Source organism: Falsiroseomonas sp. (genome assembly GCF_041690465.1).
In the GTDB taxonomy this organism is placed as follows: domain Bacteria; phylum Pseudomonadota; class Alphaproteobacteria; order Acetobacterales; family Acetobacteraceae; genus Falsiroseomonas.
This window is the reverse complement of record NZ_JAWLHG010000021.1, coordinates 1-85,138: the sequence shown is the minus strand read 5'-3', so window position 1 is coordinate 85,138 and position 85,138 is coordinate 1. Positions and strand designations below refer to the sequence as shown.

At 71.3% G+C, this 85,138-nt stretch carries 80 protein-coding genes; 39 read left to right on the top strand and 41 right to left on the bottom strand.

Annotated features, from left to right (window positions below; translation table 11 throughout):
- Positions 1–48: 48 nt before the first annotated feature.
- Positions 49–831 carry an ABC transporter ATP-binding protein gene (locus ACESM1_RS19060; protein ID WP_372622781.1) on the bottom strand — a complete coding sequence of 261 codons (783 nt, stop codon included), beginning with the start codon at positions 829–831 and terminating at the stop codon, positions 49–51.
- Between the two features lie 132 nt (positions 832–963).
- Between ACESM1_RS19060 and ACESM1_RS19055 the strand changes: the two genes are divergently transcribed.
- Both ACESM1_RS19055 and ACESM1_RS19050 read left to right on the top strand, forming a co-directional pair.
- A complete protein-coding gene (locus tag ACESM1_RS19055) occupies positions 964–1,458 on the top strand; it encodes a molybdopterin-dependent oxidoreductase (RefSeq protein ID WP_372622779.1) in 495 nt (164 codons plus the stop codon).
- A gap of 9 nt (positions 1,459–1,467) precedes the next feature.
- Positions 1,468–3,789 (top strand): putative bifunctional diguanylate cyclase/phosphodiesterase, encoded by a 2,322-nt coding sequence (locus tag ACESM1_RS19050; RefSeq protein ID WP_372622777.1) that lies wholly within the window; start codon positions 1,468–1,470, stop codon positions 3,787–3,789.
- 12 nt (positions 3,790–3,801) lie between these two features.
- Here the strand turns inward: ACESM1_RS19050 and ACESM1_RS19045 are convergent, their stop codons facing one another.
- Both ACESM1_RS19045 and ACESM1_RS19040 read right to left on the bottom strand, forming a co-directional pair.
- Positions 3,802–4,962: an EAL domain-containing protein gene (locus ACESM1_RS19045; RefSeq protein ID WP_372622775.1), complete on the bottom strand. Its 1,161-nt coding sequence runs from the start codon at positions 4,960–4,962 to the stop codon at positions 3,802–3,804.
- Positions 4,959–6,056 (bottom strand): hypothetical protein, encoded by a 1,098-nt coding sequence (locus ACESM1_RS19040; protein WP_372622773.1) that lies wholly within the window; start codon positions 6,054–6,056, stop codon positions 4,959–4,961. The genes ACESM1_RS19045 and ACESM1_RS19040 overlap by 4 nt, the downstream gene beginning before the upstream one ends.
- Before the next feature lie 106 nt (positions 6,057–6,162).
- Here ACESM1_RS19040 and ACESM1_RS19035 point away from each other — a divergent pair, with 106 nt between their 5' ends.
- Together ACESM1_RS19035 and rfaE1 are read left to right on the top strand one after the other, a co-directional pair.
- Positions 6,163–6,834, top strand: coding sequence for a metallophosphoesterase (locus ACESM1_RS19035; RefSeq protein WP_372622771.1), 672 nt, complete (start codon positions 6,163–6,165; stop codon positions 6,832–6,834).
- Between the two features lie 89 nt (positions 6,835–6,923).
- Positions 6,924–8,384, top strand: coding sequence for a D-glycero-beta-D-manno-heptose-7-phosphate kinase (rfaE1, locus tag ACESM1_RS19030; protein WP_372622769.1), 1,461 nt, complete (start codon positions 6,924–6,926; stop codon positions 8,382–8,384).
- Between the two features lie 352 nt (positions 8,385–8,736).
- On the opposite strand, the gene ACESM1_RS19025 is transcribed toward rfaE1, so the two are convergent.
- Entirely contained in the window at positions 8,737–9,225 is a 489-nt protein-coding gene (locus ACESM1_RS19025) for an MmcB family DNA repair protein (RefSeq protein ID WP_372622768.1), read from the bottom strand.
- Between the two features lie 93 nt (positions 9,226–9,318).
- On the opposite strand from ACESM1_RS19025, the gene ACESM1_RS19020 reads away from it, so the two are divergent.
- Together ACESM1_RS19020 and ACESM1_RS19015 are read left to right on the top strand one after the other, a co-directional pair.
- Positions 9,319–9,741 carry an Rrf2 family transcriptional regulator gene (locus tag ACESM1_RS19020; RefSeq protein WP_372622766.1) on the top strand — a complete coding sequence of 141 codons (423 nt, stop codon included), beginning with the start codon at positions 9,319–9,321 and terminating at the stop codon, positions 9,739–9,741.
- Positions 9,742–9,953: 212 nt separating this feature from the next.
- Positions 9,954–10,343 carry a hypothetical protein gene (locus ACESM1_RS19015; protein WP_372622764.1) on the top strand — a complete coding sequence of 130 codons (390 nt, stop codon included), beginning with the start codon at positions 9,954–9,956 and terminating at the stop codon, positions 10,341–10,343.
- A gap of 86 nt (positions 10,344–10,429) precedes the next feature.
- Here the strand turns inward: ACESM1_RS19015 and ACESM1_RS19010 are convergent, their stop codons facing one another.
- The 3 genes from ACESM1_RS19010 to ACESM1_RS19000 all read right to left on the bottom strand — a co-directional run bounded on the left by ACESM1_RS19010 (position 10,430) and on the right by ACESM1_RS19000 (position 13,159).
- Complete coding sequence (locus tag ACESM1_RS19010) at positions 10,430–10,951, bottom strand: GNAT family N-acetyltransferase (RefSeq protein ID WP_372622762.1); 522 nt, start codon at positions 10,949–10,951, stop codon at positions 10,430–10,432.
- A 183-nt stretch (positions 10,952–11,134) separates the two neighbouring features.
- Positions 11,135–12,331, bottom strand: coding sequence for an amidase (locus ACESM1_RS19005; RefSeq protein WP_372622760.1), 1,197 nt, complete (start codon positions 12,329–12,331; stop codon positions 11,135–11,137).
- A gap of 126 nt (positions 12,332–12,457) precedes the next feature.
- Positions 12,458–13,159 (bottom strand): GNAT family N-acetyltransferase, encoded by a 702-nt coding sequence (locus tag ACESM1_RS19000; RefSeq protein WP_372622758.1) that lies wholly within the window; start codon positions 13,157–13,159, stop codon positions 12,458–12,460.
- Positions 13,160–13,277: 118 nt separating this feature from the next.
- On the opposite strand from ACESM1_RS19000, the gene ACESM1_RS18995 reads away from it, so the two are divergent.
- The 5 genes from ACESM1_RS18995 to ACESM1_RS18975 all read left to right on the top strand — a co-directional run bounded on the left by ACESM1_RS18995 (position 13,278) and on the right by ACESM1_RS18975 (position 18,125).
- Positions 13,278–14,090, top strand: a complete 813-nt coding sequence (locus tag ACESM1_RS18995) for a ferredoxin--NADP reductase (protein ID WP_372622756.1) — start codon at positions 13,278–13,280, stop codon at positions 14,088–14,090.
- A 121-nt stretch (positions 14,091–14,211) separates the two neighbouring features.
- On the top strand, positions 14,212–15,330 hold the full coding sequence (locus ACESM1_RS18990; RefSeq protein ID WP_372622754.1) for a TRAP transporter substrate-binding protein: 1,119 nt from the start codon (positions 14,212–14,214) through the stop codon (positions 15,328–15,330).
- A 79-nt stretch (positions 15,331–15,409) separates the two neighbouring features.
- Positions 15,410–16,012 (top strand): TRAP transporter small permease subunit, encoded by a 603-nt coding sequence (locus ACESM1_RS18985; protein WP_372622752.1) that lies wholly within the window; start codon positions 15,410–15,412, stop codon positions 16,010–16,012.
- Positions 16,009–17,424: a TRAP transporter large permease subunit gene (locus tag ACESM1_RS18980; RefSeq protein WP_372622751.1), complete on the top strand. Its 1,416-nt coding sequence runs from the start codon at positions 16,009–16,011 to the stop codon at positions 17,422–17,424. The genes ACESM1_RS18985 and ACESM1_RS18980 overlap by 4 nt, the downstream gene beginning before the upstream one ends.
- The gene (locus tag ACESM1_RS18975) at positions 17,424–18,125 is read left to right on the top strand and encodes a hypothetical protein (RefSeq protein WP_372622749.1); all 702 of its coding nucleotides are present in this window, start codon (positions 17,424–17,426) and stop codon (positions 18,123–18,125) included. Before ACESM1_RS18980 ends, ACESM1_RS18975 begins: the two co-directional genes overlap by 1 nt.
- Before the next feature lie 13 nt (positions 18,126–18,138).
- Here ACESM1_RS18975 and ACESM1_RS18970 read toward each other — a convergent pair whose 3' ends face one another.
- On the bottom strand, positions 18,139–20,160 hold the full coding sequence (locus ACESM1_RS18970) for a BTAD domain-containing putative transcriptional regulator (RefSeq protein WP_372622747.1): 2,022 nt from the start codon (positions 20,158–20,160) through the stop codon (positions 18,139–18,141).
- Between the two features lie 85 nt (positions 20,161–20,245).
- Positions 20,246–20,512 carry a hypothetical protein gene (locus ACESM1_RS18965; protein ID WP_372622746.1) on the bottom strand — a complete coding sequence of 89 codons (267 nt, stop codon included), beginning with the start codon at positions 20,510–20,512 and terminating at the stop codon, positions 20,246–20,248.
- A 225-nt stretch (positions 20,513–20,737) separates the two neighbouring features.
- Here ACESM1_RS18965 and ACESM1_RS18960 point away from each other — a divergent pair, with 225 nt between their 5' ends.
- Together ACESM1_RS18960 and ACESM1_RS18955 are read left to right on the top strand one after the other, a co-directional pair.
- A complete protein-coding gene (locus ACESM1_RS18960; RefSeq protein ID WP_372622744.1) occupies positions 20,738–20,989 on the top strand; it encodes a hypothetical protein in 252 nt (83 codons plus the stop codon).
- A 142-nt stretch (positions 20,990–21,131) separates the two neighbouring features.
- Positions 21,132–21,914 carry a DUF6065 family protein gene (locus ACESM1_RS18955; RefSeq protein WP_372622742.1) on the top strand — a complete coding sequence of 261 codons (783 nt, stop codon included), beginning with the start codon at positions 21,132–21,134 and terminating at the stop codon, positions 21,912–21,914.
- A gap of 10 nt (positions 21,915–21,924) precedes the next feature.
- Here ACESM1_RS18955 and ACESM1_RS18950 read toward each other — a convergent pair whose 3' ends face one another.
- The gene (locus ACESM1_RS18950; protein ID WP_372622741.1) at positions 21,925–22,461 is read right to left on the bottom strand and encodes a ferritin-like domain-containing protein; all 537 of its coding nucleotides are present in this window, start codon (positions 22,459–22,461) and stop codon (positions 21,925–21,927) included.
- 167 nt (positions 22,462–22,628) lie between these two features.
- Between ACESM1_RS18950 and alaS the strand changes: the two genes are divergently transcribed.
- The 5 genes from alaS to ACESM1_RS18925 all read left to right on the top strand — a co-directional run bounded on the left by alaS (position 22,629) and on the right by ACESM1_RS18925 (position 28,302).
- Entirely contained in the window at positions 22,629–25,289 is a 2,661-nt protein-coding gene (alaS, locus tag ACESM1_RS18945; protein WP_372622739.1) for an alanine--tRNA ligase, read from the top strand.
- Positions 25,286–25,906: a hypothetical protein gene (locus tag ACESM1_RS18940; RefSeq protein WP_372622738.1), complete on the top strand. Its 621-nt coding sequence runs from the start codon at positions 25,286–25,288 to the stop codon at positions 25,904–25,906. The genes alaS and ACESM1_RS18940 overlap by 4 nt, the downstream gene beginning before the upstream one ends.
- Positions 25,907–25,916: 10 nt before the next feature.
- On the top strand, positions 25,917–27,008 hold the full coding sequence (locus ACESM1_RS18935) for a P1 family peptidase (protein ID WP_372622736.1): 1,092 nt from the start codon (positions 25,917–25,919) through the stop codon (positions 27,006–27,008).
- Between the two features lie 38 nt (positions 27,009–27,046).
- A complete protein-coding gene (locus tag ACESM1_RS18930) occupies positions 27,047–27,547 on the top strand; it encodes a hypothetical protein (RefSeq protein WP_372622734.1) in 501 nt (166 codons plus the stop codon).
- Between the two features lie 203 nt (positions 27,548–27,750).
- Positions 27,751–28,302: a hypothetical protein gene (locus ACESM1_RS18925; protein WP_372622732.1), complete on the top strand. Its 552-nt coding sequence runs from the start codon at positions 27,751–27,753 to the stop codon at positions 28,300–28,302.
- Between the two features lie 70 nt (positions 28,303–28,372).
- On the opposite strand, the gene ACESM1_RS18920 is transcribed toward ACESM1_RS18925, so the two are convergent.
- Positions 28,373–29,584, bottom strand: coding sequence for an NADP-dependent isocitrate dehydrogenase (locus ACESM1_RS18920; protein ID WP_372622783.1), 1,212 nt, complete (start codon positions 29,582–29,584; stop codon positions 28,373–28,375).
- A 403-nt stretch (positions 29,585–29,987) separates the two neighbouring features.
- On the opposite strand from ACESM1_RS18920, the gene ACESM1_RS18915 reads away from it, so the two are divergent.
- Complete coding sequence (locus ACESM1_RS18915) at positions 29,988–30,212, top strand: hypothetical protein (RefSeq protein ID WP_372622731.1); 225 nt, start codon at positions 29,988–29,990, stop codon at positions 30,210–30,212.
- Positions 30,213–30,353: 141 nt separating this feature from the next.
- On the opposite strand, the gene ACESM1_RS18910 is transcribed toward ACESM1_RS18915, so the two are convergent.
- From ACESM1_RS18910 to ACESM1_RS18880, 7 genes are all read right to left on the bottom strand, one after another.
- Positions 30,354–31,532, bottom strand: a complete 1,179-nt coding sequence (locus ACESM1_RS18910; RefSeq protein ID WP_372622730.1) for a S1C family serine protease — start codon at positions 31,530–31,532, stop codon at positions 30,354–30,356.
- Positions 31,533–31,621: 89 nt separating this feature from the next.
- Complete coding sequence (locus ACESM1_RS18905) at positions 31,622–32,023, bottom strand: RidA family protein (RefSeq protein WP_372622728.1); 402 nt, start codon at positions 32,021–32,023, stop codon at positions 31,622–31,624.
- Positions 32,020–33,681, bottom strand: a complete 1,662-nt coding sequence (locus ACESM1_RS18900) for an AMP-binding protein (RefSeq protein ID WP_372622727.1) — start codon at positions 33,679–33,681, stop codon at positions 32,020–32,022. Before ACESM1_RS18900 ends, ACESM1_RS18905 begins: the two co-directional genes overlap by 4 nt.
- Before the next feature lie 16 nt (positions 33,682–33,697).
- A complete protein-coding gene (locus tag ACESM1_RS18895; protein WP_372622725.1) occupies positions 33,698–34,855 on the bottom strand; it encodes an acyl-CoA dehydrogenase family protein in 1,158 nt (385 codons plus the stop codon).
- Entirely contained in the window at positions 34,855–35,682 is an 828-nt protein-coding gene (locus ACESM1_RS18890) for an enoyl-CoA hydratase family protein (protein ID WP_372622723.1), read from the bottom strand. The genes ACESM1_RS18895 and ACESM1_RS18890 overlap by 1 nt, the downstream gene beginning before the upstream one ends.
- Complete coding sequence (locus ACESM1_RS18885; protein ID WP_372622721.1) at positions 35,679–36,215, bottom strand: MarR family winged helix-turn-helix transcriptional regulator; 537 nt, start codon at positions 36,213–36,215, stop codon at positions 35,679–35,681. Before ACESM1_RS18885 ends, ACESM1_RS18890 begins: the two co-directional genes overlap by 4 nt.
- Positions 36,212–36,946 (bottom strand): SDR family NAD(P)-dependent oxidoreductase, encoded by a 735-nt coding sequence (locus ACESM1_RS18880; protein ID WP_372622719.1) that lies wholly within the window; start codon positions 36,944–36,946, stop codon positions 36,212–36,214. Before ACESM1_RS18880 ends, ACESM1_RS18885 begins: the two co-directional genes overlap by 4 nt.
- A 119-nt stretch (positions 36,947–37,065) precedes the next feature.
- Between ACESM1_RS18880 and ACESM1_RS18875 the strand changes: the two genes are divergently transcribed.
- Positions 37,066–39,405 carry a bifunctional salicylyl-CoA 5-hydroxylase/oxidoreductase gene (locus tag ACESM1_RS18875; protein WP_372622717.1) on the top strand — a complete coding sequence of 780 codons (2,340 nt, stop codon included), beginning with the start codon at positions 37,066–37,068 and terminating at the stop codon, positions 39,403–39,405.
- A gap of 4 nt (positions 39,406–39,409) precedes the next feature.
- On the opposite strand, the gene ACESM1_RS18870 is transcribed toward ACESM1_RS18875, so the two are convergent.
- Positions 39,410–40,270, bottom strand: coding sequence for an oxaloacetate decarboxylase (locus ACESM1_RS18870; RefSeq protein ID WP_372622715.1), 861 nt, complete (start codon positions 40,268–40,270; stop codon positions 39,410–39,412).
- Between the two features lie 42 nt (positions 40,271–40,312).
- Positions 40,313–41,116, bottom strand: coding sequence for an alpha/beta hydrolase (locus ACESM1_RS18865; protein ID WP_372622713.1), 804 nt, complete (start codon positions 41,114–41,116; stop codon positions 40,313–40,315).
- Positions 41,117–41,211: 95 nt separating this feature from the next.
- Here ACESM1_RS18865 and ACESM1_RS18860 point away from each other — a divergent pair, with 95 nt between their 5' ends.
- Positions 41,212–41,775 carry a nucleoside 2-deoxyribosyltransferase gene (locus ACESM1_RS18860; RefSeq protein WP_372622712.1) on the top strand — a complete coding sequence of 188 codons (564 nt, stop codon included), beginning with the start codon at positions 41,212–41,214 and terminating at the stop codon, positions 41,773–41,775.
- 3 nt (positions 41,776–41,778) lie between these two features.
- On the opposite strand, the gene ACESM1_RS18855 is transcribed toward ACESM1_RS18860, so the two are convergent.
- Positions 41,779–42,756, bottom strand: coding sequence for a hypothetical protein (locus ACESM1_RS18855; protein WP_372622710.1), 978 nt, complete (start codon positions 42,754–42,756; stop codon positions 41,779–41,781).
- Between the two features lie 99 nt (positions 42,757–42,855).
- Between ACESM1_RS18855 and ACESM1_RS18850 the strand changes: the two genes are divergently transcribed.
- The 4 genes from ACESM1_RS18850 to ACESM1_RS18835 all read left to right on the top strand — a co-directional run bounded on the left by ACESM1_RS18850 (position 42,856) and on the right by ACESM1_RS18835 (position 46,777).
- Positions 42,856–43,590, top strand: coding sequence for a DUF1194 domain-containing protein (locus ACESM1_RS18850; protein WP_372622708.1), 735 nt, complete (start codon positions 42,856–42,858; stop codon positions 43,588–43,590).
- A 118-nt stretch (positions 43,591–43,708) separates the two neighbouring features.
- The gene (locus tag ACESM1_RS18845) at positions 43,709–45,214 is read left to right on the top strand and encodes a circularly permuted type 2 ATP-grasp protein (RefSeq protein WP_372622706.1); all 1,506 of its coding nucleotides are present in this window, start codon (positions 43,709–43,711) and stop codon (positions 45,212–45,214) included.
- A 4-nt stretch (positions 45,215–45,218) separates the two neighbouring features.
- Complete coding sequence (locus ACESM1_RS18840; RefSeq protein ID WP_372622704.1) at positions 45,219–46,160, top strand: alpha-E domain-containing protein; 942 nt, start codon at positions 45,219–45,221, stop codon at positions 46,158–46,160.
- Between the two features lie 83 nt (positions 46,161–46,243).
- Positions 46,244–46,777, top strand: coding sequence for a hypothetical protein (locus tag ACESM1_RS18835; RefSeq protein WP_372622703.1), 534 nt, complete (start codon positions 46,244–46,246; stop codon positions 46,775–46,777).
- A 3-nt stretch (positions 46,778–46,780) separates the two neighbouring features.
- Here the strand turns inward: ACESM1_RS18835 and ACESM1_RS18830 are convergent, their stop codons facing one another.
- The 4 genes from ACESM1_RS18830 to ACESM1_RS18815 are packed head-to-tail and all read right to left on the bottom strand — an operon-like array spanning position 46,781 to position 51,395.
- The gene (locus tag ACESM1_RS18830; protein WP_372622701.1) at positions 46,781–48,187 is read right to left on the bottom strand and encodes an FAD-binding oxidoreductase; all 1,407 of its coding nucleotides are present in this window, start codon (positions 48,185–48,187) and stop codon (positions 46,781–46,783) included.
- Positions 48,184–49,545, bottom strand: coding sequence for an FAD-binding oxidoreductase (locus ACESM1_RS18825; protein WP_372622700.1), 1,362 nt, complete (start codon positions 49,543–49,545; stop codon positions 48,184–48,186). The genes ACESM1_RS18830 and ACESM1_RS18825 overlap by 4 nt, the downstream gene beginning before the upstream one ends.
- Positions 49,538–50,350: a creatininase family protein gene (locus tag ACESM1_RS18820; RefSeq protein ID WP_372622698.1), complete on the bottom strand. Its 813-nt coding sequence runs from the start codon at positions 50,348–50,350 to the stop codon at positions 49,538–49,540. Before ACESM1_RS18820 ends, ACESM1_RS18825 begins: the two co-directional genes overlap by 8 nt.
- Before the next feature lie 22 nt (positions 50,351–50,372).
- The gene (locus ACESM1_RS18815) at positions 50,373–51,395 is read right to left on the bottom strand and encodes an ABC transporter substrate-binding protein (RefSeq protein WP_372622696.1); all 1,023 of its coding nucleotides are present in this window, start codon (positions 51,393–51,395) and stop codon (positions 50,373–50,375) included.
- 221 nt (positions 51,396–51,616) lie between these two features.
- On the opposite strand from ACESM1_RS18815, the gene ACESM1_RS18810 reads away from it, so the two are divergent.
- Positions 51,617–52,633, top strand: coding sequence for a Rieske 2Fe-2S domain-containing protein (locus ACESM1_RS18810; protein WP_372622694.1), 1,017 nt, complete (start codon positions 51,617–51,619; stop codon positions 52,631–52,633).
- A 47-nt stretch (positions 52,634–52,680) separates the two neighbouring features.
- Complete coding sequence (locus ACESM1_RS18805) at positions 52,681–53,433, top strand: CatB-related O-acetyltransferase (protein ID WP_372622692.1); 753 nt, start codon at positions 52,681–52,683, stop codon at positions 53,431–53,433.
- Between the two features lie 84 nt (positions 53,434–53,517).
- Here ACESM1_RS18805 and ACESM1_RS18800 read toward each other — a convergent pair whose 3' ends face one another.
- Positions 53,518–54,951, bottom strand: a complete 1,434-nt coding sequence (locus tag ACESM1_RS18800) for an NAD-dependent succinate-semialdehyde dehydrogenase (protein ID WP_372622690.1) — start codon at positions 54,949–54,951, stop codon at positions 53,518–53,520.
- 66 nt (positions 54,952–55,017) lie between these two features.
- Positions 55,018–56,061 (bottom strand): C-terminal binding protein, encoded by a 1,044-nt coding sequence (locus tag ACESM1_RS18795; protein ID WP_372622688.1) that lies wholly within the window; start codon positions 56,059–56,061, stop codon positions 55,018–55,020.
- Between the two features lie 77 nt (positions 56,062–56,138).
- On the opposite strand from ACESM1_RS18795, the gene ACESM1_RS18790 reads away from it, so the two are divergent.
- Entirely contained in the window at positions 56,139–56,900 is a 762-nt protein-coding gene (locus ACESM1_RS18790; protein ID WP_372622686.1) for an SDR family oxidoreductase, read from the top strand.
- A 52-nt stretch (positions 56,901–56,952) separates the two neighbouring features.
- Here ACESM1_RS18790 and ACESM1_RS18785 read toward each other — a convergent pair whose 3' ends face one another.
- The 4 genes from ACESM1_RS18785 to ACESM1_RS18770 are packed head-to-tail and all read right to left on the bottom strand — an operon-like array spanning position 56,953 to position 61,278.
- Positions 56,953–57,855 carry a carbohydrate ABC transporter permease gene (locus ACESM1_RS18785; protein WP_372622685.1) on the bottom strand — a complete coding sequence of 301 codons (903 nt, stop codon included), beginning with the start codon at positions 57,853–57,855 and terminating at the stop codon, positions 56,953–56,955.
- Positions 57,856–57,878: 23 nt separating this feature from the next.
- The gene (locus tag ACESM1_RS18780) at positions 57,879–58,832 is read right to left on the bottom strand and encodes a carbohydrate ABC transporter permease (RefSeq protein ID WP_372622683.1); all 954 of its coding nucleotides are present in this window, start codon (positions 58,830–58,832) and stop codon (positions 57,879–57,881) included.
- A gap of 59 nt (positions 58,833–58,891) precedes the next feature.
- Positions 58,892–60,208 (bottom strand): ABC transporter substrate-binding protein, encoded by a 1,317-nt coding sequence (locus ACESM1_RS18775; RefSeq protein WP_372622681.1) that lies wholly within the window; start codon positions 60,206–60,208, stop codon positions 58,892–58,894.
- Between the two features lie 29 nt (positions 60,209–60,237).
- On the bottom strand, positions 60,238–61,278 hold the full coding sequence (locus tag ACESM1_RS18770) for an ABC transporter ATP-binding protein (protein WP_372622679.1): 1,041 nt from the start codon (positions 61,276–61,278) through the stop codon (positions 60,238–60,240).
- Positions 61,279–61,357: 79 nt separating this feature from the next.
- Here ACESM1_RS18770 and ACESM1_RS18765 point away from each other — a divergent pair, with 79 nt between their 5' ends.
- Positions 61,358–62,593: a multidrug effflux MFS transporter gene (locus ACESM1_RS18765; protein ID WP_372622677.1), complete on the top strand. Its 1,236-nt coding sequence runs from the start codon at positions 61,358–61,360 to the stop codon at positions 62,591–62,593.
- Positions 62,594–62,603: 10 nt separating this feature from the next.
- On the opposite strand, the gene ACESM1_RS18760 is transcribed toward ACESM1_RS18765, so the two are convergent.
- From ACESM1_RS18760 to ACESM1_RS18750, 3 genes are all read right to left on the bottom strand, one after another.
- Positions 62,604–64,658: a PAS domain-containing protein gene (locus ACESM1_RS18760; protein ID WP_372622675.1), complete on the bottom strand. Its 2,055-nt coding sequence runs from the start codon at positions 64,656–64,658 to the stop codon at positions 62,604–62,606.
- A 105-nt stretch (positions 64,659–64,763) separates the two neighbouring features.
- Positions 64,764–65,738, bottom strand: coding sequence for an alpha-ketoacid dehydrogenase subunit beta (locus tag ACESM1_RS18755; RefSeq protein ID WP_372622673.1), 975 nt, complete (start codon positions 65,736–65,738; stop codon positions 64,764–64,766).
- A gap of 1 nt (position 65,739) precedes the next feature.
- Positions 65,740–66,729, bottom strand: a complete 990-nt coding sequence (locus ACESM1_RS18750; RefSeq protein WP_372622671.1) for a thiamine pyrophosphate-dependent dehydrogenase E1 component subunit alpha — start codon at positions 66,727–66,729, stop codon at positions 65,740–65,742.
- Between the two features lie 93 nt (positions 66,730–66,822).
- Here ACESM1_RS18750 and ACESM1_RS18745 point away from each other — a divergent pair, with 93 nt between their 5' ends.
- From ACESM1_RS18745 to ACESM1_RS18725, 5 genes are all read left to right on the top strand, one after another.
- Positions 66,823–67,638: a hypothetical protein gene (locus ACESM1_RS18745; RefSeq protein WP_372622670.1), complete on the top strand. Its 816-nt coding sequence runs from the start codon at positions 66,823–66,825 to the stop codon at positions 67,636–67,638.
- Entirely contained in the window at positions 67,639–69,378 is a 1,740-nt protein-coding gene (locus ACESM1_RS18740; protein ID WP_372622668.1) for a thiamine pyrophosphate-binding protein, read from the top strand.
- A gap of 79 nt (positions 69,379–69,457) precedes the next feature.
- Positions 69,458–71,131, top strand: a complete 1,674-nt coding sequence (locus ACESM1_RS18735; protein WP_372622666.1) for an FMN-binding glutamate synthase family protein — start codon at positions 69,458–69,460, stop codon at positions 71,129–71,131.
- 35 nt (positions 71,132–71,166) lie between these two features.
- Positions 71,167–72,729 carry an acyl-CoA synthetase gene (locus tag ACESM1_RS18730; protein ID WP_372622664.1) on the top strand — a complete coding sequence of 521 codons (1,563 nt, stop codon included), beginning with the start codon at positions 71,167–71,169 and terminating at the stop codon, positions 72,727–72,729.
- Between the two features lie 22 nt (positions 72,730–72,751).
- Positions 72,752–73,981, top strand: a complete 1,230-nt coding sequence (locus ACESM1_RS18725; protein ID WP_372622662.1) for a metal-dependent hydrolase family protein — start codon at positions 72,752–72,754, stop codon at positions 73,979–73,981.
- Here the strand turns inward: ACESM1_RS18725 and ACESM1_RS18720 are convergent.
- From ACESM1_RS18720 to ACESM1_RS18700, 5 genes are read right to left on the bottom strand one after another with little or no spacing between them, the layout of a single operon-like run.
- The gene (locus ACESM1_RS18720; protein WP_372622661.1) at positions 73,978–74,496 is read right to left on the bottom strand and encodes a hypothetical protein; all 519 of its coding nucleotides are present in this window, start codon (positions 74,494–74,496) and stop codon (positions 73,978–73,980) included. The two genes, ACESM1_RS18725 and ACESM1_RS18720, sit on opposite strands and share 4 nt — an antisense overlap.
- A gap of 1 nt (position 74,497) precedes the next feature.
- Positions 74,498–75,904: a M20/M25/M40 family metallo-hydrolase gene (locus ACESM1_RS18715; RefSeq protein ID WP_372622659.1), complete on the bottom strand. Its 1,407-nt coding sequence runs from the start codon at positions 75,902–75,904 to the stop codon at positions 74,498–74,500.
- On the bottom strand, positions 75,901–76,920 hold the full coding sequence (locus ACESM1_RS18710; protein ID WP_372622657.1) for a ketopantoate reductase family protein: 1,020 nt from the start codon (positions 76,918–76,920) through the stop codon (positions 75,901–75,903). The genes ACESM1_RS18715 and ACESM1_RS18710 overlap by 4 nt, the downstream gene beginning before the upstream one ends.
- Positions 76,902–77,588, bottom strand: a complete 687-nt coding sequence (locus ACESM1_RS18705) for a creatininase family protein (RefSeq protein ID WP_372622655.1) — start codon at positions 77,586–77,588, stop codon at positions 76,902–76,904. Before ACESM1_RS18705 ends, ACESM1_RS18710 begins: the two co-directional genes overlap by 19 nt.
- A gap of 20 nt (positions 77,589–77,608) precedes the next feature.
- Positions 77,609–79,201 (bottom strand): ABC transporter substrate-binding protein, encoded by a 1,593-nt coding sequence (locus ACESM1_RS18700; protein WP_372622653.1) that lies wholly within the window; start codon positions 79,199–79,201, stop codon positions 77,609–77,611.
- Between the two features lie 86 nt (positions 79,202–79,287).
- Here ACESM1_RS18700 and ACESM1_RS18695 point away from each other — a divergent pair, with 86 nt between their 5' ends.
- The 5 genes from ACESM1_RS18695 to ACESM1_RS18675 all read left to right on the top strand — a co-directional run bounded on the left by ACESM1_RS18695 (position 79,288) and on the right by ACESM1_RS18675 (position 83,693).
- On the top strand, positions 79,288–80,265 hold the full coding sequence (locus ACESM1_RS18695; protein WP_372622651.1) for an ABC transporter permease: 978 nt from the start codon (positions 79,288–79,290) through the stop codon (positions 80,263–80,265).
- Entirely contained in the window at positions 80,262–81,134 is an 873-nt protein-coding gene (locus ACESM1_RS18690) for an ABC transporter permease (RefSeq protein ID WP_372622649.1), read from the top strand. Before ACESM1_RS18695 ends, ACESM1_RS18690 begins: the two co-directional genes overlap by 4 nt.
- A 112-nt stretch (positions 81,135–81,246) precedes the next feature.
- A complete protein-coding gene (locus ACESM1_RS18685) occupies positions 81,247–82,218 on the top strand; it encodes an ABC transporter ATP-binding protein (protein WP_372622647.1) in 972 nt (323 codons plus the stop codon).
- A gap of 70 nt (positions 82,219–82,288) precedes the next feature.
- Positions 82,289–83,272, top strand: a complete 984-nt coding sequence (locus ACESM1_RS18680; protein ID WP_372622645.1) for an ABC transporter ATP-binding protein — start codon at positions 82,289–82,291, stop codon at positions 83,270–83,272.
- 25 nt (positions 83,273–83,297) lie between these two features.
- Positions 83,298–83,693 (top strand): hypothetical protein, encoded by a 396-nt coding sequence (locus tag ACESM1_RS18675; RefSeq protein ID WP_372622643.1) that lies wholly within the window; start codon positions 83,298–83,300, stop codon positions 83,691–83,693.
- A 17-nt stretch (positions 83,694–83,710) separates the two neighbouring features.
- On the opposite strand, the gene ACESM1_RS18670 is transcribed toward ACESM1_RS18675, so the two are convergent.
- Positions 83,711–84,304, bottom strand: coding sequence for a LysE family translocator (locus ACESM1_RS18670; protein WP_372622641.1), 594 nt, complete (start codon positions 84,302–84,304; stop codon positions 83,711–83,713).
- 74 nt (positions 84,305–84,378) lie between these two features.
- Positions 84,379–85,032, bottom strand: a complete 654-nt coding sequence (locus ACESM1_RS18665) for a winged helix-turn-helix transcriptional regulator (RefSeq protein ID WP_372622639.1) — start codon at positions 85,030–85,032, stop codon at positions 84,379–84,381.
- Positions 85,033–85,138: the final 106 nt, after the last annotated feature.

The window sequence follows — 85,138 nt, the reverse complement described above, 5'->3', positions numbered from 1 at the left end:
CTCGCGCCAGAACTTCGATCCAACCCGAAAAGCCGCTTGACTGGCGCATTACGCAGCCGTCTCCACTTTCCGACGGTCGCGCGCGATGTCGAGGAACACCTCCTCCAGGTCGTCGCGGCCGTAGCGCGCCAGCAGCTCCGCCGGGCTGCCGCGGTCCACCGCGCGCCCGGCCTTGAGCATCAGCACATGATCGCAGAGGCGCTCCACCTCCGCCATGTTGTGCGAGGCGAGCAGGATCGCGCAGCCCGTCTCGGCGCGGTAGCGCTCCAGCCAGCTGCGCACCCAGTCGCCGGTGTCGGGGTCGAGGCTGGCGGTGGGTTCGTCGAGCAGCAGCAGCTCCGGCGTGTTGATCAGCGCCTTGGCCAGCGCCACGCGGGTCTTCTGCCCGGCCGAGAGCTCGCCCGCCGGGCGGTCCAGCAGTTCCGTCAGGTGCAGCTGCCCGGCGAGGTCCGCGATCCGCCGCCCGGCGCGCGGCACGCCGTAGAGATGCGCGTAGACGCGCAGGTTCTCCGCCACGCTCAGCCGCTGCGGCAGCGCGACATAGGGCGAGGAGAAATTCATCCGCGCCAGCGCCGCGAAACGGTCGGTCGCCATGTCGTGGCCGAGCGCGGTGATGCGCCCGGACGTCGGCACCAGCAGGCCGAGGAGCATGCCGATCGTGGTCGTTTTGCCCGCCCCGTTGCCGCCCAGCAGGCCCCAGGTGGCGCCGCGCGGCATGGTGAAGTCGAGCGACTCCACCGCCGGCGCGGCATCGGGGCGGTAGCGCTTGGTCAGCGCCTCCACGCGCAGCGCGGGGAGGTCGGGGGCGCGCGGCGCGGAGAGTTCGTCCATCGGCACCGCATATGCGGCCCCGGCCCCCCGCGGCAACCGCGCAGGGGCATCGGGTAACGCTTCCTTCAGCGGCAGGCCGCGAAAAACCCAACCGACAGGCCGCCCGCCGGCCGCGTGATCGGGATCCGGACCATGCTGCGACGCCACCTCGCCCTGCTGCCCCTGATCGCCCTCGCCGCGCCTGCTCTCGCCCAGGCCCCTGGCGGCCGCGAGGTGCTGCGCGTGACCGGCCGGCTCGCCGAGCCCTACCGTGCGGGCGGCGCGCGCTTCGATCTCGCCGCGCTTGAGGCGCTCGGGCGGCGCGAGCTGCGCACCCGCACTGCCTGGACCGGGCCGCAGCCGCAGCGTTTCGCCGGCGTTCCGCTGGCGCGCGTGATGGAGGCGGTCGGCGCCGAGGGGCCGCAGCTGCGCGGCGTGGCGCTGAACGACTACGCGATCCGTGCGCCGCTGGCAGAGCTGCTGCGCGACGGCGCCTTCCTCGCCACGCGGCAGGACGACGAGCCGCTGCGCATCCGCGACCGCGGGCCGGTCTGGATGATCTTTCCCTGGTCGCAGCGGCCGGAGCTGGATGTCGCCACCATCCGCGAACGCGCGATCTGGCAGCTGCGCCGTCTCGAGGTGGGCTGAACCGGGCTGATGCATCGCGGGCAGTTCCGTGTCCGTGCGCGGCTGTCGTTGCTCGCGGCCGCTGCCGTGTTGCTGGTCGGCTCGGTGGGCGTCGCGCTGCACCACGCGGCGGGGCAGTACCGGTTGGAGACGCAGAGCCATCGCATCTCGGTCTGGTATGCCAGCCAGGCGCTGGTCGAGTTGCACCGCCTTCGCAGCGCCATGCTGCTGCTGCCCGAGGTGGAGGATGTGGCGGCGCACGAGCAGTTGATCGAGCGTTACGAGATCCTGCTCAGCCGCGTCGCCCTGCTCAGCCCGGAGAATGCCGAGGCGACGGAGGCGGTGCACCGCCAGCTCGACACCGTCGAGGGCCTGCTCGAGATGCTGGAGGGCACCGAGCCGGACCTGCTGGTCTACCGACCGGGCGATGTCGCCATCGGCGCGCGGATCCGCGCCGTGCTCGATGCGGCGGAGGAGCAGCTCACCACGCTTAACCTGGAATTGCACCATGAGCGCGCCGCGGCGCTGACCACCGTGCGGGCCAGCGCCTCGCGGCTCAGCGCCGTGCTGCTCGCCTGCTTCCTCGGCATCCTGCTCTCGGCCGGAATGATGATCGCCCTGCTGCGCCGCGGCATGCGGCAGGCGGTCGAGACCGAGCGGACGCTGCGCGTGCTGGTGGAGGCCTTGCCCGTGGCGGTGGCCGCGCTCGACCCGGAGGGGCGGCTGGTGCTGGCCAACGGCGCCGCGCGGCGGCTCTACGATCTTCCGGCCGCGGATGCGGAGCTGCTCGGCCGGCACGCCGACGAAGTGGGCGATCTCGGCTGGCTCGCGGACGCCGCCGCCGCCGTGCTCGCCGAGCGCCACCCGCTCCGGGCCGAGCAGCGCGAGGTGACCGCGGCCGACGGCGCCCGGCGCACCCTGATCACCACCGCCGCGCCGGTTCTGGCCAAGCGCGGCGAGGTGGTGCGGGTGGTCTCGGTCGGCCTCGATGTCAGCGAGCAGCGCGAGGCCGATGCGCGGATCCGCTACCTGGCCGAGCATGATGCGCTGACCGCCCTGCCCAACCGCCTGCTGTTCGCCGAGCGGCTGCGCGCCACGCTGGCGCCGGGCAAGCCGGCGCGCATCGCGGCGGTGCACTGCCTCGACCTCGACGACTTCAAGGGGGTGAACGACAGCCTGGGCCATCCGGTGGGCGACCAGCTGCTGGTCGCGGCCGCCGCGCGCATGGCCGCCGTGCTGCGCGAGGGCGATCTGCTGGCGCGGCTCGGCGGCGACGAGTTCGCGGTGATCCAGCCCGACATCGCCGACCTCGAGGAGGCCGAGCGCACCGCCGAGCGACTGGTCGAGGTGATGTCCACCCCGTTCCGCATCCAGGGCTTCACGCTGCGCTCCGGCGCCTCCGTCGGCACCGCGGTGGCCCCGCTGCATGGCCGCACGGCGGATGAGCTGCTGCAACGCGCCGACATCGCGCTCTACCGCGCCAAGGCCGGCGGGCGCGGGCGCAGCGTGGTGTTCTCGGCGGAACAGGAAACCCGCCTGGTGGAGCGCCGCCGGCTGGAGGAGGACCTGCACCGGGCGATGGCGGAGCATCAGTTCACCGTCGTCTACCAGCCGAAGTTCCGTGTCGCCGATGGCGCGATGGCCGGGGCGGAGGCGCTGCTGCGCTGGCGCCACCCCGAGCGCGGCTGGATCCCGCCCAGCCTGTTCATCCCGATCGCCGAGGAGACCGGCCTGATCCGCCCGCTGACCCGCTTCGTGCTGGAGACCGCCTGCCGGCAGGCCATGGCCTGGCGTGCGGAGGGGCTGCATGTGCCGGTCGCGGTCAACCTCTCCGCCGGCGAGTTCCGCGCCGGGCAGGGGGTGGCGATGGTCGAGCATGCGCTGACCGCGACCGGCGCGGATCCGCGCCTGCTCGAGGTGGAGCTGACCGAGGGCATCTTCCTGCGCAATGCCGATGCGGCCGCCGAGGAGGTCGCCGCGATGCGCCGCCGCGGGGTGCGCGTCTCGCTCGACGACTTCGGCACCGGCTATTCCTCGCTCGGCTACCTGCAGCACCTGCGCTTCGACGTGATCAAGGTGGACCGCCAGTTCGTGGACCGCATCGAGGAGCCTGGGCCGAGCCGGCACATCGTGGATGCGGTGCTGCGGCTGGCGCACGGCCTCTCGGCCATGGTGGTCGCCGAAGGGGTGGAGACGCAGGGCCAGTTGCGCGTGCTGGCCGAACTCGGCTGCGACGTGGCGCAGGGCTTCCTGCTCAGCCGCCCGGTCGCGCCCGAACTGGTGGCGGAGCTGGCGCGGAAGGCGGATGCCGGCGCCCGGGGCGGGGCCGGGCGGTTGCCGGCCGCCGCCTGAGCGGCGCGCAGGTCAAAGCCCGCGCCGCCGCTTCTCCACCAGCGGCCCCTGGAACAGCCGGATGCCGGCCTCCCACCCCCAGGCGATGGCGGCGGGGCGGTCCACCCCGGTCAGCACCACGCTGTCGGGATCGGCCTCCAGCAGCCGGAGGAGGGCGGGCGGCGCCGCGGCGGGCAGGCCGGTGTCCCAGCGCAGGCGCAGGAGGTCCAGTCCAAGCCGCTCGGGCGGCAGCAGCGGCAGCAGGCCGGCGGCGGCATCGTCCAGCGCCAGCCGGATGCCGCGCGCGCGCAGCGCCGGCGCCATCCGCAGGGCGGCGGCAGGGTCGGCCAGCAGCTCCGCCGGCCGCAGCGCCACCACCACCTCGGCGCGGCGACCGGTCGGGAGGGCCTCGGCGAAGCGGGCGAAGGCGGGGCTTTCCACCGTGGCGGGCGCCAGCGGCAGCCCGATCGGTCGCCAGCCGAGCTGCGCCGCCGGCCGCGCCAGCTCCGCCAGCATCCGCGCCTCCGCCAGCCGCGCGAGGCGGCGCAACAGCCCCGGCGTGGCGGCCAGGTCGCGGCCCGGCAGCACGGCGGCGGCCAGCGCCGGCCAGGCGATCCGCCGATCCTCCCAGGCGGTCTCGACGGCGCCGCTCTCCGGATCGAGCCGGCAGACCTGCTGCGCCAGCGTCACCGGCTCCAGGTCCGCGGAGGCGAGGGCGCGCTCCGCCGCCGCCAGGTCGGCGCTGCCGAGCGCCTGGCAGGCCGGCAGCGCGGCCGTCGCGGCGGAGGCCACGGGTTCCAGCCCGAGGCTCTCCGCGGTGGCGCTGAGCAGCCGCGCCGCCTCCTCCGGCAGGCGGAGCCGGCGCACCGCGCTGCCCGAGGCGGCGTCGAGGCTGCGCAGCAGCGCGGCATGCGCCTCCTGCAGGTCCGGTGCCGGCACGCGGGAGACCGCCACCAGGTCGCCGTTCGGCAGGTCGAAGATGCGGGTGCGGGCGGCGGCGAGCGAGGCTTCCAGCGCATCGCGCAGCAGCCGGCGGTGGTGCGGACGGCGCATCGCGGGCGCCAGCTCGCCGAGCCTGAGATGCAGCACCTCGCGCGCCGCATCGGCGGCGACGCTCTCGCGCACCAGGGCGGACAGCTCCACCGCATCGCTTGTGCCGGCGCGGCGGCCGGCGAGCCGGGCGAACAGGTTCACGATGCCGGCGCCTCGATGAGGGAGATGCCGAGCGCGGTGGCGAAGCCGATCGCCGCCTCCGTCCCGGCGCCGGCCAGCACCAGCCGTGCAGGGTCCAGCTCGCGCAGCGCGGCCAGTGCGGCCGGCTCGGCCAGGGCCGGCGACCAGTGCAGGCGAAGCAGGCTCGCGGGCAGGGACGCGGGCGAGAGCAGCGCGAGCGAAGCGGCGTCCAGCCCGTCGAGTTCCAGCGCGATCCCGGCGGCCTGCAGCGCCGCCTCGCGGGCCGCGAGCGCCGGTGGATCGGCCAGGGCGGCCAGGGGCAGGGTGGCGACCAGCCGTCCGGGCGGCGCCGGCGGGCCGGCTCCGCCTTCGGCCAGGAGTTCGGGGAGCGGCAGGTGCAGCCGCGGCGGCCGCGCGGGGCCGAGCAGCTTGCGTGCCTCCGCCGGGTCGGCCAGCGCCGCCAGCAGCCGCAGCGAGATGCGGTGCACCGCGTGGTCCAGCAGGTCGGCATCGCTGCCGAGCGCGCCGAGCAGGGTGGCGATCTCCGCCCGCCCCGCCTCCAGCCGCAGGAAGGCGGGACGCAGCGATCCATCGGTGACCAGGACCCCGGTGGTCCGCCGCACTGCGCGGGCGAGCGGCAGGCTGTCGAGGAAGCCGTCCAGCCCGGCAAGCCCGGGTCCGTCCGCCAGCTTCTCCGGCGCGGCGAGGCCGCCGCCGGCGGCATAGGCGAGCAGCGCGGCGCGGTCGCGTTCCAGCGAGAAGAGCTGGCTGGCGGCCGGTCCGACCAGGCGTTCCAGCAGGGCGCGAAGCCGCTCGGCGCGGGCGGCGGCGGCGCCGACCAGCAGCAGGTCGCCGCCCGGCCCGTCCACCACCTGCCCACCGGCGACCAGTGCGCCCTCCTGCAACAGCGCGCGGGCAACCCGGCGACGATGCGGCGCCGGCTCCTCGATCCGCAGCACCACGCCGCCGGCCTTCTGCCGGATCGCCTGGCGCAGCGCGCGATGGAGCGCGCCTTCGACCGCGCCCTCGGCCGCGGCGGGCGCCGGTGGCGGCATCGGGCGGATGCCGGCCCGCTGGCTGGTCCCCTGGGGGGCGGAAAGCTGTGTGCCGGGCATGTGTCTCCCGCCGGGCCCGGCGGGTGGCGACGTCTTGCCGCGGGCACGCTACGTTGCCTCCGCGATGCTTGCCGAATCCTTATCCCCCGGCTGGTTGCCGGACGGGGTGCGTGTCTATGCCGTCGGCGACAGCCATGGCTGCGCCCGGCGGCTGGCCGCGCTGCACGCCGAGATCGCCGCCCATGCCGCGGCCAGCCCCGCCGCGCGGCTGCTGCTGGTGCATCTCGGCGACTATGTGGACCGCGGGCCGGACAGCGCCGGGGTCCTGGCGATGTTGCGCGGCCCCTCGCCTCTGCCGGGGGCGGCGGTCGTCAACCTGATCGGCAACCACGAGCAGATGATGCTCGCCGCGCTGGACCCGCGCGCCGACGCGGATGTGGTTGGCTTCTGGCTCGACAATGGCGGCGGCGCGACGCTCGAGAGCTATGGCGCTGACGAGCACGATCTCGGCAGCTGGGATGCGGTGCCGGAGGCCGACATGGCCCTGCTGCGCCGGCTGCGGCCGAGCCTGGCGCTGGGCGGCTACTTCTTCGCCCATGCCGGGGTGCGGCCGGACCTGCCGCTGGACCGGCAGGACCCGATGGACCTTGCCTGGATCCGCGAGCCCTTCCTCTCGTGGCGGGGGCGCCTGCCGGCAGTGGTGGTGCACGGCCACACCCCCGCCGACGGGCCGGAGGTGCTGCCGCATCGGATCGGCATCGATACCGGCGCGGTGTTCGGCGGCCCCTTGACCTGCGCGGTGCTGGAGGGTGAGCGCGTGGGCTTCCTGTTCGCATGAAAGGCCATGAAAGCCGCCTTGCCTTGCGCCGCAATGGCCGGCTGGGCTAGGGCGTTAACATGCAAGGCCCCGCGCCCGCCGACCGCCCGATGCCCGAGATCCCCGTCGCGGAGCTCGCCGATGCGGTCCGCCAGCTTCGCCGCGCCTCCGTGCTGGTGGTGGGCGACGCGATGCTCGACCGCTACGTCTATGGGCGCGTGCAGCGCGTCAGCCCGGAAGCGCCCGTCGCCGTCATCGCGGTGGAGCGCGAGGTGGCGATGCCGGGGGGCGCGGGCAACGTGGTGCGCAACCTCACGGCACTGGGCGCGGCGGTGGCCTTCGTCTCGGTGGTCGGCGACGACCAGGCGGGCAGCGACCTCACCGGGCTGATCGGCGGCCAGCCGAATGTCGAGCCGTGGCTGCTGGTGCAGGGCGGCCGCGCCACCACGACCAAGACACGCTTCATCGCCGCCGGCCAGCAATTGCTGCGCGCCGACCACGAGCAGCCGGCCCCGATCCACGAGCGCCTGGCGGAGCGGATGGTGCGCATCGCGGCGGATGCGGTGGCGGCGACCACGGTGATGGTGCTGTCGGACTACCAGAAGGGCGTGCTGAGCGGCGACACCTGCCAGCGCCTGATCGCCGCCGCCCATGCCGCCGGGCGGCGGGTGGTGGTGGACCCGAAGGGCGCCGACTACGGCCGCTATGCCGGCGCCGACCTGATCACGCCGAATCGCGCCGAGCTGGCGCTGGCCACCGGCCGCAAGCTGGACGACGACGCGGCGCTGGTCGAGGCGGCGCAGGCGCTGCTCGCGGCACATGGCTTCGGCGCCATCCTGGTGACCCGCAGCGAGGACGGGATGACACTGGTGGAGGCCGATGCCGTCCGCCACTTCCCGGCCGAGGCGCCGGAGGTGCACGACGTCTCGGGCGCCGGCGACACGGTGGTGGCGGTGGCCGCCGCCGGGCTGGCAGCCGGGCTCGCCGTGCCGGTGGCGGCGCGGCTGGCCAACATCGCGGCCGGCATCGTGGTCGGCAAGATCGGCACCGCGGTGGCGCGCGAGAGCGACCTGCTGGAGGCGCTGACGCCCGAGCGCGGCGCGTTGCGCAAGGTGGTCGGCCGCGCCCAGGCGGCGGAGCAGGTGGAGCGCTGGCGGCGCCGCGGCTGGCGCATCGGCTTCACCAATGGCTGCTTCGACCTGCTGCATCCCGGCCATGTGCACCTGCTGGAACAGGCGCGCGGCTGGTGCGACCGGCTGGTGGTGGGGCTGAACTCGGATGCCTCGGTGAAGCGGCTGAAGGGCGAGTCGCGGCCGATCCAGGGCGAGGCGGCGCGCGCGGCGGTGCTGGCCAGCCTCGCCTCGGTGGACCTGGTGACCGTGTTCGAGGAGGACACGCCGGTCGATCTGATCCGCCTGCTGCGGCCCGATGTGCTGGTGAAGGGCGCCGACTATGCGCTCGGCCAGGTGGTCGGCGGCGACCTGCTGCCGGAATGGGGCGGCACGGTGAAGCTCGCGGAGTTGCTGCCGGGCCAGAGCACCAGCGCGACAGTCGCCCGGATCAAGGGCTGACCCAAGGGGATTGCGTGAGCCGTGGGCGTACCGCGGCGGGCATCACCCGGCGCGGCACCCGTCCTCGCCATGGTGGTATCCCGTCCGTCATCGAAACAATAATGCGATGAAACGGGGTTGGTTACTTCCTATCCCATTATCTTCTTGTTCCATTATATTGATATCATTGAGATAAGCACCGCTAATTCTGCTGATGTGCTATAGCGCATTCGTTCGCGAGGTCGTATGCACTTGGCGACATTGCGAGAGGCGTGGCATGGCGGGCTGTAACGCTGCAGGCATCTTCGGCAGGTTCTTCCGGTCCACGGGGGTCGTGGCGAGCGGCCCCGCACGGTGCGCGCGTGCCGCGCGGCTACTCGACCCGCAGCGCCGCGCGGAGTTCAGCGAGCCCGACCGGGTCTTGCAGCGCCGCGAGGCGCCCAGCGGCGGTCACGGCGTAACGATGCAGCAGCGCCTTGCGGCGGGCGGCCGCCAGGGCATGCGACGGCGCCTCCCGCAACAGATGCGCATCGGGGCCATCGGTCACCAGCAACCCGACCTCGCCGGGAATGATCTCCTGCGGGAAATCCAGATCCACCGCGAAGTAGAGGCGGTCGCAGAAGTCGCGATACTCGGGCCATTTGGAATCGGTCAGGAAATCCCGGGCGCAGGACTTGACCTCGATGACCACGAACCCGCCATCGGGCTGCAGCGCGAGTATGTCGGCGCGGCGGCCGTTCGGCAGCGGCATCTCGGTCACCGGCGCCCAGCCGCGCAGCGCGCAGAAGCGCGCCGCGGCGCGGCAGACGCCCAGCGTGCGGGCAGCGGGCGGTGGCGAGAAGGCGGCGGACATAGGCCTCATGTTCGCGCTCCGTTCGCGGGATCGTCAAGCCCGGCCGCCTCGGCATGCGACCGGGCGCGGAACCGCTGCCCGCAGCGCGCGTGAACCTTCGTCATGGTCGCCACCCGCTTCGCCGTCGCCATCCACATCCTGCTGCTGCTGGCCAACGAGCCCGGGGGCCAGGCAACCAGCGGCCGGATCGCAGAGAGCGTCGGGACGAACCCGGTCGTGATCCGCCGGCTTGCCGGGCAGCTCGCCCGCGCCGGCCTGCTGCGGATCCGCCGCGGTCCCGGCGGCGCCGAGCTGGCACGGCCGCCGGAGGCCATAACGCTGGCCGATGTCTGGGCCGCCATGCGCCGGTCGGGCCTGCCCCTGCTGCCCACCCATCGCGGCCCGCAGCGCGGCGGCGATGCGCTTGGCCGTGCCGTGCCGGGGCTGCTGCGCGCGACGCTCGATGAGGCGGAGCGGGCGATGGAGCAGCGCCTGGCGCAGACCACGCTGCGCGACTTGCAGGAGCAGCTTGCGGCCGCCGGCTGACAGTTTCCTGATGGGGCCAGGGCCAGCGTGCGCCTGATCTGAACCGGGCTGCGCTCCCGCTGGTCGTCTGCGGCTCCGATTGACGCCTCCGGGCGAATCCGCGCCGCGGCGATCTGCTCCAGGCAACCGGGGGCGCCGGTGCGGACTTTTCCATTGTATGCCGCGTGGCGCCGCCGCCATGCTGGAGCGGTCCCGAAACCTGGAGCCGGCCAATGGATCCGCTGGAGATCGTGACAGACCGCTGCATCCGTCGCGGGCTCGGCTTCGCCGGGCTGGCTGTCGGGATGGTGATGCTCGCGCTCTCCTTCGACCTGCCGCTGGCGCTCCGCGCGGGGGCGAGCCTGGTGGCGCTGACCGTGGTGGCGATGCTGCTCGCCGCCTGGCACGCGCCGCGCCGCGACATGCGTCACAGCGAGGTCTGGCTCACCCTCAACGACCTGGTGCCGGAACTGGTGCGCCAACGCCCGAAGCAGGAGGTGCAGCAGCATCTGCGGCGGATGATGCGCCGCCGCCTGGTCTGGCATGCCGAACGCGTCAGCCTGCTCTCGATCGGGCTGTGGGGCCTCGCGCTGCTGGTGATCGCGCTGCGCGCCCTCTTCTGAGGCCCCAATCGCCGTGCGCCCCTCGCGGCGGAGCCGCAAGCCGCTCGCCCGGCTCCGCGCGGGCCGCATTCGCGGCCTCGCCCGCCTCAATCCGGCAGGCTGCGGTCGCCCTCGCCGAGGCTGTGCTGCATCAGCATCACATCCACCCAGGCCCCGAACTTCAGCCCGACCGCCTTCAGCACCCCCGCCTGGCGGAAGCCGAGCGAGACGTGCAGGCCGATCGAGCCGACATTCTCCGCATCGCCGATCACCGCCAGCATCTGCCGGAAGCCGGCCGCCGTCGCACGGTCGAGCAGCGCCTGCACCAGCGCCTTGCCGACGCCCTGCCCGCGCACGTCGTCGCGCACATAGATCGCGTTCTCCGCGCAATGCCGATAGCCGGAGCGCTCGAGGAACTGCGTGTAGTAGGCATAGCCGAGCAGCGTGCCGTCCGGCGCCTCGGCCACCAGCCAGGCCCAGCCGCGCTCCTGCACGCGCGCCAGGCGCTCGGTCATCTCCGCCTCGGTCGGCGGCACCTCCTCGAAGGTGCCGGTGCCGTGCAGCACGTGATGCGCGTAGATCGCGGTCAGCGCAGGGATGTCGGCGGCGGTGGCGTCGCGGATCAGCATGGTGCGCCGCTTAATGCGCCGCCCGCGGCGCCGCAAGTTGCCGATTGATGCGCCTGGCCCGCGATCGCCCTGGGTGTGCAGGCCGCAGGCGGGCACGCCAGGGCGCGAATCGCCGGCTCGAAAGGGCTGGACCCGAGCTGCCAGGACACGGTCCGGGCAACTCGGGTCTAGCCGCGCCGGCCTTCACGCGCCGAGCCGCAACTCCGCAGCCACCTCCTCGGCCAGCGCCAGCAGCGCCCGGTCGCGCCCCGGCGCCGCCACCAGCGACAGGCCGACCGGCGCGCCCTCGGCCTTGGCCGCCGGCAGACTCACCTCGCAGAGGCCGCCGAGGCCGGCGATCGCCGTCACGCCCATGGTGCGCTCCCGCACCGCCTGCTGTCCCTCCGGGGGCGTGTCGAGGCGGGGGGCCGCGACCGGCGAGGTCGGGTAGGCCAGCACCGCCCCGCCGGCGAGCAGCGCGCGCACCCGGCTGCGGAACGCCGCGCCGATGCGCCGGGCCTCGGCGGCGCGGGCCGGCTCCACCGCCTTGGCCGCCGCGAAGCGCTCGCCGACGCCGGGGCCGAAGGCCGGACGCGTGGCCTCGATCCAGGAGCCGAGGCTCGTCCAGGCCTCCTGCGCCTGCGCCAGGCGGAAATTCTCGTAGAGCTGGTCGAGCGTCTCGGGCACCAGGTTGACCGGCAGCGCCGGGCCGAGCAGCCGCTCCACGGCGCCGAGCGTGCCGGCCAGCGCCGCCGCAGTGGCGGGCACCGCGTTCATCCAGGCTTCCTGCACGCGCAGCAGCGGGCCGAGCCGGTCCTCGCCGCCCGGCGGCAGCACCACGCCGCCGACCTGCCGCAGCACCGTGGCGCTGCGCGCGAACCACCCCGCGACATCGAAGGAGGGGCCGAGCGGGCAGGCGCCGGTCAGGCTGACCGCGCCCCAGGAGGGGCGGATGCCGAAGATGCCGCAGTAGGAGGCGGGGATCCGCACCGAGCCGCCGGTGTCGGAGCCGAGCGCGAAATCCACCAGCCCCGCCGCCACCGCCGCCGCCGAGCCGCAGGAGGAGCCGCCGGGGAAGCGGTCCGGCGCGGCCGGGTTGGTCGGCGTGCCGTGCCAGACATTCTCGCCGGTCAGGCCATAGGCCAGCTCGACCGTCCTGGTCTTGCCGCGCAGGGTCGCCCCGGCCTGGAGCAGCGCCAGGATCACCGGCGCGGTGCCGGCGGCCGGCGGGTGGGTCCGCGCCCAATCGGGGTTGCCGTAGGTGGTCGGCACGCCGGCGACGTCGAACAGGTCCTTCACCGCGAAGTCGAGCCCGGCGAGCGGGCCCTCCAGGGCGCCGGGCACTTCCGCTCTGGGCCCCGGCACGAAGGCGCCGACCCGGTCCTCGATCACGCCAGCCATATTCGCGATGTCCCCGATCGTCCCGTTGGATCACGCAAGCATGGAAACCCTGCGGCAGGTGGCCGCGAAAGACAACGGTCACGCTTCCGCCCAGTATGCTCGAACCCGGTATGCTCGAACGGCCGCTCAGCCCTCCGCCGCCAGCCCGGCGGTCGCCGCCGAGAGCGAGCTGCGTGGCGCGCCCTGGTGGTCCCAGTTGCCGTCGTCGAGCCATGCGGCGATGGCGTCCCGCCTTGCGGGCCATTCGCTGTCCAGGATCGAGAAGAACGCGGTATCGCGGCGGCGGCCCTTCACCACCAGATGTGCACGGAGCACGCCCTCGAACACGAAGCCCAGACGGGCGGCGGCGGTGCGGGAAGGTGCGTTCAGCGCGTTGCATTTCCACACCAGGCGCCGGTAGCCGAGGTCGTCCATCGCATGGCGCATCAGCAGGAACATCGCCTCGGTGGCCGCGCGGGTCCGCTGCAACCGTGGAGAGAACCATATATGGCCGATCTCGATCGCAGCGTTGGCGGGCTGGATCTCCATCAGGGTCAGCCAGCCCTCGATCCGCCCGGAGCGGTGCGGGCGGACCGCCCAGGCCATGGGGTCGTGCTGCGCGGCGAAGCCGGCCACGTGGCGGCGCATCGCGGCGGCATCGGCGAAGGGGCCATAGCCCATGTAGGCCCAGGAATGGCCGGCGGCGTCCGCCTGCGCGGCCTGCCAGAGGTCCTCCGCATGGCGCACGGCCAGCGGTTCGAGGTCCACCGCGGCGCCGCGATGCGGCACGCGGGCGGGGAGGGGGCGCGGGGTGGTGTCCACCTCCGGCCCGACGGGCGGTTTGTCCATGGCTCGACTTCCGGGTTGCGCGCCGGAAGCATGGCGCAGTCGCGCGGGTTGCGCCATCGCAAGGCGGCGCCAGCTTCCGCGTTGCAGCATCGGCCCCGCTGACGCATTTAGGATGCCCATGAGCACCTCCGCTTCCGAGATCGCCGCGACCGTGACGGCGCCCCCTGGCTTCTTCCTGGAGCGGGTCCTGACGGTGCATCACTGGACCGACCGGCTGTTCTCCTTCACCTGCACGCGCGACGCGCATTTCCGGTTTGGCGCCGGCCAGTTCGCCATGATCGGCCTTGTGGTGGACGGCAAGCCGCTGGTCCGCGCCTATTCCATGGTCAGCCCGCCCTGGGAGGAGCAGCTGGAATTCCTCTCCATCAAGGTGCAGCACGGACCGCTGACCTCGCGCCTGCAGCACATCAGGCCGGGCGACGGGGTGCTGATCGGCAGGAAGGCCACCGGCACGCTGGTGCCGGACAACCTGATACCGGGCGGCGTGCTGTGGCTGTTCGCCACCGGCACCGGCCTCGCCCCCTTCATGAGCCTGATCCGCGACCCTGAGACCTATGACCGGTTCGAGCGGGTGGTCCTGGTGCACACCGTCCGGGAGGTGGCCGAACTTGCCTATCGCGAGACGATCGAGGGCCTGCCCGGCCATGAGCTGCTCGGAGAGGTGGTGGCCGGCAAGCTGACCTACTGGCCCAGCGTGACGCGGGAGCCCTTCGCCACCACCGACCGGATCACCACCCTGATCCAATCCGGGCGGCTGACGGATCGCTTCGGCCTGCCGCCGCTCTCGCCGGAGCGGGACCGGGCAATGCTCTGCGGCTCCGAGTCCATGAACAGCGATGTCAGGTCATTGCTCGAACAACGGGGGTTTGTTGAGGGATCAAATAGCAACCCCGGAAGTTACGTGGTCGAGAAGGCCTTCGTCACGAAGTAGTCCCCGGCAGACCGGAAGAACCACCGACCATTGCGCAAGGCTGAAAGCCCCCGTAATTGACTCCCCGGACCAACCTGGCATCCCGCGCGACGCCGCGGGCGCCCCGTCTGGGAGGAAACGTATGAGCGAGTCGAAGACGCCCGCCGGTCGGCGCGGCCTTTTGAAGGCTGCCGCAGTTGGCGCCGCGGGCACGGCAGTGCTGGCCACCCCGAATGTCAGCCGTGCGCAGACCGTTACCTGGCGCTTTCAGTCCACCTGGCCGGCGCGCGACATCTTCCATGAGTTCGCCAGCGACTATGCCACCCGCGTCAACGCGATGGCGGGCGGGCGTCTGCGCATGGAACTTCTGCCGGCCGGCGCGGTGGTGGGTGCATTCCAGCTGATCGACGCGGTCAGCGCCGGCACGCTCGATGGCGGCCACGGCGTCTCGGCCTACTGGTTCGGCAAGAACAAGGCGTTCAGCCTGTTCGGCACCCCGCCGGCCTGGTTCTACGACGCCAATTCCTATCTCGCCTGGTTCTACTACGGTGGCGGCGAGGCGCTGTACAACGAGCTGATCAGCGACATCCTGCGGGTGAACGTGGTCGGCTTCCAGACCGGCCCGATGCCCACCCAGCCGCTCGGCTGGTTCAAGAACCCGATCACCAGCGCCGAGCAGCTGCGCGGCCTGCGCTACCGCACGGTGGGCCTGGCGACCGACCTGTTCAACTCCATGGGCGCGGCGGTCACCGCGCTGCCGGGCGGCGAGATCGTGCCGGCGCTGGAGCGCGGCGTGATCGACGGCGCCGAGTTCAACAACCCGTCCTCCGACCGCGTGCTCGGCTTCCCGGACGTGGCGAAGAACTTCATGCTGCAGTCCTACCACCAGAACACCGAGACCTTCGAGGTCCTGTTCAACAAGCCGAAATACGATGCGCTGCCGGCCGAGCTGAAGGCGATCCTGCGGCACTCCGCCGAGGCCGCCTCGGCCGACATGTCGTGGAAGCAGCAGCTGCGCTATCCGAACGACCTGCAGGCGATGGCCTCGACGCAGGGCGTCAACGTCGCGGTCACCCCGCGCCCCATCCTGGAAGCGCAGCTGCGCGCCTGGGACGGCGTGCTGCGCAACCTGGAGACCGATCCCTTCTTCAAGAAGGTGACCGACAGCCAGCGCGCATGGTGCCGCCGGGTCAGCGCCTTCTACCTGCGCTACCAGGCCAGTTCGGCGCTGGCCTTCAACCACTTCTTCGCGCGCGGCTGAGGCGCGCCGGCTTGGCGGCGCCTGCCCCGGGGGACCGGGGCAGGCGCCGTCGCGTATCCGGGTGGGGAGGCGTGACCCGATGGGCCTGCAATCCTGGCTGTTGGCGGCCGACCGGCTGAGTGCGGCGGTCGGCAAGCTCTTCGGCTGGTGCATCCTGCTGCTGACGATCGTGATCTGCTACGAGGTGGTGCTGCGCTACTGGTTCCGCGCGCCGACCACCTGGGCCTTCGACGTCTCCTACATGCTCTACGGCACGCTGTTCATGTGCGCGGGCGCCTACACGCTCTCGCGCAACGGGCATGTGCGCGCCGACTTCCTCTACCGGGTCATGCCGGTGCGGGTGCAGGGCGGCGCGGATTTCGCGCTCTACCTGCTGTTCTACTTCCCGGCGATGCTCGCGCTGGTCTGGTTCGGCTGGGACTTCTTCCTGCAATCCTACCACCAGAACGAGCGCTCCGGCTTCAGCCCGGTCGGGCCCTTCGTCTGGCCGTTCAAGTTCGCCATCCCCGCCGTCGGCGTGCTGATGCTCATCCAGGGCGCCGCCGAGGCCGCGCGCTGCCTCCTCGCGCTGCGCGACGGGAAATGGCCGCCGCGACTCAGCGACGTGCAGGAGATGGAGGAGGTCGCCCTGCAGCGCGCGGCCGAGCTGCATGGCGCCGCGCCGCAGGAAGCCCATCGATGAGCGATCCCGTCCTCGGCATGGTGATGCTGGGCAGCTTCATCCTGGTGATCCTGCTCGGCTTCCCGGTCGCCTTCACGCTGATGGCGATGGGCATCGGCTTCGGCTACCTCTCGCTCGAGATGCGCGTCTTCGACCTGCTGGTGCAGCGCACCTATGCGGTGATGGCCAACGACGTCCTGATCTCGGTGCCGCTGTTCATCTTCATGGGCTACGTGATCGAGCGGGCGAACATCCTCGATCGCCTGTTCCGCGCCTTGCAGATGGCGTCGGGCGGGCTGCCGGGCGCGCTCGCCGTGGCCACGCTGATCACCTGTGCGCTGTTCGCCACCGCCACCGGCATCGTCGGCGCGGTGGTGACGCTGATGGGGCTGCTTGCCTTCCCGGCCATGCTGCGTGCCGGCTACGATGCCCGCCTGGCGGCCGGCGTGGTCTGCGCCGGCGGCTGCCTCGGCATCCTGATCCCGCCCTCCATCATGTTCATCCTCTACGGCGCGACCACCGGCACCTCGGTGGCCCGGCTCTATGCCGCTGCGTTCTTCCCCGGCGCGATGCTGGCGGGGCTTTATCTGCTCTACGTCGTGGTCCTGGCGACGCTGCGCCCTTCGATGGCGCCGAAGCTGCCGCCGGAGGAGCGCAACGTCCCGGTGCTGACGGTGATCACGGCGGTGATGACCTCCTTCGTGCCGCTCGCCGCGCTGATCATGATGGTGCTCGGCGCCATCCTGCTCGGCCTGGCGACGCCGTCCGAGGCGGCGGCGATGGGGTCTGCCGGCTCGATCCTGCTCGCCGTCCTCTACCGCGCCTTCACGCTGGAGAAGCTGAAGGAGAGCGTGTTCCTCACCGCGCGCACCACGGCGATGGTGTGCTGGCTGTTCGTCGGCGCCTACATCTTCACCTCGGTGTTCGGCTATCTCGGCGGGCATCATGTGGTGGAGAAGTGGTTCGTCGAGGATCTCAGCCTCTCGCCGGTCACCTTCCTGATCGTGACGCAGGTGATCATCTTCATCCTCGGCTGGCCGCTCGACTGGTCGGAGATCGTGCTGATCTTCGTGCCGATCTTCCTGCCGCTGCTGGACACCTTCGGCGTGGACCCGATCTTCTTCGGCGTGCTGGTGGGCCTCAACCTGCAGACCAGCTTCATGACGCCGCCGGTGGCGATGGCGGCCTACTACCTGAAGGGCGTGGCGCCGCCGCAGGTGCGCCTCGGCGAGATCTTCGTCGGCTGCCTGCCCTTCGTCGGCATCGTCATCCTGGCGATGGTGCTGCTCTACATCTTCCCGGAGATCGCGACCGGGCTGCCCTCCTACCTCTACGACACGCCGGTGAGCGGGCAGGGCGGCGGCAATGTCCTGGAGGTGCCGCAGGGCGGCTTCATGGAGGATGAAGCCGTGCAACTCCCGCCGCTGAACTGATGGCGCCGTTCGACGCGGAGGCCGCGGCGCGCTGGTTCGCCGAGGCGATGGAGACGGGCAACCCGCTGGCACCGCTGCCGCTTGGGCTCGCCCCGCGCGACGCCGACGAGGCCGCCGCCATCGCCGCGGCGACGCTCGATTCGCTCGGCATCGTCCCTTGCGGGCTGCGCCTGCTGCGCCGGCCTGGCGCGGCCGCATTGGCGGGGCCGATGATCGAAGGCCGGCTGCTGGCGTCCGGCGCCCCCGTGGCGCTCGGCGCCCTGCGTCATCCGCTGGTCACCGCGGCGGTGGTCGGCGTGCTGGCCGAGGCGCTGGACCCCGACGCGCAGGCGCCCCCGGTCCTGGCGCGGCTGCATCCCGCGCTCGACATCGCCGCGACCCGCTTCACCACGCCGCCCGAGGAGGATGCGGTGCTGGCCGCCGACCTCGCGCGGCTCGGCCTGGTGGTGGCGGGGAAGGGCATGGCCGTAGCGCCGGGCGAGGTCAAGGTGTCGCTCGGCGCCAAGGGATCGCGGCCGCGCGGCATGGCGACCGACCTCGCCGCCGCCTTCGCCGAGGCCGCCGCCGCGGCGCGCGCCTGGGGCGGGCTGCCCGCGGGGGCGCTGCTGGTGGTGGCGGGGCTCACGCCACCGGTCGCGGCCGAGGGCACGCTGCGTGCGACACTCGGGCCGCTCGGCGGCGTGGAGGCGGTGTTCGGGTAGCGGGCGCAGGCCGCTACGCCACCCCGGCCAGTTGCAGGCCCATCTCGTAATGCGTGCGGTCATCCGCCCGCGCCATCGGGTTGCGCTGCGTCGCGCGGTCCAGCGTGAAGTCGGGCTCGATCATTGCCAGCCGCGCCCGCAGCGCCGCGGCTTCCGCCGTCGCCCCGAGATGGCCGAGCGCGCTCAGGGTGAACTTGTAGGGATAGCTCATGCCCGGCCGCAGCGAGATCGCCGCGCGGCCGACTTCCGCCGCTTCCTCGTGGCGATGCAGCAGCAGCAGCGGAATGCCGCGCGCGGCGTCGAAGAAGAAGGCGTGCGGATGCAAGGGCGAGAGCTGCTTGTAGCGGTCCAGCCGCTCCAGCGCGCGGCGGTGCTCGCCGATGTAGCTCTCGGTCATGCCGGAGAAGACCCAGGCCATCGCCAGGTTCGGATTGAGCGCCAGCGCACGCTCATGCAGCCCGCGCGCCTCGCGCAGCGCGTGGTGCAGGAAGGCGCGGACATGGCCGTAGACGGTGAGCGCATGCGCATCCTGCGGATCGAGCGCGACGGCGCGCTGCGCCAGGCGCTCGGCCTCGGCGAAGGATTGCGCATTGCGGGCCCAGCCCTGGCCGACCAGGAACAGGTGCCAATAGGCGTGCCAGGCGAAGGCGGGGGCGTAGTCAGGCTCGAGCGCCGTGGCGCGGGACAGCAGGCGCCCGGCCTCGAGGAAGCCGTCCGGGTCCAGCCGGTGCAGCGCCGGGACCGCGCGCAGCAGCAGGTCGTAGCCGGTGGCGCCGATGCTGCGCCGCGTGGCGGCGCGCTCGGCCTCGATCAGCAGGATCTCCGGGTCGATCCGCGCCACCAGCTCCGCCGCGGTCTGGTCCTGCAGGGCCAGCATGTCGCCGCTTTCGCTCTCGAAGCGCTGGCTCCACACGATGGTCGCCGGCGGCCGCAGGTCGGTGAGCTGCAGGGAGACGCGCACGCGGGCGCCGGCGCGCTGCACCGTGCCGGAGAGCAGGAAGTCGAGCCCCAGCTCCTGCGCCGCCGAGGTCTCGCCGCGCTGCGCCGTGGCGGTGGCGAGCGAGGCGCTGTCGGCGACGAACAGCCAGCGGAAGCGGGCCAGCGCGGTGGCGATCTCCTCGGAGAGTCCGGCGGCGAGATGCGGTTCGGTCTCGGCGCCGAGGGTGCGGAGCGGCAGCACGCCGAGCCTTGCGCCGCGCGTGGCCGCATGCGGGGCCGGGGGCGGGGAGGGTCCGGGTGCCTCCGCGCTCGGCACGGCGCCCCCCGCGCGGAGGGCGCGGGCAAGGCTCTCGGTTTCCGGCGACGGCGCGACGCCGAAGCGCGTGGTCAGCAGGTCACGGCACCTCTCATAGGCCGCCAGTGCCGCGCCGCGGTCGCCGAGCTCGGATTGCGCGCGGATCAGCGCCCGCCAGGCGCCCTCATGCGCCGGCTCGATCTCGATCAGGCGGCGGGCGGCGGCGATGGCGGCGCGGGGATCGGCGGCGCCGGCCAGCAGTCCGGCGGCCCGCGCCGCCGCGGCGTCCTGCAGGCGGCGGCGCTGTTCCGCCAGCCAGGCATCGAAAGCGTCGTCGAGCCCGTCGAGATCGGCGAGCAGCACCCCGGTGAACAGCGAGAGCGTCTCCGGCTGGCCGGCGCTGGCGCGCAGCACCTCCACCGCATCGGTCCAGACCAGGCCGGCGCGCAGCGCGACCGAGTCACGGGTCGGCAGCAGCAGCGGCGGGCCGACGGGTGCCAGCGCCTCGGTCAGCTCGCGCACCGCCTGGCGGAGCGACCCGCGCTGCTGGTCCTCGCCGCGGCGGGACCAGAGCAGCTCCGCCAGCCTGGCCCGCGGCACCGCCTCGCCGGCGGCAAGCGCGAGGATGGCGAGCAGCGCCCTGGTCTTGCGCGAGCGCGGCAGCACCGAGACCGAGGCCAGGCTCCAGGCCTCCATGCGCCCGATCAGGACCAGCCGCAGCCGCGGGGAGGCATCCGGCGGCAGCAGCGCGCCAGCGCGGGTGTTCGGCGACGGGAACTGGCCGGAAAGAGAGCCGCCCATGCGTCCGAGGTAAACGGATTCAACGATGTCGTCACCCGGCAGTGGAATCAGGGCTACGATTGCACGCAGGGCGTGTCGTCTGCGCTCATGACGGCCGCAGAGGCTCCGCCGCCGGGGCGCCGCGCGCCGCATCCGCCTCCGCCACCGCCACGCGCAGGGCATGCGCCGCGCGCTCCATGTAGAAGAGCGCGAAATCGCGGTCGATCGCATCGGCGAGGTGGCGTGGCGCGGCGGCGTCGCCGTTCGCGATGGCGGCCACGCGGTCGCGCTGGCTGAGGAAGCTGCGCGCGGAGTCCAGCACGCGCAGCAAGGCGGCCACGGGCACGTCGGCGGTGGTGATGTTGTCGCTCACCATGGGGCTCTGTCTCGCTCACTGGTTGTTCTGGGCTGCGGCAAGCCTAGGCGGAGTGGCCCACACCCGCGCGTGAGAACGTTGCGGGCAAGCGTTAATTCCGCGTGAACCCGAAGTTCGGAAGGGGAAAGAAAGCTTGAACAAAAACGGAACAAGGAATATGATCCTTACCGCCGGACGACCCCAGCCGGCCGAAAGCCCCCACCTCCGGTCAGGAGACACCGCATGCCGACCATCACCCCCCCGACCCTCTCCCCCCGCGATGTCGCCGATGCGGGCAAGGTGCGCCTCGGCGCCGGCCTGCGCGGCGCGACCCGCCAGCTGCCGATCCTCGCGGCGATGCCCGGGCCGGTCCGCGATGGCGGCAAGCTGCGCCTCGGCGCCGGGCTCAGGGGCGCCGCGACGTCGCGCCCGCTGCCGCAAGCGGTAGCCGACGCCGGCAGGGTGCGCCTCGGCGCCGGCCTGCGCCGGGGCTGATCGCCTTCGAGCCGGCGATTCACGCCCTGGCGTGCCCACCCGCGGTGTGCACGCCAGGGCGATCGCGGGCTGACGGCGCGGGCGGGCGGCCGCCCGTCCGCGCCGGCTTTCCTCACCGCAATCCGGAACGGGAGATCCGGCGATGACCGCAGAGCCGCAGCCGATCGTCACCTTCTATCGCATGGTGGATGCCGCCCCGGCGCCGCGGCGCGCCGACCGCTCGGCGCTCGGCAGCCTGCCCACCCGCGCCTATCGGCACTGCGACGCGGTCACCACCGCCGCCGGCTACGGCTGGTATCTCTACCCGCCCTGCGAATTCGACCTGTTCTGGGATGGCGCGCAGGTGCACTGGACCTGCCCCGGGCTGGAGAGCTGGCTGCCGCTCGGCGCCGCGCAATTCCCGCATTTCAGCGCCCGCTTCGACGCCGCCGCGCCGGAGGCGGTGCGCGAATACGCGCCGCCCTTCCTCACCGCCATCCAGGAGCCGGGCGTGGTGCAGGTCTGGACCGGCTTCGCGGCGCGCACCGCGCCGGGCTGGAGCCTGCTGGTCCGCCCCCTCGCCAACCTGCCGCGGCACCCGGGCTACGAGCCCTATGAAGGCGTGGTGGAGGCCGACCAGTGGTTCGGCCCGCTGTTCAGCAATCTCCGCCTGACCCGCACCGACCAGGCGGTGAGCTTCCGCACCGACGAGCCGTTCCTGCAACTGCAGCCGGTGCCGCAACTCGCCTATGGCGATGCGGTGCTGAACGGCGCGGGGCTGGTCGGCGAGCTGGAGGCATGGCAGGCGGCGGACTGGGCCGCCTACCACGCCGACATCGTGATGCCGAACCGCGACCCCGCGCACCAGGCCGGCCGCTATGCCGCGCAGGTCCGGCGCCGGCGCCGGGGCGGTGGCTGCCCGGTGGCCGCCGCCGCGGGCGCCTGAGCGCGCGTCGTCAGGCCGCGCTGCCCTTGCCTCGCGCGGTGGGGTCGTTCGCCGCCTGGCCGCGCAGCGCCGCCGGGTTCACCTCCTTCTCGGCGAGCTCGGTCAGCGCCTCGTCGGTGTCCTTCTCCTCCTTCAGCGTCTCAGCCAGCAGTGCCGCCGCCTCCTTCATGCCGCAGGCCTTGGCCATCGCGGTGAGGGTGCCGTAGGCGGCGATCTCGTAGTGCTCGACCTTCTGCGCGGCGGCGATCAGCGCGGCGTCGCGCACCGGGCCTTCATCGTGCTCGTCCATGATCTCCTCGGCCTCGGCGATCAGCCCTTCCATCGCCTCGCAATCCTCGCCGTCGGGATCGCAGCCGATCATCTCGGCGACCTTCTCCAGCCGCTCTACCTGGCGCTGCGTCACCGCCAGATGCTCCTCGAAGGCCTTGCGGAGCGACGGCGTGGAGGCGGCGCCGGCCATCTCGGGCAGAGCCTCGAGCAATTGCGTCTCGGCGCTGTAGGTGTCCTGCAGCAACTCGCCCAGCAGCGACTTGAAGTCCTCGGCCATGGTTGCCCTCCCTCCGGGTGCATCGCGGCCGCGACGAGCGGCGGCGGCCGTGGGTTCGGAACGGCCCGGCAGGGTGCGGGGTTCCTGCGCCGGCCCTCGACGGGGGCGGGGCTGCGCGCTAGTGGAGACGGCCTCCCCCGGGCAAGAACCTTCGGCGATCCAAGGCCATGACCAGCAGCAACGACATCCGTGCCACCTTCCTCGACTATTTCCGGCGCAACGGGCACGAGGTGGTGGAAAGCTCGCCGCTGGTGCCGCGCAACGACCCGACGCTGATGTTCGCGAACTCCGGCATGGTGCAGTTCAAGAACGTCTTCACCGGGCAGGAGCGGCGGCCCTACGTGCGCGCGACCACGGCGCAGAAATGCGTGCGCGCCGGGGGCAAGCACAACGACCTCGACAATGTCGGCTACACCGCGCGCCACCACACCTTCTTCGAGATGCTCGGCAATTTCAGCTTCGGCGACTACTTCAAGGAACAGGCCATCCACTACGCCTGGGAGCTGGTGACCAAGGATTTCGGCCTGCCGAAGGACCGCCTGCTGGTCACCGTCTATTCCGAGGATGACGACGCCGCCGCCTACTGGAAGAAGGTCGCGGGTTTGTCCGAAAGCCGCATCATCCGCATCCCGACCAGTGACAATTTCTGGCGCATGGGCGACACCGGCCCCTGCGGCCCCTGCTCCGAGATCTTCTTCGACCACGGCGACAAGATCCCCGGCGGCCCGCCCGGCAGCGACGATGCCGATGGCGACCGCTTCATCGAGATCTGGAACCTGGTCTTCATGCAGTTCGAGGAAGGCCCGCCCGGCACCCGCGTGCCGCTGCCGCGGCCCTCGATCGACACCGGCATGGGCCTGGAGCGCTTCGCCGCCATCCTGCAGGGCAAGCACGACAACTACGACACCGACACGCTGCGCGCCCTGATCCTCGCCAGCGCGGAGGGCACCGGCCAGGATCCGGATGGCAAGTGGCGCATCAGCCACCGCGTCGTCGCCGACCATCTGCGCGCCAGCGCCTTCCTCGTCGCCGACGGCGTGCTGCCTTCCAATGAGGGCCGCGGCTACGTGCTGCGCCGGATCATGCGCCGCGCCATGCGCCACGCGCACATGATGGGCACCCAGGACCCCTTGCTGCACCGCCTGGTCCCCGCCCTGGTCCGCCAGATGGGCGCCGCCTATCCGGAACTGGTCCGCGCCGAGAAGTTGATCACCGAGACGCTGAAGTTGGAGGAAGGCCGCTTCCGCAGCCTCCTCGCGCGCGGGCTCGGCCTTTTGTCCGAGGAAACGGCCAGGCTCGGCGACAAGGGCGTGTTGCCCGGCGAGGTGGCCTTCCGCCTCTACGACACCTATGGCTTCCCGCTCGACCTGACGCAGGACGCGCTGCGCAGCGAGGGCAAGACGGTGGACACCGCCGGCTTCGAGGCGGCGATGGCCGAGCAGAAGAAGCGCGCCCGCGCCGCCTGGGCCGGCTCCGGCGAGGCGGCGACCGAGACGCTGTGGTTCGACCTGAGGGAGAAGCTCGGCGCCTCCGAGTTCTTCGGCTACACCACCGAGACGGCGGAGGGCGAGATCCTCGCCATCGTCCGCGACGGCCAGGTGGTGGAAAGCGCGCCGGTCGGGGCCGAGGTCGCGGTGGTGCTGAACCAGACACCCTTCTACGCCGAGAGCGGCGGCCAGGTCGGCGACACCGGGCTGATCAACGCGGGCGAGGCGTGCCGGATCGTGGTGCGCGACACCCAGAAGAAGCTGGGCGACCTGATCGTGCATCTCGGCATCGTCGCGCATGGCGAGGCAAAGGTCGGGTTGGCGGTGCAGGCCGAGGTGGACCATGCGCGCCGCACCACCATCCGCGCGCACCACTCGGCCACGCACCTGCTGCACGAGGCGCTGCGCCGGCGGCTCGGCACGCATGTCTCGCAGAAGGGGTCTCTCAATGCGCCCGACCGGCTGCGCTTCGACGTCTCCCACAATGCGCCGATGAGCGACGAGGACCTCGCCTGGGTCGAGGCCGAGGTGAATGCCCGCGTGCGCGAGAATGCCGAGGTGGTGACGCGGCTGATGACGCCGGAACAGGCGGTGGCCGCCGGCGCCATGGCGCTGTTCGGCGAGAAATACGGCGAGGAGGTGCGCGTCGTCGGCATGGGCCACGACGAGGCCGCCACCGAGAAGCATGGCGTCTATTCGCTGGAGCTCTGCGGCGGCACCCATGTGCGCCGCACCGGCGATATCGGCCTGTTCCGCATCGTCGCCGAGGCTGCGGTCAGCGCCGGCGTCCGTCGCGTCGAGGCCGTGACCGGCGAGGCCGCGCTGAAGGTGATCGAGGAGCGCGATCGCCAGCTGAACGAGGCGGCGGCGGCGCTCAAGGTGCGGCCGTCCGATTTGTCCGAAAGGATCGCCGCGCTCGTCGAGGAGCGCCGCAAGCTCGAGCGCGAGGTCTCCGACCTTCGCCGGAAGCTCGCCACCGGCGGCGCCGCGGCGAAGGTGGAGACGGTGAACGGGCTGCGCGTGGCGCTGCGCGAGGTCGGCGAGATGCCGGCGCGCGACCTGAAGGGCCTCGCCGAGGCGATCCTCAAGGGCGGCACGGCGGATGTGGTGGCCCTGGTCAGCACCGAGGGCGGCAAGGCGAGCATCGTGGTGGGCCTCGGCGACGAGGCGAAGGGCAAGGCCGATGCCGTCTCCCTGGTGCGCGCCGCGGCGGCCGCGGTCGGCGGCAAGGGCGGCGGCGGCCGGCCGGAGATGGCACAGGCCGGCGGACCGGACGCCGACAAGGCGGCCGAGGCGCTAGCGGCGGTGCGGGAGACCCTGGCGCACGGCGTTCCCGCATGATCCGCGCGGCGGCGCTGGCGCTGCTGGCGGCGATGCCCGCCGGCGCCGACGCCGCCGAGGTCGCGCTCCGTGCGGCGCGGCCCGCCACCTCCCCGCTGCAACTGCACGTCGAGGCGAGGGATGGAAGCTGGCATGTCCGCGTGCTCGACCCCGGCGGCGTGGAGCGCCAGCGCTTCGCGGTCGCCACGGAGGCGCCGGGCATGCCGCCTCGCCTGCTGGATGCGGATGGCGATGGGGCCGCGGATCTCTGGCTCCCGGTGACGGCCGGCACGGCGAACGCGACCTTCGCACTGTGGCGCATGCAGCCGGCACGGGCGCAATTCGTGCCGAGCGGCGAGATCCTCGGCAGCATCTTCACCCTCCATCCGGCGGGCTACCTGGTCGCCACCGCGCGCAGCGGCTGCTGCACCACCGAGCACATCTTCCACCGCTTCGCGCCGGATGGCGTGCTGGCGCGCGCCTTCACCCTGACGCGGCGACGCGGTCCGGCCTTGCCGGCCGCGCAGGCCTGCGCGGCGCAAGCCGGCACCCTGGTCCCGCCCGCCGATCTGGTGCAGCGCCTCTGCGCGCCCGGGGCGGACAGGCCGCTGCCCGGCAAGCGCCTTCCGGTGCATTGAAGGCCCTCGCATGCCCGCAGACCGCCGACGCGCCCGTGACCTCGGCCTTGCCCCCGGCATCTTCCCGCCGGGGCCGCTGAACGCCATCACCGATGTCGCCGGCGTGCGCGTCGGCCAGGTGACGGTGATCGCCGGCGAGGGCACGCGCACCGGCGTCACCGCCATCCTGCCGCACGGCCACAACCCCTTCACCCACCGCGTGCCCGCCGGCGTCTTCGCGATGAACGGCTTCGGCAAGATGGCGGGCGTGACGCAGCTGCAGGAGCTCGGCGAGCTGGAGACGCCGATCCTGCTGACGAATACGCTTGCCGTCGGCCGTGCGGTCGAGGCGCTGGTGGACTGGACACTGGCGCAGCCGGGCAACGAGGCCGTGCGCAGCGTCAACGCCGTGGTCGGCGAGACCAATGACGGCCGCCTCAACGACATCCGCGCCCGCGGCGTCGGCGCAGCCGAGTTGCGCGATGCGCTCGCCATCGCCGGGCCCGGCCCGGTGGCGGAGGGCAGTGTCGGCGCCGGGACCGGCACGATGGCGTTCGGCTGGAAGGGCGGGATCGGCACCTCCTCGCGCGTGCTGCCCCCGGCGCTCGGCGGCTTCGCGGTCGGTGCGCTGGTGCAGGCGAACTACGGCGGCGCGCTGGTGATGGATGGCCTGCCCGTCGGCCGGCTGCTCGGGAAATACTACCTCGCCGAGCACGTGCAGCAGCAGGCGGATGCGGATGGTTCGGTGGTGGTGGTGCTCGCCACCGATGCGCCGCTGTCGGACCGCAACCTGCAGCGCCTGGCGCGCCGCGCCATGGCCGGCATCGCGCGCACCGGCGCGGCCTTCTCGGACGGCTCGGGCGACTACGCCATCGCCTTCGCGACGCATCCCGAAGCGATCCGCTCGCCGGAGAAGCGCGCCGGCGCCGCCAGCTACGCGGATTGGCCGAATGACCGCATCTCGCCCCTCTTCGTCGCTGCGGCGGAGGCGACGGAGGAGGCGGTGCTGAACGCGCTGACCATGGCGACCACGGTGGAGAGCCGCATTGGCGGCAAGCGGGTGGTCGGCCGGGCGCTGCCACTCGACCGCGTGGCGGAGATCATCGCCCGGCGCGGCAATTAACGCGATGGCGACACGCGCCGTGCAGGAGTGCACGCGCCATGGACACGGGAACAGCTGGGCTGGTTGCGGTCCTCGCGGGCTGCCTGGTCGCCGCGCTGCTGCTCTGGCTTGGCGCCATGCTGCTTCGGCTGTTGCGCGGGGTGCTCGCCCTGCTGCGCATGCCGCGGCGGCAGGGCGCCGTGCTGCTGGCGCGGCTGCGCGGCCTGCGCCTGCGTCGCAGCCGTGCACTGGCGCGCACCGAGGGTGAGCGCGCCGCGGCCGCCGAGGCGGAGTTGCGCCGGCTGCGGGCGGAGCTCCGGCTGGCCCGGGCGGAGCGCGACGAGGCGCTGACCCGGCTCTCCGCCAGCGATGCGGCGCGGCGCATGATCTGGCCCTGGCACCGCGGTGCCGCGCGCGACGAGCGCTTCCTGCGTGCCAAGCGGGCCTTCGCGCTGCGCTTCCACCCCGACCGCCTGCCGCGCGATGCCACCGAGCGCGCGGTGCGCATCGCGCTGTTCCGCGAGCATTGGCGGGAGTTGCAGCGGATCGAGCGCGGCTGATGCGCGCGGATCGCCGGCACCCGGTCCGCCATGGTCGCGCAGCCGGGCCGGCAGGCGGCGAGGAGGATGAAGGGCGGGCCAGTCCTGGGCGGTGAGGGCGGACATCACCGGAGGCTGCGCGCGGGCTGTGCCGCGGGGAACACGGGTGGCGCGGCGGGACGCGGCATGGTCGCGCCAGCCACGCACGCCCGCAGGAGCCCGCCATGCCCTTCACCTTCGCCCGCTGCCTCGACCCGGAGATCGCCCAGCCCGGCCTGCAGACGAAGATCGTCGGCGCGCTGCTCACCCTCGGCCTGGTGACGCCGGAGCGCGATGCCTCGCGCGGTGACCTCCGCCGCGCCATGGAGGATCTGGCCTGGCTGACCTGGAACGGAGAGGACGAGGACCCGCTGTTCATCCGGCGGGCGCGGCTCTGGCCGGGGCAGGAGGGTTTTGCGCCGCGGCTCTGGATCGGCGTCGAGCTGGAGGGGGCGAGCTACCGGATCGCCTGCGCACGGACCGAGGAGGCCGACCGGCTGGCGGTCGCAGGGGAGCTTGCGCGGCTCGGGCTCGCCGGCAGCCCCTGGTGCGATGCCGGGACGGCTGGTTTCCACGCCCTCGCGGTCCGCAGCAGCCGCTGGGCGGCCGCACCGGTGGGCGGCCGGGGCGGGTGCTACGCCGGCCGGATCATGTCGCGCGCGCTGCCGGCCGAGCCGGGCCGCCGAGTCGTGGTGGCACCCGGTGCCGCCACTGGATGGATGGCGCTGACCGCCTGAGGCACGCCGGACGAAGACGGCCGCCGCGGCGTCCCGCGGCGGCCGTTCCGTCAGCCCGTGCCGTCTGGCGTCAGGCCATCTTCTTCTTCAGGTTCTCGTCGAGCTTCGCGAGGAAGGCCTGGGTGTTCAGCCAGGGCTGGTCCTTGCTGATCAGGATCGCGAGGTCCTTGGTCATGAACCCGCTCTCCACCGTCTCGATGCAGACCTGCTCGAGCGCATTGGCGAAATCCACCACGTCCTGCGTGCCGTCGAACTTGCCGCGGTAGGAAAGGCCGCGGGTCCAGGCGAAGATGGACGCGATCGGGTTGGTGCTGGTCTCGCGGCCCTTCTGGTGCTCGCGGTAGTGGCGGGTCACCGTGCCATGCGCGGCTTCGGATTCCACGGTGTTGCCATCGGGGCTCAGCAGCACCGAGGTCATCAGGCCGAGCGAGCCGAAGCCCTGCGCGACGATGTCGGACTGCACGTCGCCGTCATAGTTCTTGCAGGCCCAGATGTAGCCGCCCTCCCACTTCAGCGCGGAGGCGACCATGTCGTCGATCAGCCGGTCCTCATAGGTCAGGCCGCGCTTCTCGTACTCCGCCTTGAACTCGGCGTCGTAGATGGCGCGGAAGATGTCCTTGAAGTTGCCGTCGTAGGCCTTGAGGATCGTGTTCTTGTGGCTGAAGTAGACCGAGAAATTGCGCTGCAGGCCATAGTTGAAGCTGGCGCGGGCGAAGCCCTCGATCGAGCTGTTCAGGTTGTGCTGCATCATCGCGACGCCGCCGGCCTTGAAGGCGAAGTCGCCGATCTCCTGCGGCGCACCACCTTCCGGCGTCCAGGTCATCGTCACCTTGCCGGGGCCCGGCACCTTCATCTCGACCGCGCGGTAGATGTCGCCATAGGCATGGCGGCCGACGACGATCGGCTTCGACCAGTGCGGCACCAGGCGGGGGACGTTCCTGCAGATGATCGGCTCGCGGAAGATCGTGCCGTCGAGGATGTTGCGGATCGTGCCGTTGGGGCTGCGCCACATCTTCTTGAGGTTGAACTCCTTCACCCGCGCCTCGTCCGGGGTGATGGTGGCGCACTTCACGCCGACGCCGTACTGCCTGGTGGCATTCGCCGCGTCCACCGTGACCTGGTCGTCGGTCTGGTCGCGATACTCGACGCCGAGGTCGTAGTACTTCAGGTCGATGTCGAGATAGGGGAGGATCAGCCTCTCCTTGATGAACCCCCAGATGATGCGGGTCATCTCGTCGCCGTCCATCTCCACGACGGGCGTCTTCACCTTGATCTTGGCCATGCCGATCCTACCGATCATCCTGTGGGGCTCCTTCGCGGAGCCTTGCCTTGGAGCCTGCCTTCCGGGGCGCCCGGAGAGAGGCCCCGCGGCGCCGCTGCCCTGACCGGGCGGCGGAACATGCCAACCGCGCCTCCTGCGGGCAAGACCATGGGCGGCGATCGGTGCTTGCGGCCGGGGCGCTTCCGGGCGAAGCCCTGCCACATGATGTCCGCCCTTCCGCCCCCGCTTCGCAGCGAGCCGGTCGAATGCCCGCATTGCGGGGAGGCGACCATGCCGAACCTTCTGGCCGATGGCACGCTGGTCTGTTCCTGCGCCGCGGAGCGCGCCCTTGCGCCCGCACCGTCGACGCTTGCCGCACGCGCCGCACCGCCCAAGTGAGGCGAAAGGATCAAGGAGCTCCCAGATGCTGCTGCGCTGCGCCACGCGTATGATGACCGGCCCCGTCGGGATGGCCGCCGGCCTGGTCTTCGTCACCGGGGTCGCCACCGGCGTGGCGGTCGGTGCCGGCCTCGCCGGTGCCGCCCTGGTCGGCAAGCGGATGTGGGAGGAACGCCAGGGCTGGCGCTCCTCCGGCACCGACGACCCGCTGCCCCCGGCCGAGCCGGCCGCCGAAGCGCCCGGGATCTGAGACCGGCGGCGTCGGTCTTCGACCGGCGCCGATGCCCCGGATGCGGCCGCGCCACGCCGGAGGCGTGCCTTCGGCGCGATGCGCCTGAGGGCGCAAGAAGGCTCATATCGGCGGTCAACGAAGTTGGCCGCTGGTATGATCCTATCGGGGAGGTTGCGCCGGCCGGGCCGCGACGCGGACGGTCAGTTGCTGCTCCCGTCCATCGCGGATCAGGGTGAGGGCGGCGTCCTGCCCGGGTGCCATGCTGGCGATGTGGCGCAGGAATTCGCGCGTGCCCTGCACCGGCTCGCCGTCGATCTCCACCACCAGGTCGCCTTGGCGCAGCCCGGCGCGCTCCGCCGGGCCGCCGGGCAGCACGCCGGCGATCAGCGCGCCGCGGCGCGGCTCATCGTTGCCGAACAGGGCCGAGAGGGCGCCGCGCCGCTCCTGCAGGACCGCATCGGTCACCGAGACGCCGAGCCAGCCGCGCACCACCTGCTCGCCGCTGCGAAGCCGGGTGATGATCGGCCTGGCCAGGTCGGAGGGTGTCGCGAAGCCGATCCCGGCCGAGGCGCCGGAAGGCGAGTAGATCGCCGTGTTGATGCCGATCACCTGGCCCGCCAGGTTGAACAGCGGCCCGCCGGAATTGCCGGGATTGATCGGCGCATCGGTCTGGATGAAGTCGTCGAACGGCCCGAGCCCGATGCGCCGCCCGAGCGCCGAGATGATCCCGCTGCTGACGCTGCCGCCGAGTCCGAAGGGGTTGCCCGCCGCCAGCACCCACTGCCCGATATTGACCGTCGCGGAGGGCCCGAGCGCGACATAGGGCAGCGGCCGGTCGGCCTCCACCTGCAGCACGGCGAGGTCGGTCAGCTCGTCCGTGCCGAGGAGTTGCGCCGGCAATTCGGTGCCGTCCAGCAGCGAGACGGTGACGCGCGTGGCCTCGCCGACCACGTGGTTCGCGGTGACGATCAGACCCGAGGGATCGATGATGAAGCCGGAGCCGGCGCCGGTCATCTCCGGGCGCTCGCGGCCGCGGAAGCGATCACGGAAGTAGCGCTCATAGGGCGTGCCGCGTAGCCCTGGCGGCAATTCGGCAGCCGCTTCCTGGGTGACGGCGATGCTGACCACCGCTGGCATGACCTGCGCGGCCAACGCCTCGAAATCGGGCGCGCCGCGCAGCACGGCCGGCGTCGCGGCCGGGGGCGCCGTGGCGGGTGCCGGCGCCGGCTGGACGGCGGCGGGGCGCGGCGGTGGGGGCGGGGGCGGCTGCGGCGCCTCGTCGCAGGCGAGGAGCGGCAGCAGCATGAGCATGGCCAGGGATGCGCGGATGTTCTGCATCGGTCCGTTCGTTCCTTCTCGGGAGGGAACGCCCGGGCAGTCGATCGGTCGCGCGTGGTGGCGGCCTCGCGTTGGCGTGATGCGGCTGGCTAATCCGGGATGATCGCGGTGGCCTCTATCTCCACGCGCGCGGCCGGCTCGACGAGGCAGACCACCTGCACCAGCGCCATCGCCGGGTAGTGCCGGCCCATCACCTCGCGATAGGCCGGGCCGAGTTCCTTCTGGCTGGCGCGGTATTCCGCCATGTCCACGACATACCAGGTGAGCCGGCCGATATGCTCCGGCCCGCCGCCGGCAGCGCGCACCACCGCCAGCACGTTCTCCAGCGCCTGGCGCGTCTGCGCGACCAGCCCGGGCGGGAAACGGCCTTCGCTGTCCCAGCCGATCTGTCCGCCGACCAGCACCACGCGGCCCCGGCCCATCATGCCGTTGGCGTAGCCGCGTGGCGCGGGCCAGCCTTCGGGCTGCAGCGCGGTGAGGGGGGAGGTCATGCGGTCGGTTCCTCGGCGGCGCGCTGGCGTGCCGCCTCGTCCTGCGCCTGGCGGCGCAAGGCGAAGCGCTGCAGCTTGCCGGTGCCGGTGCGCGGCAGGGCGTCCACGAAGACGACGCTGCGCGGGTATTTGTAGGGCGCGATCTCGCGCTTGACGTGATCCTGCAGCGCCTTGCGCGTCGCGTCGTCCGGCGCGTGGCCCTCGTGCAGCACGACATAGGCGCGCACCACCATGCCGCGCTCCGCATCCGGCGCGCCGACCACGCCGCATTCCTTCACCGCAGCGTGCGCCAGCAGCGCGGCTTCGACCTCGGGGCCGGCGATGTTGTAGCCGGCAGAGACGATCATGTCGTCGTTGCGCGCCTGGTACCAGAAATAGCCGTCATCGTCCTGGATGTAGGTGTCGCCTGTGATGTTCCAGCCGTTCTGCACGTATTGCGCCTGCCGCGGATCGGCGAGGTAGCGGCAGCCGGTCGGCCCCTGCACCGCCAGCCGGCCGGGCGTGCCGCGTGGAAGCTCGGCGCCGGTCTCGTCCACCACCCGGGCAAGGTAGCCGGGCACGGGAAGGCCGGTGGCGCCGGGGCGTACCTGGTCCTCGCGCGCGGCGATGAAGATGTGCAGCATCTCCGTGGCGCCGATGCCGTCCATCAGCTTGAGGCCGGTTGCCTGCTCCCAGGCGTCGAAGATCGGCTTCGGCAGCGCCTCGCCGGCGCTGACGCATTTGCGCAGGCTGGAAAGATCGTGCTGCCAGGCGAGGCCGGCCATCACGCGGTAGGCCGTGGGCGCGGTGAAGCAGATCGTCGCGCGGTGCCGCGCGATGGCCGCCGGCAACTCCTCCGGCGGTGCCTTCGCGAGCAGCACGGCGGTGGCGCCGATTCGGAAGGGGAACAGCACCAGCCCGCCGAGGCCGAAGGTGAAGGCGAGCGGCGGCGAGCCGATGAAGATGTCGGAGGGCTCCGGCCGCAGCACCTGCGCGGAATAGCCGTCGCAGATCGCCAGCATGTCGCGGTGGAAATGCATCGTGCCCTTCGGCTCGCCGGTGCTGCCGCTGGTGAAGCCGACCAGGCACACATCATCGGCGGCGGTGTCGCAGGCGGCGAAGTCGGGCGAGGCTTCGGCGCAGAGCGATTCCAGCCCGCCATCGCCCCAGGTGACGAGATGCTGCAGGTCGGGAGCCTCGGCCCTGCGCAGCTCCTCGACGAGGCGCGCATCGCAGAGCGCGTGGCTGATGCGCGCCTTGCGCAGCACCTGGCCAAGTTCCTTCGTGCGCAGCAGCGGCATGGTCGGCACCACCACGCCGCCCGCCTTGAGCACCGCGAAGCAGGAAGCGACCATCCAGGCATTGTTGGCGCTGCGCAGCAGCACGCGGTTGCCGGGCACCAGGCCGAGCCTGCTCACCAGCGCATTCGCGATGCGGTTCACCCGCTCGGCAAGCTGGCGATAGGTGAGCGTCTCGGCCGGGGTGACGATCGCGGGATGGTCGCCGCGGCCGCTGTCGATGTTGCGGTCCAGCAGCTCCACCGCGCAATTGAGCCGCGCGGGATAGCGGAACTCCGGTCGGTCGAGCAGGAAGACCGGCCATTGCTCGCGGGGCGGCAGGTTGTCCCGGCAGAAGCTGTCGAGGTGGGCGCTCGGCGCGAGCGCGGAGCCCGTCATCATGCCGTCCATCTCCCGTTCAGCTCCCCCGTCGGTCCCGTTCCGCACGTGCGATCACCACGCGCTGGATCTCCGAGGCACCTTCATAGACGCGCAGCGCCCGGACCTCCCGGTAGAGTTCCTCGGCCTTGTGGCCCTTCGTCACGCCCAGCCCGCCATGCATCTGCACGCAGCGGTCGGCGGCGCGTTGCGCGGTCTCGGTGGCATGCAGCTTGGCCATGCTGGCCTCACGCGTGACGCGCGGCGTACCTGCATCCTTGAGCCAGGCGGCGCGATAGACGAGAAGCGCGGAGGCCTCCACCTCGGTTGCGCTGTCGGCGATGGCGGCCTGGCTCATCTGCTGGTCGAACAGCGTGACGCCGAAGAGTCTTCGCGTGCTCGCGCGCTCCACCGTCATGTCGAGCGCGCGTCGCGCGAAGCCGAGCGCGGCGGCGCCGACGGTGGCGCGGAACACGTCGAGCGTGCCCATCGCGACCTTGAAGCCCTCGCCGGGCCGGCCGATCATCGCCTCGGCCGGGATGCGCGCGGCATCGAAGCGCAGCGTGGCCAGCGGGTGCGGCGCGGTGACCTCGATCCGGGATTCGATGGCGAGGCCGGGCGTGTCGGCGTGGACGAGAAAAGCGGAGAGGCCCTTCGCACCCGGCGCCTCGCCAGTGCGGGCGAAGACGACGTAGCTGGCGGCGATGCCGCCATTGCTGATCCAGGTCTTGCGGCCGGTCAGGCGGTAATGGCCGTTGCCGTCCTTCTCGGCGACGGTTGCGAGCGCCGCGACATCGCTGCCGGCTTCCGGCTCGCTGAGGGCGAAGGCAGCGAGGGCGGTGCCGGCGCGGGCGCTTGGCAGCAGCTGGTCGCGCTGGGCCGGCGTGCCGAACAGCGTGACCGGGCCGGTGCCGAGCCCCTGCATCGCGAAGGCGAAGTCCGCGAGACCCGCATGCCGCGCCAGGATGTCGCGCGCGAGGCACAGCGCGCGTACGTCGAGCCTGCCATCTTCAGGGCAGGGCACGCGCAGCAGCCCGGCCTCGCCCATTGCGCGGGCGAGGCGGATCACGCTGCCATCGGCGTCATGCTCGTCGGACAGTTGCTCGGCATATGCGGCCGCCCACGCCTCCATCTCCGCCGCCCAGGCGCGATGGCGGGCATCGAAGAAGGGCCAGTCGAGGAAGGACGTACCGGCCATCAGTCGCCCTTGAACACCGGACGCTGCTTCGCGACGAAGGCGTCGTAGGCGCGCCGGAAGTCCTGCGTGGTCATGCAGAGCGCCTGCGCCACCGCCTCAGCCTCGATCGCCTGGTCCATGGACATGGCCCATTCCATCTGCAGCATGCGCTTGGTCATGGCGTGCGCGAAGGAGGGGCCCTCCGCGATCTCCTTCGCCAGCGCCGCCGCCGCTGGCTGCACCGCATCGGGCTCATGCAGCCTGTTGAAGAAGCCCCAGGCCAGCCCTTCCTCGCCGCCGAGCGAACGCCCGAGATAGAGCAGTTCGCTCGCGCGCCCCTGGCCGATCAGGCGCGGCAGGATGGCGCAGGCACCCATGTCGCAGCCGGCCAGCCCCACGCGGTTGAACAGGAACGCCACCTTCGCCCGTGCCGTGCCGAGCCGGATATCGGACGCCATGGCGATGATCGCGCCGGCGCCGGCGGCGATGCCGTCCACCGCGGCGACGATCGGCTGCGGGCAGGCGCGCATCGCCTTCACCAGCTCGCCGGTCATCGCGGTGAAACGCATCAGCCCTTTGGTGTCGCGGTCGAGCAGAGGACCGATGATCTCGTGCACGTCGCCGCCGGAGCAGAAATTGCCCCCCGATCCGGTGATGACGAAGGCGCGCACGGCGTCGTCATGCACCGCCGCGCGCAGGATCGCGGCCATCTCGGCGTAGCTGTCGAAGGTGAGCGGGTTCTTCCGCTCCGGCCGGTCCAGCGTGAGAGTCGCGACGGCGCCCGCGACCTCCAGCTTCAGGTGCTGCGCGCGATAGGCCGCGAGCGGTCCCGAGATGGCGGTGATCATGGCGTGTCCTCCGGCGAGAGCGCGGCGCGGACCGAGAGCTTGGCGCGGCCGAGCAGGCGGAACAGCGCCTCGCGCTCCTTCGCCTCCAGCCCGCCGAGCAGCTCGGCGATCCAGGCTTCGTGTGCCGCCGACTGGCGAGCGAATTCGCGGCGGCCCTTCGCTGTCAGGCGCAGCAGCTGCACGCGGCGGTCGCCGGGCCGCGCGCGGCGCTCGACCAGGCCTTCCGCTTCCAGCCGTGCGGCCAGGCCGGTGACGTTGCCGTTGCTGACCATCATGCGGCGCGAGATCTCGCCGAGCGTCATGCCGCCATTCATGCCCCCTTGGGCGCGATCAAGCGCCGCCATCAGGTCGAAGCGGGGCAGGGTGGTGTCGAAGTCGCGGCGCAGGCGCGCGCGGATCTCCCCCTCCACGAGCGTCGTGCAGGTGAGCAGGCGCAGCCAGAGCCGCAACTCGTCCTTGTGGCCGGGCGGTGACTGCGCGAGCGCCGTCTCCGCATCCACCACCATCGCGCCGAGATCGTCGGGCGCGTTCACGTCTCGCCCCCGTCCACCGCGATCGCCTGGCCGTTGATGGCGGCCGCACCCGGCGCGCAGAGCATCAGCACGGCCTGTGCGACCTCCGCCGGTGTCACCAGGCGGCGCTGCGGATTGTGCCTGATGAATTCCACGCGCGCCTCGGCTTCGCTGCGCCCGGTCCTGGCGACGATGCGGGCGATGCCTTCGGCGACGATGTCGGTCTCGGTGAAGCCCGGACAGACGGCGTTCACCGTCACGCCCTTCGTCGCCACCTCCTGCGCCAGCGCCCGCGTCAGGCCGAGCAGGGCATGCTTGGCCGCGACATAAGCGCTGACGTAGGGGTAGCCCTTCAGCGCGGCGGTGGAGGCGATGTGCACCACGCGGCCGAAGCCGGCCTCCAGCATCGCGGGCAGCACGGCCTGGGTGATGGCGACGGCGCCCATCAGGTTCACGCGCCACATCCGCTCGAACAGCGCGGCGTCGGATTTCAGGAAGGCTGCGCTTTCCGCGGCGCCGGCGGCGTTCACCAGCAGCGCGACGCTGGGCAGCGGCGGCGGCGCGGTCACGTCGCCCGGCAGCGCAACCGCCGCATCGCCGCGTTTCAACATCGCGCGCAGCGGCGCCTCACGCCGGCCCATCACGGTCACGCGCGCCCCGGCGGCCGTCAGCGCGGCGGCGCAGGCGGCACCGATGCCGCTGCCGCCGCCGGTCACCAAGGCGTCCAGACCCGTGAGCGCGCCTGCCTGCATCAGCCCTCCGATGCTTGAACCCTAAAACATCGACCGGTGCCGACGCAACCTTGCAATTCGGTTGCCCACACAATCTTTGAAGCCTAAACCAACCCGGATCCTGGAAGAGGGTGTCCCCTATGCGCATCGCGGTGATCGGCGGCGGCCCGGCGGGGCTTTACTTCGCCATCCTGATGCGGCGTGACTTTCCCGCCGCGCGCATTTCGGTGGTGGAGCGCAACCAGCCGGATGACACCTTCGGCTTCGGCGTGGTGTTCAGCGACGCGACGCTCGACATCTTCCAGCAGGCGGACGAGCCCTCCTACCGTGCCATCACGCACAGCTTCGCCTATTGGGACGACATCGAGATCCATGCGAAAGGTCATGTCCACCGGATCGGCGGCAATGGCTTCTGCGGCTGCTCGCGCCGCACGCTGCTGCTGCTGCTCCAGGAACGCGCCCGCGCGCTCGGCGTCGAGCTGGAGTTCCGCCGCGAGGCGACGCCCGAGGATTTTCCCGACGCCGACCTGATCGTCGCGGCCGACGGCATCAACTCGCCGATCCGCGAGCGCTGGCGCGACCACTTCCGCCCGGAGGTGGACCTGCGCCCGAACCGCTTCGCCTGGATGGGCAGCACGCGGCCCTTCGATGCCTTCACCTTCTTCTTCCGCGAGCGGCCGGAAGGCATCTTCATCGCGCATTGCTACCAGTACGAGGCCGGCGCCAGCACCTGGGTACTGGAGACCGACCCGGAGACCTTCGCGCGCGCCGGCCTCGACGGCATGGGGGAGGCGGAGAGCGCCCGCTTCCTGGAAGGCGTCTTCGCCGAGGATCTGCAGGGTCACCGCCTGATCACCAACCGCAGCAACTGGCGCCGCTTCCCGGCGATCCGCTGCGCAAGCTGGGTGAAGGACAACATCGTCCTGCTCGGCGACGCCAAGGCCAGCGCGCATTTCTCCATCGGCTCCGGCACCAAGCTGGCGATGGAGGACGCGATCGCGCTGCACCAGGCGTTCCGCGCCGGCGGCGACGTCGCCACCTGCCTGCGCCGCTTCGAGACGGCGCGACGGGAGGATGTGGAGAAGACGCAGCACGCGGCAGACGTCTCGCTGGTCTGGTTTGAGCATGTGAAGCGCTTCTGGCATTTCCAGCCGACGAAGTTCGCCTTCGGCGTGATGACGCGCTCCAAGGCGATCACCTGGGACAATCTGCAGCTGCGCGCGCCGGATTTCGTGCGGCAGGCACAGCAGGTCTTCGCCGAGGAGGCACGTGCGAAGGGGCTGCCGGCGCGCGACGACAGGCCGCCGATGTTCCAGCCCTTCGCCTTGCGCGGCATGCAACTCGCCAACCGCGTCGTCGTCTCGCCGATGGACATGTATTCGGCCACGGAGGGCGCCCCGGGCGATTTCCACTTCCAGCATTACGCCTCGCGCGCCCTTGGCGGCGCCGGGCTGGTCTTCACCGAGATGACCTGCACCTCCCCCGAGGCGCGCATCACCGAAGGCTGCACCGGCCTGTGGAACGAGGCGCAGGAGACCGCCTGGACGCGCATCGTGGATTTCGTGCACCGGCACAGCGCGGCGAAGATCTGCCTGCAGCTCGGCCATGCCGGGCGCAAGGGCGCGACGAAGCTGATGTGGGAGGGCATCGACCAGCCGCTGCCGGAAGGCGGGTGGCCGGTGATCTCCGCGAGCCCGATCCCGTATCTGCCGCACAGCCCCGTGCCGCGCGAGATGACGCGCGCCGACATGGACAGCGTCCGCGAGGAATTCGTGGCAGCGGCGCACCGCGCGACCCGCTGTGGCTTCGACATGCTGGAGCTGCACTGCGCGCACGGCTACCTGCTTGCCTCCTTCCTCTCGCCGCTGACCAACACGCGCAGCGACGAATATGGCGGCAGCATCGGCAACCGCCTGCGCTATCCGCTGGAGGTGTTCAACGCCATGCGCGCGGCCTGGCCGGCGGAGAAGCCGATGTCGGTGCGCATCTCCGCCACCGATTGGAAGGAGGGCGGCCTCTGCGAAGCCGACTGCCTCGCCATCGCGCGTGCCTTCGCCGCGGCCGGGGCCGATCTGCTCGACGTCTCCACCGGGCAGACCGTGCATGATGCCGAGCCGGTCTACGGCCGCATGTTCCAGGTGCCCTGGTCCGACATGATCCGCAACGAGGGCGGCGTCGCGACGATGTGCGTCGGCAACATCACCTCCGCCGACCAGGTGAACACCATCCTCGGCGCCGGGCGCGCGGACCTGGTCGCGCTGGCGCGGCCGCACCTCACCAACCCGTTCTTCACGATGCAGGCGGCCGCGCAGTACGGCGTGCGCGACATCGCCTGCCCGCCGCAATACCTCTGGGGCAAGGACGCGCTGATGCGCAACGCGGCGCGCGAACAGGCCGACCTGCGCGAGTTGCGGCTGAAGGCGCGGCCGCAGAGCCACAAGCCCGCGGGCGCGGAAGAGCTCCCGCGCGCCGCGGAGTAGTCGTTCAGGCCGTGATGAAGGGCTTCGCTGCCGCGTCGTAATCGGCGTAGCCGAGCGTCTGCCGCAATTCCGCCGGCGGCAGCGCGGTGGCGGCTTCCGCGTCTCCCGCCTGCAGCGCGGCAAGCCCGGCCTTGATGCCGGCGGCGACGGGCGAGAGGAGGCCGGTCGGGTAGGTGCCGATCTTCAGCCCCAGCGCCTGCGCATGGCCGCGCGAGGGCGTGGCGCGCGGGGCGCCTGGGGAGAGCACGGCGAAGCTGGGCTTGCCACCAGCGGCGGCGACGCCGCGCCGGATCTCCTCGTCATCGGCGGGGCTGTCGAGGAACAGGATGTCGGCGCCTTCCTCGGCGAACATCGCGATGCGCGCCACCGCCTCCTCGATGCCTTGCGTGGGGCGGCAATCGGTGCGGGCCAGCACCAGGATGCCCGAGTCCTTCGCGGCCTGCACGGCGGCCCGGACCTTCATCCGCGCCTCCTCGCGCGGCAGGCAGGGCTTGCCGGCGGAGGTCAGCGCGCGGGGCGTGATCTTGTCCTCGATCAGGATCGCGGCAGCGCCGGCGCGGCCATAGGCGCGGACGGTCCTCTGCACGTTCATCGCGTTGCCGTAGCCGTGGTCGCCATCGGCCAGCACCAGCAGGTCGGGTGCTGCGCCGCGCACCATCTGGAAGCTGTCGAACATCTCCGCGAAGGAGACGAGGTCGAGGTCCGGCCCGCCGAGCCGGCTGGCGGCGACGCAGGAGCCGGAGAGGAAGGCGGTGCGGAAGCCCGCGCCATGGGTCAGCTTCGCGGTCAGCCCGTCCCAGACCGCGGGCATGACGACGAAGTCGGGCTCGGCGAGCAGGGCGCGCATTCTCTCGGGCGGTGTCATGGGCGGGTCCTCCGGTTCGGTGCGGCGCAGGCTACACCGCGATCAGCCGCGCGCCATCCGCTCCAGCCGCGCGGTCAGCGCATGGTCGGGATCCGCCAGCGGCGAGATGACGGTGAAGTGGTTGGCGCCGGGCAGGGCCTCGAAGCTGCCACCCCAGGCGGCCGCCATGTCACGGCTCTGGCGGAGGAACTCGTTGCTCTCGGCGCCGCCGACGAGGCAGTGGATCGGCCGTCCGGGCGAGGGCAGGAAACGCGGCGAGAGGGCGCGCGCCGTCGCGGGCGTGAGGTTCAGCCCCTCGGCGATGGAGGTCGGCAACAGCGGCTCCAGTTCGAAGACGCCGGAGATCGGCAGCGCGGCATGCACCAGGTCGGCGGGCAGCTTCGGATCAAGCGCGCGCCAGTCGGTCGCCAGCAGCATGGCCGAGAGATGCCCGCCGGCGGAATGGCCGGCGGCCAGCAGACGGCGGCCGGTGCGATGCCAGAGGAAGCGGCAGGCATCGCGCATCTGCTCGACGATGCGCGCGATCGGCACTGCGGGGCAGAGGGCGTAGGAGGGCACTGCCACGGCGACGCCCCGCAGGTTCGCCCCGCGCGCGCAATGGCTGGCGAAGCTGCGGTCCAGCGCCTTCCAGTAGCCGCCATGGATGAACAGGGCGAGTGGCGCCTCCGCCGCGGCCGCGGGGTGGAACAGGTCGAGCCGCTCCCGCTCGCCCGCGCCATAGGCCAGGTCGAGCTCGGCGCGCGGGCAGGCGGCGCGCCAGGCCGCCGCGTCGCGTGCCCAGGCCGCGATATGGGCGGCGTGCTCCGGCACCCGGGCGCGGTTGTTGTATTCCAGCTCCAGATCCATCCGCCTTGTCCCTCCGCTGCCATTGCAGGCCGCTCGTCCTACGTGCGGCAAGCCCCCCGTTCCGCAACCCATGCCCGCCGGGGCAAACTACGCCGATGAAGGTCTATCTCGCCGGTCCCGACGTGTTCCTGCCGGACCCCATCGCCATGGCGGAGCGCAAGCGCGCGATCTGCGCGGCGCATGGGCTCGCCGGCATCTTCCCGGTGGATGCCCATCCGCAGCATCCGGAGGAGGATGCGATCCCGCGCTGGCTGTGGATCTACCGCCGCAACGAGGCGCATATGCGCGACGCCGATGCGGTGATCGCCAACCTCACGCCCTTCCGCGGCCCCTCGGCCGATCCGGGGACGGTGTACGAGCTCGGCTTCATGCGGGCGCTCGGCAAGAAGGTGCTGGGCTACAGCAATGTCGGAGCCGACCTGGTGCCGCGGACGCTGGGCTTCATCGGCCCCGCGGCACGGCGCGATGCGGAGGGGCGCTGGCGCGATGCCGAAGGCATGGCGGTGGAGGATTTCGGCCTTGCCGACAACCTGATGATCGACGGCGCCATCCGGGAGGCCGGCGGGCTGCTGGTGCGGCGCGAGGTGCCGGCCGCGGACCGCTGGACCGACCTGACGGGATTCGAGGAATGCGTCCGGAGCCTCGCCGCGCGGCGCTGACGCTCAGCCGCGCAGCGCCAGGTTGGTGAAGCGCGCATTGCCCGGCCGCCTGCCGAGCGTCAGCACGCCCCAATGCACCACGTTGCGGTGGAAGGGCGCCTCCGACAGGCCGTGGACCACCGCATCGTTGTGCAGCAACACCTCGGGATGGCCGCCGCCGTCCAGCGGCAACAGGCGCGAAAGCGCCGCCGGCAGGTGGAAGCCGGGGGCGAGCCAATCGCCCGGCAGCTCCTCAGCACCACGCAGGATGTGGCCTTCGCGGTCCAGCTGCCCGGGCAGCCCGACCGCCACCGCCGGCGCGAGCGAAAGCCCGGCCGCGGCCGCCTCCCCGGCGAGGTCGCCAAGCATGCCGGCCAGCCGGCCGATCGCCGTCGCGCGGTCGGGCGGCGCGGCCTTGGTCGCGTGGTGCCAGGATGCCTGCCGCCACACCCCGGCGGCCGCGAGGTCCGGCGCCACGCCGAGGCGCGGCAGCACCACACCGGCGCGGAAGACGTCACCGTCGAGCGCTGCGGCCAGCACCGCATCGGCGGCGGCGAGCAGATCATCCGGCAGCAGCCGCGCCGCGCCGATCAGCCCGGCCTCCTCCGGTGCGTGGCGGATCGGTGCAACCGGCACGGCGAGCCCCGCCTCGCGCAGCAATGTCGCCGCGCGCCCCACGGCCACCGCGCCGAACCGCGACGAGCGGAGCCCGCCACCGATCAGCACGCGCTGGGTGTCGCGCCATTCCGGCAGGTGCAGCGCCCGGCGCACCAGCCCGGCGAGCGCCGCGGCATCGGTCTCGATCGCGCCGCGCAGCATGGCTGCGGTGGCCGGTGCGCCGGCGAGTAGCGCCTCGTCCAGCGCCTCGGCCCCGGCCTGGTGCGTGCCGCCGAACGCAGGGTCGGCGGCTGCTTCCGTCACATCGAGGCCATAGGCATCCAGGCGCAGGCCACGGAACAGCTGGGCGCCGTGCGCGGGCAGGGGGGGCGGGTCTTCGGGCATCGGTCCGAGGGTCGGGACGCAGGGCCGGCGGGAAGGTTCCGCCTTGACGATGCCGCGCCACTCCCCAGACACAGGGCAGCAACGCTGCGAGGGCGCGCGATGGACCAGGATGGCAGGCGGGCGCCGCTGCGGCGCCGAATGGTGCTCGCGGCGCCGGCGCTTCTCGCGGCGCGACCCGGGGTCGTGCAGGCGCAGGATCCCGCGGTGGACTTGTTGCTGGTGCTCGCGGTGGATGCATCGGGCTCGATCGACCCCGACGAATTCGCCCTGCAGCGCGACGGCCTGGCGGAGGCGATCGCACATCCGGCGGTGCTTTCCGCCATCCGCTCCCGGCCGCGCGGTGCGATCGGGGTGGCGATGGTGGAGTGGGGCTCGCCGGGCGGGGCGGCGACGGTGGTGGAATGGATGCGCGTGGGCGATGCCGCCTCGGCCGAGGCGGCGGCAGGGGCAATGCGCGACGCCCCGCGCTCCCGCCAGTCCTACAACGCCATCGGCGACGCGCTGGTGCATGCCGGCGCGCTGCTGGCCGCCGCCCCATGGCGGGCGGCGGAGCGCACCATCGATGTCTCGGGCGACGGGCCGGACATCCGCAGCATCGTGGCCGCGCCCACGGCGCGGGATGCGCTGGTGGCGCAGGGCGTGGTGGTGAACGGCCTGGCGATCGAGGCGGCGTCGAGCTGGCGCGACGGGCGGCTTTCGGCGCTCTATGAGCGCGACGTGATCGGCGGCCCCGGCGCCTTCGTGGTGCGCGCCGAGGACCGTCGTGACTTCGCGCGCGCCATGCGGGCGAAGCTGATCCGCGAGATCGCGGCCGGACGCGGCGCGACGGGTTGAGCATCTGCCTGCAGAGCAGCCAGTTGGCGCCCAGCTTCTGGGCAGTCAGGCCGCGAGGTCATGCGGCCGGCGACCTGTTCCTCTTCCCATCCCTTCCCGATTCCGCGACATTCGGGTCATGGACCGAGACGCCGCAGGGCAGCCGCGCCGCGCCTTCGACGAGATGCAGGAGGAAGCCGGTGTGCGGCCCGCCTATGCCGGCATCGCCGCCTGGATTGCGCAGCACGGCCTTGCCGCGCTCGGCGCGAAACGGACGGAGGCGGAGGCGCTGTTCCGCCGCGTCGGCATCACCTTCGCGGTGTATGGGGAGGGCGGCGACCCCGAGCGCCTGATCCCCTTCGACGTGATCCCCCGCATCCTGGCACGCAGCGAATGGGACCGGCTGGCGCGCGGCCTGACGCAGCGGGTGAGGGCGCTGAACGCGTTCATCGGCGATGTCTATGCCGGGCAGGAGATCGTCCGGGCTGGCCGCGTGCCGGCCGCGCTGATCGCCGACAACGAGGCCTTCTGCAAGCCGATGCTCGGCTTCCGCCCGCCCGCCGGGGTGTTCACGCATATCTCCGGCATCGACCTGGTGCGCACCGGGTCGGATGATTTCTACGTGCTGGAGGATAATTGCCGCACGCCGTCGGGCGTCTCCTACATGCTGGAGAATCGCGAGGCGATGCTGCGGCTGTTCCCCGGCCTCTGCTCCGACCATCGGCTGGTGCCGGTCGGGCATTATCCGGAGGAATTGCTGGAGACCCTGAAGGAAGCCGCGCCGCCCAACTGCACCGGGCGGCCCTGCGTCGCCATCCTCACGCCGGGGCATTTCAACAGCGCCTATTACGAGCACTGCTTCCTGGCCGACGAGATGGGCGTCGAGGTGGTGGAGGGCGCCGACCTCTTCGTCAGGGACGACGTCGTCTACATGCGCACCACCGCCGGGCCGAAGCGGGTGGACGTGCTGTACCGCCGGGTGGATGACGACTACCTCGACCCGCGCGTCTTCAGGCCGGAGAGCATGCTCGGCGTGCCCGGCATCTTCGCCGCCTACCGCGCGGGGAACATCACGCTGGCCAATGCGCCGGGCGCGGGCATCGCGGACGACAAGGCGATCTATCCCTTCGTGCCGGAGATGATCCGCTTCTATCTCGGCGAGGAGCCGCTGCTGCAGAACGTGCCGACGTTCCTGTGCGAGCGCGATGCCGACCGCGCCCATGTGCTGGACAACTTGGGCGAACTGGTGGTGAAGCTGGCGCGTGGCTCCGGCGGCTACGGCATGCTGGTCGGTCCGCACAGCACGAAGGCGCAGCAGGAGGAGTTCGCCGCACGCATCCGCGCCAGGCCGCAGGACTACATCGCGCAGCCGACGCTGGCCCTCTCCACCGTGCCGACACTGGCGGAAGGCGGCATCGCGCCGCGGCACGTGGACCTTCGCCCCTATGTGCTGATGGGCAGGGAGGTGCGGATCGTCCCTGGCGGCCTGACGCGCGTGGCACTGCGGGAGGGATCGCTGGTGGTGAACTCCTCCCAGGGCGGCGGCACGAAGGACACGTGGGTGGTGGAGGACCGGCCGGAACCGATGCCGCAGTCGCAGTCCATGGGCGCGATGTCGCAGTCGCAGTCCCAGCGGCAGGGCTGAAACGATGCTCGCGCGCACCGCCGACAGCCTGTTCTGGATGGGCCGCTACACCGAGCGGGCAGGCAACACGGCGCGCGGCATGCAGGTGGCGCTGCGCATGGCGGGGCTGGCCGGCAGCCTGGGTGGCGGGCGCGACGAGTGGCGCAACCTGCTCGTCGCCGCCGGTGCCGAGCCGGGGTTCCGCGGCACCGGCCGTGCCGTGACGCCCGAGGCCGTGATCGGCTGGCTGGCGCTGGATGCCGAGAACCATTCCTCCATCGCCAACTGCATCGAGGCTGCGCGGCGCAACGGCCGCGCGGTGCGTACCGCGCTGACCGTGGACATGTGGGAGGCGCTGAACGACACTTGGCGGGAGATGCGCGCACGCGCCGCCTCCGCCACCGATGAGGATACGCTGCCCGGCTTCCTCGACTGGGTGCGCGCGCGGACGCTGCTGTTCAACGGCGCCGCCGCCGATACCATGCTGCGCGACGAGGGCTGGCTGTTCGTGCATCTCGGCGTGATGCTGGAACGCGCGGACAACACCGCCCGCCTGCTCGATTCCAAGCACCAGGCGCTGAGCGGCGCGGGTGCCGAGGGCGCGGTGGCCTATGCGGAATGGCAGGCGCTGCTGCGCTCGGTCTCCGCGCTGCGCTCCTTCCAATGGGTGTATCACACGCGGCTGCGGCCCGACTTGGTGGCGGAGCTGCTGCTGTTCCGCCCGGAACTGCCGCGCTCGCTGGTCGCCTGCCACGTCCGGGTGCTGCATGCGCTGGAGCGCGTGGCCGCGGCCACCGGCGGGCGCCGCGGCGACCCGCAGCGCATCGCCGCCGAGATCAACGATGCGCTGGCGAAGGGCCGCGTCGAGGACATCATGGCGCGCGGCCTGCACGACTGGCTGACAGCGCAGATCGACCGCAACGTCGAGCTCGGCGATGCGATCCAGAGGCTCTACCTCAGCGGCTGACGGGCTGTTCCCCGGGGAACATTGGTGTCCGGCACCCTCCTGCATTCTCGGGCCATCGACGGACCCGAGCAGGAGACAGGACGATGTCCTCCAGTGCCCTCATCACCTACAAGCGCGGCAAGACCTTCGTGAAGAACACCTACCACGCGAAGGACGCCGACAAGAAGCCGCTCTACAAGGACGGCAAGCCGGTGATGCAGACCGCGCACGGCCTGGTCGGCGAACTGTGGATCCACGGCCTGATGTTCGAGACGATCGAGCGGATGGATGGCTACATGCACATGGAGGGCGGCAAGAGCTACCGGAACTCCACCCTCTACTGGAACGCCCATTACGGGTCCTATGTCGTGAACCCGTGGCTCGGCGCGCAGGAGAAGACCAAGAGCAACATCCTGATGCACCCGGCGAGCCAGGCCTCCCACCTCGAGGGCTGCGTCACCGTCGGCTTCCTCAACCCGAACGGCGTGCTGGAGGACAGCAAATACTGCCTGGACGTGCTGTGGGAGCAGAGCGGTGGGCGCAGCGGGCAGAAGACGGGCCACGTCATCGTCACCGTCGAGGTCGAGGGCGCGATGCCGGCGCTCTCCGCCTGCCGGGCGTGGGCCTATGAAGGCTGAGCGCTACTCCAGCACCTCGGCCGGCGCCTCGTAGTCGGTCTCGTAGAGATGCACCGACTTCGCCTTGCCCGGCTTCCAGTCCGGGTCGTCCCAGGCGGCCATCTTGCCGGGGTTGAGCAGGCCCTTGGGGTCGGCCTGGCGCTTGAAGTCGAGCTGGTCCTGGTCAACCCGCTTCATCCCGCCATCCTCCAGCGTGAAGGTGTGCGGGTTGAAGATCGGCGCGCCGGCTGCCTCGTGCAGGCGGATGATCTCCGCGAGCCGCTCCTCGGTGGTGAAGCGCACCACCTGCAGGCCGAAGGCGCAGACCGTGCCGCCGAAGCGGACGAATTCCAGGTGCAGCAGCACTTCGTTGCCGAACATCCGCTCGAGCTTCGCGATCAGCTCCAGATGGTTGGGCGCCGGGAACAGCGTCTGCAGGTAGGTGACCTGCTTGTCGGTCTTCAGCACCTGCAGCGTGGTGTGGTTCCAGCTGTGCTCGTAGAGCGGCACCTCGGCGGCGTCGGACGGCTCTCGCAGGATCTCGCTGCCGCCATGCGCGGCGATGAGCGAGGGCAGGAGTTCCAGGAAGGGCGGCGCTACCATCAGGCAGGCCACCGAATGACCCGCCGGCACCTTCCCGCCCCAGGCCTTGAAGTGAAGCCGCGGGATCGGCGCCGGCACCACGCAGGCGAGCTTCTTCGCGACACCGTCCATGCGGGTGAAGCTGTCGGCGAAGCGCGCCGCACCCATCAGCGTCGGAAAGGCGACCACCACGTCCACCCAATCCCAGGCCGGCGCGAGCGGCATCTCGAGCTCGGTGATGATGCCGTTGGTGCCATAGGCGTGGTTCGCCTTCTGGATGTCCGGGCCGCGCAGTTCCAGCACGCGCGGTTCGGCTTCCATCGTCAGCACCTTGAGCCCGAGGATGTTGCCGGGCTCGCGAAGGATACCGTACGTCGTGCTGCCGATGCCGGAGGAGCCGCCGGCGATGAAGCCGCCGAGCGTCGCGGTGCGCTTGGTCGAGGGATGGAAGCGCAGCTCGCCGCCGACCGCCTGCTTCACTTGCGCGTCGAGGTCGATGAGCTTGATGCCGGCTTCCGCGCGCACCAGGCCGGGCCTGGTCCAGAGCACGCGGGTGAACTCCGTCATCTCCAGCACGATGCCACCGCGCAGCGGCATCGCCTGGCCGTAATTGCCGGTGCCCGCGCCGCGCGGCGTGACCGGCACGCCATGGGCATAGGCGGCGGCGAGAAGTGCACGGAGCTCCGCCTCGCTCCGCGGTGTCACCAGCGCCTCGCCGGTCACCTTGTTGAGCTGGCGCTTGAGCACCGGCGAATACCAGAAGAAGTCGCGCGACTTCTGGCGCACCAGGGCGGGATCGGTGGTCCAGGCGAGGCCCGGGAGGGCCTGCATCACGGCAGCCACGGTCATGCGGAAGCAGGCTCCGACGGAGAGAAATCGCGCATCTTGCCGGGGTTGAGCAGGCCGAGCGGGTCGGCCATCCGCTTGAAGCCGAGCTGGTCGCCCGGCACCCGGCGATAGCCGCTGCCTTCCTCGATGGTCAGCACATGCGGGTTGGCGATGCCGATGCCCGCGGCCTCGAAGGCAGCGATGATCTCGTAGAGCCGTTCGGCGCTGGTCCAGCGGATGACGGGCAGGGCGGACATGGTGGTGCGGCCGCCGAAGCGGACGCATTCGGTGTGCATCCAGACCTCGTCGCGGAACGGGATGCGTACCGCCTCCACGGCCTTCAACGTGTCCTCGAAGGGGAAGCGGCATTGCAGGTAGCTGACGCCGCGATCCTTCTTCAGCACCTGCAGCGTCGTGTGGTTCCAGCAGTATTCGTAGAAGGGCGTTCCTTCAGCATCGCGCTCCGCCTGGACCGCATCCTGCTCGGCGACGATGCGCCCGCCATGCTCGGCGGCAAGTTCGCGCAGCGCGCCGAGTGCGGCGGGGGCGACCATCACCAGCGCCAACGCGTGGCCGGCGGGCACCGCATCGGCCAGGCCCTTGAAGAAGGGTGGCAACTGGCTGTCGAAGACGCCGCACATCTTCTTCGGGATGCCGTCCGCGAAGGCCAGTTCCAGCGCGAAGCGGGAGGCCGGCACGAAGTCCGGGAAGGCGATCGCCACGTCGCGCCAGGCCTGCGCCGGCGTCAGCGGCACCTTGATGCGCGTCAGCACGCCGGTGGTGCCATAGGTGCGATTGACCGGGTTCGCCGCCATGCCTTCCAGGTCGAGGATGCGGGGCGGATCCTGCATGGTGGCGACGCGCGCGCCGACGAGATTGCCGCGCTCGCGCATCGTGCCGTGGCTGATCCCGCCGACGCCGGCGCCGCCGCCGGCGACGAAGCCGCCGATTGTCGCGGTGCGCTTGGTGGAGGGCCAGAGCTTCAGCTCCCAGCCCTGCTCGCGGCACCAGAGGTCGAGGTCGATCATCTTCGCCCCCGCCTCCACCTCCACCGCGCCGTCGGTGATGGCGATGGGCTTGGTCATCGCTGTCATGTCGAGCAGAACGCCGCCTTGCAGCGGCACGCACTGTCCGTAATTGCCGGTGCCGCCGCCGCGCACCGTCACCGGCACCGCCCGCGCGCGACAGGCGGTGAGCACCCGGAGAACCTCGGCCTCGTCCTTCGGGCGGGCGAGCAGCTCGGCGGATTTGCCGTCGAGCTGCTTCTTCAGGATCGGGCTGTACCAGTAGAAGTCGCGCGACTTCTGGCGCAGCAGGGCGCGGTCGGTGGCGAGCTCGATCCCATCGAGCTCGGCCGCCAGCGAGGCGATGTCAGGCATCCGGGTTCGGCTCGTTCGCCAGCCAGCTGTCCACGTCGAAGGCAGCGACCTCGGACCACAGCGCGGCCATCTTCTCGGCCGCGAAATCCAGGATTTGGTTGCCCATCTCGGCGGTGGCGAGCGAGGCGTCGCCCACCGCCCCGGCAGGATTCAGATCCTGCGCCTGCCAGGCGAGCGGTGCGCCGGCGGGCGGCGCCAGGCGCGGGGCGGCATTGCTCGCGCCCTGCCAGCGGCTGACGAAGTTGCGGGCGTTCTGCATCTTCACGAGCTGTGGGGTCAGGGCAAGCATCACCGCCGTCTCGTCGCGCCCGGCGTGGATGCCGTAGGTGCCCTCCACCGGGTCGCGCAGCGCCTCCGGCTTGCCCATCCGGGCCCACATGGCGTTGACGACGAAGATGTTGCTCTCGATGCGGATACGCCGCGCGGCGATGTCGAGCGCGGAGACGTTGCCGCCATGGCTGTTGACGATCACCAGGCGCTTCACGCCGGCGCGGGCGACGCTGGCGCCGATATCGGTCACCAGCGCGAGCAGCGTCTCCGCACTGGTGGTCAGCGTGCCGGGGAAGCGCAGGTGCTCGACCGAGAGCGCGACGGATTGCGTCGGCAGCACCAGCACCGGCAAATCGGCCGGGACGACGCCGAGGGTGCGTGCGATCACGCCCTGGTTGATGGTGGTATCCACCGAAACCGGCAGGTGGGGCCCGTGCTGCTCGATGCTCGCGACCGGGAGCACCGCCACGGTGTTGGCGGGCAGGTCGCGGAAGGCTGGCCAGGGCAGGTCCTGCCAGAATCGGGTGGGGAGCATCGAACGCCTCTCGTCGGGTGGCTCAGGCGAGCTTCAATGCGCTGGCCGGCGGCAGGAAGGAGGGGTCGTAGATATCCGACGCCGCCATCGGACGCGAGATGCCGAAGGCCGCCCGGACCGAATCGATGCTCCGCTGCAGCCGGACGGTGTCCACCTGGCCAAAGCCGTTCCGGCGGACATGCGGGGTGAAGGTCAGCTGTTCCAGCGACATGCGCAGCCGCGCCGTCTCCAGCTCTACATTGGTCAGCGGTTCGCGACGGCGGAGATTGGCGATGGCCGCGGCGGGATCGGCCAGGCTGTCGTACTGGGCGCGCACCAGGCCGCGGATCAGGCCGGTGATGGCCTGCGGGTTGGCGCGGGCGAAGCGGCGGGTGGTGATCATCGAGGTGGCGTAGAAATCGGCGCCGACATCGCTGAACTTCATGGTCACGATGTCCGGCTCGGCGATGCCGATGCCGCGCAGCGAGAAGATGCCGGAGGTGATGAAGCCGGTGATCGCATTGGCCCGGCCCTGCGCCAGCATCGGCTCCCGCAGCTGCGGCGTCACCGATTGCCAGCGGATGGTCGAGGCGTCGATCCCAGCGGCGCGGGCGAAGGCGGGGAAGAGCTGCCGGCCGGCATCGCTCTCGGGCGAGGCGATCAGCTTGCCTTCCAGATCCTTGGGCGTGTTGATGTTCTCGCGCTTCAGCGTCATCACCGCCAGCGCGGTCGCGTCATAGACCAGAAAGGGGGAGAACAGGTCCACCTCGGGCCGTTCCAGCCGCATGCGGATGGTCGGGTTGATGTCGCCTACGCCCACATCATAGGCGCCGGAGCTGATCTTCACCGGCACGTCGCCGGACCCGAAGCCGCGGTCCATCGTCACGTTCAGCCCGGCCTCGCGGAAGTAGCCCTTGTCGAGCGCGAGCAGGAAGGCGGCCTGCGGGCCCTGGAAGGCCCAGTCCAGCGTGAACTTCACGTCCAGCAATTGCTGGGCGTGCACGGAAGGCGCCGTAAGGGCGGCGGTGGAGGCCCCGAACAGGGCGAGGGCATGGCGGCGGCGCATCTCGGCGGTTCCCGGCTGTGGGTGTTCCGTCCGGCGCTAGCAAGCGGCGGACCACCGGATCGTGCGTCAGGTCGCCTCCATCCGTGTCGGCCGCTGCCCGCGGGCGCGGCGATCTGCTCGCCGAAGGGGCATTCCGGTGCGCGGCCGCGGCCCTTGACGCTGGACATCGCTGGTCCGCGGCTTGCAACGTCCCGGCCGTTTCGGATGAGAGGCACGAGGCCATGCTCCAGACCGCCACCCCCATGCTGCGGCGCTTCTGGTACCCGGTGATCCCGCTGGCACAGCTGGCGGATGGGCCGAAGCCCTTCACCCTGCTCGGCCGGAAGCTGGTGCTGTGGGTGGATGGCGAGGGGAAGCCGGCCGCAATGGATGACCGGTGCTGCCATCGCACCGCGCAGCTTTCCAAGGGCTTCTACAGCAATGGCTGGCTCGCCTGCGGCTATCATGGCTGGGAATTCGCCGCCGATGGCCGGGTGATGCGCGTGCCGCAGCGCCCGGTGGACCGGCAGGGTGCCACCAACATGCGGGTGCCGGTGTACCGCGCGGCGGCGCGCTACGGCTATGTCTGGGTCGCGCTGGAAGAGCCGCTGTTCGACATCCCCGATTTCGAGGAGGAGCAGGAGGGCTTCCGCCGCATCGACGAGTTCTACGAGGTGTGGAACTGCGCCGGCCTGCGGGTCATGGAGAACAGCTTCGACAATGCGCATTTCGCCTTCGTCCACCGCGCCAGCTTCGGCGACCAGGGCCACCCGGAGCCGGCGAAGCTGGAGGTCGAGGAATACGACGACGGCTTCCTGTTCATCACGGACGTCCCGGTGCGCAACCCGGAGATTCAGAAGAAGGTGCTGCGGATGGAGAGCGACACCACGGTGCGCCACATGCGCGGCCGCTGGTACATGCCCTTCCTGCGCAAGCTGCGCATCCGCTACCCCAACGGGCTGAGCCACTCCATCGTCACCGGCGCCACGCCGATCGACGACCGCTCCTGCCAGGTCGTGCAGTTCGTCTTCCGCAACGACACAGAGGAGCAGGCGAAGGCCGAGGACATCATCGCCTTCGACAGGCTGGTGACGGATGAGGACCGCGGCATCCTGGAGAGCACCGAGTTCGATGTGCCGCTCGACCAGGCGGGCCTCGAGATGAACATGCCGTCCGACCGGCCAGGCGTGTTGATGCGGCGGATGCTGCTGAAGCTGGAGCGGGATCTGGCGGCGCCGGAGGCCAGGGCGGCCGAATAGGCAGGCGCTGCTCAGAACTGGCGTCGTCCACGGGCGATTGGAGGTCCGTGGACGGGACAATGTATGACGGGCAGGAGCACGGCGCCGCCGCGCTGGACGCGCTGCGTCGGCACGGCGTGGTGCTGGGCGATGAAAGGCAGGCGCGGCGTGCGGCGCGGCTGGTGTTCGAGCCACCCTGCGTGCTCGGGCGCGTGGCGGTGTACTCGCATGCCAGCTTCGGCCGCTACACCTACTTTCGCAACGGGCGCATCGATTCGCTCGCCAGCATCGGCCGGTTCTGTTCGGTCGGGCCGGAGGTGGCGATCGGCCAGGGCAATCACCCGCTCTCCTTCCTCAGCACTCATCCTTTCCAGTACGGCGCGGCGCCGCTGTTCGACTTCTGGCCAGGCTTCCGCACCCTGCAGCCCGGCTGCGACTTCCCGCCGGAGGTCTGCAAGCCGCCGCCGGTGATCGGCCATGATGTCTGGATCGGCGCGCGCGTGACGATCTCGCGCGGGGTGCGCATCGGCGATGGCGCCGTCATCGCTGCCGGTGCGGTGGTGACGCGCGATGTCGCGCCCTATGAGATCGTGGCCGGCGTGCCGGCCCGCCACCTCCGCTTCCGCTTCGCCCCGGAACTGGTCGAGCGCCTTCTGGCGCTCGGCTGGTGGGACTACGAGCCCTGCGATCTGGAGGGCGTGCCCTTCGGCGATGCCGAGGCTGCGGTGGACGAGATCACCCGGCGCACCGAGTCCGGCCTGCGGCGGGCCGAAGCCGGCCGGGTGATCCTGGACGCCGGCCGCGTCACGGTCGCGCCGTGACGCGCCGGCCCTGGGCTTCGGTGAGCCAGCGATTCACGCCCCGGCGCGCCCGCCTGCGGCGTGCGCACTCGGGCCGGTCGCGGGCTACAGCCCTGCCTGCGTCACGAACTTGGTGTTCAGATAGGCCTCGATCGCCTCCGACCCGCCCTCGGAGCCGTAGCCGCTGTCCTTCACGCCGCCGAACGGCACTTCCGGCAGCGCCAGGCCGAGATGGTTGATCGTCATCATGCCCGTCTCGACCCGCGCCGCCACCGCATTCGCCGTCTTGGCGCTGCGCGTGAAGGCATAGGCCGCCAGGCCGAAGGGCAGGCGGTTCGCCTCCTCCACCACCTCGTCCATGTCCGTGAAGGGCGCGATCATGGCGAGCGGGCCGAAGGGCTCCTCGTTCATCATGCGGGCGTCCTTGCCGACGCCGGTCAGCACGGTCGGCTGGTAGAAGTAGCCCTTGTTGCCGATCCGCTCGCCGCCGGTGTGGACCTCCGCACCCCGCTGCCGCGCATCCGCCACCAGCCCCTCGACCCAGGGGATGCGGCGGTCATGCGCCAGCGGGCCCATCTGCGTGCCCTCGGACATGCCGTCGCCGACCTTCAGCTTGCCGGCCAGGGCGACGAACTTCTCGACGAAGGGCGCATAGAGCTTCTCCTGCACCAGGAAGCGCGTCGGCGAGACGCAGACCTGGCCGGCGTTGCGGAATTTCGCGCCGGCGAGGGTCTTCACCGCCACGTCGAGATCCGCGTCGTCGAACACGATCGCCGGCGCATGGCCGCCGAGCTCCATCGTGACCCGCTTCATGTGCGCGCCCGCCAGCGCCGCCAGATGCTTGCCCACGGGCGTCGAGCCGGTGAAGGTCACCTTGCGGATCACGGGATGCGGGATGAGGTATTCGCTGATCTCCGCCGGCACGCCATAGACCAGGTTTGCGACACCGGCGGGCAACCCGGCATCCACGAAGGCGCGCAGCAGCATCGCCGGCGCGGCGGGGGTCTCCTCCGGCGCCTTGACGATGATCGAGCAGCCGGTGGCGACGGCGGCGGAGAGCTTGCGCACCACCTGGTTGATCGGGAAGTTCCACGGCGTGAAGGCGGCAACCGGCCCGACGGGCTCCTTCACCACCAGCTGGTAGATGCCCTCGCCACGGGCCGGCACCACGCGGCCATAGGCGCGGCGGGCCTCCTCGGCGAACCAGTCGATGATGTCGGCGGCGGCCAGCACCTCGACCTTGGCCTCGGGCAGCGGCTTGCCCTGCTCCAGCGTCATCAGCTGCGCCGTCTCGTCGGCGCGCGAGCGCAGGATGTCGGCCGCCTTGCGCATCAGCTTGGAGCGGTCGTAGGCCGAGACCTTCTTCCAGGCCGCGAAGCCCTTGGCGGCCGCGTCCAGCGCCTCGTCCAGGTCCTCCTTCGAGGCATGGGCGACGGTGCCGATCACCTCCTCGGTGGCGGGGTTGATGACGGGAATGGTCCGGCCCGAGCGGGCCGCGCGCCACTCGCCGTTGATGTAGAGCTGCGTGTCCTGGTACATGCGCGTTCTCCTGGCGTCGTTCGGCGCGAACCTAGGCGTTCCGCGCCCCGGCGTGAACCTGCCTCGCTAGCTGTTCGGCCCCCGTTCCATCGCATAGGGCTGCCAGCGCCGGAGCCCGGAGCCCGGCAGCACCGTCGGGTTCACGCAGGACATCGGCCAGCGCCCGGAGAGCACCAGCGCCATCTCCTGCCCCGCGCGCCGCTTGCGCGCCTCGTCGAAGCGCGCCGAGGCGGAGGCGTTGTGCGGCGAGAGGATCACATGCGGCATGCCGACCAGCGGGCTGTCCTTCGGCAGCGGCTCCACCTCGAACACGTCGAGGCCGGCGCCGGCGATCTGGCCGGACTGCAAGGCCGCTACCAGCGCCGCCTCGTCCACCGTAGGGCCGCGGCCGGTGTTGATGAAGATCGCGCTCCGCTTCATGCGCGCGAAGTGCTTCGTCGTCAGCATCTTCCGCGACTCGGCCGTGTCCGGCGCGTGCATGGAGACGAAGTCGGACTGGCTCAGCACCTCGTCCAGGCTCGCCGGCACGACGCCGAGCGCCGACATGGTCAGCTCGTCCACATAGGGGTCATAGGCCAGCAGGCGCAGCCCGAAGGCCTTGGCGCGAATCGCGACCAGCCGCGCGACGCGCCCGAAGGCGACGAATCCGAGCGTCTGGCCCATCAGGCGGGGTACCTTGAGAAGCTGCGGCCGGCCTTCGCCCCAACGGCCTTCGCGCACCATGCGGTCCTGCTCGATCGCGCGGCGATGCGTGGCCAGCAGCAGCATCATCGCATGATCGGCCACCTCCTCGATGAAGGTATCGGGGCAGTTGGTGACGGGAATGCCGCGCGCCGTCGCCGCCGACACGTCCACATAGTCCACGCCGACGGTGGCGCAGGTGATGACCTTCGCCTTGCTCAGCGCGCCGATCATCCGCTCGTTGAACGTCATGCCCTTGGCGTAGACCGCATCGGCCTCCGGCGCGGCGGCGATGAAGGCGTCCTCGGTGGGCGCGCATTCCACGATCTCGGCGCCGAGGCGCTCCAGCGCCTCCAGCTCCAGCGCATAGCCGCCGCCGCTGGTGGTGAAGGACGCCGCCGCGGGCGTGAGGATCCTCGGCCGGACCATGTTTCCCCCAATCCTGTCGCTTGTCGTGCCGCGACGTTGCTCTAGGCTTCGCGCATCGGCAAGGGGAGGGACGGCGCATGGCGCGTCTGCAGGGAAAGGTCGCCTGGGTCACCGGGGCGGGCAGTGGAATCGGTGAGGCCGCGGCGCTGATGCTGGCGGAGGAGGGCGCCGCGCTGGTGCTCACCGGCCGCCGGCGGGCGCCGCTGGAGGCGGTGGCCGCGAAGGTCGCCGCCAAGGGCGGCACGGCGGAGGTGCAGCCGGCGGACCTGATGGACCCGGGTGCCGTGAAGGCGATCGGCGCCTTCATCGGGCAACGGTTTGGCCGGCTCGACATCCTGGTGAACAATGCCGGGCTGAACATCACGCCGCGCCGCTGGTCGGTACTGACCACCGAGGGCATCGACGAGCTGGTGCGCGGCAATCTCTCCAGCGCGATGTATTGCGTGACCGTCGCGCTGCCCTTCATGCGGGCGCAGAAGGACGGCGTGCTGATCCATACATCGAGCATGGCCGGCCGCAACGTCTCGCCGCTCAGCGGGCCTGGCTACACCGCGGCCAAGCACGGCGTGGTGGCGATGAGCCACACCATCAACATGGAGGAATGCGTCAACGGCATCCGCAGCTGCGTGGTGCTGCCGGGCGAGGTGGCGACGCCGATCCTCGACAAGCGCCCGAACAAGCTGAGCACCGAGGAGCTGGCGAAGATGGTGCAGAGCGAGGATGTCGGGGACCTGATCCGCTATGTCGCCTGCCTGCCGCCGCATGTGGTGATCAACGAGGTGTGGATCACGCCGACGCACAACCGCAGCTACATCGCGGCGCTGAACGCGAAGCTGTAGGGGCTTCGCCCGACCCGACCCTCCCCCGCGAAGGCGGGGGAGGGAACGGCGGTCACTCCTTCACCGCGCCAGTCAGCGAACTCACGTAGTAGTCCACGAAGAACGAGTAGAAGATCGCCACCGGCAGCGAGCCCAGCAGGCTGCCGGCCATCAGCGCGCCCCACTGGTAGACGTCGCCGGTGACCAGCTCCGTCAGGATCGCCACCGGCACCGTCTTGTTCTCGCTGCTCTGGATGAAGGCGAGCGCGTAGATGAACTCGTTCCAGGACAGGGTGAAGCTGAAGATGCCCGCGCTGATCAGCCCGGGGACCGCCAGCGGCAGGGTGATCTGCCGCAGGATCTGCAGGCGGGTCGCCCCGTCGATCAGCGCGCATTCCTCCAGCTCGTAGGGAATCGACTTGAAGTAGCCGATCAGCAGCCAGGTGCAGAACGGGATCAGGAAGGTCGGGTAGGTCAGGATCAGCGCAAAGGGCGTGTCGAACAGGCCGAGCTGGAAGACCATGGTCGCCAGCGGGATGAAAAGGATCGAAGGCGGCACCAGGTAGGCCAGGTAGATCGCCAGGCCGACATACTGGCTTCCCTGGAAGCGCAGGCGCTGGATCGCATAGGCCGCGAGCGTGCTGGCCAGCAGCGACAGGAACGTGGAGGCAACGGCGACCAGCATCGTCGTCCAGAGCCAGCGCGGATAGCTGGTCTCGAACAGCAGCAGCCGGATGTGGTCGAGCGTCGGCGAGGTGATCCAGAACGGGTTGTGCTGGGCGAAGTCGTACAGCTCGGCGTTCGGTTTGAACGCCGTCACCGCCATCCAGTAGAAGGGGAACAGCAGGATGATGACGAAGCAGGCCAGCGGCAGGTAGAGCACCACCATCCGCCTCGTCTTGCTGTCCCACGCCATCTGCTCCGGGGCGGCGGAGGAGGTGTTGGTGTTGCCCGGGCTGGCCGCGACATCCGACATGAGGTGTTCCCTTTCCCCGGCGCTCAGTCGTTCGACTCGCCCTGCTGCCACTTGCGGCGCGCCAGCGCGAAGTAGCTGAACAGGGTGGCGAAGACGAGGAAGGGGATCATCGAGACGGCGATCGCCGCCCCCTCGCCGAGTTGCCCGCCCGGGATGCCGCGCTGGAAGGCCAGCGTGGCCAGCAGGTGGGTGGAGTTCACCGGCCCGCCGCGGGTGATCGCATAGACCAGCTGGAAGTCGGTGAAGGTGAAGATGATCGAGAAGGTCATCACGATTGCCAGGATCGGCATCAGCATCGGGAAGGTGATGTGCCGGAACCGCTGCCAGGGCGAGGCTCCGTCCAGCAGCGCCGCCTCGTAGAGCGAGGGCGAGATGGTCTGCAGCCCGGCCAGCAGCGAGATCGCGACGAAGGGAATCCCGCGCCAGATGTTGGCGACGATCAGCGACCAGCGCGCTGGCCACGCGCTGTTGATGAAGTCCACGGGGGTTTCCCGCAGGCCCATCTCGATCAGAACGTAGGAGATGATCGAGAATTGCGGATCGTAGATCCACCAGAAGGCAATGGCCGAGAGCACGGTGGGGACGATCCAGGGCAGCAGAATGATGGCGCGCAGCAGCGACTTCATCGGCAGGTGCTGGTTCAGCAGCAGTGCCAGCCACAGCCCGAGCGCAAACTTTCCGATGGTCGCGACCGCCGTGTAGAAGACGCTGTAGAATACCGCGCCCCAGAAGATCGGGTCCTCCGCCAGCCAGACGAAATTCTCGAGGCCGATCCAGACGCCCGGGCGCCCGATGGTCTGGTCTGTGAAGGCCAGCCAGATGCCCAAGCCCAAAGGATAGGTCAGGAAGGTCATCAGCAACCCGACCGCGGGAAGCAGGCAGATGAAGATGAGGAACGGCTTCCAGTCGAACAGCCGGGTGAGCGCGCCGGGCTGCTGGCGGACCTTGGTCCAGACGGGCGCTGTGGTGGCGGACATGACCTCTCCAGGCGAAAGGCCGGCCCCCGCATTGCGCAGGGGCCGGCCGGCACTCGCGATCAGCGGCTGCGGAAGTAGCGCCGCGCGCGCCGCTCGGCCTCGGCCGCCGCCGGCCGCGCCGTGGCCACCCCGGAGGCGACCGAGGCGCACATCTGCACCATGACGTAATCGGCCGTGGCCGCCACCGAACCTTCGGTGATCGGGCCCTTGTAGCCGTTCCAGAAATTGTTGTTCATGGTGTCGCGGAAGACGCTGATCTTCGGGTCGCTGTCCCACACCGCGCTTGCGGCATAGGCGTTCAGCGGCTGAGACCAGTAGCCGATGTTCGCCCGCAGCCACGGGTCATACTGGTCGGCCTCCATCAGGAATTGCAGCAGCGCCTTGGCCGCGTTCGGGGCGCGGCTGTGGCGGAACACCATGGCGTTCAGCGTCAGACCGGCATTCGGCGCCGCATCGATCATCCCCTTCGGCATCGGCGTCATCTGCGTATCCTCGGCGAGCGCGCGCATCGCCGGGTCGTTCTTCATGGAGAAGTAGAGCGACACGCCGTTCTGCGTCACGAAGCACTCGCCGGCGGAATAGGCGCGGTTGTTGCTGATGTCGCCCCAGGCGAGCGTGCCGGGGACGAAGGTGGGATACAGCTCGCGCAGGTATTCCAGCGCCTTGATCGTCGCGGGCGAGTTGATCGCCACCGCGCCCTGCTCATCCACCAGATAGCCGCCATGCGACCAGACCAGCCAGTTAGCGAACGCGTTGCCGTCGCCCACCGCATTGCCCAGCGCGAAGCCGGCCGGCTTGTTGATCCGCTTCAGTGCCTGGCACATCCGCAGGAAGCCGGCATGGTCGTCCGGCGGGGTGTCGAAGCCGGCCTCCTTCAGCGCCGAGGTGCGCCAGATGAGCGGGCCGCCGGAGGCGCCCATCGGAAGGCCGATCCACTGGTCGCCCTTCTTGCCATAGGCCTGTGCCAGCGGCCGCCAGCCGCCGTACTTCGTGCCGAGATAGGTGGCGACGTCGGTCAGGTCGTGGATCTTGGTGCTGAACAGGTGCGGCGCGCCGTCGAAGCCCACGATGATGTCCGGGCCGGCGCCGGTGTTGGCGGTCACGGCGGTCTGCTGGGTGATGTCCTCCCAGCCCACGAAGTCCACGCGGACCTCGATGCCATGCTGCTGCGCGAAGCGCTGGCAGTTGGCGCGCCACACCTCCTCGTCCGGCTGCACGAAGCGCACCGGGCGCAGCATGCGGAGCGACGCGCCGCGTTCCACCGGAAGGTTCGGCGGGGTGGCCGGCTGCGTCTGGATCTGCGCCGCGGCGCTGCCGGCGACCAGTGCCGATCCGCCGACCGCCAGCGCCGTGCGCCGCGTGATTTCAAGGGTCATTCTTCGCTTCCTCCTCGTTGGGTTCGTGACTACAGGCGCCTGCCGTCCGGTCCGAACAGATGGACCAGCGCCATGTCGGGCTTGACGTGCAGGGTCTCCCCCGGACGTCCGGAGACACGTTCGCGGAAGGCGCCGACCAGCGGTGTCTCGCCGATCCGCAGCATCACCTGCGTCTCCGAGCCGGTGGGCTCCACCACCGAGATGGTGGCCGGGATGCCGTCCTCCGCCAGAAGCAGGTGCTCCGGGCGGATGCCGTAGGTGGTGACCGCGGCGGGCGCGCCCTCGGGCAGCGGCAGCAGCGCGCCGCCCTCGGCGCGGAAGCCGCCATCCTCCACCCTGCCCGGCAGCAGGTTCATTGCCGGGCTGCCGATGAAGCCGGCGACGAAGGTGTTGGCCGGCCGGTCGTAGAGCGCCAGCGGCGCGCCCGACTGCTCGATCCGCCCGGCATTCATCACCACGATCTGATCCGCCATGGTCATCGCCTCGATCTGGTCGTGGGTGACGTAGACGGTGGTGGTGGCGAGCCGCTGCTGCAACTCGCGGATCTCGCTGCGCATCTGCACGCGCAGCTTGGCGTCGAGGTTGGAGAGCGGCTCGTCGAACAGGAAGACCTGCGGATGCCGCACTATCGCGCGGCCCATCGCCACGCGCTGCCGCTGCCCGCCCGAGAGCTGGCGTGGATAGCGGTCGAGCAGGACCTCGAGGCCGAGGATCTTCGCCGCGCGCTGCACCTCCTGCTCCATGATGTCAGCCGGCGCCTTGGCCAGCTTCATCGAGAAGGCCATGTTCTGCCGCACTGTCATGTGCGGGTAGAGCGCGTAGTTCTGGAACACCATCGCGATGTCGCGATCCTTCGGTGGCACGGTGTTCACCACCCGCCCGCCGATCACGATCTCGCCGCCGGTGATGTTCTCCAGCCCCGCGATCATCCGCAGCAGCGTAGACTTGCCGCAGCCCGAGGGGCCGACCAGCACCACGAACTCGCCATCGGCGATCTCGACGTCCACGCCGTGCAGGATGGGGGTGCTGCCAAACGACTTGCGCACCTGCCGCACCGAGACCGTCGCCATTCATATCCTCCCCGCGCGCCCCGCTGCGGGAGGCTGCATCCGGCGCGAGGCTAACAACGCATTGGCCGGCAACGCAACCATGGGGTCACTGGACGCCGCCGCGCCGGGCCGCTACCCCACCGGGCATCACAACCCCGGGGCGTGGATGCCGGAAGCCTATCGTCGGCTTGCAGCCCTGCTTGGCGCGCTCACCGCTCTCGGGCCGCTCGGCGTGGACATGTACTTGCCGGCGTTTCCCACCATGGGTGCGGATCTGTCGGCCTCTCCGGCAGCCGTGCAGCGTACCCTGGCCACTTTCCTGTTCGGCATGGCGGCGGGGCAGCTGGTGGTCGGCCCGCTGGCGGATCGCTACGGGCGGCGGCTGCCGCTGATCGCGGGACTCGGGCTGTTCGGGCTCGCCTCGCTCGGCTGCGCGCTCGCCGCCTCGGCCGAAGCGCTGGCCTGGCTCCGGCTGGTGCAGGCGCTCGGAGGCTGCGCCGGCATGGTGGTGGCGCGCGCGGTGGTGCGCGACCTCTGCGACGAGCGCGGCGCGGTGCGGATGATGGCGATGCTGATGCTGGTGATGGGCGCCGCACCCATCCTGGCGCCAATGCTCGGCGGCGCGCTGGTCGCGGCCTTCGGCTGGCGGGCGATCTTCTGGGTGCTCGCGGCCTATGCGGCGGCGGCCCTCGTGCTGGTCGCCCTGGCGTTGCCCGAGAGCCTGCCGCCGGAGCGGCGGCGGCGCGACAATCTCGTCGCCGTGCTGGCGGTCTACCTGCAGATTCTGCGCGACCGCCGGTTCCTCGCGCATGCGCTGGCGGGCGCGGTACCGATGCTCGGCCTGTTCGCCTATCTCGTCGGCTCGCCGCACGTGCTCATGGGGCGGCACGGGCTTTCGCCGATGGAGTACGGAGTCGCCTTCGGCTCCAACGCCTTCGGGCTGATCCTGGCGAGCCAGATCGTCTCCCGCCTGGTGCGCCGGTCCGTGGCGCCTTCGCATCTTCTGGTGCGCGCCTTGATGCTCTGCGCGGTCGCCGGGCTGCTGGTGCCGCTGGCGGTCGCGACCGGCGCATTATGGCCGCTGTTGGCGTCGCTGTTCCTCTATCTCTCGGTCATGGGGGCGGTGCTGCCGATGGCTTCCGCGCTGGCGATGGCGCCGCTCGGGCGGGTTGCGGGCAGCGCCTCGGCGGTGATCGGCACGCTGCAATTCGGTGGCGGCGCGCTGGTGGGCGTGTTGCTCGGCGCGCTCGGCGGCGGCTCGCCCTGGCCGATGGCGCTTGTGCTGGGGGGCGCCGGCCTGGGCGGGCTCGCGCTGCACCTCACGCTGCGGCGCTGAGGCGGGGCGGTCAGTCCGCGAATTCCGCCTCGGCCAGCGGGCCGGAGCAGACCCGGTCGAGCGGGACGCTGATCTCCACCTCCAGCCCGTCAGGCAGCCAGCGCTGTTCGAGGCGGCCGCCGAGCTGGTCGCGCACCGTCGCGCTGACCAGCCGCGCCCCGAAGCCGCGGCGAGTGGGCGCTTGGCCGAGCGGCGGCCCCGCCGTCTCCTGCCAGCGGAGGTGCAGCAGCCCCGAAGCTGGATCGGCGTTCCACGCCACCCGCAGCCGCCCATCGGGAACCGAGAGCGCGCCGTATTTCACCGCATTGGTGGCCAGCTCGTGGAAGGTGAGGGAGAGGCTCTGCGCCGCCGCCGCCGCCACCCGCAATTCGGGGCCGTCCAGCTCGGCACGAGGCTGCCTGTCCGGCCTGCCACCGGCGAGGAAGGCGGAGAGCTCGCCTTCCAGCAGCTGGCGCAGCTGTGCGCCGGCCCAGCGCTGCTCGGCGAGCAGCGTGTGCGCCCGCGCGAGCGCCGCGACGCGGCCCTCCACCGCCGCGGCGTAATGCTCGGGGTCGGTGCGCGGCGTCAGGCGCAGCGCCGCCTGCACCACCGCCAGCGCGTTCTTCGCGCGGTGGTCCACCTCGCGGGCGAGCAGCGCGCGGCGCTCCTCCGCCTCGCGTCTCGCGGTGAGGTCCTGCAGCGTGCCGGCGACGAGCAGCGGCCGGCCCTCCGCATCGCGTTCCACCGTTCGGACGCAGCTCTCCACCCAGGCAAGGCTGCCATCCGGGCGTCGCACCCTGTACTCGACGCTGTAGCGATCGGTCTCGCCACGCTGCAGCGCCTCGAAGCAGGCGACCGCCCTTGGCCGATCCTCGGGGTGGAGCGCCTCTCGCCAGGCGGGTATCGGCGTTGACATCGGTTCCGGTGGATAGCCCATGATCTCGGCGGTGCGGGCCGACCGGGCCACGAGGCCGGTGCGGAAGTCGGCCTCCCAGGTGCCGAGATTGGCTGCCTCCAGCGCCAGCCGGAGCCGGCCTTCGCTGCCGGCCAGCGCCGCGGTGCGTTCCTGCACCCGCGCCTGCAGCGCCTGCCGCGCGGTTTCGGCGGTGCGCTGGGCGAGGCGGGCGAGCAGGCCCAGCCCGATCACCGCCGGCATGCCGAAGCCGAGCAGCAGCGCGACCCTCTGCAGCCACTGCGCGCGGATCACGCTGCTGTCGCGCGCCGCGGCGATATAGACTGGCCAGCCATCCACGCGGCGATACGCCACCAGCCGCGACACGCCATCGAGCGGTGAGATACCCACCCGCTCGAACCGGTCCTCGCCGGCTTCCATGCGCCGGCGCACTTCGCCCTCGGACGGCTGGCGCCAGGGGGGTGGTGCGGGCAGAGGCAGTGTGCGGGCCAGCACGGCGCCATCAGCGCGCACGAGGCCCAGCACGTCCTCCGGCGAGCCGCGCAGCCGCGCCAGGCCTTCCGCCAGGGCGGCGGGGGCGACGGAGATGTTGATGACGCCGTCGAAGGCGCCCGGGGGCAGCCCGTTGCCGGTGCCGGAACGCCGCAGCGTGACGGTGAAGAACAGCAGGCCGTTGGCACGGCCGAGCAGCGTTTCGCCGACCGTCACCTCTGGCGAATCGGGTTGCGCCAGGGCACGGAAATAGTCGCGGTCCGCGGCAGTGGCGCGCGGCGAGGGCAGGAAATCGGTGTTCAGCAGCACGTGGCCTTCGCGGTCGAAGGCGTAGATGCGGAAGAGCGGGCTCAGGCTGCCGATGCCCGCCGTCTGCTGCAGCAGGTGGTGGAGCGCGGGCTCGTTGGCGCGGATCTGGGCGTCGGTCAGGCCACGCAGCTGGTCGTTGACCCGCTCGGCGCGCATGCGGTGCAGATCGAGCACGCTCCGCGCATATTCGGCGGCGGCATCGGCGCTGTGCGCCATCTCGGCGCGCGCCTGGTCCTGCGTGCCGTTCCAGGCGATCCAGGCGCCGAGCACCAGGATCGCCAACGGCGCCAGCACGGCGGCGGGCAGCAACAGGCGCATCGGGGCTTGCGGCCGCTCCGGCGCGCGCGCGCGCACCTCCGCAGCCTTCGCCATCGCTATCGGCACCGCGCGACGGTAGGGCGTTGCCGGGCGCCGTGGCAACGCAGGGTGGAATGAGCGAGGCGCACGATCACGTGAGGCGGCGCAACCTGCACGGCCTCACCGGCGCAGCAGCGCCTCCGCGGCCGCCACGACCTTTGCCGCGTCGGGCTTCAGCGCATCCTCGAGAGGGGGCGCGAAGGGCACCGGGACGCGCGGCTGGCCGAGCCGCGCCGCCGCCTGCACGGCGCCCGGCCCGAGGCGTTCGACGACGCGCGCGAGCACCTCGGCGCCGAAGCCGCCGGTGGTCACCGCCTCATGCACCACCAGCAGCCGCCGCGTGCGCTCAACGGAGGCGGCGACCGCATCCTCGTCCCATGGCCACAGCGTGCGCAGGTCCAGCGCATCGGCCGAGACGCCGCGCGCGGCGAGGGTGGCCGCGGCCTCCTCCACCATCGGCACGGCGGCGGACCAGGTGACGATGGTCAGGTCCGTGCCTTCGCGCATGCGTCGCGCGGTGCCGAAGGGAATGGGCGCGATCGCCTCCGCCACCTCGCCCTTCAGCGGGAAGAGGTTCTTCGGGTCGAAGAACAGCACGGGATCGTCGCTGCGGATCGCAGAGACCAGCAGCCCGGCGGTGTCGGCGGGCGTCGCCGGCACCGCGACGACGACGCCGGGGATGTGGGTGAACCAGCTCTCCAGCGTCTGCGAATGCTGCGCGGCGGAGTTGCGCCAGATGCCGTGTGGCATGCGCACCACCACGGCGGGCTTCGCCTGGCCGCCGAACATGTAGCGGATCTTGGCGATCTGGTTCACCAGCTCGTCCATCGCGCACATGACGAAATCGAAGATGCGCATCTCGATGATCGGTCGCGTGCCGACCAGCGCGGCGCCGAGGCCGGCACCCATGATGGTGCTCTCCGAGATCGGGGTGGAGACCACGCGCTGCGGCCCGAACTCCTCGAGGAAGCCGCGGTACTGGCCGAACAGCCCGCCGCGTGCGACGTCCTCGCCGAGCACCCAGACGCGCGGGTCTCGCCGCATCTCCTGCAGGGCGGCGAGGCGCGCGGCCTCGACCAGCGTCACCTCGGCCATGTCACGCCACCCCCGTCACGGCGCCGGAATCCTGCACGTCTTCCCAGGCGATGGCGGGATCGGGCCAGGGGGCGGCGAGGGCGTCGGCGCGGGCCTGCGACATCTCGGCGCGCGCATCGCCCTCGACCGCATCGAGCGCCTTCGCCGCCACGCCCTCGGCCAGCAGCCGCGCACGCAGCCGCAGGATCGGCTCCTGCGCGCGCGCCGCCTCCACCTCGCCCGCCTCGCGCCAGGCGGCGGGGTCGGTGCTGGTATGGCCGGTGAGGCGATAGGTGGTGGCGTGCAGCAGGCGCGGCCCGGCGCCGCCGCGCAGTTCCGCCACCAGCCGCGCCGCGGCTTCGTCCACCGCAGCCGCGTCGTTGCCGTCCACGCTCACCGCAGGCACGCCGAGCGCCTCGGCGCGCGCGGCGACGCCAGGGCCGGCGGTGACGCTCTCGGCGCGGGTGAAGGCGGCGACGCCGTTGTCCTCGCAGACGAACAGCACCGGCAGGCGGTAGAGCGCGGCCCAGTTCAGACCTTCCAGGAACGGCCCGCGGTTGATCGCGCCATCGCCGAAGAAGCAGCAGACGATGGCGGTGGAGCCGAGCAGACGCAGCCCCTGCGCCGCGCCGACCGCGATCGGGATGCCGCCCGCCACCACGCCATTGGCGCCGAGCATGCCGACCGAGAAATCCGCGATGTGCATGGAGCCGCCCTTGCCCCGGCAATGCCCGCCGGCGCGGCCGAACAACTCCTCCATCATCCCTGCGAGCCCCGCGCCCTTCGCCAGCGCATGCCCGTGGCCGCGATGGTTGGAGGTGATGCGGTCGTCGGGGCGCAGGTTCAGGCAGACGCCGGCGGCGACACCTTCCTGGCCGACCGAGACGTGCAGCGGCCCCGGGATCTCGCCGGCGCGGTGCGCGGCCAGCGCCGTCTCCTCGAAGGCGCGGATGCGGCACATGGTGGCGTAGAGCGCGAGCAGCCGCGCGCGGTTGTCACCGCCGGAGGTCATGACGGACGCTTCCCCTCAACCCGCCCCTCTCGACCCGGGGGCTTGCGGAGCATGCGGCAGCGGGCGAAGGAATCAAGCCGGGGAGGGACACCGATGCGCAACGGCGCGCCGCTGGTGCTGGACAGCGTGACGCATCTGACGGAGGCGGCGTTCGGGCGCGTGGCGCTCTGCGCCAGCCATGGCGGCGAATATGCCGGCTGGTACGCGGTGCGCCGCGGCGTCTCGGCGCTGATCCTGCATGATGCCGGCATCGGGCGGCAGCAGGCGGGGATCGGCGCGCTCGACTGGCTGTCCGGCCTCGGCGTGCCCTGCGCCTGCGTCGGGCACATGACGGCGCGGATCGGCGACGGAGCGGACATGCTGGCCCGCGGCCGGATCTCCGCGGTGAACGGTCCGGCCGGCGCCTGCGGCATCGAGACCGGCATGGCGGCGGCCGAAGCGCTGGCGATCCTGGCCGGCCAGGATCTGCCGGCCGCGCAGACGCGCTTCGAGATGGGCGAGGCCCGCCGTGAGATCGAGGATGCCGGGCGCCGCGGCGTACGCGTCTTCGTCCTCGATTCGAACGGTCTGGTCGGGCCGGGCGATGCCGGGCACATCGTGGTCACCGGCTCGCATGGCGGCCTGCTCGGCGGCAAGCCGGAAACGGCGGTGAAGGCGCCGGTGCTGGCCGCGCTCTACAACGATGCGGGCTTCGGGATCGACGACGCCGGCATCTCGCGCCTGCCGGCGCTGCAGGCGCGCGGCATCGCGGGCGCCTGCGTCTCCTGCTTCTCGGCACGCATCGGGGAGGGGATGAGCACCTGGAGCGACGGCTACGTCTCCGCCCTCAACCCGCTCGCCGCATCGCGCGGCGGGCGCATTGGCCAATCGGCGCGCGACTTCGTCGCCGCCATGCTGGAGCATGTCTGAATGTCCTCGAACGCGACCCGCCGGATGAGCGGTGGCCAGGCCCTGGCCGAGATGCTGAAGCTGCACCAGGCGGGGCCGATGTTCGGCATGGGCGGCTTCCAGCTGCTGCCGTTCTACGAGGCCTGCCGCGCGCTCGGCGTGCAGCACATGCTGATCAACGACGAGCGCTGCGGCGCCTTCGCGGCCGATGCCTATGCCCGCGTGACGAACAGGCCCGGCCTGGTGGACGGCACGCTCGGGCCGGGGGCGACCAACCTGGCGACCGGCCTGGCGGAGTCGTTCAACGCGGGGATGCCGATGGTCGCCATCATCGGCGACGCCAACCGCCAGCACGCCTGGAAGAACATGACGCAGGAAGCGCGCCAGTTCGACGTGCTGCGCCCGCTGGTGAAGGAGGCGATCCGCATCGAGGTGATCAACCGCATCCCGGAACACCTGCGCCGTGCCTTCGCGGTGGCGACCTCCGGCCGGCCCGGCCCCGTGCTGCTCGCCTTGCCGGAGGACATCGCGCATGGCGAGCATGACTTCGACGCGAGCGACTTCTGGGTGGATCCCGGCACGCTGCGCGCGCAGGCCCGCCGCTCCCGCCCCGACCGTGCCGAGCTCGCTCGCGCCGAGGCGCTGCTGGACAGGGCGGAGCGGCCGCTGATCCTGGCCGGCGGCGGCGTGCATATCAGCGAGGCGCAGGAGGCGTTGACGGCGTTCGCCGAGGCGCAGGGCATCCCGGTGGCGCACACCATGTCCGGCAAGGGCGCGATCGCCTGCACGCATGATCTCTCGGCCGGCGTGTTCGGGCGCTATTCGCGCATCGCCAACGACCTGATCGCCATGTCCGACTGCCTGCTGGTGGTGGGCTGCAAGCTCGGCGAGATCGCGACCAAGCGCTTCACGCTGATGCCCGCCGGCGTGCCGCTGATCCACCTGGATGTGGTGCCGGAGGAGATCGGCCGCACCACGCGGCACGATGTCGCGCTGGCCGGCGACGCCCGCGCGACGCTGGAGGAATTGGCCGATGCGCTGCGCGATGGCGGCAAGCGCGCGGCCTCCCGTGCCGGCTGGTGCGCCGAGGTGCCGAAGCGCATGGCCGCCTGGCGCGAGGGCGCGCGCGAGCGGCTGGAAAGCGTCGAGAGCCCGATCAATGTCGGCCGCCTGCTCGGCGAGCTGAACAAGGTGATGCCGGCGGATGCCGTGCTGGTCGCCGATGGCGGCTTCGCCGCGCATTGGGGGGCGCTGTTCCACGACACCAAGCGGGCCGGCCGCGGCTTCGTGGCCGACCGTGGCTTCGCCTCGATCGGCTATGGCGTGCCCGGTGGCATCGGCGCGCAGCTCGGCGTGGGGAAGGGGCGGCGGGTGGTCTCGCTCACCGGCGATGGCGGCTTCAACATGTCCATGGGCGAGCTGGAGACCGCAAGGCGCGCCGGCGCCGCCTTCGTCTGCTGCATCTTCAACAACGCGGCCAGCGGCTATGTGAAGGCGCTGCAGCATGCGGTGTATGGCCCGGGCAACTACCAGTCCTCCGACCTGGTGGAGATGGACTATGCCGCGGTGGCCAAGGCCATGGGCTGCCACGGCATACGTGTCACCGATCCCGAGGCGCTGAACGGCGCGCTGCGCGAGGGGCTGGCGAACACCGACACGCCGACCATCCTCGACATCGTCGTTACCCGCGACCCGGCGCGGATGCTGCCGGCGGCGGATAACCGCACGCTCACGGTGCAGAAGGGCGACCGGCCGGTATGACGCAGGCCGGCGGCGATTTCGTAACGTCTTTGCCACCAATCGCGAATAGGCTTGGCCAGTCCAGGAGGGACGTCACGCCATGCCGCGCCTGCTCGCGCTCGCCTTCACGCCGCGCTTCGTCTGCCTGACGCTCGCCTGCCTTGGCACGGCGGGGTTCCTGCTCGCCCTGCTGATCTGGCCCAGCGGCTGGGGCTGGCTGCTGCCGGGGCTGGCGGTTTCCGGCGGGCTGGCGGCGCTCGGCGTCCGCGACCTGCACCATCCGCGGCACGCCATCCTCCGCAACTATCCGATCGCCGCGCATCTCCGCTTCATCATGGAGGAGATCCGGCCGGAGATGCGGCAGTATTTCTTCGAGGACGAGAAGCACGGCACGCCGTTCAGCCGCGACAAGCGCGCGGTGGTCTATCAGCGCGCCAAGCGCCAGCTCGACAAGCGGCCCTTCGGCACGCAGTACGACGTCTATGCCGAGGGCTTCGAGTGGCTGCATCACTCTCTCGCCGCGAAGGAGCCGACCAGCGAACCGCTGCGCGTGCTGATCGGCGGGCCGGATTGCACGCAGCCCTACAGCGCCTCGCTGCTCAACATCTCGGCGATGAGCTTCGGCTCGCTCTCGGCGAACGCGATCCGGGCGCTCAACCGTGGGGCCAAGGCCGGCGGCTTCGCGCACGACACCGGCGAGGGTGGGCTCAGCCCGTACCACCGGGAAGGCGGCGGCGACATCATCTGGGAGATCGGCTCCGGTTATTTCGGGGCACGCGACGAAGTCGGGCGCTTCTCGCCCGAGCGCTTCGCGGAGACCGCCAACCTGCCGCAGGTGAAGATGGTGGAGCTCAAGCTGAGCCAGGGCGCCAAGCCCGGCCATGGCGGCGTGCTGCCGGCGGCGAAGGTCAGCCGCGAGATCTCGTTGATCCGCGGCGTGCCGATGGGCCGCGACTGCGTCTCCCCGCCCGCCCATTCCGCCTTCGACACGCCGACCGGCATGATGCAACTGATCGCCGAGATGCGGCGGCTTTCGGGCGGCAAGCCGGCCGGGTTCAAGCTCTGCATCGGCCATCGCTGGGAATTCCTGGCGATCTGCAAGGCGATGCTGGAGACCGGCATCACGCCCGACTTCATCGTGGTGGATGGGGCCGAAGGGGGCACGGGCGCGGCTCCGATGGAGTTCATGGACCATATCGGCATGCCGATGCGCGAGGGGCTTTCCTTCGTGCATCATGCGCTGATCGGCGTCGGGCTGCGCGACCGCATCCGGCTCGGCGTCAGCGGCAAGATCGCCAGCGGCTTCGACATGGCACGCGCCTTCTCGCTCGGCGCCGACTGGTGCAATGCGGCGCGCGGCTTCATGTTCGCGCTGGGCTGCATCCAGTCGCTTTCCTGCCACACCGATCGTTGCCCGACCGGCGTGGCGACGCAGGACCCGACGCGGCAGCGTGCGCTGCTGGTGCCGGACAAGGCCGAGCGCGTGCAGCATTTCCACGCGGCGACGCTGCAGGCGCTGGCGGAGCTCGCGGCGGCGGCGGGCCTGGAGCATCCCTCGCAGCTGCGCTCGCGACATCTCTGGCGCCGGATCTCCCGCCACGAGGTGCGGAGCTTCGCCGAGCTCTACCCCGCGCCGGAGCCGGGTGCGTTGCTGCGCGGCGCTGTGGATCCGCGCCTCGCGGAATCCTGGGAGATGGCGGACCCCGCCAGCTTCGCGCCGCGTCCCCTGGCGCGACCGGTCGCCGGCCGCCGGCTGGAGGCGCAGCCCGCCTGAGCCTATCCTGGCCGCGCTGACGGGGAGGGATGGCGATGGGTCCGGCGACGGCGGCGAATCTCGGACGGCTGCTCACCCAGACGGCGCGGCGCATCCCGCAGGCGCCGGCGTTGGTCTGGCGTGACCGCGTGTGGAGCTTCGCCGAGCTGGATGCACGGGTGGACCGCTTCGCGGCCGCTCTGCGGCGCCTCGGCGTCGGCAAGGGCGATCGCGTGCTGGTGCACTCGCGGAATTCGAACGCGATGTTCGAGAGCATGTGGGCCTGCTTCAAGGCCGGCGCAGTCTGGGTCCCGACCAATTTCCGGCTGACACCGGCCGAGGTGGCGTATCTGGGTTCGTCGTCGCGCGCAGTGGTGATGCTGCGGGATGCCGGCTTCCAGGCGCATGCGCAGGCGGTGCGCGCCGCCTCGCCGCATCTGCGCCAGGTGATCGCGGTGGGCGACCGCGAGGACGACGAGCTGGACTACGAAACTCTGCTCGCCGCGGAGGCGCCGACGCTGCCGGATGCGGAAGCGGATGTCGCGTACGGCGATCCGGCCTGGTTCTTCTACACCTCGGGCACCACCGGCCGGCCGAAGGCGGCGGTGCTGACGCATGGGCAGCTCGCCTTCGTCGTCACCAACCACCTGGCGGATTTGATGCCGGGCACCACGGAGCGAGACGCCTCTCTCGTGGTGGCGCCGCTGTCGCATGGCGCCGGCATCCACCAGCTGGCGCAGGTGGCACGCGGCGCAGTGACGGTGCTGACGGCCGGCGAGAAGCTGGACCCGGAGGAGGCCTGGGCGCTGGTCGAGACGCACCGCATCAGCAACATGTTCACCGTGCCGACCATCCTGACCGCGCTGGTGCGCCACCCCGCGGTGGACGCGCACGACCATTCCAGCCTGCGCCACGTGATCTATGCCGGGGCGCCGATGTACGAGGCCGACCAGGCGGAGGCACTGGCGAAGCTCGGCGCCTGCCTGGTGCAGTATTTCGGCCTGGGCGAGGTGACCGGCAACATCACCGTGCTGCGCCCGGACATGCACACGCCCGAGAATGCCGGGTCCTGCGGCGTGCCGCGCACCGGCATGGAGGTGGCGATCCTCGACGAAGCGGGCGCACGCCTTCCGCCGGACGCCATCGGCGAGATCTGCGTGCGTGGGCCCGCCGTCTTCGCCGGCTACTTCGAGAACGAGGAAGCGAACCGGAAAGCCTTCGCCGGCGGCTGGTTCCACACCGGCGATCTCGGACGGCTCGATGCGCGCGGCTTCCTCTGGATCACCGGGCGCGCTTCCGACATGTACATCTCCGGCGGCTCGAACGTCTATCCGCGCGAGGCGGAGGAAGCGATCCTGACGCATCCCGCCATCGCCGAATGTGCGGTGGTGGGGATCGCGCATCCGAAATGGGGCGAGGCGGGCGTGGCCTGCGTCGTGCCGCGCGCGGGAATGGCGGTGGACGAGGCGGCAGTGCTCGCGCATTTGCAGGACCGCCTTGCCCGGTACAAGCAGCCGCTGCGGGTGGTGGTGTGGGAAGCGCTGCCGAAATCGGGCTATGGCAAGGTGCCGAAGAACCTGGTGAAGAGGCGTCTGGCAGAGGAAGGCGTGGCGTTCTAGCTTTCGCGCCGAAGGAGCCCCCATGTCCGCAACCCTGTTCGAGAACGCCCGCATCCTGGACGGCACCGCCGAGGGTGCCGTGGAAGGCCATGTCCTGGTCGAGGATGGACTGATCAAGGACGTCTCCGACCGCCCGATCACGGCGAGCGGCGCGCGCCGGCTGGACCTGCGGGGCCGCACGCTGATGCCCGGGCTGATCGACGCGCATGTGCACGTCATCGCCAGCGAGGTGAACCTGGCGCGCCACGCGCTGCTGCCCGATGCGCTGGTCGCCTTTCGCGCGGCGAAGATCATGCACGGGATGCTGATGCGCGGCTTCACCACCATCCGCGACCTCGGCGGTGCCACGCAGGGGCTTCGCGCTGCGCGCGACGAGGGGCATTTCGAGGCGCCGCGGATGGTGCTCTGCGGCAAGGCGATCTCCTCCACCGGCGGCCACAGCGACGGCCGCGGCCGCTGGGACAACCGCGAGAACGCGTGGATCGAGGCGCGCCTTGGCGCGCTTGGCCGCCTCGCCGACGGCGTGGATGCCGTGCGCCGCGCCTGCCGCGAGGAGATCAAGGCCGGCGCCGACTACATCAAGATCATGGCGAATGGCGGCGTGGCCTCGCCCACCGATCCCATCGCCTTCCTGGGCTACAGCAGGGACGAGATCCGCGCGGCGGTCGAGGAAGCGCAGATGGCCCAGACCTATGTCGCCGCGCACCTCTACACGGATGAGGCGATCGGCCGCGCCGTGGAATGCGGCGTGCGCAGCCTCGAGCATTGCAACCTGATCGAGGAAGCCACCGCCCGCAAGGCTGCCGCGGCCGGCGCCATCGCCTGCCCGACGCTGGTCACCTACCAGGCGCTGAAGGATGAGGGCGCCTCGCTCGGCCTGCCGCCGGAAAGCGTGGCGAAGATCGACACGGTGCGGGTTGCCGGCCTCGAAAGCCTGGATAGGATGCGCCGCGCTGGCCTGACCATGGCCTTCGGCACCGACCTGCTCGGCGAGATGCACCGCCACCAGTCGGAGGAGTTCGTCATCCGCGGCCAGGTGCTGCCGGCGATCGAGGTGATCCGCAGCACGACGATGCATGCGGCGAAGCTGCTGCGCATGGAAGGCAAGATCGGTGCGGTGGCGCCGGGCGCCTTCGGCGACCTGATCGTGGTGGAGGGCGATCCGCTGAAGGACCTCTCGCTGCTGACGAGGCAGGGGAAGCACATCCCCGTCATCATGCAGGCGGGCCGCTTCGTGAAGGATGCCCTTTAGGTACGGCGTTCGCGGTCGGGACGCAGCACGGTCCAGAAGGTCAGCGCTGCGCCGACCGCCGGCGCCAGGCCCATGGCGACATTGCCGAGCATGATCTTGGTGACCTGGTCGGCCGGCGGTGGCGGCGGGCAAGCGCCCTGCATCGTCGGCGGACAGGAGACCCAGGATTCGTTGAGGTTCCAGGTGAAAGCTGCCCCGGCCAGAGTCGCGGCGGCCAGGTAGGGCCATAGCGCACGCAGCCGCAGCGTGGCGAAGACCAGATGCGCGATCAGCAGGCCCAGGATGATCGCCGGCGCCGAGACCACCGCCAGCACGGCGAACCAGATCGGCTTGGCGCCATGGTAGCGGTTGATGTCGTGCAAGGTGTCACGCTCCAGCAGCAGGACGACGATCACGTCGAACAATAGGCCCGCCATCGCGCCGCCCAGCGGCGCGACGACCAGGGCGCCGACGAGCCGCCCGACGCGCCCCGTCGTGACCCGCCGCGCCCAGCCCGCGGTCCAGCCCTCCGCCATGTCAGCCGGCGCGGAAGCCGGTGAAATCGGCGCGCGTCGTGCCCTCCAGCTTGCGCAGCAGCGCGACCCAGGCGGCGAAGCCCTCGGGGATGGCGCTTTCGCGCCAATTCTCGTTGGGGGCGTGGAAATCCTCGTCCGCGGTGGCGAAGGAGAACATCACGGTGCCGATGCCGAGCACGCGCTGCACGATATCGGTGAGCGGCAGCGTCGCGCCCATCCGCACCCGCAGCGGCGCGCGGCCGGCGGTCTGCTCCAGCGCGCGCTCGGCGGCGACCAGCAGCGGGTGGGCACCTTCCAGATGAGTGGCCAGCGTACCCTGCCGCGTCGCACGGATCTCGAGCGTCGTGCCCGGCGGGCAATGCGCGCGCAGATGCGCGGCCAGCGCGTCCGCAACCTTCGCCGGCACCTGGCCCGGCACCAGGCGCATGGAGATCTTCGCGTGCGCCTCGGCGGGGATCACCGTCTTGCCGCCGGCACCGGTATAGCCGCCCCACATGCCGTTCAGGTCGAGCGTCGGGCGCAGCCAGAGGCGCTCGAGGAACTCGGCGGTGCTGCGGTCGCTCGGCGCGATGCCGATCGAGGCGTCATGCGCTGCGACATCGTAGGGGATCGCCGCCAGCGCGGTGCGCTCGGCCTCCGTCACCGGTGGCACGCCGTCCGTGAAGCCGGGGACAAGGATATTGCCGTGCTCGTCGTGCAGCGTGGTGACCAGGCGTGCCATGGCGTGCAGCGCATTGGGCGCGACGCCGCCATAGCGGCCGGAATGCAGGTCCTTCGCCGCGGTGCGCAGCGTGAACTCCACCGCCATGGAGCCTCTTGTGCCGACCGTCATGGTCGGCAGGTCGGCGCGCCAGCGCGCACCATCGGCGGAGAGCACGGCATCGGCGGCGAAGAAGGCGCGATTCTCATGCAGGATTTTCTCCAGCGTGGCGGAGCCGCACTCTTCCTCGCCTTCCAGCAGCACCGCGACGTTCACCGGCAGCCGGCCTTCCACCGCGAGGAAGGCGCCGAGCGTTTCCAGTGCGAGCAGCGAAGGCCCTTTGTCGTCCGACACGCCGCGCGCATGCAGCCTTCCGTCGCGCGCCGTCAGCACGAAGGGTGGCGAGCGCCACTCGCCGACGGGATCCGGCGGCTGCACGTCGTAGTGGCCATAGACCAGCAGCGTCGGCGCCCCCGGCCCGGCGCCGCGCCAGCAGGCCGCGATCGCGGGGTGGCCACCGGCGCCGATTTCCCGCACCTCGGCGAACCCCATCTCCGCCAGCCGCCCGCACCACCACGCGCGCGCGGCCGCCATGCCGTCGCGATAGGCCGGATCGGTCGAGACCGAGGGGCAGGCGACCAGCGCGGCCAGGCGCGCGACGAAGCCCTCGCGATCCGCGAGCAGCCGAGTCAGGACCGCATCGGTCACGTGATCGCTTTCAGCAGTTCGCCGAAGGTCTCCGGCGACTGCTCGCGCCGGCCTTCCTCGATGTCGGCGATCAGGCGGCCGACGGCGGAGAGCGCCGGTGTCGGGATGGCGAGCTCGGCGGCGAGCTTCGGCACGATGTTGAGCTGTGCGCCCGCTTCCGTCTTGCGCTTGCGCACCGCGAGGTCTCGCCAGATGCCGGAGTGCGTCTTGGCGCTCTTGGCATTGAAGTCGCGCAGCCAGTTGATGACCGGAATGGCCGCCTCGTCCGGCTTGCCCGGTGCAAAGGCCATCGGGTCGAACTCCCCGAAGCCGCGTGGCGTGACGCCGCGGGCAAGCGCCACCGCCACCACTTCCCGCCCCAGCGCGAGCCAGGCCGGCAGGCGTGCCGGGTCGGCGAAGTTGGCGCTCATCGAATCATGGTTCAGCGCGGTGCCGAACAGCATCGCGCCATAGGCCATCTTGCCCCAGAGATAGCTCCAGATGTCGTCGGTCAGGATGGCGTCCGGCTCGAACTCGCGGCAGAGGGCGTGCATGGCGCGGGTGCGGTCGCGGATGCTGCCGTCGATCTCGCCGACCACCACGGCGCTGCGGCTGCCGAACAGGATGCGGCCGGGCGCGTGCCAGTCGGCGCTGAAATTCACGAAGCAGCCCATGGTGCGCTCGGGCCCCACCGCCGCCGCGATCTCGATCTCGTTCAGCCCGTTCTGCGCGGAGAAGACGAAGCCGTCCGCCTTCAGGTGCGGTGCCAGCATCGGCAGCGCGACTTTCGTCGCCTGCGCCTTCACCGCCAGCACGATGCGGGAGAAGGTGCCGGTCAGCTCTTGCGGCGTGACGGCGGGGATGACCTGGGTGAACTCCTCGACCGGGCCGAAGATGGTGAGACCCGTCGTTCGGCAGGCCTCGACATGCTCGGCGACGGTGTCCACCAGCAGCACGTCGTGCCCCGCACGCGCCCAATAGGCACCGAGCGTGCCGCCGATCGCGCCGGCACCCCAGATCAGGATCGGGTCGGCCATGGAGCTTCCAGTGCTTCTCGCGTCTCGGCGACGCCGGTGTCCCAGATGGCTTGCGTGGCCTCGTCGGGCATCTGCCACGGCCCGCCGAAGGAGCCGTCGCCCAGCATCTCGCGTACCTTGGCCGGCGGCGAGGCCTTCATCAGCGCGGTGTTCACCGATGCCTTGCGGCCTTCCGGCGAGGGCGCATGCGCGAGCCGCGTCCAGGGGAAGTTCTCGAACCAGTTGCCGTGGCTGGCCGAGGGATCGAGCGCCATCGCCGCGGCCCAGGTGCGCGGCGCGTTGTACCAGTTGTGGAACTTGATGGAGAGCTCCGGCCGCTCCGTCATCATCTGCTGCGCCAGCGCGCCGACCGGCGCATTGCCGCCATGGCCGTTGACGAGGAGTACGCGGCGGAAGCCGGCGCGTGCCACGCTTTCGATCAGGTCGCGGGCGACGGCGAGCAGCGTCTCGACTCGCAGGCTGACACTTCCGGGAAAGGCGGCGAAGTAGGGCGCCAGCCCGAAAGGCATCGCCGGATAGACCGGCACGCCGAGCGGCTCCGCCGCCTCCACCGCCACCCGCTCGGCGAGGATCGCGTCAACGCAGAGCGAGAGCTGCGCATGCTGTTCGGTGCTGCCGAAGGGCAGCACGCAACGGTCGTCGCGGCCGAGATACGCCGCGACGTCCATCCAATTGGCGTCCGCGATTCTCATCGGGTCACGGGCGCCACGTCCCACGCATAGGTTTCCTCGTCGCTGCGCCCGACCCGCAGCGTCACGCGGTCGCGCCGCATCGCCCAGGCGGAGCCCACCGCGGCGATCGGGATCGCGATGCGGGCATTGGTGTAGAGCAGACCGACGCGCTGCAGCAGCTCCTCCCGCTTCTTGTCGTCCAACTCGACACTGGCGGCCTGGATCAGCCGGTCGATCTCGGGATCGGAGAAGCGGGTCCAGTTGAAGGCACCGAGCCGGAGCTCCGGGTTGTAGGTGTGCGCATTGGCCGAGTAGTAGTAGTTCGCCTCGCCCGTCAGCGTGCCCCAGCCGGCCATGATGTTGGAAAGCTCGCCACGCGCACGGGCGGGGAAGATCACCGCGGCGGGCTGGCCGGCGGCCTGCACCTCGATACCGATGCGCGCCAGCATCTGCGCGATGGAGGTGCCCACGGCATTGTCGCCAGGCAGGCGGTTGTTGGTGAAGTTCAGCACCATCCGGAAGCCGTTCGGATAGCCCGCCTCGGCCAGCAGCTGGCGCGCACGCGCGACGTTCGGCGTGGGCAGGGTGATCGCCGGGTTGTAGCCGAAGATGTTGGGGGTCACCATCTGGCTCTGTGGCGTGCCGAGGCCTTCCATCGCCACCTCGGCCAGTGCGCGGCGGTCGATGGCGAGGTCGATCGCTTCCCGCACGCGCGGGTCGCGATAGGGGTTGGCGGACAGCGCCGAGCCGTCCTTCGCCGTCACCTGCGGGGTGCTCTCGCGCTGGTCGAGTGCCAGGTTGAACACGTAGACCGTCTCGCCCTTGAGCACCGTGATGTTGCGGTCGCGCTGGAGCGTCGTCACGTCGGCCGCGGGGACGCGGACGATCATGTCCACCTGGCCGGTGCGCAGCTGCGCGACGCGCGCCGCGGGGTTGGCGATCTCGCGGCGTGTCACCCGCGCCCAGGCCGGGCGGCCGGTCCAGTGGCCTTCGAAGCGCTCGACGGTGAACTGCTCGCGCGGCGTCCAGGAGACGTAGCGGTAGGGGCCGGTGCCGATGGTAACGCGGCCGGAGTTGAAGGCCTCGTTGCTGTTCTCCGGCGTCAGCCCGGCGGTGGCGCGCGCGGAGGTGACGAACAGGCGGATGAAATCATTGGGGAGCGTCGGCGCCGGGCCGTCGGTGATGATCTGGATGGTGTGCGGATCCACGATCCGCACCTCCTGCACGCGGCGCACATAGATGCGAAGCGGATTGGGGCCCGACAGCGTCTGCATGCGCCGGATGGAGGAAGCGACATCCTCCGCGGTCATGTCGGAACCGTCATGGAACTTCACCCCACGGCGCAGCCGGAATTCCCAGGTGGTGGGGTTCACCACCCGCCAGGATTCCGCCAGCCCAGGCTCGATCTGCAAGCGGTCGCCGGAATGGGTCAGCGTGTCGAAGACGTGCTTCAGCGCCTCCGAATGCGTGCCGGTGGCGGTGTAGTGCGGATCCATGCTCTCCGGCCCGGCGATGACACCCATAGTGAGCGTCTGGGCGGTGGCGGACCCCATCAGCAGCGCGCCGGCGGCGGCGGTGGAAAGGGCGAGGCGGCGGAATTCGCGGCGCATGGCGTGTTTTTCTCCCCGGGAAGCGTCCTGCATCGGCGATGCTAGGAATGCCTTGCGCCTTCTGTCCACTGCCCGATACTCGGAAAATGCTCGGCTATGTCATCCAGCGGCTGATCCAGGCCGCCCTCGTCATGCTCGCCATGTCGGCGCTGGTCTTCGCGGGGGTGTACGCGATCGGCAACCCGATCGACGTGCTGATCTCGCCCGACGCCACCCAGGACATCCGCGAGGCCGCGATCCAGCATTACGGCCTGGACCGGCCGCTGCTCGAACAGTATCTGATATTCCTCGGCCGGCTGCTGCAGGGCGACCTCGGCAAGTCGTTCGTGCTGAACATCCCGGTGCTGGAACTCGTGCTGAGCCGGCTGCCGGCGACGCTCGAACTGGCGCTGGCCTCGGTGTTCATCGGCGCCTTCATCGGCATCCCCCTCGGCATCTATGCCGGTTACCGGCCGCATGGCCTGCTCTCGCGCGGCATCATGGCGGTCTCGGTGCTCGGTTTCTCGGTGCCGACCTTCTGGGTGGGGCTGATCCTGATCCTCACCTTCGCGGTGAACCTCGACTGGCTGCCGGCCGGCGACCGGGGCCCGACCGTGGAGGTGTTCGGCGTCGGGTGGTCCTTCCTGACGTGGGAGGGGCTGCAATTCCTGGCGCTGCCGGCGCTGAACCTTTCCCTGTTCAAGCTGGCGATGATGATCCGGCTGTCGCGCGCCGGCACGCGGGAGGTGATGCTGTCCGACACGGTCAAGTTCGCTCGCGCCGCGGGTCTGTCGGAGTATACCATCCTGCGCCGGCATGTGCTGCGGCTTATCTCCATCCCGCTGGTCACCGTCTTCGGGCTCGAATTCGGCTCGACGCTGGCCTTCGCGGTGGTGACGGAAACCATCTTCTCCTGGCCCGGCGTGGGCAAGCTGATCATCGACAGCATCACCTCGCTCGACCGTCCGGTGATGGTGGGCTACCTCGTGCTGGTGGCCTTCCTGTTCGTGACGATCAACCTGGTGGTGGACCTCTCCTACGCGCTGCTCGATCCGCGGCTGCGTCGCGGAGGGCGCGCGGCGTGAGCGCCACACTGGGCGCCTTCTGGCGGGACTACCGCGAGAACTGGGTGGCGGTGGTGGCGCTGCTGGTTGTTTTCATCGTCGTGGCGGCGGCGCTGCTCGCGCCCTGGATCGCGCCGCAGGACCCTTATGACCTCGCCAACCTCGAACTTGCCGATGCGCGGCGGCCGCCGGGCCATGTCGGCTCGGGCGGCTATGTGCATCTGCTGGGCACCGACGCGCAGGGGCGGGACCTGCTCTCCGCCATCCTGTACGGGCTGAGGATTTCGCTGCAGATGGGAATCGCGGCCGGCGCGGTGGCGATGGCCATCGGCGCGATGCTCGGCATCCTCGCCGCCCACGCCGGCGGCACGCTGGAAAGCGCGATCATGCGCGTGGTGGACCTGCAGCTCTCCTTTCCCGCGATCCTGCTGGCGCTGGTGCTGGTGGCGGTGCTGGGGCAGGGCAAGGTGCCGCTGATCATCGCGCTGGTCACCGCGCAGTACGCCTATTTCGCCCGCACCGCCTATGGCGCCGCCAGCGCGGAGCGGCAGAAGGACTATGTCGAATCCGCGCGCGCCACGCCGCTGCCGGGGTACCGCGTGGTGTTCCGCCACATCCTGCCGAACTGCCTGCCGCCGCTGATCGTGGTGGGCACGGTGCAGGTGGCCAACGCGATCGCGCTCGAGGCGACGCTGTCCTTCCTCGGCCTCGGCCTGCCACCGACCGAGCCTTCGCTGGGCATGCTGATCGCCAACGGCTTCCAGTACATGATGAATGGGCGGACCTGGATTTCGGTCTATCCCGGCATTGCGCTGATCGTGCTGATCGTGTCCATCAACGTCGTCGGCGATCAGCTGCGCGACCAGTTCAACCCGAGACTTCGGAGATGAGCCCTCAGACGCCGGGCGCGGCCTCCGGCCGCTTGGCTTCGCGCCTACGCGCTGTTGCGCTGGCGACAAGGGCGCGCTGTGCGCGGCGGCCGCGTTGCGGCCGCATGATGCCATGACCCGGCTGCTGCTCGAAGTGCAGGATCTCCGCACGCATTTCCTGACCCGCGCCGGCGTGGTGAAGGCGGTGGAGGGCGTCTCCTTTGCGCTGGGGCGCGGCGAGATCCTGGGTCTCGTCGGCGAATCCGGCTCGGGCAAGTCCGTGACGGGCTTCTCGCTGATCGGGTTGGTGGACCCTCCGGGAAAGATCGTCGGCGGTTCCATCCGCTTCGACGGGCGCGAGCTGGTGGGCCTGGCGCCGGCGGAGATGCGCAGGCTGCGCGGCAAGCGCATCGCGATGGTGTTCCAGGATCCGGCGGCGACGCTCAACCCGGTGCTGACCATCGGCACGCAGATGATGCTGGCGGTGCAGGCGCATGGCGGCGGCAGCGAGCGCGCCGGGCGGGACCTCGCGGCGCGCACGCTGACGCGCGTCGGCATTCCCGACGCCGCAGCGCGGCTGGATGCCTATCCGCACGAATTCTCTGGCGGCATGCGGCAGCGCGTGGCCATCGCCATCGCGCTGCTGCACGGGCCGGACCTGATCATCGCCGATGAGCCGACGACCGCGCTCGACGTCTCGATCCAGGCGCAGATCCTCGCCGAGATGAAACAGCTGGCGAAGCAGTCGGGCACGGCGCTGATCTGGATCAGCCACGACCTTGCGACCGTCTCCTCGCTCGCCGACCGGCTGCTGGTGATGTATGCCGGCCGCATCGTGGAGAGCGGGCCGGTCGCCGCCGTGCTGCGCGCGCCGCTGCATCCCTACACCCGCGGCCTGCTGGACAGCCTGCCGGCGATGGCGAAGCCGGGCGAGAAGCTGAACCAGATCCCCGGCAGCACGCCCTCGCTGCTCAGCCTGCCGCCGGGCTGCCCCTTCGCCCCGCGCTGCCCGCGCGCTACCGAGGTCTGCCGCACCGACCCGCCGGTGGTGACGCAGCCAGGCCGCATGGCGCTCTGCCACCATGCGCTGGAGAGCACGACGTGAACGCCTCCGATTCACGCCTCCGGCGCTCGCGGCTTCGCCGCTGCGCCCTTCGGCGACCGGAGGCCGCAGCATGAGCGCGATCCTCAGCGCCGAGCATGTGACGCGCCGCTTCAGCCCGCGCATCACGCTCGGCGACCGCATCGCCGCGGCGCTGGGCGCGAAGGTGGATCGGCGCCCGGTGCAGGCCGTCACCGACGTCTCGCTCGAGGTGCGGCAGGGCGAGACGCTCGGCCTGGTCGGCGAATCCGGCTGCGGCAAGTCCACGCTGGGGCGCATGCTCGCCGGCATCCTGGCGCCGAGCGAGGGGGAAGTGCTGCTCTCCGGCACCGCGCCGATGCGGGGCAAGCACAAGACCACCACGCGCATCCAGACCGTGTTCCAGGACCCCTTTGCCTCGCTGAACCCGCGCATGCGGATTGGCGAAACCATCGCCGAGGGACCGATCACGCATGGCCTGGTGACGCGCGCGCGGGCGCCGGAGATGGTGGCGGAGTGGCTGCGTCGCGTCGGCCTCGACCCGGCCTTCGCCACGCGCTTCCCGCACCAGTTCTCCGGCGGCCAGCGGCAGCGGGTGGCGATCGCGCGCGCGCTGGCGATGCAGCCGGAGGTCCTGGTCTGCGACGAGCCGGTGGCGTCCCTCGACGTCTCGATCCAGGCGCAGATCCTCAACCTGTTCCTCGAACTGCGGCAGGATCTCGGGCTGACCTGCCTGTTCATCTCGCACGACCTCTCGGTGGTGCGCCATGTCAGCGACCGTGTCGCGGTGATGTATCTCGGCCGCATCGTGGAGATGGGCGAGGCCGCGCGCGTCTATGCCGCGCCGCGCCACCCCTACACGCAGGGGCTGCTCCATTCCGTGCCGAAGCTGGTGCTGGACAGCAACGCGGCGCTGGAGTTCCGCCCGATCACCGGCGAGCTGCCCTCGCCGCTCTCGCCGCCGCCCGGCTGCGCCTTCCATCCGCGCTGCCCGAAGGCGACGGAGTTGTGCCGTGGCGAAAGGCCACCGCTCTCGCCGCGGGAGGACGGCACGCTGGTCGCCTGCCATCATGCGTAAACCTTTCTCGGGCATGCCACGCGACATGGCGCGCCCTGCTGCCGCGCATCCCGCAACGCATGACGAGGCCGAGGCCATGCGCATCATCCCCGTCGCGGCGCTGCTGATGTTGGTCGCCACCGCCGCGCCGGCGCAGGTGGTGCATCCCGGCGAGGTCGAGCGCTGGTTCCTGGCCATCGCCCCGCTGCAGGAGGCGAGGGGCTGCATCACGGACCAGGACCCGCTGCGCCCCGGCCTGGACGCGCTGCTGCGCGACACCCAGGCGCGCGCGGCACATGCGATCCGCGGCGACTATGAGAAGGGCATGCTCGCCGGGCGGCTCTATGGAGTGACGGTCGGGGAGGTTGCTGCCGATGCGGAGGCGTGCGAGCGAATCCTCGCCCGCGTCGCGCGCGGGCTGCTGCGGCTGCACGTGCCCTGATTTCGATGCTGCGGTGTTCAGCGCAACATCGGCCAGAGGCTCCCGGCCAGCAGCAGCCCCATCGCCAGGTTGAACACGCGCAACCGCCGCTCGTCGGTCAACGCGCCGCGCAGGGCCATGCCGAACCCGGCCCAGGCAACGAGGCTCGGCAGGATCGCCAGCGAGAAGACGAGCGCGATCAGCGCCGTGGAGAGGAAGGGCGCCTCTGCCCGGGTGAACACCGCCATGGCGCTGAGCGCGGCGACCCAGGCCTTCGGGTTGATCCACTGGAAGGCGGCCGACTCGAGGAAGCCGACCGGTTGCGGCACCGCCGCGCCGGCGCCGATGCCGCGCGCGGTGCCGATCCGCCAGGCGAGGTACAGCAGCCAGGCGGCGCCGGCGAATTTCAGCGCCAGGTGCAGCGCGGGCAAGGCCGCGATCAGCGCGCCGAGCCCGAGCCCGAGACCCAGCAGCAGCGCACCGAACCCGAACGCGATGCCAAGCAGCAGCGGCAGCGTCCGGCGGAAGCCGAAATTGGCGCCGGAGGTCAGCAGCATGAAGTTGCTCGGCCCCGGCGTGATCGAGCTGACCAGGGCGAAGAGGCAGAGCGCGACCAGGGCATCGTGTGGCATGGGATCACCCTTGAGGATGGTGCGCCGGTGATGCCGTGGCCGCGCCTGGCCGTGGGGTACGGAATCCGGACCGCTCAGGCCGCCTCGGACCGGATACCGGCAAAGCGGTAGCGTTCGAACCAGCCGGGCCAAGCGCGCACCAGCGGGCGCGGGCCTTCCAGCGTCAGCCCCATCCGTCGCGCCTGCGCGAACGCCACGTCGCCGCGCCACCAGGCCACCAGCGCCGCCAACGGTCCGCCGAGGCGCAGCGTCTCCGGGAAGCCGGGATTGTGGTCGCAGACCGAGGCCTCGCCACGCTTCAGCAGCATGAAGCGGAGCGGCTGGCCGCGCAGCGCGATGCGCAGCACGGCGGGTGTCGTCGGCAGCAGGTCCAGATGCGCCTGGCGCTGCATGTCGATGAGGACCGGGTCGAGATCAAGGTCCTCAGCCGCCGCGTGGCGGGGCAGCCAGCGCTGGCCCCAGGTGGCAAGGGCGGCGACCAGCGGCATCAGGTCCTGGCCAGCGGGTGTCAGGTGGTACTCCCCCGTTTCGTGCCGCACCACGCCGAGATGCGTGAGCGCCTGCAGCCGTTCGGCCAGCATGGTGCGGGAAATGCGGGGGATGCCGCGGCGGATCTCGTTGAAGCGGCGGCTGCCGCAAAGCAGCTCGCGCACGATCAGCAGCGTCCAGCGCCCGCCCAGCGTTTCATGCGCGCGCGCGATGGCGCAGAACTGTCCATAGCCGGTCATGGCGCGAGGCTAGACCCGAGTAGCCCAGGCTGGAATCGGCTTGTGATTGGATGCGGCGCGGCAGGGTGTGATTCGTAGGCGTCCAGCTTTGGCTGGAGGCGGAGAT

Bases quoted from the DNA above. Each gene is read 5' to 3' on its own strand.
- ACESM1_RS18915 (WP_372622731.1), top strand. From the start codon at position 29,988: ATGCTGCTGCGCTGCGCCACGCGTATGATGACCGGCCCCGTCGGGATG.
- rfaE1 (WP_372622769.1), top strand. From the start codon at position 6,924: ATGCCCGAGATCCCCGTCGCGGAGCTCGCCGATGCGGTCCGCCAGCTT.
- ACESM1_RS19005 (WP_372622760.1), bottom strand. From the start codon at position 12,331: ATGGCTGGCGTGATCGAGGACCGGGTCGGCGCCTTCGTGCCGGGGCCC.
- ACESM1_RS19055 (WP_372622779.1), top strand. From the start codon at position 964: ATGCTGCGACGCCACCTCGCCCTGCTGCCCCTGATCGCCCTCGCCGCG.
- ACESM1_RS18860 (WP_372622712.1), top strand. From the start codon at position 41,212: ATGAAGGTCTATCTCGCCGGTCCCGACGTGTTCCTGCCGGACCCCATC.
- ACESM1_RS18695 (WP_372622651.1), top strand. From the start codon at position 79,288: ATGCTCGGCTATGTCATCCAGCGGCTGATCCAGGCCGCCCTCGTCATG.
- ACESM1_RS18725 (WP_372622662.1), top strand. From the start codon at position 72,752: ATGTCCGCAACCCTGTTCGAGAACGCCCGCATCCTGGACGGCACCGCC.
- ACESM1_RS18990 (WP_372622754.1), top strand. From the start codon at position 14,212: ATGAGCGAGTCGAAGACGCCCGCCGGTCGGCGCGGCCTTTTGAAGGCT.
- ACESM1_RS18905 (WP_372622728.1), bottom strand. From the start codon at position 32,023: ATGACCTCCCCCCTCACCGCGCTGCAGCCCGAAGGCTGGCCCGCGCCA.
- alaS (WP_372622739.1), top strand. From the start codon at position 22,629: ATGACCAGCAGCAACGACATCCGTGCCACCTTCCTCGACTATTTCCGG.
- ACESM1_RS18700 (WP_372622653.1), bottom strand. From the start codon at position 79,201: ATGCGCCGCGAATTCCGCCGCCTCGCCCTTTCCACCGCCGCCGCCGGC.
- ACESM1_RS18785 (WP_372622685.1), bottom strand. From the start codon at position 57,855: ATGTCGGATGTCGCGGCCAGCCCGGGCAACACCAACACCTCCTCCGCC.
- ACESM1_RS19015 (WP_372622764.1), top strand. From the start codon at position 9,954: ATGGATCCGCTGGAGATCGTGACAGACCGCTGCATCCGTCGCGGGCTC.
- ACESM1_RS18875 (WP_372622717.1), top strand. From the start codon at position 37,066: ATGCGCATCGCGGTGATCGGCGGCGGCCCGGCGGGGCTTTACTTCGCC.
- ACESM1_RS18770 (WP_372622679.1), bottom strand. From the start codon at position 61,278: ATGGCGACGGTCTCGGTGCGGCAGGTGCGCAAGTCGTTTGGCAGCACC.
- ACESM1_RS18685 (WP_372622647.1), top strand. From the start codon at position 81,247: ATGACCCGGCTGCTGCTCGAAGTGCAGGATCTCCGCACGCATTTCCTG.
- ACESM1_RS18825 (WP_372622700.1), bottom strand. From the start codon at position 49,545: ATGCCTGACATCGCCTCGCTGGCGGCCGAGCTCGATGGGATCGAGCTC.
- ACESM1_RS18745 (WP_372622670.1), top strand. From the start codon at position 66,823: ATGCGCAACGGCGCGCCGCTGGTGCTGGACAGCGTGACGCATCTGACG.
- ACESM1_RS18830 (WP_372622701.1), bottom strand. From the start codon at position 48,187: ATGACCGTGGCTGCCGTGATGCAGGCCCTCCCGGGCCTCGCCTGGACC.
- ACESM1_RS18810 (WP_372622694.1), top strand. From the start codon at position 51,617: ATGCTCCAGACCGCCACCCCCATGCTGCGGCGCTTCTGGTACCCGGTG.
- ACESM1_RS19025 (WP_372622768.1), bottom strand. From the start codon at position 9,225: ATGAGGCCTATGTCCGCCGCCTTCTCGCCACCGCCCGCTGCCCGCACG.
- ACESM1_RS18780 (WP_372622683.1), bottom strand. From the start codon at position 58,832: ATGTCCGCCACCACAGCGCCCGTCTGGACCAAGGTCCGCCAGCAGCCC.
- ACESM1_RS19050 (WP_372622777.1), top strand. From the start codon at position 1,468: ATGCATCGCGGGCAGTTCCGTGTCCGTGCGCGGCTGTCGTTGCTCGCG.
- ACESM1_RS18880 (WP_372622719.1), bottom strand. From the start codon at position 36,946: ATGCAGGCAGGCGCGCTCACGGGTCTGGACGCCTTGGTGACCGGCGGC.
- ACESM1_RS18800 (WP_372622690.1), bottom strand. From the start codon at position 54,951: ATGTACCAGGACACGCAGCTCTACATCAACGGCGAGTGGCGCGCGGCC.
- ACESM1_RS18900 (WP_372622727.1), bottom strand. From the start codon at position 33,681: ATGATGACGGGCTCCGCGCTCGCGCCGAGCGCCCACCTCGACAGCTTC.
- ACESM1_RS18720 (WP_372622661.1), bottom strand. From the start codon at position 74,496: ATGGCGGAGGGCTGGACCGCGGGCTGGGCGCGGCGGGTCACGACGGGG.
- ACESM1_RS18985 (WP_372622752.1), top strand. From the start codon at position 15,410: ATGGGCCTGCAATCCTGGCTGTTGGCGGCCGACCGGCTGAGTGCGGCG.
- ACESM1_RS18750 (WP_372622671.1), bottom strand. From the start codon at position 66,729: ATGACCTCCGGCGGTGACAACCGCGCGCGGCTGCTCGCGCTCTACGCC.
- ACESM1_RS19040 (WP_372622773.1), bottom strand. From the start codon at position 6,056: ATGCCCGGCACACAGCTTTCCGCCCCCCAGGGGACCAGCCAGCGGGCC.
- ACESM1_RS19020 (WP_372622766.1), top strand. From the start codon at position 9,319: ATGGTCGCCACCCGCTTCGCCGTCGCCATCCACATCCTGCTGCTGCTG.
- ACESM1_RS18850 (WP_372622708.1), top strand. From the start codon at position 42,856: ATGGACCAGGATGGCAGGCGGGCGCCGCTGCGGCGCCGAATGGTGCTC.
- ACESM1_RS18960 (WP_372622744.1), top strand. From the start codon at position 20,738: ATGCCGACCATCACCCCCCCGACCCTCTCCCCCCGCGATGTCGCCGAT.
- ACESM1_RS18755 (WP_372622673.1), bottom strand. From the start codon at position 65,738: ATGGCCGAGGTGACGCTGGTCGAGGCCGCGCGCCTCGCCGCCCTGCAG.
- ACESM1_RS18790 (WP_372622686.1), top strand. From the start codon at position 56,139: ATGGCGCGTCTGCAGGGAAAGGTCGCCTGGGTCACCGGGGCGGGCAGT.
- ACESM1_RS18970 (WP_372622747.1), bottom strand. From the start codon at position 20,160: ATGGGCGGCTCTCTTTCCGGCCAGTTCCCGTCGCCGAACACCCGCGCT.
- ACESM1_RS18910 (WP_372622730.1), bottom strand. From the start codon at position 31,532: ATGCAGAACATCCGCGCATCCCTGGCCATGCTCATGCTGCTGCCGCTC.
- ACESM1_RS18710 (WP_372622657.1), bottom strand. From the start codon at position 76,920: ATGGCCGACCCGATCCTGATCTGGGGTGCCGGCGCGATCGGCGGCACG.
- ACESM1_RS18930 (WP_372622734.1), top strand. From the start codon at position 27,047: ATGGACACGGGAACAGCTGGGCTGGTTGCGGTCCTCGCGGGCTGCCTG.
- ACESM1_RS18670 (WP_372622641.1), bottom strand. From the start codon at position 84,304: ATGCCACACGATGCCCTGGTCGCGCTCTGCCTCTTCGCCCTGGTCAGC.
- ACESM1_RS18740 (WP_372622668.1), top strand. From the start codon at position 67,639: ATGTCCTCGAACGCGACCCGCCGGATGAGCGGTGGCCAGGCCCTGGCC.
- ACESM1_RS18935 (WP_372622736.1), top strand. From the start codon at position 25,917: ATGCCCGCAGACCGCCGACGCGCCCGTGACCTCGGCCTTGCCCCCGGC.
- ACESM1_RS18840 (WP_372622704.1), top strand. From the start codon at position 45,219: ATGCTCGCGCGCACCGCCGACAGCCTGTTCTGGATGGGCCGCTACACC.
- ACESM1_RS18870 (WP_372622715.1), bottom strand. From the start codon at position 40,270: ATGACACCGCCCGAGAGAATGCGCGCCCTGCTCGCCGAGCCCGACTTC.
- ACESM1_RS18835 (WP_372622703.1), top strand. From the start codon at position 46,244: ATGTCCTCCAGTGCCCTCATCACCTACAAGCGCGGCAAGACCTTCGTG.
- ACESM1_RS18955 (WP_372622742.1), top strand. From the start codon at position 21,132: ATGACCGCAGAGCCGCAGCCGATCGTCACCTTCTATCGCATGGTGGAT.
- ACESM1_RS18975 (WP_372622749.1), top strand. From the start codon at position 17,424: ATGGCGCCGTTCGACGCGGAGGCCGCGGCGCGCTGGTTCGCCGAGGCG.
- ACESM1_RS18765 (WP_372622677.1), top strand. From the start codon at position 61,358: ATGGGGTCACTGGACGCCGCCGCGCCGGGCCGCTACCCCACCGGGCAT.
- ACESM1_RS18980 (WP_372622751.1), top strand. From the start codon at position 16,009: ATGAGCGATCCCGTCCTCGGCATGGTGATGCTGGGCAGCTTCATCCTG.
- ACESM1_RS18730 (WP_372622664.1), top strand. From the start codon at position 71,167: ATGGGTCCGGCGACGGCGGCGAATCTCGGACGGCTGCTCACCCAGACG.
- ACESM1_RS18845 (WP_372622706.1), top strand. From the start codon at position 43,709: ATGGACCGAGACGCCGCAGGGCAGCCGCGCCGCGCCTTCGACGAGATG.
- ACESM1_RS19060 (WP_372622781.1), bottom strand. From the start codon at position 831: ATGGACGAACTCTCCGCGCCGCGCGCCCCCGACCTCCCCGCGCTGCGC.
- ACESM1_RS18925 (WP_372622732.1), top strand. From the start codon at position 27,751: ATGCCCTTCACCTTCGCCCGCTGCCTCGACCCGGAGATCGCCCAGCCC.
- ACESM1_RS18680 (WP_372622645.1), top strand. From the start codon at position 82,289: ATGAGCGCGATCCTCAGCGCCGAGCATGTGACGCGCCGCTTCAGCCCG.
- ACESM1_RS18890 (WP_372622723.1), bottom strand. From the start codon at position 35,682: ATGATCACCGCCATCTCGGGACCGCTCGCGGCCTATCGCGCGCAGCAC.
- ACESM1_RS18665 (WP_372622639.1), bottom strand. From the start codon at position 85,032: ATGACCGGCTATGGACAGTTCTGCGCCATCGCGCGCGCGCATGAAACG.
- ACESM1_RS18760 (WP_372622675.1), bottom strand. From the start codon at position 64,658: ATGGCGAAGGCTGCGGAGGTGCGCGCGCGCGCGCCGGAGCGGCCGCAA.
- ACESM1_RS18920 (WP_372622783.1), bottom strand. From the start codon at position 29,584: ATGGCCAAGATCAAGGTGAAGACGCCCGTCGTGGAGATGGACGGCGAC.
- ACESM1_RS18865 (WP_372622713.1), bottom strand. From the start codon at position 41,116: ATGGATCTGGAGCTGGAATACAACAACCGCGCCCGGGTGCCGGAGCAC.
- ACESM1_RS18705 (WP_372622655.1), bottom strand. From the start codon at position 77,588: ATGGACGTCGCGGCGTATCTCGGCCGCGACGACCGTTGCGTGCTGCCC.
- ACESM1_RS18820 (WP_372622698.1), bottom strand. From the start codon at position 50,350: ATGCTCCCCACCCGATTCTGGCAGGACCTGCCCTGGCCAGCCTTCCGC.
- ACESM1_RS18895 (WP_372622725.1), bottom strand. From the start codon at position 34,855: ATGGCCGGTACGTCCTTCCTCGACTGGCCCTTCTTCGATGCCCGCCAT.
- ACESM1_RS19010 (WP_372622762.1), bottom strand. From the start codon at position 10,951: ATGCTGATCCGCGACGCCACCGCCGCCGACATCCCTGCGCTGACCGCG.
- ACESM1_RS18855 (WP_372622710.1), bottom strand. From the start codon at position 42,756: ATGCCCGAAGACCCGCCCCCCCTGCCCGCGCACGGCGCCCAGCTGTTC.
- ACESM1_RS18950 (WP_372622741.1), bottom strand. From the start codon at position 22,461: ATGGCCGAGGACTTCAAGTCGCTGCTGGGCGAGTTGCTGCAGGACACC.
- ACESM1_RS18940 (WP_372622738.1), top strand. From the start codon at position 25,286: ATGATCCGCGCGGCGGCGCTGGCGCTGCTGGCGGCGATGCCCGCCGGC.
- ACESM1_RS18735 (WP_372622666.1), top strand. From the start codon at position 69,458: ATGCCGCGCCTGCTCGCGCTCGCCTTCACGCCGCGCTTCGTCTGCCTG.
- ACESM1_RS19000 (WP_372622758.1), bottom strand. From the start codon at position 13,159: ATGGACAAACCGCCCGTCGGGCCGGAGGTGGACACCACCCCGCGCCCC.
- ACESM1_RS18675 (WP_372622643.1), top strand. From the start codon at position 83,298: ATGGCGCGCCCTGCTGCCGCGCATCCCGCAACGCATGACGAGGCCGAG.
- ACESM1_RS18995 (WP_372622756.1), top strand. From the start codon at position 13,278: ATGAGCACCTCCGCTTCCGAGATCGCCGCGACCGTGACGGCGCCCCCT.
- ACESM1_RS18815 (WP_372622696.1), bottom strand. From the start codon at position 51,395: ATGCGCCGCCGCCATGCCCTCGCCCTGTTCGGGGCCTCCACCGCCGCC.
- ACESM1_RS18775 (WP_372622681.1), bottom strand. From the start codon at position 60,208: ATGACCCTTGAAATCACGCGGCGCACGGCGCTGGCGGTCGGCGGATCG.
- ACESM1_RS18795 (WP_372622688.1), bottom strand. From the start codon at position 56,061: ATGGTCCGGCCGAGGATCCTCACGCCCGCGGCGGCGTCCTTCACCACC.